We start from the raw sequence: 113683 nt of genomic DNA on the forward strand, positions 1-113683 counted from the left end.
CGGTCGAGCACCACGATGCGCAGCAGATCGTCGACCTGCTCGCGGGTGAGGAACTGCGCTTCGTCGATGAGCAGGCACGCGACATCGACCGATGCGTCGGGGATCAGCGCCGACGCATCGCGCTGCACGCGCGCCCGATGCTCGGCGAACAGCGCGCGCACGTCGTCATCCGGACGGATGAGGACGTCGACGGGACGGCTCATCCCCAGCCTGCTGGAGACGCGGTCGGCGTCCTTCGTGTCGATCACCGGCTTGGCCAGCACCACGTGCTGGCCGCGCTCCTCGTAGTTGTACGCGGCCTGCAGGAGCGCGGTGGACTTGCCCGAGTTCATCGCGCCGTAGCGGAAGTAGAGTTTGGCCACCGGACGAGTCTACGGACGCCTACGCGCCGATCTTCAGCTCCGCCGCTGTGCGCTCGATGGTCTGCTCGGCCAATGCCGGCTGATCGTTGAGCGTCTGCCCGTAGGTCGGGATCAGCGCGCGGATCTTGCCCTCCCACGACGGGAACTGCTGCGGGAAGCAGGTCTTCATGAGGTTGAGCATGATCGGCACCGCGGTCGAGGCACCCGGCGATGCACCGAGCAGCCCCGCGATGGAGCCGTCGGAGTGGGCGACGACCTCGGTCCCGAACTTCAGCTGGCCCTTGTGCATGACCTGGGCGCGCTGGCCGGCCTGCAGCAGCTTCCAGTCAGCGTCCTCGGCGCCGGGGAACAGCTCACGCAGATCGTCGACCTTGCGGTGGTGGTTCTTCGCGAGCTCGCTGAACAGATAGCGGATGAGGTCGAAGTTCGTGAACGCGACCTTGAGCATGCTGAACAGGTTCGAGAAGCGGACCTGGGTGACGATGTCCCACATCGACCCGTTCTTCAGGAACTTCGGGCTGAAGGTGGCGAAGGGACCGAAGAGGACGGATGCCTCGCCGTCGACCACACGCGTGTCGAGGTGCGGCACCGACATGGGAGGAGCCCCCACCGTGGCCTTCGAGTACACCTTCGCGTGGTGCTGTGCGACGATCTTCGGGTCGCTCGTCATCAGCCACTGCCCGCCGATCGGGAAGCAGCCGTAGCCCTTGATCTCGGGGATGCCCGACTTCTGCAGGAGCTTGAGCGCCCAGCCGCCGGCGCCGACGAACACGAAGCGCGCGTTGATGCGCCCGGGTGCACGGCCGATCGTGCGACGGTACTTCACCTGCCAGGTGCCGTCCTTGCGACGCTTGAGGTTCCGCACCTCGGTGTTCGTGCGCACGTCGACACCCGCCGCGGCCAGGTGCGAGAAGAGCTGACGGGTCAGCGAGCCGAAGTCGACGTCGGTGCCCCCGGTCACCCGGGTCGCGGCGAACGGCTCGTCGGCCTTCAGCCGCTTGTCCATGAGCAGCGGCGCCCACTGGTTGATGACGCGCGAGTCTTCGCTGTACTCCATGTCGGCGAACAGCGTCTGCTGCTGCAGCAGCTCGTGGCGCTTCTTGAGGAAGCCCACGTTCTTCTCACCGCGCACGAACGTCATGTGCGGAGTGGGGTTGATGAACGTGTCGGGCGCGCTCAGCACACCCTTGTCGACGAGGCTCGACCAGAACTGGCGGCTGAGCTGGAACTGCTCATTGATCGAGATCGCCTTGCTGATGTCGACGCGGCCGTCGGCCGCCTCGGGCGTGTAGTTGAGCTCGCAGAGCGCCGAGTGACCCGTGCCGGCGTTGTTGAACGCGTTCGAGCTCTCCTCGGCGACATCGCTGAGGCGCTCGATGGCGGTGATCTTCCAATCGGGCTGCAGCTCGTGGAGGAAGGCACCCAGGGTGGCACTCATGATGCCCCCACCGATCAGGACAACATCGACGGTTTCAGTCACGGTTCTCCAGTCTACGTGGCACGGCGGTGTGGCCCGTTCAGGGAAGCGGCGTCACGCCGCCGCGGCGATGCGCGCGGCGACGAGTTCGGCGATCTGCACGGCGTTCAGCGCCGCGCCCTTGCGCAGGTTGTCGTTGGCGATGAACAGCACGAGGCCCTTGCCCTCGGGCGCGGACTGGTCTGCGCGGATACGACCGACGAAGCTCGGATCCTTGCCCGCGGCCTGCAGCGGGGTCGGCACCTCGTCCAGGACGACGCCGGGAGCGGATGCCAGGATCTCGCGTGCCCGCTCGGGAGTGATGTCATGCGCGAATTCGACGTTGATCGACAGCGAATGCCCGGTGAAGACCGGCACGCGCACGCAGGTGCCCGCGACCCTGAGGTCGGGGAGCTCGAGGATCTTGCGGCTCTCGTTGCGGAGCTTCTTCTCCTCGTCGGTCTCGTTGTCACCGTCGTCGACGAGGTTACCGGCGAACGGGATGACGTCGAACGCGATCGGGGCGATGTACTTCTCGGGCTCAGGGAAGTCGACCGCTCCCCCGTCGTGCACGAGCCCGATCGTGTTCTGCGCGACCGCGGCCTGCGCCTGGCCGAGCAGCTCTTCGGCACCGGCCAGGCCCGAGCCCGACACCGCCTGGTACGTGCTCACGATGAGTCGCTCGAGGCCGGCTGCGGCATCCAGCGCCTTCAACACCGGCATCGCGGCCATCGTCGTGCAGTTCGGGTTGGCGATGATGCCCTTGTGCGCCTCGTCGATCGCGTGCGGGTTGACCTCGCTGACGACGAGCGGAACCTCGGGGTCCATGCGCCATGCGCTGGAGTTGTCGATCACGACCGCGCCCGCCTGGGCGAAGCGCGGTGCGTGCGCGCGACTGCCGGTGGCACCGGCGGAGAAGAGCGCCACGTCGATCCCCGCGGGGTCGGCGGTGGCGACGTCTTCGACGACGACGATCTGACCGCCGAATTCGACAGCGCGGCCGGCCGAGCGCGCCGTGGCGAACAGGCGCAGCTCACGCACCGGGAAGGACCGCTCCGCGAGGATCTCGCGCATGACGGTGCCCACCTGGCCGGTGGCGCCGACGACGGCGACGGAAAGTCCTGAATCAGAGATGCGGGTCATGCAGAATCCTCGATGACGGGCGCGTCGATTCCTGCGAGGCGCACGCGCGCCCGCCGGGATGCGACGTCGCAGGGGTTTCGCTGATTCTACCCGTGCGGCACCGGGCGATCGCGCATGTTGCGCGGGCCCGGTGCCGCCGATGGTGTGCGTCAGCCGTTGCGGCGCACCCGGCGCAGACCGCCGATGACCAGGGCGATCACGCCGGCCAGCACGAACAGACCGCCTGTGAGGGCAGCACCGACCGGGACCGTGCCGCCCGTGACGGCGAGCTCGCTGTCACTCGTCGCGTCGTCGTCGTCCGAGGCGACCGGTGCCGTCGTCGCGCTCGAGGTCGGTTCGGCGGACTGCGTCGGGTCGGTCGTCGGGTCGGTCGTCGGGTCCGTGGTGGGATCCGTGGTCGGCTCGACCGTCGGGTCGGTCGTGGGCTCCGTCGTCGGGTCGGTCGTCGGCTCGGTCGTGGGATCCGTGGTCGGCTCGACCGTCGGCTCCGTCGTGGGCTCCGTCGTCGGGTCAGTGGTCGGCTCGACCGTCGGCTCCGTCGTGGGATCCGTGGTCGGCTCGACCGTCGGCTCCGTCGTGGGATCCGTCGTCGGCTCGACCGTCGGCGTCACCGTGGGCGTGGGCGCGTCGGCGCAGGGCAGCACGCCGTAGAAGAGGTTGGTGTGGATCTCACGATCCATGAGCGCCGTGAACGAGGCGGCGATCAGCTGCCCCTCGAACTCCACTCCACCGTCTCGGGGGAAGATCACATGCGCGTTCGGCGCGTAGATCGACCCGCGCACCGGCTCACCGCGCGAGACGATCGTCACGTCGCCGCTCAGGTCGCTGAGATCCCACAGCAGATAGCTGATGGCTGCGTTGGCCGGCGCGTCCTTGCCGGCCACACCGTAGGCCGGGAGCGTCAGCACACCGTCGACCAGATCGGAGGGCGACACCTTCACCACGAGCGGCGACGTCGTCGAGTAGCCGGTCATCGTGAACTTGCTCGCGGAGGCCGGGAACTCGTCCAGCGTGAGGAGGTTCGGCCCGCTGGAGTCGAGCGTGACGAGAGCGTCGTTGCTCGGCTGCGAGACGGTGGGCGTCTTCCACCCGTCGTCTGCGGTCACCTTCGCCAGCTGCGCAGTCCCCTCGTCTTCGGGGAAGTACGCCGCGAAGGTGCTCTCTTCCGTGGCGAACGTCGTGGCACCGGCCCCATCGTTCCACGGTTGCACCTGCGAGGTGAGCTGCGAGCTCATGTTGCCGCCGCCCGCCGGGTAGAAGGTCGTCCCGTCACCGCCGAACGCCTGACGGAAGGTGTACCCGGCCGGTGCCGACTGGTCGACGATCTTCGCCCCGGCGTCGACCTGTCCGCCGTCACGCTTGACCTCCACGACCTTGGCCATGTCGGGGTCGGGAGTGAAGCGGTTCACGAGAACCCGGTTGGGACCTTCGTCGATCGTCGGCACATCGTAGTCCGCATTGCCACCGACCCCGCCGTGGAAGATCGAGTACTGGAGGTTCGAGATGCCGTCCTTCACGCCGAATGTCGCGTCGCCGCCGACGGCGAGAGTCCCCTCGAGCTCGAGGTTCGCGAGCACGGTGTCACCGGTCGTGTAGAGCGTGTAGCCGCTGTCGGAGCCGATCGGCGTCGACCCGCCCATCGGGTTGGCGAGGCACGTCGTGCCGTCGTCCGTGGTCTCGGCGGCCGATGCCGCCATCGCCGAAGCGGTCAGTGCCGCTCCCGTTGTGATCAGCACCGCGCCGATGGCGATCCAAGTGCGGGCGCGCGTGAATGCGGATTCCATGTTCTCCCCAGCCTGGAGGGCGCGCGGGCGCCATCCACGTCGTCGACGCACGCACCGAATGGCCCGCTCGGCGCCGAGGCACGACCGGGTTCCGGCGCGCGCTGCGTCGGGTGTACGCCATCGAGCATCGGGTTGCCGAGGGCGTCGCGCACTCCCCCTGAGAGCGCTCCCGGCAGGCTACCAGAGAGCGGAAGACGGAACGAATCCTCTAGCGGCGGTTCACATGCAGACTGTCAGCGGCCGGAGCCGGCGTAGATCGTGGCATCCACGTCGCCGTCCAGGCCGAACGCGGTGTGCACCGCGCGTGCGGCATCCGCGAGATCGTCGCCGCGCAGCACCACCGAGATACGGATCTCGGAGGTCGAGATCATCTCGATGTTGATGCCGGCGGCGCTCAGCGCCTCGAACAGGGTCGCGGAGACGCCCGAATTCGTGCGCATGCCGGCGCCGACGACCGACAGCTTGCCGATCTGGTCGTCGTGCACGAGGCTCGCGAATCCGACCTCGTCCTGTTCGGCGGCCAGCGACCGCAGCGCAAGCGACGCGTCGGACTTGGGCAGCGTGAATGAGATGTCGGTGCGCCCGGTGGTGGCCGCGGAGATGTTCTGCACGATCATGTCGACGTTCGCGCCCGACTTCGCCACGATCTTGAAGATCTCGGCGGCCTTGCCGGGGATGTCGGGGACGCCGAGGATCGTGATCTTCGCCTGGCTGAGGTCGGTGGCGACGCCGGCGACGACGGGCTCTTCCATGTTCTCTCCCTGAAGCTGCGGGAACATTGCGGACAGCTCTTCACGGCGGGCCTCGTCGATGACGAGCGTGCCCTCGGCCGAGCTGAAGGTGGAGCGCGCGTGGATGAGCACGCCGTGCCGGCGCGCATATTCCACCGCACGGATATAAAGGACCTTCGCCCCGTTCGCGGCGAGCTCGAGCATCTCCTCGCTGGAGATGACGTCGAGCTTGCGCGCCTTGGGGATGACGCGAGGATCGGCGGTGAAGATGCCGTCGACGTCGCTGTAGATCTCGCAGACGTCCGCCTCGAGCGCCGCCGCGAGCGCGACCGCGGTCGTGTCGGAACCGCCGCGTCCGAGGGTCGTGATGTCGCGCGTGTCGCGATTGAAGCCCTGGAAGCCGGCGACGATGACGATCGCGCCCTCGTCGAGGGCCTCACGCAGTCGCACCGGCGTCACGTCGACGATGCGTGCGGCGCCATGATGCGCGTCGGTGATCATCCCGGCCTGGCTGCCGGTGAACGAGCGGGCTTCGAACCCCATCGAGTGGATGGCCATCGCCAGCAGCGCCATGGAGATGCGCTCGCCGCTGGACAGCAGCATGTCGAGCTCGCGCGGCGCGGGGATCGGCGCCACCTCGGCGGCGAGGTCGAGCAGCTCGTCAGTGGTGTCACCCATCGCGCTGACCGCAACCACCACATCGTGCCCGGCGCGGCGGGCATCCACGATCCGCTTGGCCACGCGCTTGATGCTTTCGGCATCGGCGACGGACGATCCGCCGTACTTCTGGACGATGAGCGCCACGAACCAACTCCCGGACTGCGTTCAGGGACACGGATGCCGCGCCCGACACCCCATTCTACGGACCAGCCACCGGCGGCTCGACGCGTGTGACGTCAGCCGGCACAGGGGTCGCCGGCGCACGCATCCTGCCCCCGGTCGCGGCCAGCCAGCATCCGGCTAGAACGAGCGGGAACCCGATCAGCAGCCACGGCGACAGCTGCTCGCCGAGGATGACGATGCCGAGTGCGATGGCCACGACCGGGTTCACGTAGGTGAACAGCGGCGCGGTGACCGGCCCCACCTCGGCGATCAGCGCGAAGAACGCCACGAAGGCCACCGCGGTGCACAGCAGTGCGAGCGCCGCCAGCGAGATCGTGCTGCGCATCGTGGGCGCCTCATGCGTGGTGAACGCGGCGAACGGCAGGTAGAACAGTCCGACGGCGATCAGCGCGAGGGTGATCGGGCCGATGGACGGGATGTCGCTGAGCTTGGCCGCGACGATGAACGGGGCGATCGCGTACAGAAGCGCGGTGAGCAGGACCTCGCCCACCGCGACGAAGGTGGACGCGGCATCCGTCACCGCCAGCCCCTGCCCCGCGACGATCACCGCCACACCTCCGAAGCCCACGAGCAGCCCGACGATGCGCAGTGGGCTGACGCTGCGGTGCGTGCCGATCGTGAAGCCGATCACCGTCGCCCACAGCGGGACGGTCGACACGAGCAGGCCCGTCAGCCCGGAGGGGATCGTACGCTCGGCGTCGCTGAGCAGGAAGAACGGCCCGCCCATCTCGATCGCGCCGAACGCGAGCACCCACGGCCAGCGGCGCAGCGCCGGACCGAGCGCCTTGCGGTGCAGCGCGATCGGCAGCAGGATCAGCGCGCCGCCGAGCGTGCGGCCGCTGACGACCGCCGCCGGGGAGAAAGACGTCACCGCCTCGCTGATGAACAGATACGGCACGCCCCACAGGACGGCCATGGTGGCGAACAGCCACCATCCCTTCGCACTCACCCGTGAATTCTCGCACCGACCTCCGACGTTCGAACGCACGTGTCGGATGCCGCGAGTACCCTGACTGCCGTGCGAGAACTTGCGCGTGACGAGGCCCGGCGCATCGCGGTGCGAGCCGCAATGCTCGACGCCGACCGGCCCGGCGACGTCGTCGAAGTCGTCGAGTCGATCGGGCGTCTCAAGATCGACCCCACTGCGGTCATCGCCCCCTGCGAGCACACGATGCTCTGGTCGCGCATCGGATGGCAGTACGAACCCGCGCACCTCAAGAAGGCCGTCGAGAGCGACCGGCTCGTCTTCGAGTTCAACGGCACCTTCGTCGCCGGGACGCTGATGCCGTATCTGCGGACCGTTCTTCGCGAGAAGGGGCTGCTGTATCCGGGCTACCGCGCGTGGTTCGACGCGAACCAGAAGTTCAGCAAGGACGTACTCGCGCGCCTTCGCTCAGATGGGCCCCTGCCGGCATCTCAGATCGACGACACCCACCAGGTCGCCGCGAACAGCGACAGCGGCTGGTCGGGGCCCAATCAGGTGCCTCGCATGCTCGAGGCTCTCGAACTGCAGGGGCTCGTCGCCGTCTCGGCACGGCAGGGTCGCACGCGCGTCTGGGACCTCGCCGAGCGCGTGCATCCGCCCGACATGCCCGAGTACACGCGGGAGGAAGCCGAGCTTGCCCTGGAGAGCTCGCGGCTGCGGGCCCTCGGGATCGCCCGGTACAACACCGCGTCCTCGAGGATCAAGAATGTGGGCGAACCGGTCACGGTCGAAGGCAGCACCTGGAAGTGGCGGGTCGATCCCGAGGCGCTCGCTGCGCTGGATCTCGATCCGGGCGGCCGTGCGGCGATCCTCAACCCCTATGACGGCATGCTCTTCGACCGTGCACGCATCCTCGAGCTCTTCGACTTCGACTACAAGCTCGAGCAGTTCACGCCCAAGGCGAAGCGCGTCTACGGCTACTTCACGCATCCGATTCTGGTCGGTGACCGGTTCGTCGGACTGCTCGATGCGGCTCTCGACAAGAAGAAGGAGAACCTCGTCGTGACCGCGGTGCACGAAGCCGCGCCCTTCGATGACGACGACACGGAGATGGTGCGCGCAGAGATCCACGAACTCGCCGAGTGGCTCGGGGCGGGACTCCTCGGGCTCGACTGAGCACGCCGTCGGTCCTGCGCACTCGGCCGAGGACTCTCAGACCGACCGTCGCCCCTCGAACGCGCGGCCGAGGGTGACCTCGTCGGCGTACTCGAGGTCGCCGCCCACCGGCAGGCCCGAAGCGAGCCGCGTCACGCTGATCTGCAGGGTGTGCAGCAATCGCGACAGATAGGTGGCGGTCGCCTCGCCCTCGAGGTTGGGGTTGGTCGCGAGGATGACCTCCTGCACCGTGCCGTCGGCGAGCCGCTGCATGAGCTGCGCGACGCGCAGGTCGTCGGGGCCGATGCCGGCGATCGGGCTGATCGCACCGCCGAGCACGTGGTAGAGGCCGCGGAACTCGCGGGTGCGCTCGATGGCCGCGACGTCTTTCGCGTCTTCCACAACGCAGATCAGGGTCTGGTTGCGCCGCGGGTCGCGGCAGATGGCGCAGCGATCCTGCTCGGACACGTTGCCGCAGATCTCGCAGAAGCGCACCTTCTCGCGCACCTCGCCCAGCAGCTGCGACAGCTTCGACACGTCGAAGCCCGGCGTCTGCAGGATGTGGAACGCGATGCGCTGCGCGGACTTCGGCCCGATGCCCGGAAGGCGGCCGAACTCATCGATCAGGTCTTGGACGATGCCGTCGTACATGGGCTAGTGGAACCTCGTCGCTTGCTCGTAGGGCTCTTCGCGGACGAAACGCGCACCGAGCACCTGGCGGACGACCGCCTCACCGACACGCTCGATGCCGTCGTCGCGGATGCTGGTCGTCGGCACGATCGGGGCCGCCACGACGGGCACACCGTCCTCCGGAACGTCGAGGTCGGCCTCGGCGTCGTCATCGGGTTCTGCCGACGGCGCGGCCACCTCGGCGCGCGGCAGCACATCGCCCTCGTGCGGCGGCGCGATCGTCGAGACGCGGGAGGCGGTGGATGCCGCGTCTTCCGGATCGTCGTCGACGGCGAACTGCCCGGCACCCAGCGCCGGCTCGGGATCCGCCGGGATCGCGGCGACCGCCCAGTCGGTGACGGGCGCCGAGGATGCGGACGCCGCGGCACGCGCGGGCGAAGCCGCCTGCTCGGGCGGGCGCGCCGGGTCGGGGTCGTCGTCTGGCGCGGGGCCGTCGCCGGGGGCGGGATGCCGCGGCCCGGGCTGACCGCCGCCGTGACGGGCGATGTACTTGACACGCACGCCGAGCACCGCCTGGATGGCCTGTCGCAGGTCTTCGCTGGGCCCGGCACCGGCCTGCAGCTTCTTGAACTTCGCGACATCGGCCGCGCTCATGAAGTTCAGCGTCAGGACGTCGTCGGCGAACGCCACCGGTTGAGCGGTGGTCGCCACGAGCCACGATGAGCGGCTCGCGCCTTCGAGGTGCCGCAGGATGTCGGGCCATGACGCCTGCACACGGTCGATGGTGACCGGGCCGGTCGGTGCCGGTTCTGCAGGCGGCTCGGGCACGCGCTCGATCGGGGGCTCTGGTGCCGACGCAATCGGCGGCTCGGGCGCAGGCACGGGCGTCGTTTCGACCTGAGGCTCGGGCGCCGTCTCGACCGGAGGCTCGGGTGCGGCCTCGGGCGTCGTTTCGACGCGCGCCGGCGGGGCGGCCGGCGGCTCCGGTGCCCGCTCGACGACCGGTGTCGCAGGAGCGACCGGCGCCGCAGCAGGAGCGACCGGCACCGCGGGCGCGACCGGCGCCGCAGCAACGGCGACCGACGCGGAGGCGACCGGAGAAGCCGGCGCAGCGACCTGAACGGGCGCACCACCGTGCGCGAGCACGCGCGCGATCATGAGTTCGAGCTGCAGGCGCGGCGACGTGGCACCACTCATCTCATCGAGCGCCGACACGACGATGTCGGCCGTGCGCGAGAGCCTCTCGACGCCGAACCCGCCGGCCTGCTGTGCCATGCGCGCCAGCTCGTCGCCGGGAACACCGCGCAGCACTGCGGCCGCGCCCTCGCCCGTGGCCGCGACCACGATCAGGTCGCGCAGCCGCTCGAGCAGGTCGTCGACGAACCGACGCGGATCTTGCCCGGTCTGCACGACGCGGTCGACAGCGGAGAAGGCGGACGCGGCATCCTGCCCCGCAAAGGCGTCCACGACCTCATCGAGCAGCTCCGCGGGCGTGTAGCCGAGGAGCGCGACGGCACGTGCGTAGGTGACGGTCGACCCTTCGGAACCGGCGATGAGCTGGTCGAGCACCGACAGCGTGTCACGCGGCGACCCGCCACCCGCGCGCACGACCAGCGGCAGCACGCCCTGCTCGACCTGCACGCCCTCTTGCGCGCACAGCTGCTCCACGTACTCGAGCATGGCCGCGGGCGCGACCAGCCGGAACGGGTAGTGGTGCGTGCGCGAGCGGATCGTGCCGATGACCTTCTCGGGCTCGGTCGTCGCGAAGATGAACTTGACGTGCTCCGGAGGCTCTTCGACCAGCTTCAGCAGCGCATTGAACCCCTGCGGGGTCACCATGTGCGCCTCGTCAAGGATGAAGATCTTGAACCGGTCGCGCGCCGGGGCGAACACCGCACGCTCGCGCAGATCGCGCGCATCGTCGACGCCGTTGTGCGAGGCAGCGTCGATCTCGACGACGTCGAGCGATCCCCCGCCGCCGCGACCGAGCTCGATGCAGCTCTCGCACTTCCCGCACGGGGTGTCGGTGGGGCCCTCGGCGCAGTTCAGGCAGCGCGCCAGAATACGGGCGGAGGTCGTCTTGCCGCAGCCGCGCGGGCCGGAGAACAGATAGGCATGGCCCACCCGGTCGGCGCGCAGCGCGGTCATCAGCGGCTCGGTGACCTGCGCCTGCCCGATCATCTCCGCGAACGTCTCGGGCCGGTAGCGGCGGTACAGGGCTGTGGTCACCGCTCCAGCCTACGGTGTGCTCCCGACATCAGGACAGCGCTCTCTCCCACACAACAACACTGAACGAAACACCGGCCTTTGCGTCACAATTGATCACACCAGTTCGCCGCCCGAAGGAGCACCATGACCGAGTCGCCCGCCCTCACCTGGCCCGACGGCCGCCTGCTGCGCGGGGGCGCTCCCTGGCAGATGCTGGCGGGGTCGATGCACTACTTCCGCGTGCACCCCGCGCAATGGCGCGACCGCCTGCGCCGTCTCGTCGACCTGGGCGCGAACACCGTCGACACCTATATCGCGTGGAACTTCCACCAGCCGCGCGAGCGGGACGTCCCCGACTTCGCACACTGGCGCGACGTCGCGCGCTTCCTCGAGATCGCCCACGATGAGGGCCTGACCGCGGTCGTCCGACCCGGGCCGTACATCTGCGCGGAGTGGGCCAACGGCGGCCTGCCGACATGGCTCACCGGCCGCGGCATCCCGCTGCGCTGCACGGATCCGCGGTTCCTGGCCCCCGTGGCGACGTGGTTCGACGAGTTGATCCCGCGACTGGCACCGCTGCAGGCGGGCAACGGAGGCCCGATCGTGGCCGTGCAGGTCGAGAACGAGTTCGGCAGCTACGGCGACGATCCCGATTATCCGGCCGCCATGCGCGATCTGCTCACCGAGCGCGGCATCACCGAGGCGCTGTACACGGCCGACGGCCCGATGGAGGCGATGGTCGACGCCGGCGCACTTCCCGGCGCCCTCATGGCGCTCAATCTCGGATCGCGCGCCGCGGACGCGCGCGCCTTCCATGCCGCACGTCGACCCGGCGAGCCGTTCGTGTGCGGCGAGTTCTGGAACGGCTGGTTCGACCACTGGGGCCACCCGCACCACGTGCGCGGCGCGGAGAGCGCGGCCGAGACGCTCGCCGGCCTCATCGCCGACGGCGGCAGCGTGAGCGTCTACATGGCGCACGGGGGCACGAACTTCGGCACGTGGGCGGGAGCCAACGACGTGGACGGCGAGCTGCGCCCCACCGTCACGAGCTATGACTCCGACGCCGCGATCGCGGAGGACGGAACCCTGACCGAGAAGTTCTTCGCCCTGCGCGAGGTCTTCGGCCGCACCGAGCCGGTGCGCAGCGGCTCGCCGCGCTTCGTCGCGCCGACGAGCGCTCCGCTGCGTGCGGGCGCGCCGCTCGTGCGATGGACCGGGGCGGCGCAGCCGGTCACGGTGCCGTGTGCCACCGACGCGCTCGGCATCGACAGCGACCTGGCGCGCTTCGACGCCGACGTGCGCCTGCCGGCCGGCCCCGTGCGGCTCAGCCTGCACGACGTGCGCGACCGCGCCCACGTGTGGCTGGACGGGTGCTTCCTCGGTTCCGTCGACGGCGCGGGCTCGTTCGACGTCGAGCGCACCGGGCACACCTCGCGACTCACGGTGTTCGCGGAGGTCGCCGGACGCATCAACTACGGCCACCGCACCGGCGAGCACAAGGGCCTCCTCGGCCCCGTGCTCGTCGACGGGCGACGCATGGTGCAGCGCTGGGCATGCGCGCCGGTCCCCCTGGACCGTCTCGGCGAGAGCGCGCCGGCCGCGACCGACGATGCGGAGGTGGATGCCCCGGGCCCGCGATTCGCGCACGCTGAGCTCACGCTCGACGAGGCCGCCGACGCACACCTGTCGCTGCCCGGCAGCGGACGCTCTCTCGTCTGGGTCAACGGCTTCCTCCTCGGTCGGCACTGGAGCATCGGCCCGCAGCAGACCCTGTATGTGCCGGCGCCGCTGCTGCGGACGGGCCTCAACACCGTCACCCTGCTCGAGTTCGAGCGGCTCGGCGAACAGGTTCTGCTCGGCGACCACGCGGTCCTCGGCCCGCAGGAGGAGTACATCGAGGAATTCTGATCTCCGCTGGTCGGATGTCTGACGTTTAATGATCAATAGATCCCTTGTATAATCACTATTAATCATTGGCGATCATGAGAGAAGCGAGCGATGACCGAACCCTTCGTTGATGTCGAGACCGCGAGTCAGCCTGACGCCTGGCGCCGCGCCGCCGCACTGCTGCCCGAGGTGGCGGCGCTCCTTCCCGCCGTCGGCGCGCGCGTGGCGGTCGTCGGATGCGGCACGAGCTGGTTCATGGCACAGTCGTACGCCGTGCTGCGTGAGCAGGCGGGTCAGGGCGAGACCGACGCCTTCGCCGGATCGGAGTTCCCCGCAGAACGCTCCTACGACCTCGTCGTGGCCATCTCCCGGTCGGGCACGACCACCGAGATCATCGATCTGCTGGCACACACGACGTCGCCGACCCTGCTGGTGACGGCCGTCGCCGACTCGCCGGCCGCCGCCGCCGCGACATCCACCGTCGCCCTGCCGTTCGCCGATGAGCAGTCGGTCGTGCAGACCCGGTTCGCAACCACGGCGCTCGCGCTGCTGCGCGCGCACCTCGGCCATGACATCGAGGCCGCCGCTGGTGACGCCGAGCGCGCACTGCGGATCAACATCGACGAGCTGCTGAACGCCGCGCAGACGACATTCCTCGGCCGTGGTTGGACCGTGGGGCTGGCCGCCGAGGCGGCGCTGAAGACGCGCGAGGCAGCGCAGTACTGGTCGGAGTCGTACCCCGCGATGGACTACCGACACGGCCCGCTCGCCATCGCGCAGCCGGGTCGCAATGTGTGGGCCCTCGGCGAGGTGCCGGAGGGACTCGCCGACGACGTCGCCGCGACCGGCGCGACGCTCGTGCACCATGACATCGACCCGCTCGCGGCGCTCATCGTCGCCCAGCGGTTCGCCGTGGGTCTCGCGAAGGCACGTGGACTGGACCCCGACCGTCCCCGTTCGCTGACCCGCTCGGTCATCCTCGAAGGCTGACGATGGCCGCCCCGCTGCTGCGCGCCGGCGCACCGGTGCTCGCGTTCGACATCGGCGGCACGGACGTCAAGGCGACCTCGGTCGACGCGGCGGGCGAGGTGGGTCCGGTGCTGCGCGCGGCCACACCGGCGCCGTCGCCGCGCCTGGCTGACGAGCTACTGGACGTGCTCGCCGACACGGCCGCGCTCCTGCGCGCAGGCGGAGCCACCCCTGCCGCCGTCGGCGTCGCCCTGCCCGGCGTCGTCGATGACGAGGCCGGTATCGCCGTCGACTCCGAGAACCTGCGATGGGCGAACGTGCCGTTCCGTGATCTCGCCCGCGAGCGGCTCGGGCTGCCGGTCACGATCGTCCACGATGTGCGGTCGGCCACCCTGGCCGAAGCACGGGTGGGTGCCGCCCTCGGTCTCACGGATGCCCTGGTCGTCACGATCGGCACCGGAATCGCCGCGGGCCTCATCGTCGACGGCACCCTGCTCGTGCGGGGCGGTTACGCCGGAGAGCTCGGCCACGCCGTGGTCCGGCCCGGCGGCGAAGCCTGCGCCTGCGGCAACCGCGGGTGTCTGGAGGCCACCGCATCGGCCGCCGCCATCGCGCGCCGCTACAGCCGCGAGACCGGGACCCCCGTGGCCGGGGCCCGCGACGTCCTCGCACGCGTGGAGGTCGACGCCGTCGCCCGTGCCGTGTGGGAGGACGCCCTCGACGCCCTCGCGCTCGGGCTCTCGCACGCGTGCGCGCTCCTCGCCCCGCAGGCGGTCGTCGTCGGCGGCGGGCTCTCCGGCGCGGGCGAGGCGCTGCGTGCGCCGCTGCAGGAGCGACTCGATGCTCTCTTCCCTGTGCGTCGCACCCCCGTCGTCCTGGCGCGCCTGGGGGGCGACGCGGGCGTCGTCGGCGCGGCCCTGCGCGCCCGCGAGGCCATCGGAGCACCGGCGTGATCGCGACCGTCACCCCGAATCCGGCCGTCGACATCACGATCGACATCGACCCGCTCGACGTCGGCGGCACCACGCCCGCTCACGGTTCCCGGCGGCGAGCGGGCGGCAAGGGACTGAACGTCGCCCGTGTGCTCGCGCAGACGGGCCGCGCCGTGGTCGCGCTGGGGCTCGTCGGCGCCGACGAGGCCGCCTGGTTCGCCGACGACCTGCCCGGCGTCGACGTGCACCTGACACCGTGCCTCGCGCCCACCCGCCACACCTACGCCCTGGTCGACATCGCCCATTCGCGGACGAGCCAGGTCAACGAGCGCGGCACCGCCCGCAGCGCCGACGAGTGGATGCTGCTGCACGACGCCGTACGCACGGCCTGCCGCCACGCATCCTGCCTCACCGTCTCGGGCTCGCTGCCGCCGGACGCCCCCGCCGATGCCGTCACGCACCTGGTCGAAGCGGGCCGGGCCGCTGGCATCCCGGTGATCGCCGATCTCACCGGCGACGCCCTGCGCACGGCAGCATCTGCGGGCGCCGACGTCGTCAAGCCCAACCGCGACGAGCTGTGCGCGACGGTCGGCACGGACGATCCCCTCACCGGTGCCCGTGCGCTGCAGCACCTCGGCGCCGGGCTGGTCGTCGTCTCGCTCGGCGAGGACGGCCTGGTCGCCGTGCCCCGCTCGGGCGACGCCCTGCACGGCGGCCTGCCCGAGCCTGTGCAGGGCAACCCCACCGGCGCGGGTGACGCCGTCGTCGCCGCGCTCTCGGCCTGGATCGACGATGGCCTGGCCCGCGACGACCTGTCCGCGCTCGTGCGCCGCGCCGTCGCCTGGTCGGCCGCGGCCGTGCGCGCTCCGCTGGCCGGCACCCTCGACGACACCCACGACGAGCTCGCGCGCCACGTGCGGGTCTCCGCCGTCTGACCCGAACGGAGACCCATGCCTCTCGTCCCCACCGCGCAGATCCTCGACGAGGCCGAGACCGGCGCCGCCGCGTTCAACGTCGTCACCCTCGAGACCGCGGAGGCCCTGGTGCACGCGGCCGAGCAGGCCGGACGTCCCCTCATCCTGCAGATCTCGGAGAACTGCGTGCGCTTCCACGGCGCGCTGGCCCCGCTCGCCGAGGCGACGCGGGCCCTTGCCGAGGCATCCTCCGCCCGGCTGGCACTGCACCTCGACCATGCGGAGGACGCCGATCTGGCCCGTCGTGCCGTCGATCTGGGCTTCGGCTCGGTCATGTTCGACGGCGCCGCGCTGCCGTACGAGGAGAACGTGCGGGTCACCCGCGAGGTGGCGTCGCATGCGCACGCGGCCGGCGCGATGATCGAGGCGGAGCTCGGCGAGATCGGTGGTAAGGACGGCGCCCACGCCCCCGGCGTGCGCACCGACCCCGCCGAAGCGGCCGCGTTCGTCTCGGCCACGGACATCGACGCTCTGGCCGTCGCGGTCGGTTCGACGCATGCGCGCACCGACCGCACGACCCGCCTCGACCTCGACCTCATCACGCGGCTGCGCGACGCCGTCGACGTCCCGCTCGTGCTGCACGGCTCTTCCGGCGTGGCCGACCTGCACCTGCGTGAGGCGATCGACGCGGGCATCGTCAAGGTCAACGTGTCGACGCACCTCAACGGCCACTTCACGCGTGCTGTGCGCGGAGTGCTGGAAGCCGACGCCGGCATCGTCGACCTGCGTCGCTACGTCGGCCCCGGCCGAACCGCCATGGCCGCGGAGGCGGCACGGCTGATCGAAGTGATCGCGGCCGGCTGACGTCTGCACCGGACATCGGGCATCATGAGTGCAGCGGCATCCACCGCACGAGGAGGTTTCGTGGATCGCGAAGACAGGCTCTCCCACCTGGTCGACTACATCATCGCGCAGGGAACGGTGCACGTCGAAGAAGTGATGGAGAAGTTCGCCGTGTCCGGGCCCACCGCCCGGCGTGACCTGGACGCCCTCGCCGAGCAGCAGCTCGTGGAGCGCACCCGCGGCGGCGCCCGCTCCAACCCGACGTCGGCCGACCTGCCGCTGCGCCTGCGCACCTCGCGGCGCTGGCACGAGAAGAGCGCCATCGCCCGCAAGGTCGCCTCGCTCGTCGAGCCGGGGTCGGTCATCGCCTTCAACGGCGGCACGACCACCACCGCGGCGGCCTATGAGGTGGGCGTGCGGGCCGCGGCCGATCAGTCGTTCGCGGGTGCCGAGACCACCGTCGTGACGAACGCCGTCAACATCGCCAACGACCTCATCGTGCGTCCGCAGCTGCGCATCGTCGTCGTCGGCGGCGTCGCCCGCGCGCGCTCGTACGAGCTCATCGGGCCGTTGACCGGGCTCATCCTTCCCGAGATCACCATCGACACGCTGTTCCTCGGTGTGACCGCCGTCGACACGTCCCGCGGACTGTTCACGACTCACGAGGGCGAGGCGTCCGTCAACGCCGCGCTCGTCGCAGCCGCGCGCCGCACCGTCGTGCTCGCCGACGCCACGAAGTTCGCCACCACCGCGTTCGCACGCATCTGCCCCCTGGACGCCGTCGATGCCGTCATCGTCGACGACGGCATCGGCGACGGCGATGCCCGCGCCGTGCACGACGCGGGCATCGAGCTCATCCGGGCCTGAGCGACTCCTCCGCCTCAGCCCTTCACAGCACCGGCGGCCATGCCGGCCCGCCAGTAGCGCTGCAGAGCGAAGAACAGGATGACCAGCGGCAGCACGCCCAACAGCGCGCCGAGCATGACGGCGCCCTTCACCGGTGCGAAGTACGACATCATCCCGTACAGGCCGAGGGTCACCGGCTTCAGATCCGCGGAGGAGACCATCAAAAGCGGCAGCAGGAAGTTGTTCCACGTCGCCACGAAGATGAACAGGAAGATCGTCACCATCGCCGGCGCCAGCAGCCGCAGCACGATGGTGAAGAAGATCCGGGCCTCGTTCGCGCCGTCGATGCGTGCGGCCTCGATGAGCTCGGTGGGCACCGACGACTGCGCATAGACCATGCCGAGGAACACCCCGAACGGCGAGACGGCCGAGGGGATGATGATCGCCCAGATCGTGTTGACCAGCCCGAGGGTGTGGAACTCGAGGTACAGCGGCACGGTCAGCAGCGCGACCGGCAGGAGGAGGCCTCCCATGATGACGCCCACGGCGATCTTCTTGCCGGGGAAGGCGAACTTGGCGATGGCGTAGCCGGCCATGACGCTGAAGAGCGTGCCGAGCACGCCCGCAACGGTCGAGTACAGCAGCGAGTTGCCCACCCAGCGCCAGAACAGCCCCTGCGTCCAGCTCATCAGGCTGTTGTAATTGTCGATCAGGCTGTTCTTCCCGGAGAACCAGAACCCGAACGTGGTGCTCAAATCGGCGTTGCTCTTCGTCGAGGCGACGACGAGCCAGTACACCGGCACCAGGAAGTACAGGCAGGCGATGACCAGCACGACGATGGCGACGGCACGCAGTGCGGGTTTCGGTGCCATCGACAGCGGCAGCTCGTCGGCAGCCGGAACACGGCGTCGACGACGCACGACGCCGGAGGATGAGGTGGCGGTGGTGGTGGGGGCCAGCTGTGCCATCAGTCAAGCCTTCCGTCGCTGCACGAGTGCGTAGATGACGGCCATCGCACCGGCGACCACGGCCATCAGGAGGGAGAACGCCGACGCCGGGCCGTTGCCGGACGGCGAGACCTGGCCCATCAGCGAGTTGTAGGTAAGCATCATCGGTGTGTAGGCCTTGCCCATCCAGGAGTTCGCGGACTCCATGATCATCGGCTCGTTGAACAGCTGCACCGTGCCGATGATCGACAGCAGCACCGCCAGCAGCGCGGCGTTGCGCACGAGCGGGACCTTGATGCGCGTGGCGATGCGCCAGCCGGATGCCCCGTCCAGTCGTGCGGCTTCGTAGAGGTCGTGCGGAATGGCCTGCAGCGCCGCGAGGAAGATGAGCATGTTGTAGCCCGTGTACGTCCAGGTCGTCATGTTCGCCATCGACGCGAGGATCGTGCCGGGGGCCATGAAGTCGGTGCCCGCGGGCAGGAACTGCATGAACGGCGAGACCTCGGGCGTGTACAGGTACAGCCACATCATCGCCGCGATCACGCCCGGAATCGCGTACGGCAGGAAGAACGCCATGCGGAAGAACGCGACCCGGCGCACCAGCAGCGAGTCCAGCAGAAGCGCGAGCCCGAGCGCCACGATGATCATGACCGGGATCTGGAACGCGGCGTACACGAGCACACGCCCCATCCCGAGCCAGAATGCCCCGCTCGTCGCCGCGGTCACGAGGTTGTCGAACCCGACAAATGTGTCGACGAGCTCTCCCCCGCCGAACAGTCCGCCGCCCGACGGCACCTGGGAGTAGAACGCCTCGCGCACCGACACGATGATCGGGATGAGGAAGACGACGACGAACAGCACGGCGAACGGGGCCATGAACAGCCAGCCGTGCAGGCCCTCGCGTCTGATGCCGCGTCCGCGGCGGCGTGTGCCGGGGCGTGTGGCCACGGTCGTCATCGTTGCTCTCCTCGCTCGAGACGTTCGCAGGGGCGTCCCGGCCGGCCGTGGTCGGCCGGCCGGGACGCGGTGTCAGTTCCCCGCGACGGGGAGGCCGAGGTCCTTGATGGTCGACACGGCCGTCGTCTGCGCGGTCGTGAAGATGTCGGACACCGGCACATCGCCGCTGCCCGCCTTCGCCGCCGTCTCGTTCATCGTCGACAGGGCCGAGAACCCGGGCATGTAAGGGAAGTCGGGGTTCAGGTTCTGGGTGGCCGTCGCGAGCTCGGAGAGCACGTCCTGATCTCCGAACTGCTTCTTCATCTTCGTGGGGGTCGTCGGCGTGCCCTTGGCCGCCACGACGAGGCCCTGCGAGGTCAGGTCATCGACCTGCGTGTTGAACCAGTTGTTGAACTCCATGGCCTGCTCGGGGTACTCGCAGCCCTTCATGACCGACACACCGGAGCCGCCGTCGGGGCCCGTCATGGCGTCAGTGCCGAACGTCGGCAGCTGCGCGACGCGCCACTGTCCTTCGCTCTCGGTGCCGTCGAGCGGGTCGAGCAGGAAGCCCGCCTCCCACGCGGCACCGACGTGCCCGATCAGCGAGCCGTCGGTGAGCGCCTTGGTGAACGCGTCGCCCCAGCGGTCGCCGACGAACACCTGCTTGTCGTCGATGAGGCCCTGCCACAGCGCGGAGACCTGCTGCGATCCGGTGCCCTGCGTGTTCACCTGCCATTTGTCGTCGCTCGCGCCGAACCAGGTGTCGCCGGCGGCGGCGGCCTGCGCCGACAGCCAGTTCTGCGCCTCGTCGGGCGTGAACGCGGCGACGTACTTGCCGTCCTTCGACGCCGTGGCGGCGTCTGCGGCGAGCTCGTCCATCGTCGTGGGGACGGTTAGGCCGAGCTTCTTGAAGGCGGTCGCGTTGTAGAAGTAGACGAGGGGACCGGTGTCCTGCGGCAGACCGACGACCTTGTCGCCGACCTTCATCATGCCGAAGGCGCCGGCGGAGTAGTTGTCGGCGTATTTGCCGGCCTCGGTCGTGACGTCCTGCAGCAGTCCCTTGACGTACATGCCGGGAACCTCGCTGTACCCGATCTGGGCCAGGCAGGGGCCGGAGCCGGCCTTGATGTCGGTCTCGAGCTTGAGGATCATCTCGCTCGCGGCGCCGTCGAACTTGGTCGCCTTGACCTGGATGTCGGGGTGCTCCTTGTTCCATTTCGCGACGATGTCGTCGACCGGCGTCATCCCCTCACCGTCGGGAAGACGGTGCATGTAGGTGATCGTGACCGGTCCCGACGACGCGGCGTCGTCGCCCGCGTCGTTCGATCCTCCGGCGCACGCGCTCAGGCCGACGGCCAGCGTACCGACGCCCACGAGCGCGATGACGCGCCCGGCTGCTTTCTTCGATGGCATGTGTACTCCTCTTCGAGGTCAGTCATCGCGCGGACAGTGTGCGCGAAGGGTGAACTGTTGCGATCAGTATAGTGCCCTAACAATCACTTTCGATCACTATTTCGTGGAACCGCGCCCACCCCTCGCAGGCAGCCGAAAGACCCGCCCGGCGCACGCGCCGGACGGGTCTTCGAAGCGGACGTCGGTCAGCCGGCCTGGTCGATCACCGGGATCGTGGTCGTGTGCGTCGTGGGCACGGATGCCGACAGGAGCGTGCCATCGGGACGACGCTCGCCGATCAGCTCGCGCAGTGTCGGCCGGCCGGGGATGTCGGGGCCCTGGTCGGCGAGCTCGACGACGACCCGCCCGCCCGGCTCGACGGTGTACGCGTCTCCCCGCACACTGAACGGCACCGGCGCGCCGTCGCCGGCGCTGACGATCATCCGCTCCCGCTCCAGGCGCACGCGCACCGGTGTGCCCTTCCAATGGATGACGTACTCGAGGTCGTCCCACTCCTTGGGCAGCCGGGGGTCGAACGTCAGCTCTCCGACGTAGTCGCGCATCCCGCCGAAGCCCGAGACGAGCGCCGTCCAGACGCCGCCGGCCGAGGCCACATGCACGCCGTCCGACGTGTTGTGGTGCAGATCGGCGAGGTCGACGAACAGGGCGTGCTCGAAGTAGTCGTGCGCCAGCGACTGGTAGCCGACCTCGGCGGCGAGCACCGACTGCACGACGGCGGACAGCGTCGAGTCGCCCGTGGTCAGCGGGTCGTAGTACTCGAAGTCGGCGAGCTTCTCCTCGGACGTGAAGTGGTTGCCCTGCAGGAACAGCGCGAGCACCACATCGGCCTGCTTGAGCACCTGGTAGCGGTAGATCACCAGCGGGTGGAAGTGCAGCAGCAGCGGCCGCTGCGACGGCGGCGTCTTCTCGAGGTCCCAGACCTCCTTCTCGAGGAACACCTCGTCCTGAGGGTGGATGCCGAGCTGCGGGCTGTACGGGATGTGCATCGCCTCGGCGGCGCGATCCCAGGCGTCCGCCTCCGCGGGGTCGAGCTTCAGCCGCGCGAGCATGCGCCGGTACACCTCGCCGTCGCGCTCGGCCATCGCGCGCACGGTGCGCGCCGCGAAGCGCAGGTTGAAGCGCGCCATGACGTTCGTGAACAGGTTGTCGTTGACGACGGTGGTGTACTCATCGGGGCCGGTGACGCCGTGGATGTGGAACTCCTCGACCCCGTCGTGCGAGCGCCAGAAGCCGAGGGTCGCCCACAGACGCGCCGTCTCCACCACGATGTCGACGCCCTCGCGCCAGAGGAACTCGACATCACCGGTCGCTCGCACGTAGCGGGCCAGGGCGAAGGAGATGTCGGCGTTGATGTGGTACTGCGCGGTGCCGGCGGCGTAGTACGCCGAGGCCTCCTCGCCGTTGATGGTGCGCCACGGGTACAGGGCGCCGGCCTCGGTGAGCTGGTGCGCACGGCGGCGCGCCGCCGGCAGCATGAGCGAGCGCATGCGCAGGGCGTTCAGCGCCCACTGCGGCGTCGTGTACGCGAGGAACGGCAGGATGTAGATCTCGGTGTCCCAGAAGTAGTGCCCGCCGTATCCCGATCCGGTCAGGCCCTTTGCCGGAACGCCGAGCTCATCGGAGCGCGCGGCCGCCTGCGCGAGCTGGAACAGACACCAGCGCACCGCCTGCTGCAGATCGTCGCGCCCGCCGATGCGCACGTCCGAGCGCTCCCAGAACCCGTCCAGCCATGCGCGCTGACGGTCGAACTCGGTCGCGAGGTCGACGGTCGCGGCACGGTCGAGGGTGCGCCGGCAGCGGTCGACGAGCTCGCCGGCGGGGACGCCGGTGGCCGAGGTGTGGTAGCTGACGTGCTTGACGACGCGGATCGGGACGCCGGCCTTCGCCTGCACGCGGAACACGTTCTTCGCGATGTCGGGCTCGACCAGAGTGCGCGCGGTGTAGGGGTTCTCCGTCTCGATCGTGTGGTCGGCGGCGACCGCCAGCGTCATCCGCGAGTGAGAGACGGTGTAGCTGAGCACCGAGCGCAGCTTGTCCTGCCAGTACTGCTCGGGCAGCAGCACGCGCTCGGCGAACCGCTCGGACTTGCGCGGGTCGAAGCCGGCGCGGCGCGGGGCGATCGGCGTGCCGCCGTAGACGTCCTCGCCGTCCTGCCGGTTGACGATCTGGCAGCTGATCGTCACCGGGGCGTCGGCGTTCTCGACCGTGACGTCCACCGTCATGACGGCCAGGTGGCGCTCCTCGAACGACACCATCCGCTCGAAGTCGACGCGCACGCGCTTGCCGGCGGGCGTGACCCACAGGATGCTGCGCCGCAGCACCCCGTCGCGCAGGTCGAGCACGCGCTCGTACTCGCGCACGTCCGCCAGCCCGAAGGTCAGCGGCTCGTCGTCGACGTATACGCGCATGACCTTCGCGTCGGGCGCATTGATGATCGCCTGTCCGACCTCGGCGAAGCCGTACGCCTGCTCGGCGTGCCGGATCGGGAACGTCTCGTGGAAGCCGTTGATGAACGTGCCCTGCTCGTGCGCGTGACGCCCCTCGGGGTGGTTGCCGCGCATGCCGAGGTAGCCGTTGCCGACGGCGAACAGCGACTCCGTCACCCCGGCGTCGTCGAGATCGAAGTCGGTCTCGACCAGCCGCCACGGGTCGACGGGAAAACGGTCGCGATTGATCATTCGGGTCCTGTCTGAAGAAAGTACGACCCCACGAGTCTAGGAACCGCGCGGCCCGGTTTCGACCAGTTCGGCGAGATCGCCCACGACCGCGTCGGCACCGGCGGCCCAGAGCGCCTCCGCACCCACTCCCCGGTCGACCGCGAGCACCAGCCCGAAACCACCGGCCGCAGCCGAGCGCACCCCGCTCAGGGCGTCTTCGACGGCGGCCGCCCGCGCGGGCTCGACCTGCAGCATCCGTGCCGCCGTCACGAACATGTCGGGCGCCGGTTTCGAGGCGAGACCCTCGCGCTCGGCCACCGCGCCGTCGACCACGACGCCGAACCGATCGCGGATCCCGGCGGTGCGCAGCACCTCTTCGGCGTTCTTCGAGCTCGAGACCACCGCCACCGGCGTGCCGGCCGCACGCAGCAGGTCGAGCACGCGCAGCGAGCCGGGGTACGGGGCGATCCCGTCGGCACGCAGCGCCGCCTCGAAGTAGGCGTTCTTGCGGTTGCCGATGCCGCACACGGTGTCGGCCTCGGGCGGGTCGGACGGATCACCCCAGCGCACCTCGACCGATCGGCTGCGCAGCACCGCGGCGACCCCGTCGTAGCGCTTCTTGCCGTCGACGTACTCGTAGTAGTCGCGCGCGGTGTACGCCGGCCCGACGTTCCAACTCGCGAAGAGCTCGTCGAACAGGCTCTGCCAGGCGTGCATGTGCACCTCGGCGGTGGGCGTGAGCACCCCGTCGAGGTCGAACAGCACCGCGTCATAGGCGGTCAGGTCGATCCGGTCGGTCATGTCGTCCTCCTTCATGCCCCGGCGGCCTGCAGCGTCTGGCGGGCGATCTCGAGCTCTTCGTTCGTCGGCACGACCAGCACCGTGACGGCGGAGGCGTCGGTGGAGATGACGCGGATGCCGCGGTCCGGGGACTCGTTGCGCGCGGCATCCACCTCCACACCGACGAATCCGAGGGTCGCCAGCGCGTCCGCCCGCACGGCAGGGGCGTTCTCGCCGATGCCGGCGGTGAACGAGATCACGTCCGCCCCGCCCAGTTGCGCCAGGTACGCCCCGGCGTACGCCCGCAGCCGGTGCACGTACACGTCGTACGCGAGCGTCGCGGCGGCCTCGCCGCGCTGCCGGCCGGCCATCACATCGCGCATGTCGGAGAAGCCGCTGAGCCCCTTCAGCCCGCTGCGCTTGTTGAGCAGGTCGTCGAGGGCGTCGACGTCCAGGCCCGCACGCCGGTGCAGCTGGAACAGTGCGGCCGGGTCGATGTCGCCCGACCGCGTGCCCATCACGAGCCCCTCCAGTGGCGTGAAGCCCATCGACGTCTCGACCGAGCGCCCGCCGTCGACGGCCGTCACCGACGCGCCGTTGCCGAGGTGGAACACGATCTGCTTCAGCTCCGCGACCGGCCGGTCGAGGAAGGTCGCCGCCGCCTCGCTGACGTACTTGTGCGAGGTGCCGTGGAAGCCGTAGCGCCGGATGCGGTGATGCGCCGCCAGCTCCGCGTCGATCGCATAGGTGTAGGCGTCGGGCGGCAGCGTCTGATGGAAGGCGGTGTCGAACACCGCCACATGCGGCACGCCCGGGAAGGCGCGCTTGGCGGCGATGATCCCGGCGAGGTTCGCGGGGTTGTGCAGCGGCGCCAGCACCTCGAGCTCTTCGATGTTGATCTCGACGAGCGGCGTGACGAGGGTGGGCTCGAAGAACCGCGCACCGCCGTGCACGACCCGATGCCCGACCGCGTCGGGCGCGTTGTCGGCGAGATTCGGACCGTGGGCGCCGAAGTCCTCGAGCATCGCCGCGAAGCCGGCGAAGTGATCGGGGATCGGCAGCTCGCGCTCGTAGGTCGCGTCGAGCATCGTCGGGGCCGGTTCACCCTCGGCCGCCGTGACGTGCACGGTGTGCCGGCACCGGCCCGTCTCCTGCCCGATGCGCTCGACGAGTCCCGAGGCGAGGACGCCCTCGGTCTCCATGTCGAGCAGCTGGTACTTGAACGAACTCGAGCCGCTGTTGACGACGAGGACGATGCTCATGCGGTTTCTCCGGTGGTGGATGCCGTGCCCTGCGCCTGGATCGCGGTGATGGCGATCGTGTTCACGATGTCGTCGACGAGTGCGCCGCGCGACAGGTCGTTGATGGGCTTGTTCAGGCCCTGCAGCACCGGGCCGATGGCCACGGCGCCGGCGGAGCGCTGCACGGCCTTGTACGTGTTGTTGCCGGTGTTCAGGTCGGGGAAGATGAAGACCGTCGCCCGGCCCGCGACATCCGACCCCGGCATCTTGGCCGCGGCCACGGCGGCATCGGCCGCCGCGTCGTATTGGATCGGCCCCTCCACCGGCAGCCGGGGCGCCCGTTCGCGCACCAGCGCGGTGGCCTCGCGCACCTTCTCCACGTCGGCGCCGGCGCCCGACTCGCCCGTCGAGTACGACAGCATCGCGACGCGCGGCTCGATGCCGAACTGCGAAGCGGTGGCAGCCGACGAGACCGCGATGTCGGCAAGCTGCTCGCTGGTCGGATCGGGGATCACCGCGCAGTCGCCGTAGACGAGCACGCGGTCGGCGAGCGCCATCAGGAACACGCTCGAGACGACCGAGACCCCCGGCTTCGTCTTGATGATCTCGAACGCCGGCCGGATCGTGTGCGCCGTGGTGTGCGCCGCACCCGACACCATGCCGTCAGCCAAGCCCGCGTGCACCATGAGCGTGCCGAAGTACGACACGTCGGTGACGGTGTCGGCCGCCCGCGCATAGGTCATGCCCTTGTGCGCCCGCAGCCGTTCGTATTCGTGCGCGAACTTGTCGACGTGGACCGCGTCGAACGGGCTCAGCACCTGCGCCTCGCTGATGTCGATGCCCAGCTCGATGGCGCGATTGCGCACCTCGATCGGCTCGCCGAGGATCGTGATGTCGGCGATTCCCCGTGCCAGCACGGTGGCGGCGGCCCGCAGCACGCGGTCGTCGTCTCCCTCGGGCAGCACGATGCGCTTGCGGTCGTTGCGTGCCCGCTCGACGAGCTGGTAGCCGAACATGAGCGGCGTGACCACCGTCGAGCGCGCCAGGCCCAGGGCCCGTGTCAGCTCGTCGACGTCGACGTGCTGCTCGAACATCGCCAGCGCCGTGTCATAGCGGCGCTGCGAGTCGGCGGCGAGCCGCCCGCGCGTGCGCATGATGCGCAGCGCGGTCTCATACGTGCCGTACTCGGTGCTGAGGATCGGCAGCGACGAGCCGAGGCCCTCGATGAGTCGCTCGATCGCGTCCGGCAGCGGGAAGGGCCCGTTCAAGGCGATGCCGGCAAGCGACGGGAACGTGCCCGAGGCGTTGGCCAGCAGCGTCGCCAGCAGCACATCGGTGCGGTCGGCGGCCACCACGACCAGCGCGCTCTCCTGCAGCCGCGGCAGCACGTTGTCCATGGACATGCCGGCGACCACGACGTCGAGCACCTCGCGGGTCAGCAGCTCGGGGTCGCCCTTGATGAGCGTGGCGTCGAGCGAGCGCATCACTCCGCGCACGGACGGCGCCACCAGGACGCGGTCTTCGGGAAGGGCCCAGATCGGGATGCCGGAGCCGAAGGCCGAGGCATCCACCACCGACTTCACCGCCGCCGTGGTCTCGACGAGCGCCTCCGGATCAGTGCGGTTCGCGATGACCGCGAACAGCTCGGCGCGCCCGTGCACGAGCTCTGCCAGCGCCAGCGCGGTGATCTGCCCCATCTGCTCGGCGGTGCGTGGCCGTGAGGTGCCGAGCTGCTCGCCCAGCCCCTCCTGCGATCGCCCGCCCAGCACCAGCAGCACCGGCGCGCCCAGGTTCGCCGCGATGCGCGCGTTGTAGCCGAGCTCGGCCGGGCTGCCGACGTCGGTGAAGTCACTGCCGAGGATCACGACGGTGTCGCACCGCGCCTCGACGGCCTTGTAGCGCTCGACGATGACCCCCAGCGCCGCCTCGGGATCGGCGTGCACATCGTCGTAGGTGACGCCGATGCACTCGTCGTAGGCGAGGTCGACCCCGTCATGCTCGAGCAGCATGTCGAGCACGTAGTCGCGCTCGGCGGTCGAGCGGGCGATCGGCCGGAACACGCCGACGCGCGGCGTCGCATGGCTGAGCGCGTCGAGCACCCCCAGCGCGATCGTGGACTTGCCCGAATGGCCTTCGGCCGACGTGATGAAGATGCTCTGCGCCACGACTTCAGCCTAGGTGCGGGAGGGCCCGCGCGGGCGGGACCGGGCCGTGGCAATCAGCCGATCGGCGCGTCGGCGATGGGCTCCTGCGGAAGCCTGCGCACCCGCTGCCGCCGTCGGCGCCGCTCGGGGATCATCGAGCGCATCTCCTCGAGCTTGCCGAAGCACAGCAGCCGGTCGCCCACCTCGAGCACGACGCCCTTGCGCGGGTTCGGGATGACCGTGGCGCCGCGATGCACGGTGAGCACGGTGATGTCGCGCTCCCACAGCCCCGACTCGCCCAGGCTCTGCCCGACAAGCCCCGCGTCGGCGTGCACGAGCAGTTCTGCCACGCCGTAGCCCGTCGAGACGGTCAGGCGCTGGCGCACGTCGATCTCGGGGAAGCCGACCTGATTGGCGATGTAGTCGATGATCGCGCCCGCCACGTCCAGCTTGGTGGCCGTCTCGATGCCCTGCAGCCCCGGCGAGGAGTTGACCTCCATCACCAGGGGGCCGTCATCGCTCTCGAGCATGTCGACGCCCGCGACGCGCAGACCCATGATCTGCGCGCTGCGCACGGCGGTCGCCTCGAACTCGGGGTCGAGGGTGACGGGCTCGACCGTGCCGCCGCGGTGCACGTTCGAGCGGAACTCGTCGCCGTTCGCGACGCGGCGCATCGCGGCGACCACGCGGTCGCCGACCACGAGGGCGCGGATGTCGCGGCCCCGGCTCTCGGCGATGAACTTCTGGATGAGCACGTTCTGCTTCGTCGAGTGCAGCGTCTCGATGATCGCCTCGGCGACCTTGACCTGCGGCGCGAGGATCACGCCGATGCCCTGCGTGCCCTCCAGAAGCTTGATCACGACCGGCGCCCCGCCCACCCGCTCGATCGCGGGGCGCACGTCGGCGCGGTTGCGCACGAACGCCGTGGCCGGCAGCGCGATGTTGTGCCGGGAGAGGATCTGGTTCGCCCGCAGCTTGTCGCGCGCGTTCGCGATGCCGTTGGCGGTGTTGGGCGTGTACACGTCCATCTGCTCGAACTGGCGCACCACGGCCGTGCCGAAGTAGGTGATCGAGTTGCCGATGCGCGGCAGGATCGCGTCGTAGTCGCTGAGCGGTCGCCCGCGGAACCACAGGTCGGGCTCTTCGCCCGACAGATCGATCGCGAACCGGAGGGTGTTGAGCACCTTGACCCGGTGCCCGCGCTGCGCGGCGGCCGTGCGCAGCCGCTGCGTCGAATACGACTGCGGCGCGCGGGAGAGGATCGCGAGTTTCATGAGGAGTGCCCTGCCAAGATGGACGGATGACCGAGAATACCCATCCAAGCACCATCGCGGGGTGGCGCGAGTGGGTGAGCCTGCCCGAACTCGGCATCCCGTGGATCAAGGCGAAGCTCGACACCGGCGCGCGCTCGTCGTCGCTGCACGCCTTCGACGTCGAGCCGGTCCCCGGTGACGGCGATCGGGTGCGGTTCCGCGTGCTGCCGTGGCAGGAATCGGACGAGGATGCCGCGACCTACGAGTGCGCCGTGCATGACCGTCGCACCGTCCGCAGCTCGTCGGGTCACCGTGACGAGCGCTATGTCGTGCTCATGGACATCGTGCTGCTCGGACGGTCGATCACCGCCGAGGTGACGTTGTCGAACCGCGATGAGATGGGCTTTCGCATGCTGATCGGCCGCGAGGCCCTGCGCCAGGGGTTCGTCGTCGACTCGGCGCGCTCGTTCGTCGGCGGCCGCGCACCGCGCCACACCCGCCGGCGCAACCGCGGGCGGGACTGAGTCGTCGGCCTCTTCGGGGCAAAAGAAAGACTCTCCGCGAACCCGGCAGAGCCCGGTTACCCTTGCTACGTTTCCGTCCTGGGGGAATTGGCCTGGATGCCGCCTCGCGGAGAGCTGACACCAGTCTAGCCGAACCGCGGCGGCACCTTCACCCGGCCTTCCCAGACACCGGCGTCGCCGCCGCGCGTTACGATCGGAACACACGGGCGATGGCGCCCGCGTCCGACCCGCGAAGGACTGCCCGATGCCTCAGCAGCAGACGACGACCTCCTCCTCCCCTGCCGCCGACGCGCCGTCGATGGGCCCGTCGGCCTTCGCCGAGACGACCGGCCGGATCCTCGCCGAGGTCTCGCGCGTGATCGATGGCAAGCCCGACGCCGTGCGCAGCGCCCTCGTGGTGCTGCTGGCCGAGGGACATCTGCTCATCGAAGACGTGCCGGGCGTCGGCAAGACGATGCTCGCGCGGGCGCTGGCGGCCACCGTCGAGGCGACGGTCCGCCGCATCCAGTTCACTCCCGATCTGCTGCCCAGCGACGTGACCGGCGTCTCGGTCTTCAACCCCGGCGACCGCGAGTTCGAGTTCAAGCCCGGTGCCGTCTTCGCGAACATCGTGATCGCCGACGAGATCAACCGCTCGTCCCCCAAGACGCAGTCGGCGCTGCTCGAGGCCATGGAGGAGGGGCAGGTCACCGTCGACGGACGCACGCACCCGCTGCCCGACCCGTTCCTGGTCGTCGCGACCCAGAACCCGCTCGAGATGGAGGGCACCTACGCGCTGCCCGAGGCGCAGCGCGACCGGTTCATGATGCGGATCTCGATGGGATACCCGGATGCCGCGGCCGAGGCGCAGATGCTCCGCGAGCGCGATTCCGCCAATCCCCTGACCGCGATCCGGCCGGTCACCGACGCCGGCTCGGTGCGCGCGCTGATCTCATGGGCCCGCCGCGTGCATGTGTCGGCCGCGGTCGAGCAGTATGCGGTCGCGCTGGCGCAGGCGACCCGCGTGCACCCCGACCTGCGTCTGGGCGCGAGCCCCCGCGCGACGCTGCAGCTCGTGCGCGCCGCGAAGGTGTGGGCCGCGCTCGACGGACGGGCCTTCGTCATCCCCGACGACATCAGCGCGCTGCTGATCCCGGTGTTCGCGCACCGGCTCATCCCCGCCCGCGCCTCGAGCGTGCGCGGCCGCAGCGGCAGCGACGCCGTCATCGCGATCCTGCAGCGTCTCGCGGCGACTGTGCCCGTGCCACTGGCAGCCGGAGCCTGACATGAGACGCGCATGGCCGCTCACCGCCCGGGGCACCGGCGCCGGCGTGCTGGCGATCGCGTGCTTCATCGCCGCCGCGCAACTCGGCGCGATCCAGCTGCTGGCGTTCGGCGTCTTCCTCACCGCGCTCGTGATCGTGAGCCTGATCGCCCTGCACATCACGCGCCGCGACGTGGAGCTCACCCGATCGTCGTCGCCGCCCGCGGTGCCCGTCGGCGACGACGTGCGCGTCACGGTGCACGTCAGCGTGCGCACGGCATTGCCGACGACGCCCGGCACCTGGGAGGACCGGGTTCCCGAGGGGCTCGAGGGCCGGACCGACGGCCGCTTCCCGGCGCTCGGCTCGGGGCTGCGCGGCGGCGACCGCGCCGTCGACCTCGTCTACGACCTGCACGCCACGCAGCGCGGCGTGCACTGGCTGGGCCCGCTCGATCTGACCGTCCGCGACCCGTTCGGCATCGCTCGGCGCGTCGCCGAGGTCGGCGACACGACGCGCCTCATCGTCACCCCGCAGTGCATCGAGCTGCCCCCGCTGACGGCGTTCGCGGGCGCCACGGGCGGGATGCTGCAGGCCACCACGACCCGGCTCGGCCAGGGCTCCGACAACCTCATCGCCCGGCCGTATCAGCCCGGCGACTCGATGCGGCGCATCCACTGGCGCGCCACCGCGCACCGCGACATGCTCATGGTGCGCGAAGAGGAGCAGGAGTCGACCCCGGAGGCGACGGTCGTCCTCGACCGTGCGAAGGCGCGATGGGGGGCGGATGCCGCGGACCGGCCGGGGGCCGACCCCGCGTTCGAGGCGGCGGTGGACGCATGCGTCTCGGCGGTGAACGCCCTCGTGCGCGACGGCTATGCCGTGCAGGTGATCGACGTCGACGGCACACCGCTGTCGGAGGTCGTGCCCGGCGGCGAGCAGTCCGCCGTCGCCGTGCTCGTCGCGCGGTTCGCGACCGTCACCGCACAGGGCTCGGCCCACCTCGCGACGCTCGGGCATCTCTGGTCGGGGGCGACGACCGGGCCGCTCGTGGTGATCACCGGCGCACTGACCGCCGACGACGTCGACGCGCTGGCACCCGTTCCCGCGCACAGCGTGCACCCGGTGCTGCTGACCACCGACGGCGCCTCGGACGCGATCGAGCGGGCCGCCGCGACCGGCTGGTATGCGGCATCCATCGCCCCCGGCACCTCGCTGCGAGAAGCCTGGCTGCGCGTCGCACACGCCGACGTGGTCGCCGCCGAGGCCGCATCGTGAGCGCGCCCGCGACGCCGCGGCAGCGCAGCGGCGCGTACCTCTCCCTGTCTATCGCGTCGTGGGCGGCGCTGCTGGCGGCGCTCGCGCCGTTGCTCGGCGTCATCGAGCCCGGCGCCTGGATCTTCGGTGTCCTGATCGTGAGCGGTGCGGTGTTCGCCGTCGGCTTCGTCGGGCGCCGGATCGGCCTGGCGGCGCCGGTCGTGTCGCTCATCGAGATCGGCGTCTGGGTCGTGCTGGTCACCGGGACCTTCCTGCGCGACGCGGCGATCGTCTTCGTCATCCCGACGCTGCACACGCTGCGGGTGGTGCCCGACCTCGTGCGCGAGACGATCGGGCAGATCCAGCTCGGCACCGCCCCGTTGCCGGAGACGACCGCGCTGGCGTTCTGCATCGTGACCGCGGCGGGGGCGGTCGCCATCGTCGTCGACCACATCGTGCTCACGGCCCGGCTGCCGCTGGCCGCGGCCATCGCCCTCATCGCCGTCTCGCTCATCCCGTCGCTGGCGGTGCCCGGTCCGTTCGATGTGATCGGCTTCGTCGTGCTCGCCGCCGCGATCCTGTTCCTGCTGAGGGCCGAGACCCGCACCCGCCACCAGCCTCCGCGCGCGGTGCCCACGCCGCCCAGCAGCACATCGGCGATCGCGCTGTCGATCGGCCTGGTCGCCGTGCTCGTCGCCGTGGCGGCGACGCCGCTGCTGCCCGCGCCGCCGGTCCGGGCGGGGTCGGGCTTCGCCGGAGGCACGTCGATCAACGCGAGCCTCGATCTCGGTCGTGACCTGCGGCGCCCCGACCCGGTGACGGTGCTCACGCTCACCACCACGGGCATCGGCGCGCCATATCTGCGCGCGGCCACGCTGTCGTCGTTCAACGAAGACATCTGGAAACCCGACTCCGAGGCCACCTCGCGTCTGGAGGGAGACACCGCCTTCGGCACACCCCGAACCGATGCCGACATCCCCGTCAAGAAGACGACGACGACGATCCACATCGACGCGCTGAACGCCCGCTACCTGCCGCTCCCCTACCCCGCCACCACCATCAAGGGTCTCGGCGAGGGCTGGCTGACGATGTCGTCGAACCACACGCTCGTCAGCGACGGCACGGTCTCGACCTCGGGCGCCGACTACACGGTGACGGCCGAGGTGCCCAACCCCACGCTCGAGCAGATCGAGGCCAGCACCGCACACAGCGGCGCCGCCGACGCCATGGGGCTGCAGGCGGTGATCCCCTCGAACATCACGCAGGCCGCATATCAGGTGACCGACGGGGCGGCGAGCGACTACGACGCGCTGCTCGATCTGCAGAACTGGTTCCGCGGTCCCGACTTCGAGTACTCACTGACCGCCCCGGTCCAGGAGGGCTTCGACGGGTCGAGCGTGTCGGCGGTCTCCGACTTCCTCCGCGAGAAGAAGGGCTACTGCATCCACTTCGCCTCGGCGTTCGCGATCATGGCACGGGTGCTGGGCATGTCGTCGCGCATCGTCGTCGGGTATCTGCCCGGCACCGCCGACACCTCGAAGGTCACCGAGGGCGACCCGATCACCTACACGGTGTCGAGTTCCCAGCTGCACGCGTGGCCCGAGGTGTACTTCTCCGGCATCGGCTGGGTCGGTTTCGAGCCGACGAAGAGCCTCGGCTCGCCCACCGGCTTCCTGCCGGCAGCGGCCGGCGGAGGCGACGACCTGAACCCGACGGACGCGCCCTCTCAGACGCCGACCGCGTCGGTGAGCCCGTCGACGAGCGCCGACGAGCGCGGGCTGCGCGCCGACGATGCGAATACGGGCTCCGGTGCGCACGCCGCCGCGAACCTGCTGCCGTGGGCGCTCGGGGCGGCCGGTGTCGTGCTGCTCCTGCTCGTGCCGCTCCTGCTGGGCGCGCTGCGGCGCCGGAGGCGGGATGACGCGGCCCGGCGGGGCGACGCGCTGGCCGCCTGGAACTCGGTGCGCGAGACGGCCATCGACCTGGGCGTGCCGGTTCCGGTGTCGGAGTCGCCGCGTGCCTTGGGCACTCGTCTCGTGCGCGAGCACGGCGCCCCCGATGCCGAGACTCTCCTGCTCGTGCGCGCGGTCGAAGAGGCCGCGTATGCGGATGTCGGCGCCCGTGCCGACGGCCGTGCGGTGCGGGATGCCGCGGCCGCCGTGCGCGCGGGCCTCTATCTGTCGGTGTCGAGCGGCAGGCGTCTGCGCGCCCTGCTGTTCCCGCGGTCGCTGGTCGTCAAGCCCGGCAGCGTGTTCGCGCGGGACGGAGCATCGGCCGCGACCCGGTAGGATGGTCTGCGGCCCTCCGGGGCCGCCTGGAGGATTCGCCTAGTGGCCTATGGCGCACGCTTGGAAAGCGTGTTGGGTGCAAGCCCTCAGGGGTTCGAATCCCCTATCCTCCGCCATCAGAAACCGCTCGCGACCGGGTGGATTGTTGAGAGCAGCGTGACTGCCGGTGTCACGCCGGTCTCAGTATGCCGCCGCAGAAGATCTGTCGCCGTTGCACGCACCGACCGCGTGAACCGCGCAACGGCGCCAGATCTGTGTTCTCGGCGAGCGCCGTGCCCGCGCTCCCTACGCCCAGCCGAGCTCGCGCAGCCGGGCGTCGTCGAGCCCGAAGTAGTGACCGATCTCGTGCACGAGGGTGATGCGCACCCGCGTGCGCAGCGCATCGAGGTCGGTGCTGTGCTCCTGCATGTTGTTCTTGTACAGCGTGATCCGGTCGGGAAGCTCGCCGAAGCCGTAGACCCCGCGCTTGGTCAGCGGATGCCCGCGGTACAGCCCGAACAGCCTCGGTCGCTGCCCCGCGGGCTGGTTCTCGATGACGATCCCGACGTTCTCGAGCCCGCGCACCATGTCATCGGGCAGAGCGTCGAACACCTCCGACACCATTCGCTCGAAGTCGTCGTCCGAGATCTCGACCATGACCCCATCCTGCCCGTGCGCATCAGGGGGTGGCATCCCTCACGTCACCCGAACAACGCGTCATACCCCGCGAGCGGCACCCGCCCCTCGGCCGCGGCCACAAGCCCAGGATCGTCGGTCACCAGCGCATCGGCCTGCAGCACGGCCACGGCCAGCGTCTCTATCGGCCCGATCTCATCGCGCCCCAGCTCACTCGCCAGCTTCCATGCCATCGCGCGCGACCCGCGATCTCCGAGCAGCCGGATCCTCAGCTCGGCGACTCGCTCGAGCAGCTCGCGGCCGGCGCGGGTCTCGAGCTCACCTGCGCGCACCCGGCGATACAGCTCCGCCGACACGAGCGAGCGCAGCGACGCCGCACCCACCAGAGTGTGCCCCTCGCCGATCGGGCGCCCCTCGATGATGAGCCGCAGCGCCACCTCGGCGTCGATAGCGAGCCGCGTCATCCCGCATCGCTCCCGATCGCCAGCAGGTCGACGAGCTCGTCGATGAGCACGGGATGCGCGGCGACGGTCCAGCGGCCGATCGTCCGCACCTCCGCTCCCGCTTCGCGGGCGAGCAGCACTCCCCCGAGCCGGTCCCACTCCTCCGACCGGTACGCGACCATGCCCGCGACCGTCCCGCTGATGATGAGCCCCCAGTCGACCGCCGGGCACCAGGTGCGCAGCACCCGGCGCGCACGGTACTCGAGCGCCGCGAAGGCCGCATTGCGCTCCTTGTCGTACGCGGAGGTGTGATACCCCTGCGTCCAGGCGACGGTCGCCTGATCGAGCGGCCCCGGCGCGGGCATCGTGATGGGGTGCTCGTCGACACGGGTTCCCCCGCCGGCGGTCGCCGAGTAGGTGTGACGCGCCGTCGAATTGTGCATGACCGCGACCACGGGATCGTCGTCATGACACAGCGTCACGCAGGCGCCGAAGTAGTCGATGCCCAGGACGTAGTTGTTCGTGCCGTCGAGCGGATCGATCAGCCACCGGTACTCCGCGCCCTCGGGGCCGTGCCGGCCCGTCTCCTCGCCGAGGATCGCGTGGCCCGGATACTGCGCGCGGATCCGCTCGACGATGCGCCGCTCGCACTCGCGGTCGACGTAGGTGACGACGTCGCCGCACTCGCCCTTCAGCTCGACTTCGGCACGGTTGCGCTCCTCGACGGCGAAGTCACCCGCATCTCGCGCGAGTTCGACCGCGAGGTGGCGTGCCCGCTCGAGATCCATGCTCATCCCTGTTCGTGCTCGGCCTTGCGCCCGCCCGCCTCCAGCACATCGCCCGTGGGAAGCTCCTGGTGCCCGCCGAACTGCAGCCGCATCGCCGACAGCAGCTGGTTGGCGTAGTGGTCCTCGTCGCGCGATGCGAAGCGTTCGAAGAGGGATGCCGCCAGCACCGGCGCCGGCACGCCGACATCGACCGCGGCCTTGACCGTCCAGCGCCCCTCCCCGGAGTCGGAGACCCGGCCGGCCAGCCCGTGCAGGTCGTGATTCTGCTCCAGCGCCGCGGCGGTCAGGTCGAGCAGCCATGACGAGATCACCGAGCCCCGCCGCCACAGCTCGGCGACCTTGGGGGTGTCGATGTCGAACTTGTAGAACTCGGGTTCTTCCAGCGGTGCGATCTCGGCCGAGTGCTCGGCTTCGCGCGTGCCGGCATCGGCGTTCTGCAGAATGTTCAGCCCCTCGGCGAGCGCCGCCATGATGCCGTACTCGATGCCGTTGTGCACCATCTTCACGAAGTGTCCGGCGCCGCTCGGGCCGCAGTGGAGATACCCCTGCTCCTCGGGCGCGTAGGCACCGTCACGCCCCGGCGTGCGCTCGATCTCGCCCGGCCCGGGCGCGATCGTCTTGAAGATCGGTTCGAGGCGCGTGACCGCGGCATCCGGACCCCCGATCATGAGGCAGTAGCCGCGCTCGAGTCCGAACACGCCGCCCGAGGTGCCCGCGTCGATGTAGTCGATGCCGCGCTTCTCGAGCGCCGCGGCCCGGCGGACGTCGTCGCGATAGTTCGAGTTGCCGCCGTCGATGATCGCATCGCCTTCGTCGAAGACGTCGGCGAGCTGGTCGACGACCTTGCCGGTGATGGATGCCGGAACCATCACCCACGCGGCGCGCGGGGTGGTCAGCTTCTCGGCGAGTTCCGCGAGCGTCGCAGCACCCGTGGCGCCCTCATCGACGAGGGCGGCGACCGCGTCCTTGTTGGTGTCGAACACGACGCACTCGTGCCCGTCGCGCATCAGACGGCGCACGATGTTGGCGCCCATCCGTCCGAGTCCGATCATTCCCAGCTGCATCGTGTCCCTCTCCTCTCGCGCACGGCGCGCACGTCGGCAGTCTAGGACCGCAGCCTCGGGTTCACCGCCCCTCGGCGATCGGCAGCCCCAGCCACTCGGCGAGCTCGTCGAGCTCGGCGCGGACCATCTCGTGCTCTTCGGGCTCGAACGGCAGCAGCTCGTGGATCGCGTCGACGCGCAGCACCTCCTGCTTCTTGTCGACCGTCGCGTCGAGCAGGCCGACGAAGCGATCGCCCATCAGGATCGGATGCGCGAAGTACCCGTAGACGCGCTGCGCCTTGGGTTTGAACTGTTCGAGCACGTACTCGAACCCGAACACCTCCTTGATGCGCGGACGGTCGGCGATCATGCCGTCGTACGGGTTCAGGAAGGCGACCCGCCCGTCCACCTCGTCGTCGGCGTGCGCGAGCGCCTCGGGATCGACCCGCCATTTCCACTTCGAGCCCTCGACGCGGGCCGGTTCACCGACGTCGCCCACGCGCGTCCACGGGGAGTTCTCCTTCACGACGCCGTGCGCCTGCAGACGCCGCTCACGCAGCATCCGATCCGCCTCGTCGTCGGGGTACTCGGGCAGATCCTGCGGGAACACGCGCTCCGCGAGGTCCCAGACCCTCATGCGTCCCTCGCGCCGGGTGACGGCGACGACGCCCTGCCGACTCAACGCCTCGAGCATGCGCGGCACCTGGTTCGGGCCGTACCAGCCGTCGGCCGAGTCGCGCTCGACTGCGGCGGTGTCGGGGATCTGCTCGGCGAGCAGCGGCCCCTCCGCACGCAGCCGCGCGACGATCTCACGGGCGAAGGCGGCGTTCGCCTCCATCCAGACCCGCGTCTTCTCGTATCGCGGCCACTGTCGCATCGCGGGCAGCATGAGCGGCAGCAGACTCGTCGGCCGGAAGGTGCCGTCGAACTCGAAGAGCAGCCGGTCGTCCTCAACGGCCTTCTTCAGCTGCCCGGCCTCATACGACCAGCCGATGCGGCTGAACAGCGTCGTGTGCTCGCAGGGCGCGATCACCGCCGTCGGATCGATCTTCAGGTGCCCGAGCTGCTCGGCGACCTCGACGACGTCACCGGGACGATCGGCGTCGAGCAGCTGGGCGCGCACGGCGATGCGCCGCGCCTGGTCGCGAGTCAGCTCATGCACCACGCGGTCGAGGCTACTGCGCACCTCCGACGTCGGGAAGGCGGGATGCGGCAGCGGCCCCTCACGGCCCGAGCAACCGCCGCAACCGTGACTTCTTGCGATTCTCGCGCACGACCCACGCGACATCGGGATCCGCGGTGCCGAGAGCGGCGAACAGGGCCAGGCCCCGCGACGGCGCCGCGGCGACAGCGACGCTCCAGCCGTAGCCGAGCGCCTGCCGCAGAACGCGCACCGCGTCATCACGGCGGTGCTCCGGCGCCACTGCCCGCAGCGTCCTCGTCGCCGTCGCGCACGTGTCGAGCGCAGCATCCGCCGACGTCCCGTCCTTCAGCAGACGAGGTTCGCATGCACCCGCCACACCCGCACGCGCGACATACGGCTCGGCCGATGCCCACCGCACGCACGCGGCGCGCCAGCCCGCGGCATCCCGCTCTCCCCTGAGCTGGAGCGCCATCGCCACCGCCTCGCGCACGCGCCAGCGCGGGTCTGCGGCGGCCGCACGGAGCACGGGCTCGACATCTGCACCGTCGGCCCAGAGCCGGCCGAGCCCGGTCATCGCGCACATGCGCACATACTCGCGCTGGTCATCGGCGAGCGCGGTGATGAGCGCGTCGGGAGCGGTACGTGCGAACTCCCAGATCACGGCGAGGTTCGCGCGCGGCCCGGGCAGACCTGACAGCGCGTCGAGGCCGTCCGCGACGCGGGTGGGGGCTCCGTCGGCGAGGAGTCGCTTCAGCGCCGGCAGCGCATCCGATTCCGGCACGCGAAGATCGTACTGCGCGCGGGATCACGGTGCCAGGGCCGCGACCCTCTCGAGCGCACCGCCGCTCAGTCGCTGCGTCGTCCACTCGTCCATCGGCTCTGCCCCGAGCGCCCGGTAGAACGCGATGGACGGCTCGTTCCAGTCCAGCACCGTCCATTCGAAGCGCGAGTATCCCCGTTCGACCGTGACCGCCGCGAGGGCCGCGATGAGTGCCTTGCCGTACCCGCGCCCACGCTCGGTGTCGTACACGAAGAGGTCTTCGAGCCAGATGCCGTGCCGGCCCGTCCACGTCGAATAGGTGAGGAACCACAGCGCGATGCCGACGATGCGCCCGTCGCGCTCGACGACGTGGCAGTACGCGTGCGGGTCGGCGCCGAACAGCGTCTCGGCGAGCATCTCGGCCGTGTTCTCGACAGCGTCCGGCTCACGCTCGTAGTCGGCGAGCGCCTGGATGCACGCTAGGATGCCCGCCTCATCGCCGGGCTGCGCCTCGCGCAGGAATGCGCCGTCGGAGAGGGTTCGGGATGCTGCGGTTCGGGCCATGCTCTTCAGCCTACGAGGCGCTCATAACTAGTATTTCTAGTAGAATTGCCGTATGGCGCGCGTGACGAAGACGGAGCTGAATCAGCAGACCGCGAAGGTTCTCGGCAGGGTTGCGGCAGGCGAGCGCCTGACGGTGACCGACCGCGGCGTTCCCATTGCGGAGATCTCGCCACCGAGCCCTTCACGCTGGGATGCCCTGGTCGCCGCTGGGCGCGTGCGCATCCCCACCGCCCATGGCGCCCTGACCCTCGACCCCGAGCACAGTCCGGCCAGCACCCGAGAACTCCTCGCCGACATCCGCGGCGACCGCTCGTGATCTACCTCGACACCTCCGCCGCACTGAAGGCGATCATCGACGAGCCCGAGACGGCTGCCGTGCGGCGCCTCTTCGCGGACGGCACGTCGTTCGTGGCATCCCGCCTTCTCGACGTCGAGCTGCACGCCGTGTCTGATCGTCGCGGCATCGATCGCGCACGGGTCGCCGACCTCGTCGCTCATGTCGCCCTGGTCTCGCTCGACGACGAGACTGCTGATGCGGCCATCGCCCTGCACAGTGGCCTGCGTACTCTCGACGCACTGCACCTGGCGACCGCCTTCGCGCTGAGCGACACGGTGACGGAAGTCCTGACGTTCGACCGAGAACTCGCCGACGCGTTCCGCGCGCAGGGCTTCGCGCTGCACGCCGCCTGCGCTCAGGTGCGCTGACGCGTCAGCCGGCGACGGCGAGGATGACGTGCGACGCCTTCACGAGCGCGGTGGCCGTCGAGCCCGCGGCCAGGCCGAGCTCGTCGACGCCCTCGTTCGTGACGACGGCGACGATCGTGCGGCCGCCCGCGATCTCGAGGTCGATGGTGGCGTTGACCGCTCCCCGCTCGACGCGGGTCACAGTCCCGTCGTAACGGTTGCGCGCCGAGAACAGCAGACCCTCGGCGTCGGTGACCAGAACGACCCAGGGCGCCTTGATGAGCGCGGTCGCCTCGACGCCGGCTGCGAGTCCGAGCCGCTGCGTGCTGCCGTGCGTGACGACGGCCGAGACGGTGATCCCGTCACCGACCTCCAGGTCGACGACGTCGTTGACGGCCCCCTCGGTGACCGAGGTGACGGTGCCGGACAGCCGGTTGCGAGCCGAGGTCTTCATGAGCGATCTCCTTGTCGTGACGGGCGTCGTGAGCACCGTCCACACGGAGTCTAGAGCGGCCGGAACGGCTCTGGCGAAAGCCTTCTCGGACGCGGAGAACCGCGCCTGATCGGCCCGCATCCGCGGGTCGGTCAGACCGCGGCCGGCACCAGATCCTTCATCGTCTCGAGCGTGACGTTCAGGCGCGGCGGCAGCACCGCGGGGTGGGTTCCCGCCATCGTCTCGATGACGCGCACCACCTGGCAGCTGTAGCCGAACTCGTTGTCGTACCAGACGTAGACGATCGCTGTGTCGTCGTCGGCGATGGTCGCCAGCCCGTCGACGATGCCCGCGCGATGCGAGCCGACGAAGTCGGTGGAGACGACCTCGGGCGACTCGATGTAATCGACCTGCTGGCGCAGCTTGGAGTGCAGTGACACGGCCCGCAGGTAGGAGTTGAGCTCATCGCGCTCGGCCGGGTGCTCGAGCTGCAGGTTCAGGATCGCCAGCGACACATCCGGCGTGGGCACGCGGATCGCGCTGCCGGTCAGCTTGCCCTCAAGCTGCGGCAGCGCCTTGGCGACGGCCTTGGCGGCCCCCGTCTCGGTGATGACCATGTTCAGCGCGGCCGAGCGCCCGCGACGGCTGCCGCTGTGGAAGTTGTCGATGAGGTTCTGGTCGTTCGTGTACGAGTGCACGGTCTCGACGTGTCCGCGACGCACGCCGTACGCCTCGTCGATCGCGGCCAGCACCGGCGTGATCGCGTTGGTGGTGCACGAGGCGGCCGACAGGATGCGGTCGTCGGCGGTGATCCGGTCGCTGTTGATGCCCGCAACGATGTTCTTGATGTCGCCCTTGCCGGGCGCGGTGAGCAGGACACGCGCGACGCCCTTGGCGCGCAGGTGCTGCTCGAGCCCTTCGCGGTCGCGCCAGCGGCCGGTGTTGTCGACGATGATCGCATCGTGGATGCCGTACGCCTCGTAATCGACGGTGGCGGGGTCGTTCGAGTAGATCACCTGGATGAGGGTGCCGTTGGCGAGGATGGTGCCGGCTGCGGCATCCACTTCCAGCGTTCCGGCGAAGGGCCCGTGCACGCTGTCGCGCCGCAGCAGGCTCGCGCGCTTCTCGAGGTCGTGCTCGCTGCCCTTGCGCACGACGATTGCACGCAGGCGCAGGCCCGACTCGCTGCCCGCATGCGCGATGAGCAGGCGGGCCAGGAGGCGCCCGATGCGGCCGAAGCCGTACAGCACGACGTCGGTGGGCGCGGCGGGCGCGGCGGGTCCGCCGAGGATGTCGCCGAGTTCGCCGCGCAGGAAGTCCACGAGTGCCATGCCGTCGCCGCGGTCGACGTAGGCGTCGTACAGCCGCGCGATGTCGAGCGACGCGGCGCCCGGCTGCAGCACGGTCAGCGCCTCGAGAACGGCCGTCGAGGCGTCGAGGCTGAGCTCTTCGGCACCGGCCTGACGGGCGAATCGGTGCGCCTTGATGAGGTCGATCGAGCTCAGGCCGATCAAGCGCCGTCCGTGGATCGAGGTCACCACCCCGCGGTTGCGGTACAGCCCGCCCACGAGCGGGATGAGGTGCTCGGCCTGCTCCTCACGGGCGATCCAGTTGCGGCGGTGGGCGTCGACCGGGTTGTTCACGGCACTCCTTCGTACGCCGAGCGGAATCGTGGTCCGACGGCGCTGTCAACGGTTGCGCGCACGCGTGTGCGCGCAAGAAGAGGGGGATGCCCCCATGATATCGGGGGTCACCTGCGAGAACGGCGGGATGCCGCCGCCTGCGACAATGGACAGATGCCGAAACAGCTCCGCACGTCTCGCGCCGTCTGGTCGCTCGTCGCCGACATCGTGATCGTCATCGTCTTCGCGATCATCGGCCGCGCCAGCCACGGCGAAGCGCTGAGCCTCGGCGGCATCGCGACGACGACCTGGCCGTTCCTGGTCGCGCTGCTGGTGGGCTGGGCGGCCCTGTTCGCCTGGCGCTCGCCCGCACGGCCCGTGCGCATCGGCCTGCCTCTGTGGGCCGTGACGGTCGCGGGCGGGATGCTGCTGCGCGCCGTCAGCGGTCAGGGCACCGCGGTCCCGTTCATCATCGTGGCGAGCGTCTTCTTGCTGCTCACGCTCGTCGGATGGCGCGTGGTCGCGACGCTGGTCGGCCGGCGTCAGGGCGCGCGCAGCGCCTCGGAGGCGAGCAGGTAGAGCGGCACGTATACGAGGGCGATCAGCACGCTGTGCGTGAGCACGAAGCCGAACGCCTCGAGTGCCTTGCCCTTCTGGGCGAAATGCGCGCGCAGCTTGCGCAGCATCCCGATCGGATGCCGCACGTCCCAACTGTTGAACCGCAGGTAGCGCCCGAGATACACACCGATCGCGCCGAGCACGATCACCGCACCGGCGAACACCCAGCTGAACACCGGGATGCCCGCTCTCGGGTCGATGACCACGGCGGTGACGGCGAACTCGACGACGCCCATGCTCAGCACCGCGTTGGCGATGCCGGACAGCGTGAGGGTGAGTGTCTGCACGATGTCGAACCACAGCGGAACGGGATCGTCGGCCCGACGATGGCTGAAGTTCAGCTCGGTGATCAGGTAGATCGCGTTCGGGAAGAAGAGGATCCACGCGATCGTGCCGAGCACGATGTATGCCCACAGCACCACCCGGGCCACCGAGGGCGCGTCCAACGCGACGCCGACCGCACCGATCGCCAGCAGCCCGACGATGCCGAGGACCGCCACCACCACGGGCACGAACGACAGCACGATGTTCAGCAGCATCGGCCGGTACAGCGGCACGCGGTACACAGCCGCGCGCAGCCAGATGAGGAGAGCCGCGTACACGTTCATCAGGACGACGGCGACGAACGCGACGAGCAGGGGCATGGTCCCAGAGTAAGGAGACGCGATCGCGAATAGTGTGAAGGGATGGGGCTCCGATTCGCTTTCCTCGTCTGCTCGCGCGACGGCACCGTCGACCTCACTCGCCCTGCCGGTCCGGACGCAACGGCCGATGCGATGCGGCGGCTCTTCCCCAGGACTCCGTATCGGGCCGTCGCGACACGACCGCTCCTGGAGACGTGCTTTCCGGAACGCACCTCCCCCGCGATCGGTGCGTTCGACGACGGCATCCTGATCGCGACACGCGATGCGCACCTGTACACGCCGGAGATCCTGCACGGGCGCTATCGGAAGCTCACCGAGTGGCCCGTCACCCGTCTGATCACCTCGCGCTCGTGGAACGACATGTTCGCGTACGGCCGCTGGGAGGGTGAGGAGCTGACCCGCTCCATCTCGGTGAATGCCGTCGCGGGCGTGGTGCAGGACTGGGGATCTCCCGAGGGCTTCGAGCAATCGTTCGCCGTCGCCGCCGACAACTGGCTCGAGCTGACCAACGCCGCACTCGCGACTTCCCTGAAGCTCGTCGGCGACGCCGGGTACTCGTTCGACGGAGAGGTCGACTGGGACGATGTCACGCTCGACGTGTTCGAACGCGACGATCGCTGAGCGCGGCATCCATTCACCGGAATAGACCTGGCGCGGGTACCGTTGCACCCACCATGCAGCGCTTCGGAACCCTCTCGTTCGGCCACTACGGCACGCTCGGCGCAGGCCGGCAACTGACCGCGGGCGACAACCTCCATCAGGCCATCGATCTCGCGCAGGCGATGGACGAACTGGGGGTGAACGGCACGTACTTCCGCGTGCACCACTTTGCGAAGCAGCACTCGTCGCCGATGCCGCTCATGGCGGCGATCGCCGCGAAGACGCAGCACATCGAGGTCGGCACCGGCGTCATCGACATGCGCTACGAGAACCCGCTGTACCTGGCCGAGGAAGCCGCCGCCCTCGACCTCATCGCCGACGGACGGCTGGCCCTCGGTGTCAGCCGCGGGTCACCCGAATCGGTCGTGCGCGGCTACGAGGCGTTCGGCTACACCGGGTCGGAGGACCCTCGCGGCGCCGACATCGCGCGCGAGCACTTCGACCTCTTCCTGCGCGCGATCGAGGGCGAGGGCATGGCCGAGGCCGACGCGCAGAGCCCGTTCGGCGGGGCCGTCGGGCCGCAGCGCATCGAGCCGTACTCGGAGGGCCTGCGCTCGCACATCTGGTGGGGCGCCGGTAGCCACGACACCGCGGTGTGGGCCGGGCAGATCGGTGTGAACCTCATGTCGTCGACACTGCTCACCGAGGATCTCGGCATGCCGTTCGACGAACTGCAGGCCTCGCAGCTGCAGGCGTTCCACGACGCGTGGCGTGACGCGGGGCATCCCGGCACACCGCGCACCTCGGTGAGCCGGTCGGTGTTCCCGATCACGACGAACCAGGACCGCATGTTCTTCGGGCACAGTCAAGAGCGCGGCGGGGTCGGCTACATCGACGGCCTGCGCTCGACGTTCGGGCAGACCTACGCGGCCGAGCCCGATGTGCTCATCGAACAGCTGAAGGCGGATGCCGCGGTCCAGGCCGCCGACACCCTCATGCTGACGATCCCGTCGCAGATGGGGGTCGAGTTCAACCTGCACATCGTCGAGTCGTTCGCAACGCACGTCGCGCCGGCGCTCGGCTGGGTGCCCGCGAACGCAGGGTGAGTGCCGGGGTGCCCCTGGTGGGGCAGCAGCCCCCTGTTCAACAGTCAGTTGCTGCAGGCCCGCGCGTCGAACGGCCGCAGAAGATGACTGCTGAACGGATGGGTGGCGCTGGGCCGCAGCATCCGCCCCGTTTTCAGTCGTCGTAGATCACCGGTTTTCGCGAGCAAATTGGTCATCCGTGACGACCGAACGCGGAAGGGTGAGACGCGCCCCATCGCAGGCGTCGCGCGAACACCCCTAAGTCACGCGGACGGCGACACCCCCGCGATGCAGTAGGGTCGTCTGCATGACAACCCGTTGGTATGCGTATTTCGAGTCGGCTCTGGAGGGGCCGGCGCCGATCTAGCGCACACCGACCCCTTCAGAGCCGACAAGCCAGAGCATTCGCTCTGGCTTTCGCCGTTTCGGCGGGCTCTGCACCGGGCCCGCCCCGACCCAAGGCAGGACCCATGCACACCCTCACCGAGACCGACACCACCGGCGACCTGCACGTCGCCGCGTTCACCGCGATCCCTTCGCCCGCCGACATCCGCACTGATCTGCCGGTCGGCGACGAGCGCACCCGGCTCGTGCAGCGCACGCGCGACGAGGTGCGCGCCGTGCTGTCGGGCGACGACGACCGGCTGCTGGTCGTGGTCGGCCCGTGCTCGATCCACGACCCGGCGGCCGGCCTCGAGTACGCCGGGCGCCTCGTCCGCGCCGCGCATGAGCACCGCGACGCGCTGCTCATCGTGATGCGCACGTACTTCGAGAAGCCCCGCACGACGGTCGGCTGGAAGGGCCTGATCAACGACCCGCACCTCGACGGCAGCCACGACATCGCGGCCGGCCTGCGCATGGCGCGCGCCTTCCTCCGAGATGTCACCGCCCTCGGCCTGCCGTGCGCGACGGAGTTCCTCGAGCCCATCAGCCCGCAGTACATCGCCGACCTCATCACCTGGGGCGCGATCGGCGCGCGCACGACCGAGAGCCAGATCCACCGGCAGCTGGCCAGCGGCCTCTCCATGCCGATCGGCTTCAAGAACGGCACCGACGGCGGGCTGCAGGTCGCGCTCGACGCGGCGGCCGCGGCATCCGGCCCGCAGTCCTTCCTCGGCGTCGATGCCGACGGACGCGCCAGCCTCGTCGCAACGACGGGCAACCCCGACACCGGCGTGATCCTGCGCGGCGGCGCCGACGGCCCGAACTACGACGCAGCCCACGTCGAACAGGCCGCGCAGCGCCTGGCCGCCGCGGGTCTCGCCCCACGCCTGGTCGTCGACGCCAGCCACGCGAACAGCGGCAAAGACCACGTGCGCCAGGCCGAGGTCGCGCGCGAGATCGCCGCGCAGCTGGCCTCCGGCGAGCACGCGATCGCCGGCGTGATGCTCGAGAGCAACCTCGTCGCGGGCGCGCAGAAGCTCGACGTGGCGCACGGCCCCGCGGGCCTCACGTACGGTCAGAGCGTGACCGACGCGTGCATGGGATGGGATGCCACCTCAGACGTGCTCGCGACGCTCGCCGCCGCGGTGCGCAGCCGTTCCGTGCGCGCCCTAAGCTGACGCCATGCCCGCGCCGCGCCCACGCCTCGTCGACCTCAGCCACACCCTGCGCGAGGGGATCGTGACGCTGCCCGGCATCCCGGCCCCGTCGCTGACGCCGCACCTGCGCCGCGGCGAGGGGAACTACGCCCCCGGTACGAGCTTCGCGATGGACGTCTTCACGATCGCCGGCAACACCGGCACCTATCTCGACACGGCGTGGCACCGCTATGAGGGCGGCTCCGACCTCGCGGCCCTCGAGCTGGAGACCCTCGTCGACCTGCCCGCCGAGGTCTTCCACCTCGGGGACGCGCCGAGCCGCGGCATCCCGGCCTCCGTCTTCGAGGGACGCGATGTGCGCGGCAAGGCGGTGCTGCTGCACACGGGCGGCGACCGCGACTTCGGCTCGCCCGCCTATGTCGAAGACGCGCCGTATCTGAGCGCCGAGGGCGTCGAGTACCTCGCCGCGCAGGGCGTCGTGCTCGTCGGCATCGACGCGCAGAACATCGACGACACATCAGTGGATGCCGCGGGCAGCCGCCCCGCGCACACGACGTTCCTGGCGCGCGGGATCCACGTCGTCGAACACCTCACGAACCTGGGGGCACTGCCCGCCAGCGGCGCGCTGTTCACCGCGGTTCCGCCGAAGTTCGAGGGCACCGGGACCTTCACCGTGCGCGCCTACGCGAAGGTGCCCGCGTGAGCACCGGCTACGACCTCAGCAGCGATCCGGAGCGGCTCGACCGTGAATGGATCTGGCGGATGCTGTCGACCGAGGCCTATTGGGGAGTCTGGCGGACCCGCGCCGACATCGATCAGCAGGTCGACGCTGCCTGGCGCGTCGTCGGCGCGTATGACGCCGCGACCGGCGCGCAGGTCGGGTTCGCGCGGGCCGTCTCCGACGGGGTCGCCTTCGCCTATCTCGCCGATGTCATCGTCGATCCTGCGCACCGCGGTGCCGCGATCGGTCAGCGGCTGCTGCGCCTCATGATCGACGATGGCCCCGGCGTCGACTTCCGCTGGACGCTGTTCACCCGCGATGCGCACGGACTGTACGAGAAGTTCGGGTTCACCGAACCCGACCAGACCGCGATGGTGCGGCCGGCGCGCCGCTGATCAGGCCGACGCCGCCTGCGCACGCAGGCGCCGCTCGAGCTCGTCGAGACGCTCGATGACGATGCGGCGCAGCGCCTGCGGCGCCTCGGCGCGCGAGGAGAGCCACGAGCGTGCCTCGACGACGAAGGGATGCCGCTCGGCATCGCCGTCGGAATGCTCGGCGCCCGACGGGAACAGGCCCGTCACCACGCGCGTCGCCTGTCCCTGACTCTGCGCGGCCCAGACGCCTTCGATCCGGCCCCAGTATTCCGCCTCGTGCCCCGCACCGACCCCGGTCGGGTCGATCTCGAGCCCGTCGATCGTCGCCTGCAGATGGTCGTTCGACAGCACCGCGCCGTCGGCGCCCCGACCGGTGTATGCGGCATCGCGCGCGGCATCCTTCACCGCCGCATCGGGACGCGCGGCCAGCGCCCGCGTCAGCCCGGTCGCCGACACCGCGGTCGGTGCCGCCGACTGCGCCGCGCGCAGCTCGGCCTCATCGGCCAGGCCGTGCGCGGCCAGGGCCACCCAGGCATCCCAGGTGAGCTCTTCACCGAGGGCCATGTCGGCGTCGTCGATCCAGGCGCGCACGACCTCGAGCACCGGCTCGACCGGCGCGCGCTGCTCACCGAGCGCCGCGAACAGCGTGCGCAGCAGCACCGTGCGACGGTCGGAGGGCGACGGGTCTTCGAGCACGGCGTCCACGAGGAACGCCACCCAGCGCGCGAGCAGCTCCTGCCGCGCCGAGGCCACGGTGTAGGCCGCGAGACCGGCGGTCGCCTGCGCCAGCACCTGAGCGAGCACCCCCGAGTCTTCGATGAGGTACTCCCCCGCCACGACGCCGTCGACGAAACGCTCCGCGGCGAGGTCGGCGTCGCGCACCATGTTCCAGGCCCCCGCGAGCCCGGTGGCCCGTGCGAGCTCGTCGTCGAGCCCGGCGTCGAGCACCACGTCGAGCGAGTGGGGATCCTGCGCGATCTTCGCGTACGTGAGATCGCCGTCGTTGGGAAGCACCGCGTGATCGGCGGCGACGCCGACCAGCTCGGGCACCTCGACCGACGCGCCGTCGATCCGCACCTCGAACCCCGCCTCGAACTCGGCCGGCCCCTCGTCGTCGGTCGGCGCGTACACGCCCACACGCAGCACGTGCGGGCGCAGCACCTCGTCGCCGGTGCGGGGATCGACACCGTCCTGGCGCAGCACCGCCGCGGCGATGACCCCCTCCGAGACCGTCGTCTCCACGCGCAGCCGGTTCACGCCCGCGGTGGTCAGCCACGCGTCGGCCCAGCCGCGCATGTCACGGCCGGAGGCCTCGCCCAGTGCATCCAGGAAGTCGTCCAGCGTCGTGTTGCCCCACGCGTGCTTCGCGAAGTACGCGCGCGCCGCGGCCAGGAACGTGTCCTGCCCGACGAACGCCGACAGCTGCTTGAGCACCGAGGCGCCTTTGGCATACGTGATGCCGTCGAAGTTCTGATCCGCGGCCTCCAGGTCGACGATGTCGGCCACGATCGGGTGCGTGGTCGGGTACTGGTCCTGCCGGTAGGCCCACGCCTTGCGCCGCGACGCAAAGGTCGTCCACGCGGTGGTGAAGTCGGTGGCCTCGTCGACGGCGAGCGTGCCCACGTAGTCGGCGAACGACTCCTTGAGCCACAGGTCGTCCCACCAGACCATCGTCACGAGGTCGCCGAACCACATGTGGCACATCTCGTGCAGGATCGTGTTCGCGCGCTGCTCGTGCTGCGCCTCCGTCGCGGGCGAGGTGAACACGTACCGCTCGGTGAAGGTCACCAGGCCCGGGTTCTCCATGGCGCCGAGGTTGTATTCGGGCACGAACACCTGGTCGTACTTTCCCCACGGGTACGCGACGTCGAATGCGCGATGGAACCAGTCCAGCCCGCGCTTCGTGATCTCGAAGACCTCGTCGGCATCCATCGCCGGTGCCAGCGACGCACGGCACGCGATACCCAGCGGAATCGCCACCTCGACGCCCGACGCCGTGCGTCCGGTGTACTCGTCGTGCCAGGTCGCGTAGGGTCCGGCGAGGAACGTCGTGATGTACGTCGACATCGGCGCGGTCACGGCGAACTCGCGCCTGGCCACGCCGTCGCCGACGGCGTGCGACGCCAGCAGCGCCCCGTTCGACGCGACGTGCCACGCCGCGTCGGCGGTGATCGTCACGTGGAAGCGCGCCTTCAGATCGGGCTGGTCGAAGCAGGGGTAGATGCGCCGGCAGTCGACGGGCTCGTTCTGCGAGTAGAGGTAGGTGGCACCGTCTGCGGGGTCGACGAAGCGGTGCACGCCCTCGCCCGACGTCGAGTAGATCGATGCCGATTCGATGACGACCTCGTTCTCCTCCGCCAGGGGCCCCAGGGCGATGCGCGCACCGTCGACGGCGGAGGCGGCATCCACCTCCCGTCCGTTCAGCGTGATCGAGGTGACCTGCGCACCCAGGTAGTCGAGAAAAGTGGATGCCCCGGCCTCGGCGTCGAACGTGATCCGGGTCCGCACCGGGTAGGTGTCCGCCGCGGAGTCGGCCGCGCGCGAGAAGTCGACGTCGACGGAGTACTCGTGCGTGCGCAGGAGACGAGAACGGGCGGCCGCTTCGTCGCGGGTGAGGTTCTCGTTGGCGGGGCGGGGAAGATCGGTCATCCCTCCAGTCAATCACCCGGCGCCGACGTCCGAGGAGAGAACCCTCATCGGGCGGCCCCTTCCGCGGCACGGCTGTGCGGGTCTAGTGTGACGGGCGGCCGAGATCCGGCCGATCCGAACGAAAGCGAGTCGACGATGATCCGTGCACGCCGAATGGCAGCCGCCGCCGCGACCGCCGCGCTGACCCTGACCCTGTCTGTGGTCGGCGCGACCTCCGCACAGGCGTTCTCTCCCGGGCATTCCCCGTCTCCGTCTCACCATCAGTCGCAGACCTTGACGCCGCGCACCCACTTCACGATGGCCGCCGACGGCTCGAGCGGACTCTCGCAGGGCGGCGAGGGCATCCCGAACATCGACGTCGTCAAGAAGACGATCGCGACCTATTACGGCGACCCGGGCACCGGCATCGCGAACAAGGACGACTCCCCCTACATCGAGGAGATGGACGGCATCGTCGCGCGGCTCGAGGCGAAGCTGCCGCAGTGGTTGCGCGAGGCCAAGCACAGCCACAAGACGCCCGCCATCGTGCTCGACACGGACGACACCATGCTCTTCACGTACGACATGGAAGTCGGCGACATGAAGTTCGTCTACGACCCGGCGCGACAGGACGAATGGGTGAAGCAGGAGCTCTTCCACTACGCGACGCCGGGCATGACCTCACTGGTGAAGAAGGCCCAGAAGCTCGGCTTCGCGATCATCGGCATCACCGGCCGCAGCGCCGATCAGAAGGCCGCGTCGATCGACAACGTCAACAGCGTCGGCTACTCGGGCTTCACCAGCGAGAACTACTACACGAAGTGGGCGGCGGGCCAGCAGCCGTCGTACATCACCTGTGCGACGACGAGCTGCACCACGGTCGAGTTCAAGGCCGGCACCCGCCGGCATCTGGAGAAGGACCTCGGCTACGACGTCGTGCTCAACGTCGGCGACCAGTGGTCGGACCTGCAGGGCGGCTACGCCGACCACGTGCAGAAGCTGCCGAACCCGACGTACTACCTGCCGTCGGCCGACCTGCCCGGCCTGAACGAGCCGCGACTGAGCCCGCGCACCCGCTTCACGATGAAGGCGGACGGCTCGAGCGGTCTCACGCAGGGCGGCGAGGGCATCCCGAACATCGACAGCGTGAAGAAGACGATCGCCGTCTACTACGGCGACACCGGTGACGGCATCTCGAACAAGGACAGCTCGCCGTACATCAGCGAGATGAACCGTCTGGTGCGCCGCCAGCTGCCGGCGATCGCGGCCGAGTGCCGCACGCTCGCGCGGCACCACCGCAACCCCGCCATCGTGCTCGACGCCGACGACACCACGCTGTGGACGTACGACATGGAGGTGAACGACATGCACTTCGTCTTCAACCCGACCGAGCAGGACGTCTGGGTGCAGAACCAGATGTTCCCCGCGACGCCGGCCATGGTGCACGCGACGAACGTGCTGCAGCGCGCCGGCTGCACCCTGATCGGGCTCACCGGACGCAACGACGACCAGAAGGCCGCGACCGTCGCGAACCTCGACCAGTTCTACACCGGGTTCACCACGACGAACTACTACACCAAGTGGACCGGCGTGGGCGCCTCGCAGCAGCCGTCGTACATCACGTGCGCGACGGCCAAGTGCACGACGATCGAGTACAAGTCGCAGACCCGCGCGCACATCGAGACGCGCTCGGGCGGCAACTTCCACATCGTCGCGAACTTCGGCGACCAGTTCAGCGACCTGATCGGCGGGCACGCCGACCGCACGGTCAAGCTGCCGAACCCGACGTACTACCTGCCCTGACCGTCGTCGGTTCCGCGTCGGCGGGCGAGCACACCGAGGGTCGCGTACTCCATGGTGAACCGCCCGCCGGCGCGGTCGATCACGGCACCGATCGCGCCCAGCAGCTCGTCGAGCCGCTCGGGCGCGATCCGGTTGTGCCCGCCCGCGGTCGGCACCTGTGCGAGCCACTCGTCGCGCGTGATCTCGGCCTGCCAGTCGAGGCGGAACCATTCCGGCTCATCGAAGCCGTCGGACGAGTGGATGCCGTCGGCCGCGGTCTGCAGCATCGCCCGGTATCCCTCGCGCTGAGGCGTCGCCCACGGCGTGAACGGCAGGCCGGTGTCGACGCTGCGATACGCCTCGGCGAAGCCTCTGGCGATCTCAGGGGCGGGATCGCCCGCGTTCCAGAACAGGGCGACGCGCCCGCCCGGCGCGAGGATGTCGCGCGCCTTCGTCGCGCCCGCGACGGGGTCGACCCAGTGCCAGGTCTGCCCGGCGATGACGAGGTCGAAGGCGCGGCCCGCGGCATCCCACTCCTCGAATCGGGCGATCTCCACGTCGAACCCGCGCCGGCGCGCCACGTCGGCCATGCGCTCGTCGGCCTCGACGCCGAGCACGCGGCATCCCGCATCGCGGAAGGGCAGCGCCGACAATCCGGTGCCGATGCCGACGTCGACGGTGCGCGGGGCGGCCGGCAGCCCGTCGAGCACGAGCTCGGCGAGCGCCGACGGGTAGTGCGGACGGAAGCGGTCATAGGCCTCGGCGTCGGCGCCGAAGCCCTCGGCGATCGTGCGAGCGCGGAACGGCTGAGCGGCGTCGGTCATGCCGTCACCCTACGCGCGCCTCCACATCTCGGGCGGCGGCAAGCGCCGCGGACTCGCCGTGCATCGGGCCGATCAGCTGCACACCGGTGGGCAGACCGTCGGCGCCCAGCCCCGTCGGCACGGCCACCGCCGGCAGGCCGAGGAAGTTCACGACCACCACGAGCCGGAACATCCGCCACGCCGCCGTCGCCTGCGCGGGGCCGCCGAGATCGAAGTCGACGGGCGGGATGCCGTCGGTACCGACCGGTCCCAGGATCACCGGGTGCTCGGCCTGCAGTCTCCGCCAAGATGCCTCGATCACGAGGCGTCGGGCCCAGGCCGCGGCGTAGTCGGCTGCCGTCGCGAAGGGTCTCGTGGCCTGCGCACTGTCACGCATGAAGCGGTCTGCCGAGCGGCCCAGCGGCGAGGGCAGGGCGCCGCCGCTCATCTCGGTGACAGCCAGGCGGCGCATGAGCGTGAACGCCTCTTCGAGGTGCGGGGGCTCGATCTCGTCGACCTGCCAGCCGGCCCGCCGCAGCGCGGCGGCCGCGCGGTCGATGCCGGCGGCGACCTCCGGCGCGACGCCCCATCCCGGCGGATCGCGGGTGACGGCGACCCGCCGCGGACCGTCGTAGCCGGCGACCGGCGGCAGCGCGAGCGAGACCGGGTCGTCGATGTCGACGCCCGCGACGATCTGGAGCGAGGCCTCGAGGTCGGCGATGCTGCGCGCGAGGATCCCGTTGACAGCGAACCTCTGCAGGGTCAGCGCGACAGGCAGCTCGTCGACGGCCGCGCGCGGCACGCGGCCGAGCGAAGGACGCAGGCCGCAGATGCCGAGCGCCTGGGCGGGCAGACGGATCGAGCCGCCGAAGTCGTTGCCGAGGCCGATGTCGCTCATGCCGGTCGCCACCGCGACGGCGTCGCCGCCGCTCGAGCCGAAGGTGGTGCGCGAGGCGTCGAACGGGTTGAGAGTGCGGCCGAACAGGTCGTTGTCGGTGTCCCAGCGCATGCCGAAGTCGGGCATGTTGCCGCGACCGATCGGGATGGCACCGGCAGCGCGCATCCGCGCGACGATCGTCGCATCGCGCACCGGGATCGCGTCGGCAGCCCCCGCCCAGCCCTCGGTCGTGGCCGACCAGGTGAGGTCGATGTTCTCCTTGACGCTGATCGGCACGCCGGCCAGCGGCCCCGGATCGTCGCCGCGCGCGAGCGCCCGATCGATCTCGTCGGCGGCACGGCGGGCGCGGTCGTCGAAGACGACGGTCAGCGCATTCAGGCGCGGGTTGCGCGCGGCGATGCGTGCCAGGTGCGCGTCGACGGCCTCAGCGGCCGACGTGCGACCGGCCCGGATGTCGGCGGCCAGAGTCACGGCGTCGGGGCCGGTGTCGCGCAGGGCGTCGGGGCCGGTGTCGCGCGGGGCGTCGGGCGGGACGGGGCTCATGCCCCCATCCTGCCCGGTCGTGCGCGAGCCGGCAGCCGCGGCATCCATTCTCCAGCGCAAGCGAACAAGACAGCGCGGGGCGCGTCCACAGAGAACGCGCCCCGCGCCGAGAACGGGCGACCCGGTGCTACTGCACCGACCAGCCGCCGTCGGAGGGCAGGATGACGCCGTTGATGTTCACGCCGTCATCCGACAGCAGGAAGGTGATGGATGCCGCGAGCTGCTCGGCCGTCGCCAGCGACGGGATCGCCGACTGGAAGGGCTGCAGACGCGCGGAACCCGCCTGCGACACGTTCGGCGGGAACGGGATGCCGGTGGCCACGCCGCCCGGAGCGACGGCGTTGATGCGGATCCCCGCCGGGCCGTACATGAACGCGGCCGACTTGGTCATGCCGACCACCGCGTGCTTGGACGTCGTGTAGGCGTTGCCCGACGCGTTGCCGCGCAGACCCGCCTCGCTGGCGACGTTCACGACCGACCCGTGACCTGCCGCAAGCATGGCCGGCAGCGCGGCACGCGTCAGCTTGAACGCACCCGTCAGGTTCACGCCGATCACGCGATCCCACATGGCGTCGCTGGTCTCGTGCAGCGGCGAGAAGTCGTCGTTGATGCCCGCGACGTTCGCCAGCCCGTCGATCGTGTCGCCGGCCGCGGCGACGATCGCGTCGACCGACTCCTGCTTCGTGATGTCACCGGTGACGGTGACGATCTGGGCGTCGGGCAGCGACGCGGCGAACTCGGCGAGCTTCTCGTCCGAGACGTCCACCGCCACGACCTTGCCGCCCTCGCGGGCGATGCGGGAAGCCGTGGCGCGGCCGATGCCCGACGCCGCGCCGGTGACGATCACGGTCTTGCCGGAGAACCGGCCCGCGGTGAGCTTCTCGGCCCACCCGGTGCTCTCGGTGGATTCGGGCATCACGCCGCCGTTGGCCTTGAGCACGAGGTCGTCGACCACGGACTGCGGCATCTGGCCCTGGCTCATCGCCACGAGCTGCTGCAGCGGCAGACCCTTCACCGGGGCGAGGGACTCCTCGTTCGCGCCCGCCGCCGACAGCAGACCCCGGACGAGCTCGCCGCCGACCGGATGCTCCAACCACTCGCCGATCGTGCTGTTCGCTGTGAGCGCCTTGTTGTCCGCCATCTTCGTTCCCTTCGGGTCCTGTGGGACGACCTCTCGTCCGTGGGTAATTCCCACACGGGAAATGCTATGCGCCCCGGCTGAGTCACGCCATGGGATCCGCCGGAGAAATCCCCTGTATGCTGCGCCGCGCCACGAGCCCGACGGCGGCCACCGCGACGGCGAGCAGGAGCGGCTGCACGGTCAGGAACGGGATGCCCAGCTCGGTGGTGAACACCGACCGCGCGAACTCGAGCATGCGCGCGGGATCACGCGCGTACACCCGCGTGCCCGCCGCCGATGCGACCGCGTGGACGGCGTTCGGCAGGAGCGCGAGGATCAGCAGCAAACCGATCGCCGCGACGATACGCCCCCGCGTGGCGAGACCGCACCAGGCGATGGCGGCTCCCACGAGCACGGCACCCACCCACCCCGCCGCGCCGGCGGCCCAGAGCTGCAGCGGCGACGGCGTGATCGTGCCGAACGGCATGATGAGGGCCCGCAGCCACGGTTCGACGGCGACCGCGCCGACCGTGAGGCCCAGGAGCGCCGCCGCCCGCGCACGGTGGAGGATCAGCCAGAGCGCCAGCATGCCGACCAGGAACGACAGCGCGCTCCAGGCGAAGACCGCGACGAAGTAGAGGGTCGCCTCCCTCCCCCGCTGCAGACCGGTCAGCACCACGATCGAGGTCTGCGCCAGAGCGATCAGCTGCACGGCGGCGACGCCGGCGATGACGGCGCGGGCCCGCGGCATCCTTCCCCTCCCCACCCGCACGAGCAGACCCGCGACGGCCGCACCGACGACGAGGAATGCGGCGATCGGGGTCAGTTCGTACTGGCTGAACGGCAGCAGCGCGATCGGCATGTCGAGCGTGGACGTCGCCCACAGATTCTGCAGGGGCAGGCGCATTCCCGTGATGAGCCAGGGAATCAGCCCGAAGACCGCGGCGAGCGCTCCGAGGAGCACACCCCACCCCGCGGCGAGCGGTTTCACGTCGGAGGTCACCAGGCTGAGTCTGGCATACGGCGAACGCGGAGCCGGAGGGGTCCGCCGATGGGGATAATGGGGGCATGGCCACCGCCTACAGCGCGATCTCCAGTTACTCGCGCGTGCAGATCATGCACCTGCTCCAAGAGCATCCCGCTCTCACCATCAGCGACCTCACGAAGGCGACCGGCCTGCACCCGAACACGGTGCGCGAGCACCTGCAACGGCTGATCGAGTCGGGATACATCGTGCCCGAGGCCGAGCGGCGCACGACGCGCGGCCGACCCCGCATCCTCTACAGCGCGGTGTCGGGACCGGATGCCCCGCACAGCCCGATCGCGCAGCAGCGGGCGCGCGAGGCGGCCGAGCGGGGCGACCTCATGCGACGCGTCATGCCGTGGACGGACTCATCGCTGCCGGACGACGCGCAGCATCAACTCGACGCCCTCGTCGAGGACCTGCAGGACGCCGGCTTCGACCCCATCGTCGACACCGACGAGCTGACGGTCGACCTCACGCCGTGCGAGCACGCACGCGCACAGGCCGATCACCGCGACGTGCTGTGCGCCGTGCACATCGGGCTCATGCAGGGCGTGCTCGGCGAAGCCGGCGGACCGTTGGAGGTCGACGGGATGCTGCCCGCATGCGACCCCACGGAGTGCCACATCCAGCTGACGCTCAAGGGAGCTCCGCAGGCCGCACCCACCGCGTGATTCCGGGCCACGGGGTATTTTCCACGGCCTTTCTGTCGACACCGGACCGCGTCTGTCCCTAGTGTGTGGGCCAGGCGCGAGTCAGCGGACGATGTCGTCGGGCCGCGGACGATCGTGCCGACCCGCGGAACGGAGTCTCGATGGACCTTCTCGACCCCCTCCTGCTGGCGCGCTGGCAGTTCGGGCTGACGACGCTCTACCACTTCCTGTTCGTGCCGCTGACGCTCGGCATGTCGTTCACGGTCGCGATCTTCCAGACCTGCTGGTTCCGGACGGCGAACGTGAAGTGGCTGCACCTGACGCGCTTCTTCGGCAAGATCTTCCTGATCAACTTCGCGATGGGCGTCGTCACCGGCATCGTGCAGGAGTTCCAGTTCGGGATGAACTGGTCCGACTACTCGCGCTTCGTCGGCGACGTCTTCGGCGCCCCCCTCGCCTTCGAGGGTCTGATGGCCTTCTTCTTCGAGGCCACGTTCATCGGGCTGTGGATCTTCGGCTGGGACCGCTTGCCGAAGGCCCTGCACCTCGCGACGATCTGGATCGCCGCGATCGGCGCGACGCTCTCTGCCTACTTCATCCTGGCCGCCAACGCGTTCATGCAGAACCCCGTGGGGTACCAGATGTCGGCCGACGGCCGACGCGCCGAGCTCACCGACATCGGCGCGGTGCTGTCCAACCGGGTCGTGCTCGCCGCGTTCCCGCACACGATGTTCGCCGCGTTCATGTTCACCGCCGGCGTCATCATCTCGGTGTCGGCGTGGCAGCTCGCGCGTCGGCGCAACGAGGTGATGATGCGCTCGTCGCTGCGCTTCGGACTGTGGGCGATGATCATCGCGTTCGCGGGCACATTCCTCTCCGGCGACCAGCTCGGCCTGCAGATGGTCGCCACGCAGCCGATGAAGATGGCCGCCGCGGAGGCACTGTTCCACACGGCGTGCGGAGCGGATGCCTCGTTCTCGGTGTTCACGCTCGGCACCCCCGACGGCACGCACGAGCTCTTCTCGATCCGCATCCCGTACCTGCTCGCGTTCCTGTCCGAGCATGACTTCAGCGCGTGCGTCGAGGGCATCAACGACCTCAACGCGCAGTATGCACAGCAGTGGCCGGATCTCGCCCAGCAGGTCGACGGCAGCTTCGCACCGACCCTGTGGATCACCTACTGGGCGTTCCGCTGGATGATGGGACTGGGCGGCATCGCGGTCCTCGTCGCGATCGCCGGACTGTGGTTCACTCGCAAGGGCGCGAAGCGCGAGGTGCCGCAGTGGGCATGGCGGATCGCGATCTGGTCGTACCCCCTGTCGCTGCTCGCGATCCTCGTCGGCTGGGTCTTCACCGAGATGGGCCGGCAGCCGTGGATCGTGTTCAGCCTCATGCTCACCCAGGACGGCGTATCACCGGGTGTGCCCGGCTGGACCGTGCTGATCTCGCTCATCTCGTTCACACTCATCTACGCCGCGCTGGCAGTAGTCGAGGTCGGTCTGATCATCCGCACGGCGAAGAAGGGCCCCGACCCCCTCCCCGATCCCGATGCGCCGGCAGCCGACCGGCACGAGACCCCGACCACGGTGTACTAGGAGAAGATCATGGACCTCGCCCACCTCTGGTTCTTCATCGTCGGGTTCCTCTTCGTCGGCTACTTCGTGCTCGACGGTTTCGACTTCGGCGTGGGGATGTCGCTGCCGTTCCTCGGGAAGGACGACATCGGGCGCCGGCAGATCATCAACACGATCGGACCCGTCTGGGACCTCAACGAGACCTGGGTCATCGTCGCCGGAGCCTGCCTGTTCGCAGCGTTCCCGGAGTGGTACGCCACACTGTTCAGCGGTTTCTACCTGGCGCTGCTGATCATCCTTCTCGCGCTCATCGCCCGCGGCGTCTCGTTCGAGTACCGCCATCAGCGAGACAGCCTGCGCTGGAAGAAGGGCTTCGACACGATGATCGTCGCCGGCTCCGCCGTGCCGGCCCTGCTGTGGGGCGTCGCCGTCGCGAACATCGTGCAGGGCGTGCCGCTGGACGCCGACCACGAGTTCACCGGCAGCCTGCTCACGCTCCTGAACCCGTATGGGCTGCTCGGGGGCGTCACGACGCTGCTGCTGTTCTTCACCCACGGCGTGTACTTCGTCGCACGCAAGACCGACGGGCAGGTGCAGCAGGACGCACGCCGGCTCGCGACCTGGTCGGGACTGCTCACGATCGTGGTCGCCGCGGCCTTCCTCATCTGGACGATCGTCAATGCCGAGGCCGCCGGCGCCCCCCTGCTGGCCGTCGTGATCGTTCTCGCGGCTGTGGCGGCGGTGCTGCTCATCGGATCGTGGGTCGCGAACCTGCGCGGCGCCGAGGGATCGGCATTCGCGCTCGGCGCCCTCACGGTCGTCACAGCGGTGCTGACACTCTGGTTCGCCCTCTTCCCGAACGTCATGCCCTCCGCGACCGACCCGGCGTACAGCCTGACGATCGAGAACGCGTCGAGCACCGACTACACGCTGACCATCATGAGCTGGGCCGCGCTCATCTTCCTGCCCCTCGTGCTGCTGTACCAGGGCTGGACATACTGGGTGTTCCGCAAGCGCGTCTCGCGCTCGCACATCGAGCGCGCCGCGGCCGCGCACTGAGCACGGCCCGAGACCGAGGAGCGAGGACAGACATCACCGCGATGACCGACGCGTCGGGCGACGAGACGAGCGCCCGCCGCCGCACCCCGCCCGTCGACCCGCGCCTGCTGCGCTACGCGCGGGCGGCACGGGGCTTCTTCGCCGGCAGCGCCGTCATCGTCCTGGTGCAGACCGCCGTCGTGATCGTGTTCTCGTACGTGCTGTCACGAGTGCTGGTGGGTGCGGTCGGCGGCGCGTCCGCGGCATACCTCCTCCCCTTCCTCGGTGCCGGCGTCGCCCTGGCCCTCGTGCGCGGAGGGCTGCTCGCACTCTCCGAGCTCGTCAGTGCGCGCGGTGCGGCCCGTTCATCGCTGCAGCTGCGGAGCGCCCTCGTCGATGCCGCCGGCCGCCGCGGGCCACAGGGACTCGCCGATCGCAGCCCGACCTCGCTCGCCGTGACCGCGGGACGAGGGCTCGAGTCCCTCGACGCCTACTTCGGCCGTTATCTCCCCCAGCTCGTGTCCACGGCGATCACCACTCCGCTGCTGATCATCGCGATCCTGGTGGCCGACCCGATCTCAGGGCTCATCGTGCTCGCCACGATGCCGCTCATCCCCCTGTTCATGGTGCTCATCGGGCTGGCGACGCGCGCCGTGCAGCGCCGACAGCTCGACACGCTGCACCGGCTCGCGACCCGGTTCGCCGACACCGTCGCCGGCCTCGGCACGCTCAAGATCTTCGGCCGCCATCGCCGCGCCGCCGACGGTATCGGCACCGTCACCGCGCAGTACAAGCGGGAGACCATGGCGGTGCTGCGAGTCTCGTTCGTCTCGGGCTTCGCCCTCGAGTTCCTCGCCAGCATCTCGGTGGCGATCGTCGCGGTGACCATCGGGCTGCGGCTGCTCTCGGGAGAGACGACGCTGCTCGTCGGGCTGTTCGTGCTCATACTCGCGCCCGAGGCGTACCTCCCGCTGCGCCAGGTGGGCGTGCAGTTCCACGCCGCCGCTGAGGGGGTCGCCGCCAGCGATGAGGTGTTCGCCGTGCTGGATGCCGCAGACCCGGCGGTCGGCGAGAGCGCCGGCCTCGTGCTGCGCGATGCGGGGCCGCTGATCGAGCTGCGGGGCGTGCGCGTCACCCGCGGCACGTGGTCGGCCCCGCCGGTCGACCTCTCGGTCGACGCCGGCGAGATCGTCGTCATCGAGGGGCCGAGCGGGAGCGGCAAGTCGTCGCTGCTGGCCGCGCTGCTCGGATTCACCGACGCGGACGGAGAGATCCGCGCCGCGCGGCCGCCGCGCGAGCTCATCGCCTGGGCGCCGCAGCATCCCGGGCTGATCACCGGGACCGTGGCCGAGAACGTCGCGCTGGGCGCGAGCGAAGTCGACTCCGCGCTCGTCCGATCCTGCCTCGACTCCGCCCGCCTCCCGTCCATGGATCCCGCACGGCGGCTCGGGGTGCAGGGCGCCGGCCTGTCGGGCGGACAGGCGCAGCGCGTCGCCGTGGCGCGCGCCCTCTATCGCGCACGGTCCGGACGTGCCCGGGTGCTCGCGCTCGACGAGCCCACGAGCGCCCTTGACGCCGACACCGAAGCGCGTCTGTGGGACGCTCTCCGCGCTGAGGCGGACGGCGGCTGCGGCATCCTCCTCGTCTCTCACCGCACGAGCGCGCGTCGCATCGCCGACCGCGTCGTGCGCGTCACCGCGGCCTCGGAGGTGACCGGTGCCTGATCCGCTGTCTTCCGAGGCGCGTGCTCTGCTGCGCACGGCGCAGCCGCGTGCGCGCCGTTTCACCCCCGCCGTACTGGCAGGGACGGGCACGGCGGTGAGCGCGATCGCGCTGCTGGCCGCTAGCGCATGGCTCATCACCCGGGCGGCCGAGCAGCCCGCGCTGATGTACCTGTCGGCGGTGATCGTGGCCGTCCGCGCGTTCGCCCTCGGCCGCGGGGTGTTCCGCTATCTCGAGCGCCTGACCGGACACGATGCCGCCCTGACCCAGTCCGCACTGCTTCGCACGGGACTCGTGCGCCGCCTGCTCCCGCTGGCTCCCGACGGACTTGCGCGCACCCGGCGGGGTGACCTGCTGTCGAGCCTCGTCGACGACGTCGAGGCGCTCCAGGACCTCCCTCTGCGCGTCGTGCAGCCCCTCGTCGTCGCGGGCCTGGCCGCGCTGGGCAGCGTCGTGTTCACCGCGTTCCTCTCCCCGGCCGCCGCGCTCGCACTGCTGGCCTGCCTCGTCGCGGCCGCAGCGCTCGCCGTCGGTCTGGGCACCGCGGCCGGAGCGCGCGCCGAACGTGCTATCGCGCCGCTGCGGGGCCGCCTGACCGACGCACTGCTCGACCAGTTCACCTCCCTCGACGTGCTCACCGCGTACGGGGCGATGGATGCCGCCGCCGCGCGCGTGCACGCGGCGGACGAGGCGCTGCGCCGAGCCACGGTGCGCCGTGCCTGGGCGCAGGGCCTGACCACGGGCGCGGTGTCGCTGCTGACCGGCGTCGCCTCGGTCGTGATGCTTCTGGTCGCCCTGCCCGCTCACGGCGACGGCGGCCTGACCGGCCCGTCACTGGCAGTCCTCGTGCTGCTGCCGATGGCGGTCTTCGAGGTGTTCGGTCCGGTGCCCCTGGCTCTAGCGTCTTGGCGTCAGGTGCGCAGCGCCGCCGTGCGGATCGCGCGCGCGACACCATCGCACGTGCCCGAAGAGCTCGTGCGGAGCGATCCCGCACCGACCGGGACGGCACCGGCGCTCGGTGAGGGCCTCGTGCTCGAGGGTGTGGGAGCCCGCTGGCCGCGCGCCGGCGACGACGCCGCACTCCACGACGTCGACCTGACGATCGCGCCCGGCGAGCGCATCCTCCTCGTCGGACCGAGCGGTGCAGGCAAGACCACGCTCGCGCACATGCTCGTGCGCTTTCTCGAGCACACGGGGCGCTATCTCATCGGCGGCGTCGACGTGCGCACGCTCTCGGGTGACGATCTTCGGCGCACGGTCGGGCTGTGCGAGCAGAACCCCTATCTGTTCGACGAATCGATCCGCCAGAACCTGTTGTTCGCCCATGACACCGCCACCGACGATGAGCTGTGGAACGTCCTGGACCGCACCGGCCTCACGCCGTGGGTCCGCGAGCGCGGAGGCCTCGATGCACGCGTCGGCGATCGCGGAAGGCTGGTGTCGGGCGGACAGGCGCAGCGCATCGCACTGGCCCGCGCCCTGCTGGCGCGGTTCCCCGTGCTCATTCTCGACGAGCCGACCGCAGGCGTCGACCCTGCGGCATCCGACCGTCTCCTGGTCGACCTGCTGTCGGCCGTGGGCCGCGATCGCGCCGTCCTGCTCATCTCCCACGTCGACGTCCCCGCCGGCATGGTCGATCGCGTCGTGCGGATGGAGGACGGACGCCTGAAGGCGGGTACTGTCTGGTCATGACCTTGACGGTGCGGCGGGCGACGGCGGCGGATGCGCGCGCGATCGCGACGATCCGCGTGACGTCCTGGCGCACGGCCTACGACGGGCTCGTCCCGCCGGCGCTGCTCGAGCGGCTCGACATCCGCTTCGAGGCGCAGCGCCGCGCACGGGACTGGGGGCGCTATCACGTCGACCCGCGCGCGGTCGAGTTCCTCGCCCTGCGCAGTGGCCGCCCCGTCGGCTGGGCGTCGGTGGGGCCCTGCCGCGATGACGATGTCGGCGCCGGGGTGCGCGGGGAGCTTCTCGCCCTGTACGCGCTGCCGGCGCAGTGGTCGACCGGCGTCGGTCACGTCCTGATCACGGCGGCGGAGGACGCCCTTCGCTCCTCCGGGTTCCGCATCGCGTCGCTCTGGGTGCTCGACGGCAACGAGCGCGCCGCGCAGTTCTACGAGCGCCACGGCTGGCGCGAGGACGGGGCGGTGAAAGACGACGAACGCATCGTCGGCGGCACCGGCATCCCGGCCCTGCGAGAGCGCCGCAGAGTGCGTGATCTGAGCGAAGAGAATTCCCCGTGATCACCCCCTTGTGTGGTCTGACCACATAGGAGTATCGTGTGCAGCGAGGACGGCAAGGGGCCGTCCGAAAGGAAGCGAAAAGCTCATGTCGGTTCCCACCACGATGCGCGCGGCGGTCGTCGTTGCGCCCGACAAGCCACTGGAGATCCAAGAGGTCCCCGTGCCCACTCCCGGTCCCGGTCAGGCCCTCGTGCGCGTCATCACGAGCGGCGTCTGCCACACCGACTTGCACGCGGCGCGCGGCGACTGGCCCGTGCCCCCGAAGGCGAACCTCATCCCCGGCCACGAGGGCTACGGCGAGGTCGTGGCCGTCGGCGACGGCGTCACCACGCTGAAGGTCGGCGACAAGGTCGGCAACGCCTGGCTGTGGAGCGCCTGCGGCACCTGCGAGTACTGCCGCACCGGCTGGGAGACCCTCTGCCCCGACCAGAAGAACGGCGGCTACGGCGTCGACGGCAGCTTCGGCGAGTACATGCTCGTCGACGAGAAGTTCGCCGCGCGCATCCCCGAGGGATCCGACCCGATCGAGGTCGCGCCGATCCTGTGCGCGGGCATCACCGTGTACAAGGGCCTGAAGGAGACCGAGGTCAAGCCCGGCGAGTGGGTCGTCATCTCCGGCATCGGCGGGCTCGGCCATGTCGCCGTGCAGTACGCCGTCGCGATGGGCATGCGCGTCGCCGCCGTCGACATCGACGACGAGAAGCTCACCCTGGCCCGCACGCACGGCGCCGAGGTGACCGTGAACGCCGCGTCCGAAGACCCGGTGGCCGCGATCCAGGAGCAGACCGGCGGCGCCCACGGCGTGCTGGTCACGGCCGTGCACCCGGAGGCGTTCGGCCAGGCGACGGGCATGTGCCGCCGGCGCGGGACCGTCGTGTTCGTCGGACTCCCCCCGGGCACGTTCCCGGCCGACATCTTCTCGACCGTGCTGAACCGCATCACCATCCGCGGTTCGATCGTCGGCACGCGGCAGGACATGATCGAGGCGCTCGACTTCTACGCCCGCGGCGAGATCCACCCGACCGTGTCGTCCGTCGAGAAGCTCGACGACATCAACGACATCTTCGACCGGATGGAGCACGGCAAGATCGAGGGTCGCGTGGTCATGGAGTACGCGACCGCCTGATCGATTCGGGATGCCGCAGCCCGCGGCATCCCGTCTCTTCAGAGCCGCATGCCGAAGGCGCGTCCGCCGTCCCACGGGAGCGGCGTGAACCCGACGCGCGGATAGAACGCGATAGCACCGGCGTTCTCAGCCGAGGCGACCAGGTGCACACCCGGCACGCCCTGCGCGCGCAGCGCGTCGGTGAGGGTCTGGATGAGGCGACGCCCGAAACCCTGCCCCTGCAGCTCGGGCAGCAGGTCGATGTGCAGATGCGCGGGGTACCCCGCCGCCTGCCCGGGGTTGGGCGCGGTGCCGTGCGCGTAGGCGCCGGCGAGGATCGCCCCTTCGGGGGTCGTCTCGTCGGTCGGGCGCGGCCAGCGCTCGGCGAAGCGCGGCCACCATTCGTCGGCGAACCAGCGGTCGAACGCGTCGGAGTCGGGCGTGCCCACGACGTAGCCCACCACGCGGTCGTCGTCGGTCTCGACCACGAAGCACAGTTCGGGATGCCGCGCCGCATACGGCCACGCGAAGATCGCAGCCCAGATCTCGTCGTCCGACAGCTGACCGGTCGCGTCACCGCCGCTGTCGGCGGTGCGCACGCAGATCTCGCCGAGGGCGGGTTCGTCGCCGGCGCGGAAGGGACGGATGCTGCTCACCCGTCGAGCCTATGCCCCTGGCTCCGGCGGCACCGTCCCGCGCACTACGCTGACGGGATGGCATTGTCCTTCTCGCAGGTCGACGTGTTCAGCGCCGAACCGCTGCGCGGCAACCCGGTCGCCGTCGTACACGGGGCCGACGACCTCACCGACGAGCAGATGCAGGCGTTCGCGCGATGGACGAACCTCTCCGAGACGACCTTCCTGCTGCGGCCGACGACCGCCGACGCCGACTACCGTCTGCGCATCTTCACGCCCGGCGGCGAACTGCCCTTCGCCGGGCATCCGACGCTCGGCTCGGCGCACGCCTGGCTCGAAGCAGGTGGCACGGTCGGCGGCGACCGCCCCGACCCCGCACGCCTCGTGCAGGAGTGCGGCGCCGGCCTGATCGAGCTGCGGCGCAGTGCGGGCCGCCTGGCCTTCGCCGCTCCCCCGCTGACCGAATCCGCACCACTCACCGACGCCGAACACGCCGCGACCGCGCACGCGCTCGGCGTCGACCCGTCCGCGATCCTCGCCGCACGGCGCCTCAGCAACGGTCCGCGATTCGTCGCCGTCCGCCTCGCCACCGCCGAAGAGGTCCTCGCGCTCGACCCGCACCTGCCCGAGGTCGCCGCGCTCGCCCCGACGGGCCTCGGGGCCATCGGCGCGCAGCCCGCCGGCGGTCCCGATGCAGACACCGCGATCGAGGTGCGCGTCTTCTGCCCCGGCATCGGCGTGCCCGAAGACCCGATCACGGGCAGCTTCAACGCCGCCGCCGCGCAGTGGCTCACCGCCGACGGCATCCTTCCCCCGTCCTACGTCGCCGCGCAGGGCACCGCGCTGGATCGTCGCGGCCGGGTCCACGTCACGACCGAGGACGACGCCATCTGGGTCGGCGGCGAGACCACGACGACGATCCGCGGCACCGTCGAGCTCTGATCTCACCGTCGAGCTCTGAGCTCACCCGCCGATGTACGACATCTCGATGCGCTCGCGGGGATGCTGCGTGGCCGCCGACCGGATCTCGGAGTAGTGGTCGTCGCGCTTCGCCCAGATGCCCAGGAGTGCGTCTTCGAGCTCGGCGTCCGTGCAGCCGCCCCGCAGCAGCGCCCGCAGGTCATGGCCGCGCGCCGCGAACAGGCACGTGAACAGCTTGCCGTCCGCCGACAGCCGCGCCCGTGAGCAGGCACCGCAGAACGGTGCCGTCACGCTCGAGATCGCCCCGACCTCGCCGCTGCCGTCCCGATAGCGCCACCGCGTGGCCGTCTCCCCCGGGTACGCCGGCGGCACCGGCTCGAGCGGATGCACGGCGTCGATGCGTGCGATGATCTCGGCGGAGGGAACCACCTGCTCGAGGTTCCAACCGTTGGTCGTGCCCACATCCATGAACTCGATGAAGCGCACCGTCGCCCCGGTGCCCTTGAAGCGCTCGGCGATCGCCACGACGTCGCCGTCGTTCATGCCGCGCTTGACGACCGTGTTGATCTTGATCGCGTCGAATCCGACCTCGCCCGCGACACGGATGCCGTCCAGCACGCGCTGCAGCGGGAAGTCGACGTCGTTCATCGCCCGGAACGTGGCGTCGTCGAGCGAGTCCACCGAGACCGTCACGCGGTTCAGCCCGGCCTCGCGCAGCGCCGCCGCCTTGTGCGCGAGCGCCGACCCGTTCGTGGTGACCGCGATGTCGAGGCGCTCGCCCTCCGGGGTCCGCAGCGCCGCCAGCATCCTGACCAGCTCCTCGATGTCGCGGCGCAGCAGCGGTTCGCCGCCGGTGAGCCGCAGCTTGCGCACGCCCCGCGCGACACCCGCCCGCGCCACGCGCACGATCTCCTCGAAGGTCAGCAGCTGCTCGCGCGGCAGGAAGGCGAAGTCGCGACCGAAGATCTCCTTCGGCATGCAGTACACGCACCGGAAGTTGCAGCGATCGGTCACCGAGATCCGCAGATCATGCAGGGCGCGGCCGCGCATGTCGCGTGCGCTGGGCAGCTGTTGCGCGCTCATGGTTCCACGGTAACCGGCCCCGGAGGACCCGGGGCCGATCCACGATCGAATCACTTCTTGGTGTTCTGCGGACGCGCGTCCCGCAGCATCCCCGCGACCACCAGCGCGAGCGCTCCGACGAGCACCAGCAGCCACAGGCCCAACGAGTAGGAGTTGCTCTCGGTGTGGTACGTGGCACCCATGACCAGCGGCGGGAAGTAGCCGCCGAGGCCTCCTGCCGCGGCCACGACGCCGGTGACCGCACCGACCTTGTCGGGCGGGGTCGACGGGCCGATCCAGGCGAAGACCGCGCCCATGCCGAGTCCCATCGCGGCGGCCATCAGGAGGAAGGTCACGCCGGTGAGCACGCCCTCCGGCGGCTGCTGCCCGACCACGTACGCCGCCGCGACGACGCCCGCCAGCGACAGCAGCGAGATCACCTTCGGACCGAACCTGTCGGCGAGTACACCGCCGATGGGCCGGGCGATGACCGCCGCGACCGCGAACATCGCCGTGCGCGTGCCGGCGCCGATCGGATCGACCTCGTTCGGGTAGATGGTCATCAGGTACTTCGGCAGATAGGTGGAGAACGCGACGAACCCGCCGAAGACGATGGCGTACAGGAACGACATCTCCCACGTGATGAGCAGCTTGAGCGCGCCGGTGACCTTGGGCACGAGCTTCTGGTTGCTCGACGTCCACACGGGAGAATCACGCAGGAAGAACCACACCAGCACCGCCATGACGACCATGACCGCCGCGATGATGAAGTGCGTGGGCAGGTAGCCGATCGAGTTGGCCAGTCGCGGCGTGAAGAACGCCGACACCGCGGTGCCGATCATGCCCATGCCGAACACGCCGTTGGCGAAGCCGCGACGTGCGGGCGGGAACCACGCGCTCGAGAACGGGATGCCGACCGCGAAGATCGTGCCCGGCACGCCGAGGAGGAAGCCGGCGAACACCAGCAGCCCGAAACTGTGGATCGCACCGGCCAGCGCCACCAGCAGCACCGCGGGGACACCGGCCAGCAGCACGAACGTGAACATCTTGCGTCCGCCGAACCGGTCGGTCATCGCGCCGACGACGATGCGGCCGAGCGCCCCGACCAGCACCGGCATCGCGAGCATCAGCGAGATCGACCCCTGCCCCAGTCCCATCTGGGTCGCGTAGATGTTCTGCAGCGGTGAGATCGCCATCCACGCCCAGAACCCGGCTGTCGAGGCGAGGGTCGCCAGGATGACCTGGAACATCCCGCCGCGCAGATCGGGGGGCACCGCCGTTTGTGTCGGCGATCCCGGAGTGGACGAAGCCTGAGTGTCGGCCATGTCGATTCCTCTCGTCTGGCCACACAGTAGCGACGATGAGCGCCCGTCTCTACACCCCTCACCGTGATTATTCGGCCGCTCACGCGCGCTTTCGTTTTCCCCTGATTTCCCACGGGATTAAAAACGGCCGGCCTGCTGACAAGGGCGGTCGGGGCGTCCCATACTGGGGGTATTCGTGAGGCTGGAGGAATCCGCATGACACCCCGCATCCACACCGAGCCGACCACGGACGGCGCTCTGGCCGACACCCTGCTCTCGCTGAGTCGCTTCGTCCGGCCCGGCGAGACTTCGCCCGACCTGCGTGCCCTCTTCCTCGAGGGTGGTCGCGACGGCGACGTGTTCTACCGCGACCGCTGGTCGCACGACAAGGTCGTGCGCTCCACGCACGGTGTGAACTGCACGGGATCGTGCTCGTGGAAGGTGTACGTCAAAGACGGCATCATCACGTGGGAGACCCAGCAGACCGACTATCCGTCGGTGGGTCCCGACTCCCCCGAGTACGAGCCCCGCGGCTGCCCGCGCGGCGCGGCGTTCAGCTGGTACACCTACTCGCCCACGCGGGTGCGGTACCCCTATATCCGCGACACCCTCGCCGACCTGTGGCGCGAGGCCAAGCGGCAGCATCCCGACCCCGTCGACGCCTGGGAGTCGATCGTCGAAGATCCCACGAAGGCCCGGGCGTACAAGAGCTCCCGCGGCAAAGGCGGACTGATCCGCACGACGTGGAACGATGCGATGGAGATCGCCGCGGCCGCCCACGTCTACACGGTGAAGAAGTACGGCCCCGACCGGGTGGCCGGCTTCTCGCCCATCCCTGCGATGTCGATGATCTCGCACGGATCGGGTTCGCGATTCCTCAATCTGCTCGGCGGCACGATGCTGTCGTTCTACGACTGGTACGCCGACCTGCCGGTGGCGAGCCCCCAGGTCTTCGGCGACCAGACCGACGTGCCCGAATCCGCCGACTGGTGGAACTCGTCGTACCTCATCATGTGGGGCTCGAACGTGCCGGTCACCCGCACGCCCGACGCGCACTTCATGGCCGAGGCCCGCTACCGCGGCCAGAAGGTCGTCGTGGTCTCGCCCGATTACACCGACAACACGAAGTTCGCCGACGAGTGGGCCTCGCCGCACCCCGGCACCGACGCCGCCCTCGGCATCGCGATGGGGCACGTGATCCTCACCGAGCACTTCGTGCAGAAGCGCACCCCGCGCTTCGAGGACTACATGCGCAGCTACACCGACGCGCCCTACCTGGTGACCGTCGAGCGCAACGGCGACCGGCTGGTCCCCGGCAAGTTCCTCACGGCGAGTGATCTGGACGGGGATGCCGCAGCCGCCGCGCACGCGGCGTTCAAGCCCGCGGTGCTCGATGCCGACGGCTCAGTGGTCATCCCGAACGGCTCGCTCGGTCACCGCTTCTCGCCGGAGGACGAGGGCAAGTGGAACCTCGACCTCGGCGACGTGGTGCCGCAGCTGTCGATCGCCGACCTCGAGGGGTGGGAGACGGCCGAGCTCGCGCTGCCGCGCTTCGACGTCACGCCCGAAGAGGGCCAGGAGCACGCCGGTGGCACCGGCGTCGTCAGCCGCGGCGTGCCGGTGCGCACCGTGAACGGCAAGACCGTCACCACCGTGTTCGACCTCATGCTCGCCCGCTACGGCGTGGCGCGCGAAGGCCTGCCCGGCGAGTGGCCGACCGGCTACGACGACGCGTCGACCCCGGGTACGCCCGCCTGGCAGGAGGAGATCACCTCGGTCCCCGCCGAGCAGGCCACCCGCATCGGCCGCGAGTTCGCCGACAACGCCGAGCGCAGCGGCGGCCGGTCCATGATCCTCATGGGCGCCGGCACGAACCACTGGTTCCACTCCGACACGATCTACCGCACCTTCCTGGCGCTCACGATGATGACCGGCTGCCAGGGCGTGAACGGCGGCGGCTGGGCGCACTACGTGGGGCAGGAGAAGGTCCGCCCGCTCACCGGCTACAACCAGTACGCCGGTGCGGCCGATTGGAACCGCCCGCCGCGCCAGGCGATCGGTACCGCGTTCTGGTACCTCGCCACCGATCAGTGGCGCTACGACGGGCTGCCCGCCAACCAGCTGGCCTCGCCGCTGGCCCGCGGAGCGTTCGACGACCGGACCACGGCGGACTGCCTCGTCGAGTCGGTCAAGCGCGGGTGGATGCCCAGCTACCCGACCTTCTCGCGCAACCCGCTGGACCTGTGCGACGAGGCCGAGGCCGCGGGCAAGGAGCCGGCGCAGTACATCGTCGACAGCCTCAACGACGGCTCGCTCCACTACGCGTGCGAAGACCCCGATTCACCGGAGAACTTCCCGCGCGTGATCGACATGTGGCGCGCGAACGTGCTGGGCTCGTCGGGCAAGGGCAACGAGTACTTCCTCAAGCACCTGCTCGGCACCGACTCGGCGATCCGGGTGGGCGAGACGGAGTCGCGGCCGCGTGACATCACCTGGCACGACGACGCCCCCATCGGCAAGCTCGATCTGCTGATGACCAGCGACTTCCGCATGACGAGCACGACGCTGTTCAGCGACATCGTTCTGCCGACGGCGACGTGGTACGAGAAGTACGACCTGTCGTCGACCGACATGCACCCCTTCGTGCACTCGTTCAGCCCGGCGATCGACTCGCCCTGGCAGACGCGCAGCGACTTCGACACGTTCAAGGTGCTCGCCGAGAAGTTCAGCGAGCTGGCCCGCACCCACCTGGGTGTGCGCCGCGACGTCGTGGCCGCTCCGCTGCAGCACGACACCCCGGATGTCATGGCGACCCCGCACGGGACCGTGCAGGACCTGCCGCTCAAGCCCGGCGTGACGATGGCCAAGCTCATCGTCGTCGAGCGCGACTATCCGGCGCTGGCCGACAAGTGGAAGACCCTCGGCCCGCTGTCCGAGAAGGTCGGCATGGTCACCAAGGGCATCACGTACCACCCCGAGGCCGAGATCGCCATGCTGGGCCAGCTCAACGGCACGGTCGAGGCGGGCCCGATGGCCGGCCGCGTGCGGCTGGACACCGACCGCCGCGCCTGCGAGATGGTCCTGGCGTTCTCGGGCACGACGAACGGCCGACTGGCGGTGCAGGGCTTCAAGCAGCTCGAGAAGCAGACCGGCCAGAAGCTCGCGTTCCTCGCCGAGGAGCACGAGGGCACGCACATCACCTTCACCGACGTGACGGTGCAGCCGCGCAGTGTCATCACCTCGCCCGAGTGGTCGGGCTCGGAGCACGGCGGCCGCCGCTATACGGCGTTCGCGGTCAACGTCGAGCAGCTCAAGCCCTGGCATACCCTCACCGGGCGCCAGCACTTCTTCCTCGACCACGACTGGATGGAGGAGCTCGGCGAGAACCTGCCGATCTACCGTCCCCCGCTCGACATGGCACGGCTGTTCAACGACGCCACACCCGGCAAGACGGGGGTGGATGCCGAAAGCGGCGCCGCGGAGGTCTCGGTGCGCTATCTGACACCGCACTCCAAGTGGTCGATCCACTCGGAGTACCAGGACAACCTCTTCATGCTGTCGCTGAGCCGTGGCGGCCCCACGATCTGGATGAGCCTCGAGGATGCCGCGAAGATCGGCGTCCGCGACAACGAATGGATCGAGGCCTACAACCGCAACGGCGTCGTGGTCGCCCGCGCGATCGTCACGCACCGCATGCCCGAGGGCACGGTGTACATGTACCACGCGAAGGATCGCACCGTGGATGTGCCGATCACGGAGACCAGCAAGCAGCGCGGCGGCATCCACAACTCGCTGACGCGCATCCTGCTCAAGCCCAGCCACCTCATCGGCGGCTACGCACAGCTGGCATGGGCGTTCAACTATCTCGGCCCCACGGGCAACCAACGCGACGAGGTCACCACGATCCGCCGCCGCAGCCAGGAGGTGCAGTACCGATGAAGGTCATGGCTCAGATGTCGATGGTGATGAACATCGACAAGTGCATCGGATGCCACACCTGTTCGGTCACTTGCAAGCAGGCCTGGACCAACCGCACCGGCGTCGAGTACGTCTGGTTCAACAACGTCGAGACCCGGCCGGGCGTCGGCTACCCGCGCACGTACGAGGACCAGGAGAAGTGGGGAGGCGGCTGGGTGCGCACCAAGCGCGGCCGGCTCAAGCTGCGCGCGGGCGGGCGCCTGTCGAAGCTCGCGCACATCTTCTCGAACCCGAACCTGCCCGAGATCGAGGACTACTACGAGCCCTGGACCTACGACTACGACATGCTGCTGAACGCCCCGAAGGGCCAGCACATCCCGGTCGCACGGCCCAAGTCGCTGCTGACCGGCAAGGACATGAAGATCTCGTGGTCGGCCAACTGGGACGACGACCTGGGCGGCTCCGCCGAGACCATGCAGGACGACCCGATCCTCCGCAAGATGAGCGAGCGGGTCGAGGCGGAGTTCGAGCAGGCGTTCATGTTCTACCTGCCCCGCATCTGCGAGCACTGCCTGAACCCGTCGTGCGCGGCATCCTGCCCGTCCGGCGCGATCTACAAGCGCGCCGAAGACGGCATCGTGCTCGTCGACCAGGACAAGTGCCGCGGCTGGCGCATGTGCGTGTCGGGCTGCCCGTACAAGAAGGTCTACTTCAACCACAAGACCGGCAAGGCCGAGAAGTGCACGCTCTGCTATCCGCGCATCGAGGTGGGTCTGCCCACCGTGTGCTCAGAGACCTGCGTCGGCCGTCTGCGCTACCTCGGCCTGGTGCTGTACGACGTCGACCGGGTCGCCGAGGCGGCCAGCGTCGAGAACGAGCATGACCTGCTCGACGCCCAGCGGAGCGTCATCCTCGACCCGAACGACCCCGAGATCATCGAGGCCGCCCGCCGCGACGGCATCCCGGAGGACTGGATCGAGGCCGCGCAGAACAGCCCGATCTACGCCCTCATCAAGAAGTACAAGGTCGCGCTCCCCCTGCACCCCGAGTACCGCACGATGCCGATGGTCTGGTACGTGCCGCCGCTCAGCCCCGTCGTGGACGTGGTGACCGGCTCGGGCAACGACGGCGAGGACGCCCGCACGCTGTTCGCCGCGATCGACAAGCTGCGCATCCCGATCTCGTATCTCGCGGGTCTGTTCACCGCCGGTGACACCGCGCCCGTCGACGAGTCGCTGCGCAAGCTCGCCGCGATGCGGTCGTACATGCGCGGCATCAACCTCGACGACGACCGCGACGAGTCGATCGCCACGGCGGTCGGCATGACCGGTGTGGAGATCGAGGAGATGTACCGGCTGCTGGCGATCGCCAAGTACAACGACCGCTACGTCATCCCCGCCGCGCACGCCGAGCAGGCCCGCGAGCTCGAGGAGCTCGCCTGCTCGCTCGACTACGACGGCGGGCCCGGTATGGGCGGCCCGAACCACTTCGGCATGTCCAGCGGCCACCCGGTGCCGGTCGCGGTGGAGAACTTCCACGCACTGGCCGACCGGCAGACCTCCGACAGCCCGGCCTCGCCCGGCAGCCGCGTGAATCTGCTCAACTGGGACGGCAACGGCTCGCCCGACGGTCTGTTCCCACCGAAGGACGAGTCCTGATGCCTCTCCTCACCCGCTCTCGCACCCGCGTGACGCCGCGGCGCAAGCTGCCGCCCGCGCTCGACGCCCTCGCGCTGACCCGTGACGAGCGCCAGCGCGTGCACATGGCGGCGTCGGTGCTGCTGGACTACCCCGACGAGGCCTGATTCGCCCGGATCCCGCAGGTGCGGGCGCTGATCGATCCGGTTCCCGCCGAGGTGCGCACGCCGCTGCTGCAGTTCATCGATGTGGCCGAGGCATCCGACGATCTCGGCCGTCTGTACGTGAACACGTTCGACCTCAAGCGCAAGTGCAGCCTCTATCTGACGTACTACGCGAACGGCGACACCCGTAAGCGCGGCACCGCGCTGGTGACGATCCTGGAGGCGTACCGCGCCGCCGGGTGGGAGTTCGACGCGCAGGAGCTGCCCGACTACCTGCCGGCCGTCCTCGAGTTCTCCGCCATGAGCGACTCCGAGATCGCGGCGGCACTCCTGTCGAGCCACCGCGAGGGCGTCGAGGTGCTCCGCGCGGCGCTCGAGGGCATGGACAGCCCCTGGGCCGGCGTGGTGCGCGCGGTCACGCTGTCGCTGCCGCCCATCGACGCCGCCACGCGCGAGCGCTACCTCGACCTGATCAACGAGGGGCCGCCCACCGAAACCGTGGGGCTGAGCTTCCTCGGCAACCTGCCGCCGTTCCAAGTGAGGGAGGACGCATGAACCCCCTGTCCATGCTGCTGTGGGTGGCTCTGCCGTACATCGCCGCCGCGGTGTTCATCGTGGGCCACATCTGGCGGTACCGCTACGACAAGTTCGGGTGGACCACGCGCTCCAGTCAGTCATACGAGAACCGCCTGCTGCGGTGGGGTTCGCCGATGTTCCACTTCGGCATCCTCTGCGTCGTCGCCGGGCACCTCGTCGGTCTGCTCATCCCCCGCGAGTGGCTGTACGCCATCGGGATCAACGAGCACATGTACCACATCGGTGCGACCGTGCTGGGCACGGCCGCCGCGATCCTGACCCTCCTGGGCCTCGCCATCCTCATCTACCGCCGCCGCACGGTGGGGCCGGTGTTCCTGGCCACGACGACGATGGACAAGGTCATGTACGTGTTCCTGGGCGCGACGCTGCTGTTCGGGACGCTCGCCACCTTCATCTACCAGCTGTTCGGGCCCGGATACGAATACCGGGCGACGATCGGCCCGTGGGTGCGCAGCATCCTCCTCTTCCAGCCGCAGCCCGAGCTCATGATCGGGGCGCCGCTGATGTTCCAGCTGCACGCGATCACGGCGACATGCCTGTTCATCCTCTGGCCGTTCACGCGCCTCGTGCACGTGTTCTCGGCGCCGGTGCAGTACCTGTTCCGCCCGTACATCGTGTACCGGTCGCGCGACGAGCACCGCAGCGGCACCCGCGCCACCCGCCGCGGGTGGGACCCGGTCGCCGCCCCCGACCCGGAGCGGCTGCGCAGGCCGTAGCGTCACGCGAAAGGGCGCGGCATCCGAAGAGTGGATGCCGCGCCCTTTCGTCGTCAGTCGACCTCCGGCATCCCGTTCCCGTCCACGACCACCGCAGCGGCCGGTGTCTCGGGCTTGGGCATGCGCGTGACCGCCGGAACGATCAGCGACACCAGCGCGATGATCCCGATGACCGTGTAGCCGAGGACGTAGTTCTGGTCCTCGCCGATGAGCGCCGCGATGATCGGCGGGCCGATGATGCCGCCCAGGCTCCAGCCGATGATCATCAGTCCGTAGATGGCGCCGGCGTGCTTGACCCCGAAGAAGTCGCCCGCCGTGGCCGGCATGGTGCCGAACCCGCCGCCGTAGCAGAGGTAGACGATCGCCGCGAGGATGAAGAACAGCACCCCGTTCGTGGCGTGCGGCACGATCAGCAGACAGACGCCCTGCAGCCCCAGCATCAGACCGAACGCGACCATGCGGCCGGTGAAGCCCGAGATCCACGCCCAGAAGATGCGGCCGCCGCCGTTGAACAGCGCGAGCACACCGACCAGGGCCGCAGCCCCGGCGACCGAGTAGCCGGCGATGTCTTTGGCGCTGGCCGCCGCCTGCGCGATCAGCGCGATGCCCACGGTGACGTTCAGCGTGAGGATCGCCGTCAGCAGATACCACTGCGGGGTGCGCAGGGCCTCCTGCTCGGTGAACTGCTTGTACGCGTCGCGCGTGCGACCGCTCACCGAGGGCTTCCACCCCGGCACCGTGTAGCCCTCCGGCGGGTTGCGGAAGAACGACGCGCCGACCACCGCCAGCACGATGTATCCGATGCCCAGCGGCAGGAACGCCCGGTTCGGCTCGGTGGGCGTCATGGCGATCAGCCACTGCGCCACGGGTGCGGTCACCACGGCGCCGAAGCCGAAGCCGGCCACGGCGAGCCCGGTGATGAGCCCGCGCTTGTCGGGGAACCACTTCTGCAGCATCGCGATCGGCACGATGTACGCGTAGCCGAGGCCGAAGCCGCTGATCACCCCGTAGCCGAGCACCAGCAGCCACAGCAGGCTCGCATCATGCGACACCGCGAACGACGCGATGAGGCATCCGATGCCGTAGATGATGCCGCCGGTGAGGGCGACCGGGCGCGGACCCGTGCGGTCCTGCACCTTGCCGCCGACGTAGCTGCCGATGAAGATCATGCCGATCGTCACCGTGAACGTCAGCGACGCCTCGGAGGTGGACAGATTCATCGTCGTCGGCTCGGCGAGCGCCTTGCCGAATACGCTCCACGCGTACACGGCTCCGATGGAGAACTGCAGAAGCAGGGCGGCGACGACGATCCACCATCGCCCGGCGGTGGGTCTATGGACTGCGGATTCCGCGCTCGAAGACATCGTTGTCCCTTCTCTCGAGGTGCGCCCGCCTGCGGATCAGGCCGACACGGCGGCTTCGGCGACCGGCTCCAGGCGGATGACGACCGACTTGGATGCCGGAGTGTTGCTGCCCAGAGCGGTGAATCCCAGGGGCACCAGCGGGTTGCCCTCCGGGAAATAGGTCGCCGCGCACCCGCGTGAGGTCGGGAACGCCACGGCCTTGAACGCCTGCACGGACCGGTCCACGCCGTCCGAGAACTCGCTGTGCACGTCGACGAGCGCGCCGTCCTCGATGCCCAGCTCGGTGAGGTCGTCGGGGTGCACGAAGATCACGCGACGGCTGCGCTTGATGCCGCGGTAGCGGTCGTTGAGGCTGTAGATCGTCGTGTTGAACTGATCGTGCGCGCGCATCGACTGCAGCAGCAGGCGCCCCGGAGGGCACTCGATGTACTCGAGGTCGTTGACCGTGATCATCGCCTTGCCGGTCGCGGTCGGGAACGTGCGCGAGTCGCGCGGTCCGTGCGGCAGGATGAACCCGTTGTCGGCCTTGAGCCGCTTGTTGAAGTCGTCGAAGCCGGGGACGACGTGCTCGATGTGGTCGCGCACGACGTCGTAGTCCTTCTCGAACGACGCCCAGTCGACCGGACCGGTGTCACCGAAGTACGCCCGTGCGATGCCGACCACGACCGACATCTCACTGCGCAGCTTGTCGGAGATCGGCTTCACCTTGCCACGGGTGGAGTGGATGGCGCAGACCGAGTCCTCGACCGTCAGCATCTGGGGTCCGGCCTCCTGCATGTCGATCTCGGTGCGACCGAGCACCGGCAGGATGATCGCCTCGTCGCCCACCGTGAGGTGGTTGCGGTTCAGCTTGGTGGACACCTGCACGTTCAGCCCCACCTTGTGGAAGCCCTCTTCGGCGGCGTGCGTGTCCGACACCGCGGACACCAGGTTGCCGCCCATCGAGATCCACACCTTGGTCTTGCCCTCGCGCATGGCCTCGACCGCCTGCACGACGTCATAGCCGTTCTCGCGCGGCGGGTCGAAGCCGAACTCGCGCTGCAGCGCATCGAGGAACTTCGGCGGCATCTGCTCCCAGATGCCCATCGTGCGGTCGCCCTGCACGTTGCTGTGGCCGCGGATCGGCGAGGCTCCTGCTCCCGGCTTGCCGATGTTGCCGCGCAGCAGCAGCAGGTTGATGACCTCCTTGATGATGCTCACGGCGTCGCGGTGCTGGGTCAGCCCCATCGCCCAGGTGATGATGACCTTGTCGGCGCGCAGGTACCGCTCGGCGAGCTCGTCGATCTGGCCGGCGGTCAGGCCGGTGGCGCGCAGCACCATCTCCGGGTCGAGGTCCTTCAGGCTCTCGCGGAACTCGTCGAGCCCCTGGCAGTGCTCGTCGAGGAACGCGTGGTCGAGCACGGTGCCCGGCTTCGCGTCCTCGGCGTCGAACACCCGCTTCGAGATGGCCTTCATCAGCCATCCGTCGCCGCCGGCGCGGATCTGCAGGTACTGGTCGGCGATGCCGGTGCCGTGGCCGATGATGCCCTTCACCTTCTGCGGGTTCTTGTAGCGGATCAGTCCCGCCTCCAGCAGGGGGTTGATCGCGACGATCTCGGCACCGGCCTCCTTGGCCTCCTCCAGCGCGGTGAGCATGCGCGGGTGGTTGGTGCCGGGGTTCTGTCCCATGATGATGATCAGATCGGCCTTGGCGAAGTCCTTGTAGGCGATCGTGTTCTTGCCGATGCCGATCGTCTGTCCCATCGCCAGGCCCGTCGACTCGTGACACATGTTCGAGCAGTCGGGCAGGTTGTTCGTGCCCATCTCGCGGGCGAACAGCTGGTAGGCGAACGCGGTCTCGTTCGCCGTGCGCCCGCTGGTGTAGAACGTGGCCTCGTTCGGCGAGTCCATGGCCTTCAGCCGGTCGGCGATGAGCGTGAACGCCTCGTCCCACGTGATGGGCCGGTAGTTGTCCTGCCCGGTGGGCTTGTAGAGCGGCTCGATGAGCCGCCCCTGCATGCCGAGCCAGTACTCCGACTTGTCCTGCAGGCTCGTGATGGAGTTCTCCGCCCAGAACGAGGTGGGGATCGTGACGGGCGTGGCCTCCCACGTGACCGCCTTCGCCCCGTTCTCGCAGAACTCGAACGTCTTGCGCTCCTCGGGATCGGCCCACGCGCAGCTCATGCAGTCGAAGCCGTCCTTCTGGTTCATGTCGGTGAGCAGGCTCAGCGCGCGTCCGACTCCCATGTCGGCCATCGCGGGCCCCATCGCGTGGGCGATGCCCGGAACCCCGGCCGCCCAGTGGCGGGGCTCCTCCACCTCCATCGCAGTGGCCGCTTCCGTGACATCCTGCACCGGTGCCTTGGCGGTCATCGTGCACTCTCCTTCATTCCGGGCCGCTCCGGTCAGGCCGGCAGCAGCGCTCTCGTTCGCACCCGGTCCGGCCGGGCATAGACGTTCATGGAATCGCCGCGCAGGAAGCCGACGAGGGTGAGCCCAGAGGTCTCGGCCATCTCCACGGCCAGCGACGACGGCGCCGAGACGGCGGAGAGGATCGGGATGCCGGCCATCACGGCCTTCTGCACGAGCTCGAAGCTCGCGCGCCCCGACACCTGCAGCACCGCCCCGCGCAACGGCAGCCGGTCGTTCAGCAGCGCCCAGCCGACGACCTTGTCGACGGCATTGTGGCGGCCGACGTCCTCACGCACGACGAGGACCTCTCCGGTGCTCGCGTCGCACAGGGCCGCCGCGTGCAGTCCGCCCGTCTTCTCGAACACGGCCTGCCGTGTGCGCAGCGCGTCGGGCAGCTCTGCCAGGACCGCCGCATCCACCGCCACCGAGTCGGTCGCGACGTCGAACGACGACGCGGTGCGCACCTGGTCGATGGATGCCGCGCCGCACACTCCGCAGGCGCTCGTGGTGTACGAGTGCCGGGCGCGTGCGGGGTCGGGCAGCGGCGTGCCGGGCACCAGCCGCACATCGAGCACGTTGTAGGTGTTGGCCTCGGTTCCCGGGCCCGAGCAGTGCATCGCGGATGCGAACTGCCCGGCGCGGGTGATGACGCCCTCCGACACGAGGAAGCCGGCCGCCAGCTCCACGTCGTCGCCGGGCGTGCGCATCGTGACGGTCAGCGGCGCGCCGCCGACTCTGATCTCCAGCGGCTCCTCGGCCGCCAGCGTGTCCATGCGCCGCACCGTCGAGGCATCCGGCTCGTCGTTTCCGACGGTGATCCGGACGATCTTCGTGCGCGTGGTGATCCTGCCCATGGCAACCTCCGGCGAGGGCGCTGCACTGCGCTCTCGATACCTCTCACCGTAGCGGTTTTCCGGGCGATCGGGGCCGATTGGATCAGACCGGTTCGAGCACGATGTCCACGCGACCGAATCCGCCCGCCGGGGGCGTCTCGCGTTCCGGTGTCGTGCCGGGCGCGAGTCGCAGCCGCCCCGCGCGCAGCAGCGCCCGCACGAGCACGACGAGTTCGAGTGTCGCGAGCGGCCGGCCGGGGCACACGTGGGGTCCCGTGCCATAGACGAGGTTCGCGGCGGCGTTGTGCACGGGCGCGAACGCGTCGGGGTCGCCGAAGACCTCCGGGTCGCGGTTGATGCTCGGCCAGTGCAGCACGACGACCTCGTCGGCGCGCACCGGGCACTCCCCCACCTGTGTGTCGGCCGTGGCACGCCGGCGGTTCGAGACGAAGGGGTCGTCGATGCGCAGCAGCTCGTCAATCGCGGCCGCCAGCGCCTCGTCGGGGGCGTCGACGAGGGCGTCCTGCAGCGCGGGGCGCACCGCGAGACCGTGCGCGACGACTCCCACGCACAGGGCGAGCGTCGACAGGTCGCCGCCGGTCCAGTTGCGCAGGATCGACACGATCTCCTCCTCGTGCAGCGTGCGTCCGTCGGCGGTGCGGGTCGCCATGAGCTCGGCGGTGACATCGGCACCGGTGGCCCAGCGGGCCACGACCAGCGCGTGCACGATCTCGTCGAAGCGCGCCGCGACCGCCGCCGTGCGCGCGCGGTCACCCGAGCGCGTTGCCGCGCGGTTGGCGGCGACCCAGTCGAGCAGCTCGTCCTCGAGCCCCGCGGGCCAGCCCAGCCACAGCGATGCGGCACGCACCGAGTACCGCGCGCCCAGCTCGCCGACGGCGTCGACGGGATGTCGCAGCTCGGGCACGAGGGCGCGGGCGAGGTCTTCGAGCCCCGGGCGCAGTCGCTGAAGGCGCGCGGGCGCGAAGAACGGGTCGAGCAGGCGCCGCGCGTCCCGATGCGCATCGCCGTCGAGTCCGTTGGGGATCTGCAGGTGCGCGGACACCCGGCTCGAGAAGGTGCCGGGGTCATGCGCGACCGCGACCGCATCGGCGTGCCGGCGCAGCACGAGGCGGCCGCGGTCGTCCCGCTCGCACATGCTCACGCTGCCGGACTCTACCGGATCGTGATCGTCGCCCCCGGCGCGATGGCCGTGCCAATGGGCAGCTGCAGCACGACCTCCGCACCGTCGGCCGTGCGTGCGAGCGCGGCGACGCTGCCCTCGCCCTCGTCGACCTGCACGACCCGCGCCAGCAAGCTTGACCGATCGTCCTTCGGCAGCGTGCCGGCGATGATCGTGATGAACGGGGTGGCCGGGGCATCCAGCACCTCACGCACCGTGCCCGTCTGAGTGACTCGACCGTCTTCGAGGATGACCAGGCGGGAGGCGAGGGATGCCGCATCCGCCGCATCGTGGGTGGCCACGAGTGCGGTCGTCTCCGTTTCATTCAGCTGCTCGGTCAGGAGCGCGCGGATGCCGCCCGCGGTCTCGGGATCGAGCGAAGTCAGGGGCTCGTCGAGCAGCAGAACACGAGGCGACGTGGCCAGCGCCCGCGCCAGGGCGACGCGCTGCTGCTGGCCACCCGACAGTTCGGAGGGCCGGCGGCCACCCAAGCCCCCCAATCCCACGCGCTCCAGCCAGACCTCGGCGTCCGCGCGCGCCGTCGCGCGCGCGGTGCCCCGCGAGCGCGGGCCGAAGGCGATGTTCTCTCGCGCGGTCAGGTGCGGGAACAGCCGCGGCTCCTGCCCGAGCAGCACGATCCCGCGATCGCGTGGCGCCACATGGGGGCCGGATGCGGCATCCATCGTCACCCCGTCGAGGTGCACGAACCCGTCATCGAGCGGGATGAAACCGGCGAGCGCACCGAACAGCGTCGACTTGCCGGTGCCGGACGGCCCCATGACCGCCACGATCTCACCGGCGTCGGCGTGCACCTCGGCCTCGAGCGTGTACCGGCCGCGGTCGACGCCCACGCGGGCATCCAGCGTCGCGCCGCTCATCCCACGCCCTCCACCGACGTCTGCGCACTGGGCGCGTTCGGGCGCCAGGCGCGCACGAGCAGCAGCACGGCGATCGCGGTCACCAGGAGCAGCAGCGAGAGCGCGACGGCCGAGGCCTGGGTGACCCCGGCACCGTTGAACGCCGTGTAGATCGCCAACGGCATGGTGCGGGTCACGCCCGGCGCATTGCCCGCGAACAGCGCTGTTGCCCCGAATTCACCGATCGCGCGTGCGAAGCAGAGGATGACGCCCGACAGCAGACCCGGCCCCGCCAGCGGCAGCGTGACGCGCCAGAAGATCGTCCAGCGGCCCGCGCCGAGCGCCGCGGCGGTCTGCTCATAGGCGACACCCGAGGTGCGCAACGCCCCCTCCAGAGCGAGCACGAGGAACGGCAGGGCGACGAACGCCTGCGCCATGATGACCGCGACGGTGGAGAACGGGATCTGCCAGCCCGTCCAGCCGAGCCAGCCCGCCCTCCCGAACAGGAACAGCAGCGACAGCCCGCCGACCATGGGCGGCAGCACGAGCGGCACCGTGATGATCGCCCGCAGGACCGAGGCCAGGCGGCCGCCCGCCCGTGCGATGAGCAGGGCGAGCGGCACGCCGAGGATGAGGCAGGCGGCGGTGGCGACAAGACCCGTCGTGAACGACAGGCGTAGCGCGTCGAGCGCCTCGGCCGACGTGATGTCGGCCCACAGCGTCGACCACTCGACCTTGCCGACCAGCGCCGCCAGCGGCAGCACGAGGAACGCGAGGCCGATCAACGCCGGGACGACGAGGATCGGCGGCGCGTATCCTCGCTGCCTCATGGCTTGTCGAATCCGAACGACGACAGGATCTCCTGGCCCTGCGAGCCGGTGATGAAGTCGACGAAGGCCTGGGCGGCCGCCTTGTTCGGGGCATCCTTCAGCACGACGATCGGGTACGAGTTGACGACCTGATCGGCGCCGTCGGGCGTGAACGAGGTGACCTGGTCACCCGCCGACTTCGCGTCGGTCTTGTAGACGAGCCCGGCATCGGCCTCGTCGTTCTCGACCTTCGTGAGCACGGCGGTCACGTTCTGCTCCTCACTGGCGGGGGTCACGCTGACACCCTCGTTCTTCAGCAGGGTCTGGGACGCCGCGCCGCAGGGCACCTCGGGGGCGCAGAGAACGACCTTGAGGTCCTTGTTCGCGAGGTCGGCCAACGTCGTGACATTGCCGGGGTTGTCCGCGGGTGTGACGACGACGAGCGTGTTCTTCGCGAAGATCACCGGGTCGCTGGCCAGGCCGGGATCGGTGACCTTCGTCATGTTGGCCTCGTCCGCGGACGCGAACACATCCACTGCGGCGCCGCCGTTGATCTGCGTGGCCAGGGTGCTCGAACCGTCGTAGTTCGCGGTGACCTTCACGTCGGGGTGCGCGGACTCGAACTCGCTGATGGCCTTGTCGAAGGCGCCTTGCAGCGAGGCCGCGGCCGAGACCGCGACGTTTCCGCTCAGGGTGTCGGCGGCCGCGCTGTCGCTCGGCTCGGCGGAGGATGTGCTCCCGCAGCCCGTCAGCAGAAGGGCGAGGGATGCCGCTGCAGCAGCGGCGAAGACGGTCATACGGCGCATGTGATTGCTCTCTCTCAGGTGATGCGGTCGTCAGCCGCGCGGTGTCTCGACGATGACGGTCGTGGCCTTCACGACCGCGACGGCCAGGGATCCGACCTCCAGGCCCAGGTCCTCGACGGCCTCGGCCGTCATGAGCGACACGATCCGGTGGGACCCCGCCTGGATGTCGACCTGCGCGCACACCCCGTCGGCGATGACGCGGGTGACCAGGCCGGTGAACCTGTTGCGGGCGCTGGAGAGCACATCGGTCGGGTCCTCCGCAGCCTTGGCGAGTTCCACGGCACGCTGCGCCAGCGCCCGCCCGGGGATCTCGGCCGGGCTCGCATCCGTCACGGGGAGCACGCCCTGCTCCACCCAGCGGCGCACGGTGTCATCGCTGACGCCCAGCAGGCGGGCGGCATGCGAGATCTTGTAGCTTGCGGGCATGAGGCCAAACTAGCATCGCGCATGCGGGTGTTGAACCGTGTTTATTCCGCATTCGCGGAGCACGGGTATTTCCGGTCGCCTCCGGCCCGCGGCGCCCCCGTGCTGGTTACGCTGAGACCATGCTGCCCCCGCTGGTCGAGCCCGTCGCCGCACTGAGCGACGCCGAGCAGACGCGCACCGCACGCCATGTGCGCCTGGCCGGATTCGGCTCCGACGGGCAGCGGCGCCTCGCCGCCGCGCGGGTGGGCGTGATCGGCGCCGGCGGGCTGGGCTCGCCCGTGATCCTCGCCCTCTCGGCGGCCGGTGTCGGCGAGCTCGTGGTCTTCGACGACGACGAGGTCGACGCATCCAATCTGCAGCGGCAGGTCATCCATCGCCGGCAGGACGTCGGCCGGCCCAAGACCGACAGCGCCGAGCGCGTGGCGGCCGAGAGATCCGAGACGCGCGTACGAGCGGTGCGCAGCCGTCTCACCCACGACAACGCGGCCGGGCTGCTGGCCGGCGTCGACCTCGTGCTCGACGGCACCGACTCGTTCGAGAGCCGCGAGATCATCGCCGCCGCGTGCGAGCGGCTCGGACTGCCGCTCGTGTGGGGCACCGTGCAGGAGTTCGCCGGACTCGTGACCGTCTTCTGGCCGGCGCCGCCGGCACCCGCCGAGCCCGTGCGGCTGCGCGACCTGTATCCGTCGGGCAGCGAGGCACCGGCCTGCTCGGCGGTCGGCGTGCTGGGCCCCGTGTGCCTGCAGGTGGGCGCGCTCATGGCGACCGAGGCCGTCAAGCTCATCACCGGCATCGGCCGCCCGCTGCTGGGCCGGGTCGCGCTCATCGATGCGCTGGCCGGCACGCAGCGCGAGGCGCCGCTGCGGGCGACGCGCACGACGGGTGTCCCCGGGGCCACACCGGCGCGCGCCGCTCTGATCGCCGAGGTCGATGATCCCGGCGAGGCCGACGTCGTCATCGACGTGCGCGAAGACGCCGAGGTCGCGAGCGGCATGCTGCCGGGCGCGCGGCATGTGCCGCTGCGGACGCTCCTGGGCGATGCCACCGGCGTCGCAGGCGCCCTGGGCGGGCAGCCCGCCGTGCTGGTGTGCCAGGTCGGGGTGCGCGCCCATACTGCGGCGCGCGCGCTGCAGGCCGCCGGCGCCGACGTCACGGTGCTGCGCGGAGGGATGGACGGGTTCAACGCCCGACGAAAGGAGCACGCATGATCACGGTCGAGGCGCATCGGGCGCGGATCCTCGCGGCGGTGCGGCCCCTCGAGGCCGTCACCGTTCCGGTCGCCGCGGCGCTCGGCCGGGTGCTGCGCGAACCCGTGCGCTCGGCGGTCGATCTGCCGCTGTTCGACAACTCGGCCATGGACGGCTTCGCCGTGCACCACGCGGACGTGGCTGCGGCATCCCCCGACTCCCCGGTCACCCTCGAGGTCGTCGCCGATCTGCCGGCGGGCACCTCGCTGAACCCGCCGATCGCGCGGGGGCAGGCGGCGCGCATCATGACGGGTGCGCCGTTCCCGTCCGCGGCCGACACCGTCGTGCCGTTCGAAGACACCGCCGGCGGTCTCGCCGACTCGCTCGGGACCGCGACCGTGGTGGCTGCTCCCCGTGCGCTCGGCATGCACATCCGCCCCCGCGGCGAGGAGTGCCGGGCCGGCGACGAGATCCTCCCGACGGGGCTCGTGCTGGGCGGACGGCAGCTGGCCTCGGCCGCGGCCGCCGGCGTCACCGAGGTGGTCGTCTCGCGCGTGCCGCGCGTGGCCGTCATCTCCACCGGAGACGAGCTGCGCCCGCCGGGTGCACCGCTCGAGCACGGGCAGATCCCCGAGTCCAACAGCACGCTGCTCGACGGTCTGTGCCGCGAGAACGGCGCCGAGGTCGTGCTGCGCGCGCAGGTGACCGACGACGGGGATGGACTGCAGCGAGCGCTCGACGAGGCGTCCGGGCTGGGCGCCGACGTCGTCATCACGTCGGGCGGCGTGAGCGCGGGCGCCTACGAGGTCGTGCGCAACGTGGCCCCGATGCGGTTCGAGAAGGTCGCGATGCAGCCGGGCAAGCCGCAGGGCTTCGGCGCCGGCGATCCGCTGCTGTTCGGACTGCCCGGCAACCCGGTGAGCGTCGCGGTGTCCTTCGAGGTCTTCGTGCGGCCCGCTCTGCTCGCGATGCAGGGCGCGGCGGTGCTCGACCGGCTGATCCTGCCGATGCGCGTGCTCGAGGCGTGGCGAACCCCCGCCGAGCGCCGTCAGTACCGGCCCGTCGTCGTCACCCGCGAGGGCGTGCGACCCGCGTCGTCGGGCGGTTCGCACCTGGCCGCGAGCCTCGGCCGCGCCGACGCGTATGCCATCGTCCCCGCCGACGTCGATGCCGTCGCCGTGGGTGACCTCGTGGATGTCATGCTGATCTCATGACTTCCGCGCCCGACCCCGCCGCCGCCTCCGCCTCCGTGAGCTTCACTCATCTCGACGCCGCCGGCCATGCCCGCATGGTCGACGTCACCGAGAAGCAGCCGACGGTCCGCTCGGCGACCGCGCGCGGCTCGGTGCGCTGCGCGGAGCACGTCGTGGCCGCCCTTCGCGACGGCAGCGTCCCCAAGGGCGACGTGCTGGCGGTGGCCCGCATCGCAGGGATCGCCGGCGCCAAGCGCACTCCCGAGCTGCTGCCGCTCGCGCATGTCATCGGGGTGCACGGAGCGGTCGTCGACCTGCAGATCACCGACACGGGTGTCGACATCGAGGCCACCGTGCGCACCGCCGACCGCACCGGCGTCGAGATGGAGGCTCTCACCGCGGTGTCGGTCGCGGCCCTCGCCGTCGTCGACATGGTCAAGGGACTCGACAAGTCGACCTCGATCGCCGACGTGCGCCTGATCGCGAAGACCGGCGGCAAGTCGGGCGCATGGACCAGACCCGAGCAGCGATGACCGCGCAGCCATGACCGACCAGAAGACCTACGGAGCGGTCCTCCTTGCGGGCGGACGCGCCTCCCGCATGGGCGGTGTCGACAAACCGCGCCTGGTCGTCGACGGCGTGAGCATGCTCGACCGCGCGATCACCGCGATGCGCGAGGTCGGCGCCGCGCCGATCGTCGTCGCGGGGCCGGCGGAGGCCCCCGTCACGGGCGTCGAATGGGTTCGCGAGGACCCGCCGTTCACCGGCCCGGCGGCCGCCGTCGTGGCCGCGCTCGCTGCGACCGCGGCGGCGCCCGCCCCCGATCCGGACTGGACGTTCGTTCTGGCATGCGACCTCCCCCGCGTCGATGCGGCCGTGCGGCAGCTGGTGGCCGACATCCTGCTCCTGCCCTCCGACACCGAGGGCGCGTGCCTGTCGGATGAGACCGGGCGCCCGCAGTGGCTGACCGGGGTCTATCGCACGTCCGCGCTGCGGCGGGCCGCCGCATCCCTCCCCGACGAGGGCCGCGACCAGTCGATGCGCGCGCTGTTCGCCGACGTCGCCATCGCGACGCTGGAGGACCGCGCGGACGGCGCCCACGACATCGACACGTGGGAGGATTTCAGAAGGTTCACGAAGGAGGACGAATGAGCGAGCACCTGCCCCCCGAGGCCCTGGACGAATGGGCCGACGCACTGCGTGAGCGGTTCGATCTGACCCAGGAGGACGTGCCGATCGCGCTCGTCCTCAAGCTCGCCAAGGACGTCGCCGACGGCGTCGCGCGCCCCGCGGCTCCGTTCAGCGCGTTCGTCGCCGGCCTGATCGCCGGTCGCGCCGGCGGTTCGCCCGACGACATCAAGAACTCGGTCGACGCGGTCTCACAGCTCGCCTCTACCTGGAAGGCGTGATGGCACAGGTCCGGTTCTTCGCCGCGGCCGAGGAGGCCGCGGGCTCGGCCGAGCGCGTCGTCGACGCGCCCGACCTGGGGGCGCTGCGCGCGACGCTGACCGCCGAGTATCCGGCGCTCGCGGCGATCCTGTCGAAGTGCTCGGTTCTCGTCGACGGATCGCGCGTCGACGACGCCGAGCCGCTCCCGGCGGGTGCCGTGGTCGACGTGCTGCCCCCGTTCGCCGGCGGCTGAGACCCGGTCAGGCCGGTCGAGCCGGTCAGACCGGTCGGGTCAGCCGCCCAGGCCCTTCCAGTTCGTGGTGCCGTCGGCCTCGATCTGCCGCTTCCAGATCGGCAGGCTGTGCTTGATCGACTCGATCAGCGTGCGCGAGACCTCGTACGCCTCGCCGCGGTGCGCGGCGGCGACCACGACCACCACGGCGAGGTCGCCGACCTCGAGCCGGCCGATGCGGTGGCTCGCCGCGACGATCGCGCCGGTGTCGCCGACCGCCTCCTCGCACAGCCGCACGAGCGTCTTCTCCGCATCGGGGTGCGACGAGTACTCCAGCGCGACGACGCCGGACGCGGCATCCGGATCATGGTCACGCACCCGTCCCGTGAACGTGATCTCCGCCCCCATGTGCGGGTCGTCGACGGCGGCGACGTGGGCGGCGACGTCGAGCGGCTCGGTGCTGATCTGCGCGAGGCGGACGGTCACCGTTCCTCGCCTTGATGGTGATCGGCGTGGCGGTGATCGGCGCCCTGCAGCTGCCCGAGCACGTGCGCGGCGACCCCGACGATCACCGGCATGCCCGCCTCGACGGCCGTGGGCGCACCGGGCAGGTTGACGACGAACGCGCCCTCGGCGATGCCGGCGATGCCGCGCGAGAGCATCCCCGCGGGCTTCTCGGCCGTCGCGCGTCGCCGGAGCTCTTCGGCGATGCCGGGGATGCGCCGGGTGATGAGCCGGTCGGCCCCCTCCGGCGTCTCGTCGCGCGGGCCGACGCCCGTCCCGCCGGTCGTGACGATGATGCGGATGCCGTCGGTCAGCGCCGCACGGATGGCGGCCTCGACCTCATCCGCCCCGTCGGGGATGACGATCGGCTCGTCGCAGACGAAGCCCGCCTCGCGCAGGGCGGCCACGGCGATGGGCCCGCTGAGGTCTTCTCGTTCGCCCCGTGAGGAGCGGTCCGACACGGTGATCACTGCTGCGGCGTACGGCATGGCACCAGCCTATGCCGCGCGCCGCACGCACGGACGCTCTAGGCGATGTGTCCTCCCGCGACCGTCTCGTCCTCGATCTCCGATTCGTCCTCGGCGTCCGTGATGTAGTCGTCGACGAGGTGAGTCGGCAGGGTCGAGCGCACGGCCAGCCAGTAGATCAAGGCCGAGACGCCGAGGTTGATGAGAAAGACCCAGAAGAACATCCTCTTGTCGAACTCGGCGCCGAACAGACCCGAGCTGAAGAAGTAGCTCACGAGGCCGAACAGCACGAACCACGGGATGATCCACACCGCTGAGGTGCGGAAGAAGAGCGGCGGCTGCGCGCTGCGCCGACCGAACACCTGGAACAGCACGAGCACGACGTAGCCGATCAGGATCGTCACCAGCAGCCTCGAGTTCGTGGCCCATCCGGCCCAGAACATGATCATGTTCGCGCTGTAGAAGGCGAGGAACGGGATGATGTCGCCGCCCGGCAGACGGAACGGCCGGGGTCGGTTCGGGTACTTGCGCCGCAGCACTGCGAGCACCAGCGGTCCCGAGCCGAACGACATTACCGTGGAGGTCGTGATGAACCCGACCAGCGACTGCCAGCTCGGGAACGGCAGCAGCAGCACGATGCCGACGCAGAACGTCACGACCAGGCTCCAGTGCGGCACACCGTGCTTGTTGTTCGACGCCAGCCACCGCGGCGCATTCGCGTTGCGCCCCATCGCGTACGACACGCGCGAGGCGATCGTCGTGTAGATGAGGCCGGTGTCAGCCGGCGAGATGACCGCATCGAAGTACAGGATGTACGCGAGCCACGCGAGTCCCGCCATGCTCGCCAGTGCGGCCAGCGGCCCGAAGTCGTTCGTGAACGCGAGCCCGGCCCATCCGCCCGACTTCTGCAGCACCGACTCGGGCACGGCGAGGGTGAACGCGACCTGCAGCAGCATGTACAGGATCGCGCAGAGGACCACCGACCCGATCAGCGCGAACGGGATGTTGCGATGCGGGTTCTTCGTCTCGCCGGCCAGTTCGATCCCCTGACGGAACCCCAGATACGAGAACGTGATGCCCGCCGTCGAGATGCACACGAAGACCGCCGCGAACCCGCTGGGCGCGAAACCGTACGAGGTGAAATTGGCCGGCGTCCCCATCTGCGTCGTGCCGAGCGCCGTGATGAGGAACACGAGGATCACCAGGATGATGACCCCGAGCTTCCACCACACCAGCACATTGTTGATCTGCGCGAACAACCGCACGCCGAAGTAGTTCAGCACCACGAACAGGGCGAGCAGCAGAATGGCCACCACCATGCCCATCGGCGTCAGCACCTGGGCGGTGCCACCGGCATCGGTGGCACGCACCGTGAACGGCGCGAACTTCGTCGCGTAGGTGAGCGCCCCGGTCACCTCGATCGCGGGCACGGCCGCCGAGGCGATCCAGGTGATGAACCCGAGCGAGTAGCTGCCGAACGAGCCCCAGACCAGGTGGGGGTAGCGGACGACACCGCCCGAGATCGGGAACATCGGCCCGAGCTCCGCGTAGCAGAGCCCGATCAGGATGATCATGATCGCGGCGATCCCCCACGAGAAGATCGCGGCGGGCCCGGCGATGGCCGACGCGTGGAACGCGCCGAACAGCCAGCCCGAGCCGATGATCGACCCGACGGCGGTGAACAGCAGACCGATGGGCCCGAGGCTCCTCTTCAGCTTGTGCTGCGGCGGGGCGCTGGTCACATCGTGTTGTATCGCGGACATCTTCGTCTCCTTCTGTCGGCATCGTCAGTCAGGAGAACCGTCGGCCCATCGGTCGGGCGGAACCCGGACGGAAGGCTACGCCCGCCGAGAACTGCCGGCACGGGTTCATAACGAACTCCAAGCCGACGCAGGAGAGGGGTGGATGCCGCGGCTCAGCGCCGCCCGGTGCCGAAGAGACCGCGGATGATGCCGCCGACGACGGTCTGCGTGGTCCGCGAGCCGAGGATCTCCTCCAGGGGCGAGGTCTGCGTCTTCCGGGCGGTGCGGGTGGTGCCGGCGGTCTTGCGCATGATGCGCTCGTACTCGGCCTGCGCCTTCTTCTGCGCGGCGGCCTCGGCCTTGTCCATCGCGGCCTTCTGCTTCGCGTCCTCGGCGTCGGCCTTCGCCTTCTGCGCGGCGGCCAGCTCGGCCGTGTGCGCCTGCTCGGCGGCGTTCATCTTCGCGGCGAGGATCTCGCGTGCCGACTCACGGTCGATGGCGGTCCCGTACTTCGCCAGCAGCGGCGATGCCTTCACGGCTGCGGTGATCTGCGGGTCGGGCGTGGGCTCCATGAGGCCCTGCGGCGCACGCATGCGCGTCCAGGCCACCGGCGTGGGCGCCCCCTTCTCGCTCATCACGGTGACGATCGCCTCGCCGGTGCCGAGCTCCTGCAGCACCCGCTCCAGGTCGTACCCCGAGGTCGGATAGGTGCCGACGGTGGCACGCAGCGCCTTGGCGTCGTCGGGCGTGAACGCCCGCAGCGCATGCTGCACGCGGGAACCGAGCTGTCCGAGCACGTCGGAAGGCACGTCCTTGGGCGTCTGCGTCACGAAGAACACGCCGACGCCCTTCGAGCGGATGAGGCGCACGGTCTGCGTGATCGAGGCGAGGAAGTCCTTCGAGGCGTCCTTGAACAGCAGATGCGCCTCGTCGAAGAAGAACACGAGCTTCGGTTTGTCGGGGTCGCCCACCTCAGGGAGGATCTCGAACAGCTCGGCGAGCAGATACATGAGGAACGTCGAGAACAGCTCGGGCTTGTCGATGACCCCCGGCACCTCGAGCAGGCTGATGACGCCGCGGCCGTCGGACGCGGTGCGCAGGAAGTCCTTCACGTCGAACTCGGGCTCGCCGAAGAACACGTCGGCGCCGGCGTCCGCGAAGGTGATCAGCTCGCGCAGGATGACCCCGGCCGTCGCCGCCGACAGACCGCCGATGCCCTTCAGCTCGGCCTTGCCCTCGTCGCCGGTGAGATAGGTCAGCACCGCGCGCAGGTCCGACAGGTCGACGAGTGCCAGCCCCGCCTCGTCGGCGTAGTGGAACACGAGGCCCAGGCTCGACTCCTGCGTCTGGTTGAGCCCGAGCACCTTGCTCAGCAGCAGCGGGCCGAACGCGGTCACCGTCGCCCGCACCGGTATGCCCTTGCCGACGCCGCCGAGCGCGAAGTACTCGACCGGCGATGCCGTCGGCTTCCAGTCCTGCCCGATGGCCTGCGTGCGCGCCAGAAGCTTGTCGCTCGACTCCCCCGCCGTCGCGATGCCCGACAGATCGCCCTTGATGTCGGCGGCGAACACCGGCACGCCCTGTGCGGCCAGCTGCTCGGCGAGGCCCTGCAGCGTGCGGGTCTTGCCCGTGCCCGTAGCGCCGGCCACCAGTCCGTGCCGGTTGAGCATCGCCAGCGGGATGCGGATCTGCGCCGACGCGTCGGGCTCGCCGTTCACGAGCGCGCCGAGGTCGAGCGTGGCGGCGTCGAAGGTGTATCCGTCGATGATCTCCTGCACCTCGTCGGCCGTGAGCGGCGCATCGGACGGAGGGGTGGATGCCGCGGGCTCGGCCGCCGCGGCCGGCTGCGGCGCGGGCGGCGCGGGCGCGGGCGCCGGCGCGGCTGCCGCCGGTGCGGCGGCGGGCGCGGCATCCCCGGCCTTCGCCTTCGCCGCCTCCGCCTCGGCGGCGGCGAGCGCGGCCTTGGCCTGTGCGGCTTTCAGTGCGGCGTCCGCGGCCTCCGCTTCAGCGCGCAGACGGGCGAGTTCGGCTTCGGCGGCGGGGTCGCTCATGCGCTCAGCCTAGCCAGGCATGCGACGCGGCGATACGGCAGGATGGGCGCCATGGGCACGATCCGTCAGACCCTGCGCCGCGCCATCGCGCCGCTCACCCAGACAGCGGCGTTCCGCCACGTCGGGCGACGCGTCATGCCGGTGCTGGAGAGGGCGTTCGCGGTCGTCGCCCGCGGAAGGATGCCGATCAGCGGCATCCTCGTCCCGTCCCTCACGCTGCGCACGATCGGCGCGCGCTCCGGAGAGCCGCGCGACGTGCAGCTGATGTACACGCCCGACGGCGCGGGGTGCGCGATCGTGGCCGGAACGAACTTCGCCGGCACGCGGCATCCCGCCTGGACGACGAATCTGCTCGCGCACCCCGATGCCGAGATCGTCGTGCGCGGTCGCCGTCTGGCCGTGCGCGCGGAGCGGATCGGCGATGCGGATCGGGATGCCGCGTGGGCCCGGATCGAGGCGCAGTGGCCGAACTACCGCTCGTATGAGCGGGAGTCCGGCCGCACCGTGCGCCTGTTCCGGCTGCGCCCCGTGCGCGAGCTCGGGCGGGTCTGACTCAGCCCTTCGTCGCGCCGGCGAGCAGCCCTCGGACGAAGAACCGCTGCAGGGCGAAGAACACGATCAGCGGCACGATGATCGAGATGAAGGTACCGGCCGATTGCAGGTACCAGCGGTCTCCCCAGGTGCCCGACAGCGAGTTCAGCGTCTGTGTCAGCGGCAACGATGAGCTCGGCGCGAAGATCGTCGCCACCAGCAGGTCGTTCCACACCCACAGGAACTGGAAGATCGCGAACGACGCGATGGCCGGCATCGCCAGCGGGATGATCATGCGGAAGAAGATCTGCCCGTGGCCGGCGCCGTCCACGCGCGCCGCCTCGATCAGCTCGCCCGGGATCTCGGAGATGAAGTTGTGCAGCAGGAAGATCGCCAGCGGCATCGCGAAGATCGCGTGCGCGATCCACACCGTCGCGAAGCTGTGCTCGACGTCGCGCAGCGTGAAGCCGGGGAAGATCCCGACGCCGGCGATCGTGAGTCCCCGCGAGAAGAGGCTCAGCAGCGGCACGAGCGCCATCTGGATGGGCACGATCTGCAGCGCGAACACCGCGACGAACAGCGGACTGCGCCCCTTGAACGGGATCCACGCGAACGCGTAGGCGGCCAACGCCGCGATGGCGATCGGGATCAGCGTCGCCGGGATCGCGATGGCCAGCGAGTTGATGAACGATTCGCCCAGGGTCAGCGCCGTGCCGCCCGCGGTGAGCGCGTCGAAGTAGTTCGAGAGCGTGAAATTGGGGTCGACGAAGACCGTCCACCAGCCCGTCGTGTTCGAGTCGGCACCGGGCCGGAACGACGTGACGAACAGGCCGAAGGTGGGGATCGTCCAGATGACCGCGATGATCGCGGCGGCCAGCGTCGCGCCGCGCGAGGTGAGCTTCTTGCGCGCGTCGCGCTCGGCCTTGCGGCCCGCCCGACCGCTGACGACCTGCGTGGCCTGCGTGTCGGCGGGGGTGTCGAGGTGCACGGTGGCCATCAGCGGATCTCCTTCTGCTTGCGCATCTGCACGACGTTGTAGATGATCAGCGGCAGCACGAACAGGAAGAGCACGACGGCCAGCGCCGACGAGTGCCCGTAGCTCTGGAAGCGCTGCTGCTGGTTGACCATCTCGAAGCCGAGCACCGAGCTGTTCGACCGGCCGCCGGTCATCACCGCCACGATGTCGTACACCTTCAGCGCCGCGATCGTGATCGTGGTCAGCACCACGATCAGCGAGCTGCGGATGCCGGGGATCGTCACGTTGAAGAACCGCTGCATCGCCGACGCGCCGTCGAGCTGCGCGGCCTCGTGCTGGTCGGCGGGGACCGCCTTGATGGCGGCGGAGAGGATGACCATCGCGAAGCCGGTCTGGCTCCAGATGAACACCGCGAGAAGGCAGAACGTGTTGATGAGCGGCTGGGCGTCGAGCCAGCCGACCGGCTCGCCCCCGAACCAGGTGATGATGGCGTTGAGCAGACCGATCTGCTGCCCCTGCCGGTAGTCGTACACGAACTTCCAGATGATGCCGGCACCCACGAACGAGATCGCGACGGGCATGAACACCCAGAGCTTGAGGAACTTCTCACCGCGCGCCCGGTCGACGAACGCCGCGTAGACGAGGCCGATCGCGGTCGCGATGGTGGGAGCGAGCAGGGCCCAGATCAACGTGTTGATGACCGACCAGAACCCGTAGGGGTTCGTGAAGGTCCACACGTAGTTGTCGAACCAGACGAACTGGGTGCCGGTCTTGTCGAAGAACGACTTCACGAACGTCGAGATCGCGGGGTAGATGAGGCCGATGAGCAGCAGGATGGCCGCCGGGGCCATGAAGACGATGAGCTGGAAGACGTAGCCCGCGCCCTCCCGTGCCCGGTAGTCGGCGAAGAACAGGATGGCCCCTGCCAGCAGCGCGATGCCGACGACGTAGACGACCGAGTTCTGGTACGGCCGCAGCACCATGAAGGCGAGCACCGGGATGAGGAAGCAGGCGGCCAGCCGCATCCAGAAGTATGCGCGTCCGGGGCGCGGCGCGTACTCGATGAGCAGAAGGATGACGCCGACCACGGCCGCGAACAGCACGACGACGATCGGGATCTGGATGAGCGGGTTGAGCGCGCCGATCCAGACGAAGAAGCTGTTCAGCGAGAAGCCGAGCGTGGTGGGGACGGCGTCGTCGGCGGGGCCGCCCACCAACAGGAAGACGAAGAGCGCCACGACGAGGATCGCCGCGACGAGGATGATGATGCCGGTGACCTTCCGCGACAGCTGAGCTGGTCGCGGGGCGGTGATCGGCTGCTCTGACACGGTCGCCATTGTCCTGCCTTTCTGGCCGGTGCCTTCACATCTTGGGGAAGAGGGAGGGCGGATGCCCGGCGTGGGCATCCGCCCTCCCGTCAAACCGGTGGCGGCTAGTTCTCGTAGCCCGCCTGGATCGCCTTGAGCACGTCATCGGTCGACATGCCGTCGATCCAGCTGGTCATGCCCTTCCAGAACGATCCCGAACCCACCGTGGCGGGCATCAGGTCGGACGCGTCGAAACGCATCGTCGTGTTCGGGTCCTGCAGGATCTTCATGGCCTCGGTGAGGAACTCGCTGGAGGCCAGCGACGGGTCGGCGCCCTTGTTGGCCGAGATCACGCCGCCGAGCTTGACGCGCGCGTTCGCGAACTCCGGCGTGGTCATGTACTCCTGGACCTTCTTGACGGCCTCCGAGTCGGTGAAGCGCGCGACGAACTCGCCGCCGCCCTCGACCGACGACGAGTCCTCGGTCAGACCCGGCAGCACGAACGCGTAGACGTCGCCGTCGGGGGCGACGGTGGGCGTCTCGCCGTCCTTGTTCTTCACGTCGAGGAAGTTCGACGAGAGGAACGAGGCCTGGTGCGTCAGCGCGCAGGTGCCGTCGGCGACCTTCGCGGCGACGTCGGCGAACGCCGTCGAGTTGATGCTCTTCACGTCGCCGAAGCCGGCGTTGACGTACTCGGGGTTGAGGAGGATCTCCCCCACCGCGTCGAACGCCTTCTTGATCTCGGGGTCGGTGAACTTCACGTCGCCGGCGACCCACTTGTCATAGACGTCGGGGCCGGACTGGCGCAGGACGAGGTCCTCGATCCAGTCGGTGCCGGGCCAGCCCGAGGCGTCGCCCGACGAGAAGCCGGCGCACCAGGGCGCCTTGCCGGTCTTCTCCTGGATGGTCTTGGTCAGGGTGAGCAGCTCGTCCCAGGTCTTCGGGACCTCGACACCCCACTCCTTGAACTCCGACGGCGAGTACCAGACGTAGCCCTTGACGTTCGCGAGCATCGGTGCCGCGTAGAAGGTGCCGTCGGCGGTGCCGTAGCTCTTCCAGTCCGCGCCCCAGTACTTGTCGACGTTCGCGCTCACCGTGTCATCGGCCTTGAGCACGTCGCCCGTCGCGATCAGCGACTTGAGCAGGCCGGGCTGCGGCACGATGGCGATGTCGGGGGCGGAGCCACCCGTCACCTTCGTGACGATGTTGCCCTCGAAGCTCTTGTCGCCGGTGTACTCGACCTTGATCCCGGTGTCTTTCGTGAACTGGTCGAACGACTGGCTCAGCAGATCGGCCTCCGAGCCGGTGATGCCGCCCGAGATGTGAACGGTCTGGCCCTTCACGTCTCCGCTGTCGCCGCCGCCCGAGCCGGTCTCGGCACAACCGGTCAGCACGACTCCCGCGACGCCCACGAGGGCGAGCGGGAACATCACGGAGCGTCGAATGGACTTGTCCATGTGGTCCTCCTCATTAAGGTGCAGGGGCGCATGCGACCGGTCGGGCCGGCGCAAGCGCTTACAGTGACGGTACCGGCGGGATCCGCGCATTTCAACACGAGCGCGGTAACGGGTTGATAACCTGTGGGAGCGGTCCCACGATCACATCCGCGACTCGGTGCGCCGCAGCCAGGCCCGCTGCACCAGGAATGCGATTCCGATCAGCACAATCCCCACGCCGCCGATCGCCCAGACCAGCGCGAGCAGCTCGGCGCGCATCGGCACGAGTTGGAAGAACCACGTCGTCAGCGGCATCCAGATGACGATCAGATAGCCCGCGACCATGGCCGCGACGATGAGCGCCTTGATCCAGGTGAGCGGCTGCGAGACCAGCACGAGCACCCAGAGTCCGAGGATCGCCAGCAGCGTGGTGGACGCCGTGCGCACCTCATCCATGGGCAGCAGCCACACCTCGCGCCCGATGCGCGAGAGCACCGTCATCCCGATTCCGACGACGAAGCCGGCCGGAACGGCCAGCGTCAGGGTGCGGCGGAGGAAGCCGGGCCGGTAGCGGCGCGCGTTCGGCAGCAGCGCAAGGAAGAACGCCGGGATGCCGATCGTGACCCCATCGGTGACCGACAACTGTCGCGGCAGGAACGGGATGCGCATGATGAGCGCGCCGAAGAGGATGCTGATGACCGCCGCGTACACGGTCTTCGTGAGGAACAGCACCGCCACCCGCTCGATGTTGGCGATCACCCGGCGGCCCTCGTCGACCACGTGCGGCAGGTGCTCGAAGCGGCCGTCCAGCAGCACGAGCTGCGCGACCGCCTTGGTGGCCGCCGATCCGCTGTTCATCGCGATGCCGATGTCGGCCTGCTTGATCGCCAGGGCGTCGTTCACGCCATCGCCGGTCATCGCCACCGTGTGCCGGTGTCTCTGCAGCGCCACGACCATGGTCTTCTTCTGCTCGGGTGTCACGCGGCCGAACACGGTGTGCGCGTCCATGGCGTCGGCCAGCTCGTCCGGGTCGTCGGGAAGTGTGCGGGCGTCGCATCCCGATCCCGCGTCGATGCCCACCCGGCGTGCGATCGCGGCGACGGTCTCATGGTTGTCGCCCGAGATGACCTTCACGGTCACGCCCTGCCGGGCGAAGTACTCGAGGGTGGATGCCGCATCCTCGCGCACCCGCTCGCGCAGGGTGAGCAGCGCCACGGGGTGCAGGTCGTCGGGCCGCCGCTCGGCGGCGACGTCGTCGGGAGTCAGCGTGTGCGCGCTGCGTGCGAGCAGGAGCGTGCGGTGGCCGCTCGCCGCGAGCTCGTGCACCGCGGACGCCAGGGTCGCCTGGCCCTCTTCGGCCGACTCCCCCTCCCACGGCACGGCCCGGTGCAGCGCATCGTCGACCACGAGCGCGGGAGCGCCCAGCACCCAGGTCCCGGGAATGCCCGCGAGGGTCACCGCGCTCCATTTGCGCGCCGACGAGAACTCGATCTCGTGCGCAGCCGCGGGCAGGCTCTCCGCCGTGTAGTGCGCGGCGAGGCTGCGCGCGGTCGCGTTGGCCTCGGGGTCCGCGCCGAACCACGCGAGCGCCGTGCGCCAGCCGTCGGCGCTGCGCGTGTCGAGCGGGTGCTCGGCGGCGAAGGCGATGTCGCCGTAGGTGAGGGTGCCGGTCTTATCGAGGCAGACGACGTCGACGCGGGCCAGGCCCTCGACCGCCGGCAGCTCCTGGACGAGCACCTGCTGGCTCGCGAGGCGTGCCGCGCCCACCGCGAAGGCGATGCTGGTCAGCAGCACCAGCCCCAGGGGGATCATCGCGATGATGACGGCGATGGAGTCGACGGCGGCGATCGTCCATGCGCCGCTGCGCAGCGCGTGCCCCCAGCCGCCGTGGATCTGCACCTGCGCGTTGGTCACCAGCAGCGCGACGGGGCCGATCCCCCACGCCACCCAGGCGAGGATGCGGTTCACCGACCGGCGCAGCTCGCTTCGCGCGAGCTGGAACCGCTTCGCCTCGTGCGCGAAGCGGTTGGCGTACGCGTCGGCGGCGACGCGGACGGTGCGGGCGATGCCGTGACCCGCGACCACGATCGATCCCGAGAGCACCTCGTCGCCGGCATCCTTCTCCACCGGATCCGCCTCGCCGGTGAGCATCGACTCGTCGATCTCCAGCCAGCTCTCGCGCACGATCACGGCGTCTGCCGGCACCTGGTCGCCCGCGCGCAGCACGAGCAGGTCGTCGATGACCACGGCACCCGGCGCGATCTCGAGGTCGACGCCGTCGCGGCGCACGCGCGCGTGCGGGGCGTTCAGCAGCGCGAGCCGGTCGAGCGCGATCTTGGCGCGGATCTCCTGATAGCTGCCGATGATGGCGTTGAAGATCGCCGCCAGGCCGAACAGCGCATCCTGCCAGTGACCGAGGACGAGCAGCGCCGCGAAGCACGCGAGGACGATGCCGTTGAACAGGGTGAAGACGTTCGCGCGGACGATCGTCCACCAGGTACGGCTGGTGTCGGCGGTGAAGGCGTTCGTGCACCCTGCGGCGGTGCGCGCGGCCACGTCGGCGGCGCTCAGGCCCGCGAGATCATCAACGGGTACCGCAGGGGTGGGCGCCGCGGCATCCATGCCCTCAGCGTAGACGAGCGAAGGCCCCGAGCGCAGTGCTCGGGGCCTTCGAAGGTGTCAGGCGGACCGGAGTGCCGGCCCGCCCGGACTCACTTGAGGGTGACGGTGGCGCCGGCCTCTTCCAGAGCGGCCTTGGCCTTCTCGGCGGCGTCCTTGGCGGCGCCCTCCAGAACCGGCTTGGGCGCGCCGTCGACGACAGCCTTCGCGTCACCGAGGCCGAGCGAGGTGAGCTCGCGGACGACCTTGATGACCTGGATCTTCTTGTCGCCGACCGACTCGAGGATGACGTCGAACGAGTCCTTCTCCTCGGCCTCTTCGGCCGGGGCGGCGCCACCGGGCGCAGCAGCGGCCACGGCGACCGGAGCGGCGGCGGTGACCTCGAAGGTCTCCTCGAACTTCTTGACGAACTCGCTGAGCTCGATGAGCGAGAGCTCCTTGAAGGCGTCGAGCAGCTCGTCAGTGCTGAGCTTTGCCATGATGTTTCTCCTTGATCGGGGTTTGTTCTAGCCGTGCCCTGTTCAGGCAGCGGACTCCTGCTTCTCACGCAGCGCGTCGACCGTGCGAACGGCCTTCGACAGCGGCGCATTGAAGAGATATGCCGCCTGGAACAGCGAGGCCTTGAAGGCGCCGGCGAGCTTCGCCAGCAGGACTTCACGGCTCTCGAGGTCGGCGAGCTTGGTGACCTCTTCCGGGGTCAGAGGGGCTCCGTCGAAGAAGCCTCCCTTGACGACCAGCAGAGGGTGTGCCTTGGCGAAGTCGCGCAGGCCCTTCGCGACGGCGACCGGGTCACCGTGCACGAACGCGATGGCCGACGGACCCTTGAGGTCGTCGTCCAGCGTCGAGATCCCCGCCTTGTTGGCAGCGATCTTGGTCAGCGTGTTCTTCACCACGGCGTACTCCGCGTCCTGACGGATGCTGTTGCGGAGCTCCTTGAGCTCGGCAACCGTCAGACCGCGGTACTCGGTGAGCAGAACGGCAGTCGAGTCCTCGAAGTTCTTCGTGAGCTCGGCGACCGCCTGGTCCTTCTGCGCCATGGCCACTCCTTGTCTGTACCTGGCGTCCCGCGGTGGCGGGGCGCCTGCCTCAGATCTCCGTGACACGGGCAACAGAAAAGCTCCGGCGCAGGGCGCACGGAGCTTCAAGAAGATCTATCGTGACACCTGCGCGGGCCCCTGCGATGCAGTGCTTCGATCCGTTCGCTTGCGCGTGCGGATGACCGGCGGTCTTCGGCTCCGACAAGTCTACGTGATGCCGCAGGGTGCGCCAAATCGAGCCGGCTCTCTGTTCCTCCACAGTCGGGGCCTTCGCGGCTCTCTCCACAGAAGAGGGGTGGATGCTGCAGCCTCGGCGCCTCCGCGTCGGAGGGCGCTCCTACTGTCACGGGCATGCTGCACCTCGTCGGCCCCGCCCCGCTCTCCCGCGAACCCGCCTATCCCGTTCCCTGGATCGTCGATCGCGACGAGCTGCCATGGTGCACGCTGCGCAACGTCAGCGACGAACGGCTGACCGACGTCTCGACGCAGTTCTTCGGTGACGGGTGGGTGGAGCCCGCCGTTCCCCGCTCGCGCGTTGGACCGGGTGAAGAGCTGCGCTTCGTGTTCTTCGGCGAGCGCGCGTTGGACTCGGGTCGGGTGACCGTGCATTGGCGCCGGCCCGACGGCACGGAGTATGCGTGGACGTTCGTGTGCTGAGCGGTGGGGTGCGAGTCAGGCGCTGCGGTCTCGGCGTCAGGCGATGCGGTCGCGCGGGCGCCAGAATCGCTCGTCGACCTCGCTGACCTTGGTCGGCCGGTCGCCGCCCTCGAGCGCGTACGGGTCGATGTCGCGGAAGAGCTCGGCGAGGTCCACTTCGAGCACGCCCGCGATCTTCAGGAGCGTGACCAGCCGCGGATTCGACCCCGCCTCGATCTTGCGGATGTTCGAGACGTCGAGGTTCGCGACCGCGGCGAGCCCGTCGACCGTGAGCTTGCGCGCGTTGCGGTGGGCCGCGAGGCGGCGCCCCAGCTCGATGCGGGGGTCGATCGACTTTTCGGGCACCAACCTTGTGTACCGAGACGCGGGATGTCGAGCGAAGCGTTATTAGCTCGTGTGTTTGTCCTCGCGTTTATAACCTCCTACTCTCAGAGCGTGATGCCTCGCTACGTGCTCGCCCTCTCCCCTGTCCGGATCGCGGAGCGCGCGCGATGAGTTCCCTCGGCACCTTCGTTTGGAACATCGCCGATCAGCTGCGCGGCGTCTACAAGCCGCACCAGTACGGCGATGTCATCCTGCCGATGACGATTCTGCGCAGACTCGACTGCATCCTCGCGGGCACACACGACGAGGTCGCCCAGATCATCAAGGAGGCGCCGCACGAAGAGCTCCGCGACGCTCTCATCCGAAAGAAGACCGGTCTCGCGTTCTACAACTCCAGCCCGTGGACCTTCGCCCGGCTCGTCGGCGACCCTGAGGGGCTCGAAGCGAATCTGATCGACTACATCGCCGGGTTCTCGAAGAACATCGATGTGTTCGAGCGGTTCCGGTTCGAGAACGAGATCCATCAGCTCGCGGAGAAGAATCGTCTGCTGATCGTGGTACAGCAGTTCGCAGCTGTCGACCTGCATCCCGAGACGATGCCGAATGCCGCGATGGGCGACCTGTTCGAGGAGCTCATCCGCAAGTTCGCAGAGGTCTCGAACGAGACGGCCGGTGAACACTTCACACCGAGAGACGCGATTCGCCTGATGGTGGATCTCCTGTTCGCCGAGGACCCCGCGGCGCTCAGCGAGCCGGGTATCGTCCGCACCGTTTACGACCCCACGGCCGGCACAGGCGGCATGCTGTCTGTGGCCGAGGAGCGCATGCACGATCTCAATCCGGAGGCGCGGCTGCGGTTGTACGGGCAGGAGATCAACGACCAGTCGTACGCGATCTGCAAGTCCGACATGATCGCGAAGGGGCAGGATGCCTCCAACATCCAACTCGGTGACACGCTTGCCGACGACCTCTTCGCGGGCCAGACCTTCGATTACTGCCTCTCGAATCCGCCGTATGGCGTGGACTGGAAGGCGTCGCAGGCCGCGATCAAGCAGCACGTGCAGGATGCCGGCGACCGCAGCCGCTTCCCCGGAGGTCTCCCGCCCATAAGCGACGGGCAGATGCTCTTCCTGCAGCACCTCGCGACCAAGATGCGCCCGGTGCACGAGGGCGGCGGGCGCGCCGGCATCGTCCTGAACGGCTCACCGCTGTTCACCGGTGGCGCCGGATCCGGACCGAGCGAGATCCGTCGCTGGCTGCTCGAACACGATCTGGTCGATGCGATCGTCGCGTTGCCGACGAACATGTTCTACAACACGGGCATCGCGACCTACATCTGGATCCTCGACAACACGAAGCAGCCCGACCGCATCGGCACGGTGCAGCTGATCGACGGTGCCGGTTTCTTCACGAAGATGCGCAAGAACCTCGGTAACAAGAGCCGGGAGGTCTCGAAGAGTGACCGCGCGGAGATCCTCAGGCTCTATGACGAGCACGCCGAGAGCGAGCACTCCAAGATCTTCCCGACGGATGCCTTCGGATACTGGACCATCACCGTCGAACGCCCTCTCCGCGATGAAGACGGTGAGATCGTGCGTGACCGCAAGGGCAACGCGAAGCCCGACTCCAAGCTGCGCGACACCGAGAACGTCCCGTTCACGTACGGCGGCAACGAGCAAGGGAAGGAAGCTCGGGATGCCGTCATTAAGACCTACTTCGACGCCGAGGTCGCCCCGCACGTGCCCGACGCCTGGGTCGACGAGGCCAAGACCAAGGTCGGATACGAGATCCCCTTCACCCGGCACTTCTACGTCTACAAACCGCCGCGTCCGCTCGAGGAGATCGACCGGGACCTGAACAAGTTGGTCGGCGAGATCATGGAGCTGCTCCGCGAGGTGGAGCGGTGAGCTACGAGCAGCTCCCGCTCAAACGAATGGCCACGGTTACCCTTGGCAAGATGATCCAGACCGCGCCGAGCGGTTCCTTGGACTCGGAAGCCCCGTATCTTCGTGCCGCTCACGTCCAGCCAAACGGGCGACTCATTGAAGCCGAGGAAAAGCGGATGTGGTTCCGGTCCGGAGAGTTGGAAGAACTCTCGCTCGAAGGCGACGACGTTGTCATCGTCGAAGGCGGTGCGGGCTACGGACGTTCAGCTGTCCTTTCACAGGCTCGGTCGGGCTGGGGATTTCAGAACTCAATTGTCCGAGTCCGCCCACAGCACAACCGTGCAAGTGGCCGCTTCATCAATTACGCGGTCCAGTCGGCGCTACGCTCCGGGGCGATCGCGGCTGCATGCAACACAGCCACCATTCCGCATTTCACGGCCGATAAGGTCGCTGACCTTCCACTCCCCTCGCCCACCTTCGATGTCCAGCAAGCGATCGCCGACTATCTCGACCGCGAGACCGCGCAGATCGACACGCTCATCGCGAAGCAGGAGCAACTCATCGCCACGCTCCGCGAGCGCCGCATTGGTACGATCCGCGAAGCCGTTACCAAGGGCATCGATCCGCGCGCACGGATGATCGACTCACAGGTTGACTGGATAGGCATGGTTCCCCAGCACTGGCGATGCGACAGGCTCAGGTGGTCGGTCTCCGACAGCCAGACCGGCGTGTGGGGTGACGACCCGCGCGGCGATGAGACGGACGTGATCTGCGTGAGAGTTGCGGACTTTGATCGTCGACGACTTCGCGTCGGGAGCACCCACACCCGACGCTCGGTGCGTCCTCAGGATCTCGCCCCGCGTCTGCTCGAGAGTAAGGACCTACTGCTCGAAAAGTCTGGAGGAACACCGATCAATCCGGTGGGGTTCGTCGTGATCTTCAACGGCTCCGCTACGCCGGCCGTGTCATCCAACTTCATTGCGCGGCTACGTGTGGCAGAAAGGCAAGATCCTCGCTATTGGCTGTATGCGCATGCAGCGAGCTACGCCACCGGGCTCACGGCACGTTCGGTCAACCAAACGACCGGTATCCAGAACTTGGATCAGTCAGCGTACTTCAGTGAGATCTTCCCGTTCCCTCCCGCGGAAGAGCAACGCGCGATCGCTGAGTTCCTCGATATCCGCTGCAACCGCATCGATACCCTTCTCTACAAAGCGACTGCTCTCATTTCGCTCGCGAAGGAGCGCAGGGCCGCGCTCATCACGGCGGCGGTCACCGGGCAGATCGACGTGCGCGCCGCTGCCTGACGATTTCGACTCGCTTTGCCCCGCTCGGCGGCGGGTGAAGCGCGTCGGTTCCTCCACAGGTGGGCGTTAATCGGACTATTCCAGAGTTATCCACAGATTAGGGTGCTGACCGGGGATTCATCGGGTTCCAATGTCGGTGGTGGGCGGCATGATGGAAGCATGAACACGGCACCCGCCCAGCTGCTCGAGACCCTCACCGGCCTCGACACCACGCTGGGCGAGACCGTGCACGACGCGCTCGCGTCCGACAGCGTGCGGGCCCTGTCCGATGCCGAACTGCTCGACCTCACCCGGGTCGCGGAGTCCATCGGGCGTCGGGTCGACGCGCTGCGGATCACGACCGCCGCCGAGGTCGATCACCGGTCTCGCACCGAACTGGGCGAGGAACGCCTCTCCGCCCGCTCCGGATGCTCGAGCGCCGCAGACCTGATCTGCCGGGTCACCCGTGTCGCCGGCGCCACCGCACGGGCACGCATCCGTCAGGGGCGTGCGGTCGCTGTGCGCACCACCCTGACCGGGGAGGCACTGCCGGCCCTGTTCCCCACGGTGCGGGAAGCGGTCATCGATGGGGGCATCGGCATCGACACGGTCACCGCGATCACCGCCGTGCTGAACCCGATCGCCGACCGCGTCGATCCTGCCCAGTGGCAGGCCGCCGAGTACGAGCTGACTGCGGCGGCCACCGGCAACGGGCCCGACGGGGCACCCGCATGTACGGCCGATGAGACCCGCATCCAAGCGAAGGTCTGGGAACTCGTGCTCGACCCCGACGGGAAGCTTCCTGATGATGAGCGTGCGGCCCGCAGACGTGGGATCTTCCTCGGCCGTGAATACGAGAACATCGTCCCCATCCGCGGCGGGCTTCTGCCCGAAGTCGCCGCACAACTGGTCAAACTCGCCGACGCGCACCTGAACCCCCGCGTCCAAGACCGCACCACACCCGAGACGGGCACGGGTGTCAGCTTCCACGAGACCGACACCGGCCCGTCCGGAACCCCGGAGATCCCCGCCGACACCCGCACCCAGGCACAGAAACTGCACGACGTGTTCGCGACCATCCTCGGCGTCGCCGCCCGCTCCACCGAGACACCCACCCTGGGCGGCATGCCACCCACCGTGCTGATCACCATCCCCGCCGACGAGCTCCAGCGTGAGAACGGTGTCGGCTTCATCGAGGGCACTGACTGCGCCGTCCCCGCCTTCGTCGCCCGCCAAGCCGCCTGCTGCGGCGGCACCCAAAACATGATCACCGGCGAGAAGGGCCGCATCATTCAACTCGGCTCCCCCAACCGCACCTTCACCGCCGCCCAACGCCGCGCGATCATCGCCCGCGACGGCACCTGTGCGATCCCCGGCTGCCACATGCCCGCCACCTGGTGCGAGATCCACCACGTCACACCCCACAGTGAGGGCGGACCCACCCACACCGACAACGGCGTCCCCCTGTGCTGGTGGCACCACCGCACCATCGAGACCAGCGGATGGCAGATCCGCATGGTCAACGGACTCCCCCAAATCCGCGCACCCCACAACCTCGACCCCACCGGAACCTGGCGACCCGCCCGCGGATCCCTCCACCACGCCCGCAACACGCTCCGCCGACACCTGACCGCCAGCACGCCAAGAGCAGCCCACACCGACCAAGTCAGACGCACGTAGAACCCGCCCGTGCCGGCGCATCACGACTCGCCTCCCGGGCACACCCGCCGACCACCCACCGACCATCCGCCATGATGTCTATAGCCGTGGGGTTATAAGCGCGCGTGAAGGGGCGACATGGGGATCGAGCACGAGAAGGCCTTCGAAGACGAGATCTGCGAGTACCTCGCCGCACATGGATGGCTCTACGACACCGACAACAGCGGCTACGACAAGACCCGCGCGCTGTACGTCCCCGACGTCGAAGCCTGGCTTGCCGAGACGCAGCCCGCCGAACTCGCGAAAGTCGTCAAGCCCGCGACATCCCCCGCCGAACAAGAGCACGCCCGCAACCAGTTGCTCGATCGCCTCGTCAAGATGCTCGACAATCCGATCGATGCAGGCGGCGGAACGCTCAACGTCCTGCGCCGCGGCTTCAAGAAGACCCCGGTGACGTTCTCGATGTGCGAGTTCAAGCCCGCCACATCCTTCAACGCGTCCGCAATGCAGCGCTACGAGAAAGTGCGCCTGCGCGTCATGCGCCAGGTCTACTACTCCACGAAGAACACGCAGTCCATCGACCTTGTCCTGTTCGCCAATGGCCTGCCCGTCGCCACCGTCGAGCTGAAGACAGACGACACCCAGTCCATCGACGACGCGATCGCCCAGTACCGCACCGCTCGCGATCCGAAGGGCGAACCGTTGCTCGGCTTCGGCAATCGCTGCCTCGTCCACTTCGCCGTCTCGACCGACGAGGTCGCCATGACCACGCGCCTCGCCGGCAAGAGCACCCGCTTCCTGCCTTTCAACCTCGGCGACGATGACGGCGCCGGCAATCCGGTCAACCCGCAGGGCGCTGCGACGTCATACCTGTGGGAGCGGATCTTCCAGCGCGACGCCTGGCTGCACATCATCGGCCGGCTGCTGCACATAGAGAAGAAGACATCGACGGATGCCGTCACCGGCGAGATCACGAAGTCCACAACCCTCCTCTTCCCGCGCTTCCACCAATGGGAACTCGTCACCGATCTCCTGTCGACGGTCAAGGCCGAGGGCCCCGGGCACCGCTACCTCGTCATGCACTCGGCCGGCTCCGGCAAGACCAACTCGATCGCCTGGCTCGCCCACGGCCTTTCGAGCCTGCACGACACTTACGACAAGAAGATCTTCGACACCGTCATCGTCGTCACCGACCGCACCGTGCTCGACGATCAGCTGCAGAAGGCGATCAAGCAGATCGAGGGCGTCGACGGCACCGTCGCCACCATCAACGCCGACGAGGTGCGCAAGGCGGGCGAAGCCTCCAAGTCGGCACTGCTCGCAAAGGAGCTGCTCGGCGGCAAACTCATCGTCATCGTCACGATGCAGACCTTCCCGTTCGCGCTGCAGGCGATTCAGGAGAACAAGGGCCTCGCCGACCGCACCTTCGCGATCATCGCCGATGAGGCACACTCATCGCAGACCGGGCGCACTTCACAGAAGCTTCGTGCCGTCCTGACGCAAGAAGAGCAGGCCGACCTCGACGACGGCGGCGAGATCGACGCCGAAGCCGTGCTCGCCGCCGAGATGCAGGCACGCGCCGAGTCGCCCAACCTCTCGTTCTTCGCGTTCACCGCGACGCCCAAGTCAAAGACGCTCGAGCTGTTCGGCACGCTCGGCGACGATGGGCTGCCGCATCCCTTCCACGTCTACTCGATGCAACAGGCCATCGAAGAGGGCTACATCCTCGACGTGCTGCGCAACTACACCACCTACGACACCGCCTTCCAGATCGCCGAGACCTCCAAGCGCCGCCTCGAAGCCGTCGAACTCGTCGACGAAAGCGAAGCCACGAAGGGCCTCATGCGCTGGGTGTCGCTGCACCCGACGAACATCGCGCAGAAGGTGCAGATCATCGTCGAGCACTACCGCGCCAACGTGCGCCACATGCTCGACGGCCATGCCAAGGCCATGGTCGTCACCGCATCGCGCGAAGCGGCTGTCCGCTACAAGCAGGCCATCGACGCCTACATCGCCAAGAAGGGCTACGACCTGGCCACGCTCGTCGCCTTCTCGGGAACGCTCACCGCCGAGCAAGTCTCCGGCATCACGTTCGCCGGAGTCGAGCCGCCCTACTCCGAAGCGAACCTGAACTCCGGACTGCGCGGTCGTACGCTGCCGGTCGCCTTCGGCTCCGACGACTTCCAGCTGCTCATCGTCGCGAACAAATACCAGACCGGTTTCGACCAGCCGCTGCTGTGCGCGATGTACGTCGACAAGCGCCTCGATGGTGTGACGGCGGTCCAGACGCTCTCGCGCCTGAACCGCACCTACCCCTCCGCCGGCAAGGACACGACGTACGTCCTCGACTTCGTCAACGACCCTCAGGAGATCCTCGAGGCCTTCTTGCCCTACTACCGCACGGCCGAGCTGACGGAGCGGACGGATCCCGATGTCGTCCATGACCTGCAGGCGAAGCTGGACGGCGCGGGCATCTACACCGACGCCGAGATCGAGGCCTTCACCACCGCCTTCCTGAAGCCACACGCGAAGCACGGTGCACACACCGCGCCTCTCAAGGCGGCCGCCGACCGATTCAACCAGCGCTACGCGGCCGCCGCGGCCTCCGGCGACAAAGCGACTCTCGAAGAACTCGATCTGTTCCGCAAAGACGTCGGCTCGTTCGTGCGGCTCTACGACTTCCTCTCGCAGATCGTCGACTACGCCGATACCGGGTTGGAGAAGCGCGCCCTCTTCCTGCGTCTGCTCGCGCCCCGCCTCACCGGCCACGCGACCAGTGAGCCGATCGACTTCTCGGCCGTCGAACTGACACGCATCAAGCAAGCGCGCTCGGGCGACCACACGCTCGACCTCGACAGCGGCGAAGCACAGCCGCTGCACCCGCTCGGCCCCGGCGGCGGCACCGCGCGCGATCCGCGCATGGTGCGACTGGCCGAGATCCTCGCTCGGATCAATGAGCTGTTCGCCGATGAGGACTTCGATGCGTCAGGCATCGAGTCATGGGTGCAGGGCGTGATCACCGTGCTCGGCGAAGACCCGCAAATCCGTCTTCAGGCGGCGGCGAACTCACGCAAACAGTTCGTCGAGTCGCCCGACCTGAGCTCTGCCGTCACCGACGCCGTTCTGACCAATCACGACGCCCACAACAGCGCGGTCGATTTCTACTTCACACACACCGAGAAGCAGGCGGCCCTCGTCAAGCTCCTCGGCGAGCTCGTGCACGAGAACCTGCGCATCGAGCGCGAAGAGGCCACCACGTCGTAGCCGCTAACCCGCGGCATCCACCCCCAGCTCACGCGCCGCGCGCGAGATCGCTGCGGCGAGGTCGGCATCCTTCGCGGTGAGCCCGCCCGCGTCGTGGCTGGTGAGCCGTACCGTGACGGCGGGGTAGGTGACCTCCACATCGGGGTGGTGGTTCGCCGCCTCGGCGAGCTCGGCGATCGTGGCGAACAGGCGCGCGCCGGTGGCGAATTCCCCCGTCGCGAAGCGCGCGCGCACGGCGTCGCCGTCGGCCTGCCAGTCGCCGACCCCGCCGGTGGCACGGAACTGTTCGAACGTGATGGTGTCCATACCCCGACCCTGCCACCCGCCGCTCAGACCGCAACCCCCAGACCGCGACCTCCGGGGCGAGCCGTCCGGGCGACCGATCGCCCGGGGCGTACCCTCGATCTGTGACCCCCGAGCTCGAAGCACGCATCGTCGCGGACTCCCGTGACCGGGTCACGTGGCTGCGAGCGCGCTCGCGCGGGATCACCGCGACCGACGTCGCGCACCTCACGAGCGAGCGGGCCATCCCCCGTGCGGCGCAGACGAAGCTGCGCGGCAGCGGCTTCACCGGCAACGTCTACACGGAGCACGGCCGCCGCCGCGAACCGGAGATCGCCGCGTGGGTGGCGGCGACCCACGGCATCCAGCCCTCGTCGGCCCTCTTCCGCGCCGTCGTCGAGCCGCGCCACCTGGCCACGCCCGACGGCATCATGCAGGACACCGACGGGCGCATCACGCTCGCCGAGATCAAGACCACCAACAAGGCGTGGCGCAGCATCCCCCGCTCATATCTTCGTCAGGTGTGGTGGCAGCAGCACGTGCTCGGCGCCGAGCGCACGCTCGTCACGTGGGAGCAGCACGTCGACTTCGTGCCGGTCGGCGACGAGCCGAAGTGCGCCTGGGTCGACCGCGACGAGGCGGAGATCGGCAAGCTCGTGAAGCTCGCCACCGCGCTCATCGACGAGCTGTACCGGGTGACGCATCCTTCTGAGACGAAAGAACTGCACCGGGCACTCGCACTGGCCGACTGACGTTAGTTGCGAAACATCAACGATCGATCTATAGTTGACGAATCTCAACTGTTGACGATCGTCAACCATCTGCGCCATCGTCGTCGCGCGTCACAAGCCGCTCTCTCTTCTCTGAAGGTTCTGCATGTCCAAAACTCCCTCTGTCGCCGGCGCCAAGCCGGCCATGTCACACCGCCAGGTACTCGAGGCCCTCTCCGGCCTCATCCTCGGCATGTTCGTGTCGATGCTCGCGTCGACCGTCGTATCCAGTTCGCTGCCGGTCATCGTCCATGACCTCAAGGGCGACCAGACCGCCTTCACCTGGGTGGTCACCTCCACGCTTCTCGCCACGGCGATCGCGACCCCGATCTGGGGAAAGCTCGCCGACCTCTTCAACCGCAAGCTCCTGTTCCAGCTCGCGATCGTCATCTTCGTCCTGGCCACCGCCGCCGCCGGTCTCTCGCAGGACACCAGCATGCTCATCGCGGCGCGCACCGTGCAGGGCCTCGGCGCCGGCGGTCTCGCCGCCCTCAGCCAGGTCATCATGGCCGACATCCTCAGCCCGCGTGAGCGCGGCAAGTACATGGGCCTCTTCGGCGCCGTCATGGCCGTCTCCACCGTCGGCGGCCCGCTGCTCGGCGGCGTGCTCACCGACACGCTGAGCTGGCGCTGGAACTTCTACGTCGCCCTCCCCGTCGCGATCATCGCGCTCATCATCGTGCAGAAGACCCTGCACCTCTCGCCCAACAAGCCCCGCAAGGTGTCGATCGACTACGTCGGCATCGTGCTGCTGGCCGCGGCATCCGCCCTCCTCATGATCTGGGTGAGCAACGCCGGCAGCGACACCACCGGTGACTGGTGGAGCAACAACGACTGGTGGAGCTTCACGACCGTCTGGATGGTCGGCGGCGCGATCATCGCCACCGTGCTGTTCATCGTCTTCGAGCTGCGCGCGAAGGAGCCCCTGGTTCCCCTCACGATGTTCCGCAACCGCACCTTCACCCTCGCGGTCGTCGCGTCGATCTCGACCGGTATCGCCATGTTCGGCGCCTCGGTGTTCCTGAGCCAGTACATGCAGCTGGCGCGCGGCGCGACACCGACCCAGGCCGGCCTGATGACGATCCCGATGATCGCGGGTCTGCTGCTCTCGTCGGTCATCATCGGTGGACTCATCTCGAAGTACGGCGTGTGGAAGCCCTACCTGCTGTTCGGTGGCGTGCTGCTGATCGCCGGCTCGTTCACACTGTCGACGATCCACTACGACACGAACTTCGCGCTCGTCTCGGTGTACATGTTCCTGCTCGGTGCCGGCGTCGGCATGACGATGCAGAACCTCGTCCTGGTCGTGCAGAACACCTGCAAGCCCGAAGAACTCGGCGTCGCCAGCTCGGGCGTCACGTTCTTCCGCACGCTCGGCGGCACCATCGGCGTGTCGGTCATGGGCGCCGCGCTGGCCACCAAGGTCGTCGACCTCATGAACGACAACAAGGAGAACCTCGTCACGGCGATCATGAGCCTGGGCGACAAGGCGCAGTACTGGCAGGAGCAGCTGACCAGCGGCACCCTGCCCGAGGTCTCGACGATGCCGCACGCACTGCGCATCATCATCGAGGACATCTACGCCCAGGGCATCTCGCACTCGTTCCTCATCGGTGTGCCGTTCGCGGTGCTGAGCCTGCTCGCGATCATCTTCATCCCGAACAAGCCGCTCACCCGCATGACGAACGTCGAGCGCATGCAGGCCGGCGAGGCCGACCTGGCCACCGTCACGGTCGCCGAGGGCATGGACGCGCTGCCTGCCACCGGGAGCGTCGCCGTCATCACCGGCGGAGACGACTCGGCGCGAGGCGCCGCGAGGTCTGAGGAATCATGATCACCCCCTCCCGCTCCGAGGCGACGCCCGATGGCGCCGCCTCGGAGCAGGACCCCCGCAGAGACGCCGCCCGTGACCTCGAGGGCGCCTTCTCGCTGCTGTTCACCCAGCTGCGCCGCTCGTACGCCCAGGCCGCCGACACCGTCAGCTCGGGCCTGCTGCCGGGCACCTTCAAGGTCTTCACCGTCATCGACAAGATCGGCCCCGTCAGCGCCTCGACGCTTGCCGAGCGGATGGATGTCGACAAGGGCGGCATCAGCCGCGCGGTCACCGAACTCGAGAACCTCGGGCTCATCGAACGCGAGC

General features: G+C 69.6%; 102 protein-coding genes, 1 tRNA gene and 1 other RNA gene (2 of these 104 only partly in view). 49 read left to right on the forward strand and 55 right to left on the reverse strand.

Features of this window, described 5'->3' with window-relative positions; genetic code table 11:
• From ABMQ42_RS08630 to ABMQ42_RS08655, 6 genes are all read right to left on the reverse strand, one after another.
• A protein-coding gene (locus ABMQ42_RS08630) for a thymidine kinase (protein ID WP_349722546.1) crosses the window boundary here: on the reverse strand, positions 1-362 show its 5' portion. Its footprint begins 274 nt before the window's first position; only the first 362 of its 636 coding nucleotides appear in the window; its start codon is at positions 360-362; the stop codon falls past the left edge of the window.
• 19 nt (positions 363-381) lie between these two features.
• Complete coding sequence (mqo, locus tag ABMQ42_RS08635; protein ID WP_349722547.1) at positions 382-1842, reverse strand: malate dehydrogenase (quinone); 1461 nt, start codon at positions 1840-1842, stop codon at positions 382-384.
• Between the two features lie 51 nt (positions 1843-1893).
• A complete protein-coding gene (locus ABMQ42_RS08640; protein WP_349722548.1) occupies positions 1894-2961 on the reverse strand; it encodes an aspartate-semialdehyde dehydrogenase in 1068 nt (355 codons plus the stop codon).
• Between the two features lie 149 nt (positions 2962-3110).
• Entirely contained in the window at positions 3111-4745 is a 1635-nt protein-coding gene (locus tag ABMQ42_RS08645; RefSeq protein ID WP_349722549.1) for a collagen-binding domain-containing protein, read from the reverse strand.
• A gap of 233 nt (positions 4746-4978) precedes the next feature.
• Complete coding sequence (locus ABMQ42_RS08650; RefSeq protein ID WP_349722550.1) at positions 4979-6280, reverse strand: aspartate kinase; 1302 nt, start codon at positions 6278-6280, stop codon at positions 4979-4981.
• A 55-nt stretch (positions 6281-6335) separates the two neighbouring features.
• Complete coding sequence (locus ABMQ42_RS08655) at positions 6336-7268, reverse strand: DMT family transporter (protein ID WP_349722551.1); 933 nt, start codon at positions 7266-7268, stop codon at positions 6336-6338.
• A gap of 69 nt (positions 7269-7337) precedes the next feature.
• Here ABMQ42_RS08655 and ABMQ42_RS08660 point away from each other — a divergent pair, with 69 nt between their 5' ends.
• Positions 7338-8420 carry a DNA glycosylase AlkZ-like family protein gene (locus tag ABMQ42_RS08660; protein WP_349722552.1) on the forward strand — a complete coding sequence of 361 codons (1083 nt, stop codon included), beginning with the start codon at positions 7338-7340 and terminating at the stop codon, positions 8418-8420.
• Positions 8421-8456: 36 nt separating this feature from the next.
• Here the strand turns inward: ABMQ42_RS08660 and recR are convergent, their stop codons facing one another.
• Together recR and ABMQ42_RS08670 are read right to left on the reverse strand one after the other, a co-directional pair.
• Positions 8457-9050 carry a recombination mediator RecR gene (recR, locus tag ABMQ42_RS08665; protein WP_349722553.1) on the reverse strand — a complete coding sequence of 198 codons (594 nt, stop codon included), beginning with the start codon at positions 9048-9050 and terminating at the stop codon, positions 8457-8459.
• Positions 9051-9053: 3 nt separating this feature from the next.
• On the reverse strand, positions 9054-11258 hold the full coding sequence (locus tag ABMQ42_RS08670; RefSeq protein ID WP_349722554.1) for a DNA polymerase III subunit gamma and tau: 2205 nt from the start codon (positions 11256-11258) through the stop codon (positions 9054-9056).
• Between the two features lie 123 nt (positions 11259-11381).
• Between ABMQ42_RS08670 and ABMQ42_RS08675 the strand changes: the two genes are divergently transcribed.
• The 6 genes from ABMQ42_RS08675 (at position 11382) to ABMQ42_RS08700 (ending at position 17649) form a co-directional block, all read left to right on the forward strand.
• On the forward strand, positions 11382-13145 hold the full coding sequence (locus tag ABMQ42_RS08675) for a glycoside hydrolase family 35 protein (protein WP_349722555.1): 1764 nt from the start codon (positions 11382-11384) through the stop codon (positions 13143-13145).
• A 90-nt stretch (positions 13146-13235) separates the two neighbouring features.
• Complete coding sequence (locus tag ABMQ42_RS08680) at positions 13236-14114, forward strand: SIS domain-containing protein (RefSeq protein WP_349722556.1); 879 nt, start codon at positions 13236-13238, stop codon at positions 14112-14114.
• Positions 14115-14116: 2 nt separating this feature from the next.
• Positions 14117-15046, forward strand: a complete 930-nt coding sequence (locus ABMQ42_RS08685) for an ROK family protein (protein ID WP_349722557.1) — start codon at positions 14117-14119, stop codon at positions 15044-15046.
• Positions 15043-15960: a 1-phosphofructokinase family hexose kinase gene (locus ABMQ42_RS08690; protein WP_349722558.1), complete on the forward strand. Its 918-nt coding sequence runs from the start codon at positions 15043-15045 to the stop codon at positions 15958-15960. Before ABMQ42_RS08685 ends, ABMQ42_RS08690 begins: the two co-directional genes overlap by 4 nt.
• A gap of 15 nt (positions 15961-15975) precedes the next feature.
• On the forward strand, positions 15976-16803 hold the full coding sequence (locus ABMQ42_RS08695) for a class II fructose-bisphosphate aldolase (protein ID WP_349722559.1): 828 nt from the start codon (positions 15976-15978) through the stop codon (positions 16801-16803).
• 60 nt (positions 16804-16863) lie between these two features.
• Entirely contained in the window at positions 16864-17649 is a 786-nt protein-coding gene (locus ABMQ42_RS08700; RefSeq protein WP_349722560.1) for a DeoR/GlpR family DNA-binding transcription regulator, read from the forward strand.
• 14 nt (positions 17650-17663) lie between these two features.
• On the opposite strand, the gene ABMQ42_RS08705 is transcribed toward ABMQ42_RS08700, so the two are convergent.
• From ABMQ42_RS08705 to ABMQ42_RS08740, 8 genes are all read right to left on the reverse strand, one after another.
• A complete protein-coding gene (locus tag ABMQ42_RS08705) occupies positions 17664-18596 on the reverse strand; it encodes a carbohydrate ABC transporter permease (protein ID WP_349722561.1) in 933 nt (310 codons plus the stop codon).
• A 3-nt stretch (positions 18597-18599) separates the two neighbouring features.
• Positions 18600-19532 carry a carbohydrate ABC transporter permease gene (locus tag ABMQ42_RS08710; RefSeq protein ID WP_349722562.1) on the reverse strand — a complete coding sequence of 311 codons (933 nt, stop codon included), beginning with the start codon at positions 19530-19532 and terminating at the stop codon, positions 18600-18602.
• 72 nt (positions 19533-19604) lie between these two features.
• Positions 19605-20924, reverse strand: coding sequence for an ABC transporter substrate-binding protein (locus ABMQ42_RS08715; protein WP_349722563.1), 1320 nt, complete (start codon positions 20922-20924; stop codon positions 19605-19607).
• Positions 20925-21109: 185 nt separating this feature from the next.
• Entirely contained in the window at positions 21110-23602 is a 2493-nt protein-coding gene (locus tag ABMQ42_RS08720; protein ID WP_349722564.1) for a glycoside hydrolase family 65 protein, read from the reverse strand.
• A 36-nt stretch (positions 23603-23638) separates the two neighbouring features.
• On the reverse strand, positions 23639-24382 hold the full coding sequence (locus ABMQ42_RS08725; protein WP_349722565.1) for an HAD family hydrolase: 744 nt from the start codon (positions 24380-24382) through the stop codon (positions 23639-23641).
• 11 nt (positions 24383-24393) lie between these two features.
• A complete protein-coding gene (locus tag ABMQ42_RS08730; RefSeq protein WP_349722566.1) occupies positions 24394-25623 on the reverse strand; it encodes an acetate/propionate family kinase in 1230 nt (409 codons plus the stop codon).
• The gene (gene pta / locus ABMQ42_RS08735; RefSeq protein WP_349722567.1) at positions 25620-27767 is read right to left on the reverse strand and encodes a phosphate acetyltransferase; all 2148 of its coding nucleotides are present in this window, start codon (positions 27765-27767) and stop codon (positions 25620-25622) included. Before pta ends, ABMQ42_RS08730 begins: the two co-directional genes overlap by 4 nt.
• Positions 27768-27820: 53 nt before the next feature.
• Positions 27821-29020, reverse strand: a complete 1200-nt coding sequence (locus ABMQ42_RS08740) for a RimK family alpha-L-glutamate ligase (protein WP_349722568.1) — start codon at positions 29018-29020, stop codon at positions 27821-27823.
• Between the two features lie 26 nt (positions 29021-29046).
• On the opposite strand from ABMQ42_RS08740, the gene ABMQ42_RS08745 reads away from it, so the two are divergent.
• A complete protein-coding gene (locus ABMQ42_RS08745) occupies positions 29047-29523 on the forward strand; it encodes an ATP-dependent zinc protease family protein (RefSeq protein ID WP_349722570.1) in 477 nt (158 codons plus the stop codon).
• A 22-nt stretch (positions 29524-29545) separates the two neighbouring features.
• Here ABMQ42_RS08745 and ffs read toward each other — a convergent pair.
• Positions 29546-29642: signal recognition particle sRNA small type (gene ffs / locus ABMQ42_RS08750), an RNA gene on the reverse strand.
• 179 nt (positions 29643-29821) lie between these two features.
• Between ffs and ABMQ42_RS08755 the strand changes: the two genes are divergently transcribed.
• The 4 genes from ABMQ42_RS08755 (at position 29822) to ABMQ42_RS08770 (ending at position 34425) form a co-directional block, all read left to right on the forward strand.
• Positions 29822-30787, forward strand: coding sequence for an AAA family ATPase (locus ABMQ42_RS08755; protein WP_349722719.1), 966 nt, complete (start codon positions 29822-29824; stop codon positions 30785-30787).
• Position 30788: 1 nt separating this feature from the next.
• Positions 30789-32042, forward strand: a complete 1254-nt coding sequence (locus tag ABMQ42_RS08760; RefSeq protein ID WP_349722571.1) for a DUF58 domain-containing protein — start codon at positions 30789-30791, stop codon at positions 32040-32042.
• A complete protein-coding gene (locus tag ABMQ42_RS08765) occupies positions 32039-34309 on the forward strand; it encodes a transglutaminase TgpA family protein (RefSeq protein WP_349722572.1) in 2271 nt (756 codons plus the stop codon). The genes ABMQ42_RS08760 and ABMQ42_RS08765 overlap by 4 nt, the downstream gene beginning before the upstream one ends.
• Positions 34310-34337: 28 nt before the next feature.
• Positions 34338-34425, forward strand: a tRNA-Ser gene (locus tag ABMQ42_RS08770).
• A 169-nt stretch (positions 34426-34594) separates the two neighbouring features.
• Here ABMQ42_RS08770 and ABMQ42_RS08775 read toward each other — a convergent pair.
• From ABMQ42_RS08775 to ABMQ42_RS08805, 7 genes are all read right to left on the reverse strand, one after another.
• The gene (locus ABMQ42_RS08775; RefSeq protein ID WP_349722574.1) at positions 34595-34945 is read right to left on the reverse strand and encodes a metallopeptidase family protein; all 351 of its coding nucleotides are present in this window, start codon (positions 34943-34945) and stop codon (positions 34595-34597) included.
• Between the two features lie 44 nt (positions 34946-34989).
• A complete protein-coding gene (locus tag ABMQ42_RS08780; RefSeq protein ID WP_349722576.1) occupies positions 34990-35388 on the reverse strand; it encodes a hypothetical protein in 399 nt (132 codons plus the stop codon).
• A complete protein-coding gene (locus ABMQ42_RS08785) occupies positions 35385-36155 on the reverse strand; it encodes an inositol monophosphatase family protein (protein WP_349722577.1) in 771 nt (256 codons plus the stop codon). The genes ABMQ42_RS08780 and ABMQ42_RS08785 overlap by 4 nt, the downstream gene beginning before the upstream one ends.
• A 2-nt stretch (positions 36156-36157) precedes the next feature.
• Positions 36158-37207, reverse strand: a complete 1050-nt coding sequence (gene gnd / locus ABMQ42_RS08790; RefSeq protein WP_349722578.1) for a phosphogluconate dehydrogenase (NAD(+)-dependent, decarboxylating) — start codon at positions 37205-37207, stop codon at positions 36158-36160.
• A gap of 73 nt (positions 37208-37280) precedes the next feature.
• On the reverse strand, positions 37281-38363 hold the full coding sequence (locus tag ABMQ42_RS08795) for a DNA glycosylase AlkZ-like family protein (protein WP_349722579.1): 1083 nt from the start codon (positions 38361-38363) through the stop codon (positions 37281-37283).
• Positions 38364-38421: 58 nt separating this feature from the next.
• Complete coding sequence (locus tag ABMQ42_RS08800; RefSeq protein WP_349722580.1) at positions 38422-39123, reverse strand: HEAT repeat domain-containing protein; 702 nt, start codon at positions 39121-39123, stop codon at positions 38422-38424.
• A 24-nt stretch (positions 39124-39147) separates the two neighbouring features.
• Positions 39148-39666: a GNAT family N-acetyltransferase gene (locus ABMQ42_RS08805; RefSeq protein WP_349722581.1), complete on the reverse strand. Its 519-nt coding sequence runs from the start codon at positions 39664-39666 to the stop codon at positions 39148-39150.
• Positions 39667-39718: 52 nt separating this feature from the next.
• Between ABMQ42_RS08805 and ABMQ42_RS08810 the strand changes: the two genes are divergently transcribed.
• Both ABMQ42_RS08810 and ABMQ42_RS08815 read left to right on the forward strand, forming a co-directional pair.
• Complete coding sequence (locus tag ABMQ42_RS08810) at positions 39719-39982, forward strand: type II toxin-antitoxin system Phd/YefM family antitoxin (protein ID WP_349722582.1); 264 nt, start codon at positions 39719-39721, stop codon at positions 39980-39982.
• A complete protein-coding gene (locus tag ABMQ42_RS08815; protein WP_349722583.1) occupies positions 39979-40371 on the forward strand; it encodes a type II toxin-antitoxin system VapC family toxin in 393 nt (130 codons plus the stop codon). The genes ABMQ42_RS08810 and ABMQ42_RS08815 overlap by 4 nt, the downstream gene beginning before the upstream one ends.
• A 4-nt stretch (positions 40372-40375) precedes the next feature.
• On the opposite strand, the gene ABMQ42_RS08820 is transcribed toward ABMQ42_RS08815, so the two are convergent.
• Both ABMQ42_RS08820 and ABMQ42_RS08825 read right to left on the reverse strand, forming a co-directional pair.
• A complete protein-coding gene (locus tag ABMQ42_RS08820; RefSeq protein ID WP_349722585.1) occupies positions 40376-40804 on the reverse strand; it encodes a TOBE domain-containing protein in 429 nt (142 codons plus the stop codon).
• A gap of 131 nt (positions 40805-40935) precedes the next feature.
• Complete coding sequence (locus ABMQ42_RS08825; protein WP_349722587.1) at positions 40936-42426, reverse strand: glyceraldehyde-3-phosphate dehydrogenase; 1491 nt, start codon at positions 42424-42426, stop codon at positions 40936-40938.
• A gap of 153 nt (positions 42427-42579) precedes the next feature.
• Between ABMQ42_RS08825 and ABMQ42_RS08830 the strand changes: the two genes are divergently transcribed.
• Entirely contained in the window at positions 42580-42984 is a 405-nt protein-coding gene (locus ABMQ42_RS08830) for a DUF3054 domain-containing protein (RefSeq protein ID WP_349722588.1), read from the forward strand.
• On the opposite strand, the gene ABMQ42_RS08835 is transcribed toward ABMQ42_RS08830, so the two are convergent.
• The gene (locus ABMQ42_RS08835; protein WP_349722589.1) at positions 42948-43667 is read right to left on the reverse strand and encodes a DUF1361 domain-containing protein; all 720 of its coding nucleotides are present in this window, start codon (positions 43665-43667) and stop codon (positions 42948-42950) included. The genes ABMQ42_RS08830 and ABMQ42_RS08835 overlap by 37 nt on opposite strands.
• Positions 43668-43709: 42 nt before the next feature.
• Between ABMQ42_RS08835 and ABMQ42_RS08840 the strand changes: the two genes are divergently transcribed.
• The 5 genes from ABMQ42_RS08840 (at position 43710) to ABMQ42_RS08860 (ending at position 48009) form a co-directional block, all read left to right on the forward strand.
• Positions 43710-44288: a DUF6928 family protein gene (locus ABMQ42_RS08840; protein WP_349722590.1), complete on the forward strand. Its 579-nt coding sequence runs from the start codon at positions 43710-43712 to the stop codon at positions 44286-44288.
• 53 nt (positions 44289-44341) lie between these two features.
• Positions 44342-45373, forward strand: a complete 1032-nt coding sequence (locus ABMQ42_RS08845) for an LLM class flavin-dependent oxidoreductase (protein WP_349722592.1) — start codon at positions 44342-44344, stop codon at positions 45371-45373.
• A 449-nt stretch (positions 45374-45822) separates the two neighbouring features.
• Positions 45823-46914: a 3-deoxy-7-phosphoheptulonate synthase gene (locus ABMQ42_RS08850; protein ID WP_349722593.1), complete on the forward strand. Its 1092-nt coding sequence runs from the start codon at positions 45823-45825 to the stop codon at positions 46912-46914.
• 4 nt (positions 46915-46918) lie between these two features.
• Positions 46919-47596, forward strand: coding sequence for a cyclase family protein (locus ABMQ42_RS08855; RefSeq protein ID WP_349722595.1), 678 nt, complete (start codon positions 46919-46921; stop codon positions 47594-47596).
• A complete protein-coding gene (locus ABMQ42_RS08860) occupies positions 47593-48009 on the forward strand; it encodes a GNAT family N-acetyltransferase (protein WP_349722596.1) in 417 nt (138 codons plus the stop codon). The genes ABMQ42_RS08855 and ABMQ42_RS08860 overlap by 4 nt, the downstream gene beginning before the upstream one ends.
• Here the strand turns inward: ABMQ42_RS08860 and pepN are convergent, their stop codons facing one another.
• Entirely contained in the window at positions 48010-50637 is a 2628-nt protein-coding gene (gene pepN, locus ABMQ42_RS08865; protein WP_349722598.1) for an aminopeptidase N, read from the reverse strand.
• Between the two features lie 135 nt (positions 50638-50772).
• On the opposite strand from pepN, the gene ABMQ42_RS08870 reads away from it, so the two are divergent.
• Entirely contained in the window at positions 50773-52419 is a 1647-nt protein-coding gene (locus ABMQ42_RS08870; protein WP_349722599.1) for an HAD family acid phosphatase, read from the forward strand.
• On the opposite strand, the gene ABMQ42_RS08875 is transcribed toward ABMQ42_RS08870, so the two are convergent.
• The 4 genes from ABMQ42_RS08875 to ABMQ42_RS08890 form a co-directional block, all read right to left on the reverse strand.
• Positions 52407-53222: a class I SAM-dependent methyltransferase gene (locus ABMQ42_RS08875; RefSeq protein WP_349722600.1), complete on the reverse strand. Its 816-nt coding sequence runs from the start codon at positions 53220-53222 to the stop codon at positions 52407-52409. The genes ABMQ42_RS08870 and ABMQ42_RS08875 overlap by 13 nt on opposite strands.
• Before the next feature lie 4 nt (positions 53223-53226).
• On the reverse strand, positions 53227-54642 hold the full coding sequence (locus ABMQ42_RS08880; protein WP_349722601.1) for an amidase: 1416 nt from the start codon (positions 54640-54642) through the stop codon (positions 53227-53229).
• Positions 54643-54769: 127 nt separating this feature from the next.
• On the reverse strand, positions 54770-55783 hold the full coding sequence (locus ABMQ42_RS08885) for an SDR family NAD(P)-dependent oxidoreductase (RefSeq protein ID WP_349722603.1): 1014 nt from the start codon (positions 55781-55783) through the stop codon (positions 54770-54772).
• An 82-nt stretch (positions 55784-55865) separates the two neighbouring features.
• Positions 55866-56765, reverse strand: coding sequence for a hypothetical protein (locus ABMQ42_RS08890; RefSeq protein ID WP_349722604.1), 900 nt, complete (start codon positions 56763-56765; stop codon positions 55866-55868).
• Positions 56766-56830: 65 nt separating this feature from the next.
• On the opposite strand from ABMQ42_RS08890, the gene ABMQ42_RS08895 reads away from it, so the two are divergent.
• The 7 genes from ABMQ42_RS08895 (at position 56831) to adhP (ending at position 65145) form a co-directional block, all read left to right on the forward strand.
• Complete coding sequence (locus ABMQ42_RS08895) at positions 56831-57460, forward strand: helix-turn-helix transcriptional regulator (protein ID WP_349722605.1); 630 nt, start codon at positions 56831-56833, stop codon at positions 57458-57460.
• 140 nt (positions 57461-57600) lie between these two features.
• Entirely contained in the window at positions 57601-59034 is a 1434-nt protein-coding gene (locus ABMQ42_RS08900; protein ID WP_349722606.1) for a cytochrome ubiquinol oxidase subunit I, read from the forward strand.
• Between the two features lie 9 nt (positions 59035-59043).
• Positions 59044-60072 carry a cytochrome d ubiquinol oxidase subunit II gene (cydB, locus tag ABMQ42_RS08905; protein ID WP_349722608.1) on the forward strand — a complete coding sequence of 343 codons (1029 nt, stop codon included), beginning with the start codon at positions 59044-59046 and terminating at the stop codon, positions 60070-60072.
• A 41-nt stretch (positions 60073-60113) separates the two neighbouring features.
• Complete coding sequence (gene cydD / locus ABMQ42_RS08910; RefSeq protein ID WP_349722610.1) at positions 60114-61775, forward strand: thiol reductant ABC exporter subunit CydD; 1662 nt, start codon at positions 60114-60116, stop codon at positions 61773-61775.
• Positions 61768-63465 carry a thiol reductant ABC exporter subunit CydC gene (cydC, locus tag ABMQ42_RS08915; protein WP_349722611.1) on the forward strand — a complete coding sequence of 566 codons (1698 nt, stop codon included), beginning with the start codon at positions 61768-61770 and terminating at the stop codon, positions 63463-63465. The genes cydD and cydC overlap by 8 nt, the downstream gene beginning before the upstream one ends.
• The gene (locus tag ABMQ42_RS08920) at positions 63462-64019 is read left to right on the forward strand and encodes a GNAT family N-acetyltransferase (protein WP_349722612.1); all 558 of its coding nucleotides are present in this window, start codon (positions 63462-63464) and stop codon (positions 64017-64019) included. Before cydC ends, ABMQ42_RS08920 begins: the two co-directional genes overlap by 4 nt.
• Before the next feature lie 103 nt (positions 64020-64122).
• Complete coding sequence (gene adhP / locus ABMQ42_RS08925) at positions 64123-65145, forward strand: alcohol dehydrogenase AdhP (RefSeq protein ID WP_349722720.1); 1023 nt, start codon at positions 64123-64125, stop codon at positions 65143-65145.
• Between the two features lie 38 nt (positions 65146-65183).
• On the opposite strand, the gene ABMQ42_RS08930 is transcribed toward adhP, so the two are convergent.
• A complete protein-coding gene (locus ABMQ42_RS08930) occupies positions 65184-65780 on the reverse strand; it encodes a GNAT family N-acetyltransferase (protein WP_349722614.1) in 597 nt (198 codons plus the stop codon).
• A 57-nt stretch (positions 65781-65837) separates the two neighbouring features.
• Between ABMQ42_RS08930 and ABMQ42_RS08935 the strand changes: the two genes are divergently transcribed.
• Positions 65838-66701 (forward strand): PhzF family phenazine biosynthesis protein, encoded by an 864-nt coding sequence (locus ABMQ42_RS08935; protein WP_349722616.1) that lies wholly within the window; start codon positions 65838-65840, stop codon positions 66699-66701.
• A gap of 21 nt (positions 66702-66722) precedes the next feature.
• Here the strand turns inward: ABMQ42_RS08935 and moaA are convergent, their stop codons facing one another.
• Together moaA and ABMQ42_RS08945 are read right to left on the reverse strand one after the other, a co-directional pair.
• Entirely contained in the window at positions 66723-67763 is a 1041-nt protein-coding gene (gene moaA / locus ABMQ42_RS08940) for a GTP 3',8-cyclase MoaA (RefSeq protein ID WP_349722618.1), read from the reverse strand.
• Between the two features lie 50 nt (positions 67764-67813).
• Positions 67814-69067, reverse strand: coding sequence for an MFS transporter (locus ABMQ42_RS08945; RefSeq protein ID WP_349722620.1), 1254 nt, complete (start codon positions 69065-69067; stop codon positions 67814-67816).
• Between the two features lie 195 nt (positions 69068-69262).
• Between ABMQ42_RS08945 and ABMQ42_RS08950 the strand changes: the two genes are divergently transcribed.
• The 5 genes from ABMQ42_RS08950 to narI are packed head-to-tail and all read left to right on the forward strand — an operon-like array spanning position 69263 to position 76078.
• Positions 69263-72985: a nitrate reductase subunit alpha gene (locus ABMQ42_RS08950; RefSeq protein ID WP_349722622.1), complete on the forward strand. Its 3723-nt coding sequence runs from the start codon at positions 69263-69265 to the stop codon at positions 72983-72985.
• Positions 72982-74622 (forward strand): nitrate reductase subunit beta, encoded by a 1641-nt coding sequence (gene narH, locus ABMQ42_RS08955; protein ID WP_349722624.1) that lies wholly within the window; start codon positions 72982-72984, stop codon positions 74620-74622. The genes ABMQ42_RS08950 and narH overlap by 4 nt, the downstream gene beginning before the upstream one ends.
• Entirely contained in the window at positions 74622-74768 is a 147-nt protein-coding gene (locus tag ABMQ42_RS08960; RefSeq protein WP_349722626.1) for a hypothetical protein, read from the forward strand. Before narH ends, ABMQ42_RS08960 begins: the two co-directional genes overlap by 1 nt.
• Before the next feature lie 18 nt (positions 74769-74786).
• Complete coding sequence (gene narJ, locus ABMQ42_RS08965) at positions 74787-75320, forward strand: nitrate reductase molybdenum cofactor assembly chaperone (protein WP_349722628.1); 534 nt, start codon at positions 74787-74789, stop codon at positions 75318-75320.
• Positions 75317-76078 carry a respiratory nitrate reductase subunit gamma gene (narI, locus tag ABMQ42_RS08970; protein ID WP_349722629.1) on the forward strand — a complete coding sequence of 254 codons (762 nt, stop codon included), beginning with the start codon at positions 75317-75319 and terminating at the stop codon, positions 76076-76078. Before narJ ends, narI begins: the two co-directional genes overlap by 4 nt.
• Positions 76079-76131: 53 nt before the next feature.
• On the opposite strand, the gene ABMQ42_RS08975 is transcribed toward narI, so the two are convergent.
• The 8 genes from ABMQ42_RS08975 to ABMQ42_RS09010 form a co-directional block, all read right to left on the reverse strand.
• A complete protein-coding gene (locus ABMQ42_RS08975) occupies positions 76132-77442 on the reverse strand; it encodes an L-lactate MFS transporter (RefSeq protein ID WP_349722630.1) in 1311 nt (436 codons plus the stop codon).
• A 36-nt stretch (positions 77443-77478) separates the two neighbouring features.
• Positions 77479-79794, reverse strand: a complete 2316-nt coding sequence (locus tag ABMQ42_RS08980; RefSeq protein ID WP_349722631.1) for an FdhF/YdeP family oxidoreductase — start codon at positions 79792-79794, stop codon at positions 77479-77481.
• 32 nt (positions 79795-79826) lie between these two features.
• Entirely contained in the window at positions 79827-80687 is an 861-nt protein-coding gene (gene fdhD, locus ABMQ42_RS08985) for a formate dehydrogenase accessory sulfurtransferase FdhD (protein ID WP_349722632.1), read from the reverse strand.
• An 82-nt stretch (positions 80688-80769) separates the two neighbouring features.
• Complete coding sequence (locus ABMQ42_RS08990) at positions 80770-81822, reverse strand: cytochrome P450 (RefSeq protein ID WP_349722721.1); 1053 nt, start codon at positions 81820-81822, stop codon at positions 80770-80772.
• Positions 81823-81839: 17 nt separating this feature from the next.
• Complete coding sequence (locus ABMQ42_RS08995) at positions 81840-82724, reverse strand: ABC transporter ATP-binding protein (RefSeq protein ID WP_349722633.1); 885 nt, start codon at positions 82722-82724, stop codon at positions 81840-81842.
• Positions 82721-83533: an ABC transporter permease gene (locus ABMQ42_RS09000; RefSeq protein ID WP_349722634.1), complete on the reverse strand. Its 813-nt coding sequence runs from the start codon at positions 83531-83533 to the stop codon at positions 82721-82723. The genes ABMQ42_RS08995 and ABMQ42_RS09000 overlap by 4 nt, the downstream gene beginning before the upstream one ends.
• Positions 83530-84318 carry a molybdate ABC transporter substrate-binding protein gene (gene modA / locus ABMQ42_RS09005; protein ID WP_349722635.1) on the reverse strand — a complete coding sequence of 263 codons (789 nt, stop codon included), beginning with the start codon at positions 84316-84318 and terminating at the stop codon, positions 83530-83532. The genes ABMQ42_RS09000 and modA overlap by 4 nt, the downstream gene beginning before the upstream one ends.
• A gap of 30 nt (positions 84319-84348) precedes the next feature.
• Positions 84349-84744, reverse strand: a complete 396-nt coding sequence (locus ABMQ42_RS09010) for a TOBE domain-containing protein (protein WP_349722636.1) — start codon at positions 84742-84744, stop codon at positions 84349-84351.
• Between the two features lie 119 nt (positions 84745-84863).
• On the opposite strand from ABMQ42_RS09010, the gene ABMQ42_RS09015 reads away from it, so the two are divergent.
• The 6 genes from ABMQ42_RS09015 to ABMQ42_RS09040 are packed head-to-tail and all read left to right on the forward strand — an operon-like array spanning position 84864 to position 88766.
• A complete protein-coding gene (locus tag ABMQ42_RS09015) occupies positions 84864-85952 on the forward strand; it encodes a ThiF family adenylyltransferase (RefSeq protein WP_349722637.1) in 1089 nt (362 codons plus the stop codon).
• Positions 85949-87145: a molybdopterin molybdotransferase MoeA gene (locus ABMQ42_RS09020; protein WP_349722638.1), complete on the forward strand. Its 1197-nt coding sequence runs from the start codon at positions 85949-85951 to the stop codon at positions 87143-87145. Before ABMQ42_RS09015 ends, ABMQ42_RS09020 begins: the two co-directional genes overlap by 4 nt.
• Positions 87142-87657: a cyclic pyranopterin monophosphate synthase MoaC gene (moaC, locus tag ABMQ42_RS09025; RefSeq protein ID WP_349722639.1), complete on the forward strand. Its 516-nt coding sequence runs from the start codon at positions 87142-87144 to the stop codon at positions 87655-87657. The genes ABMQ42_RS09020 and moaC overlap by 4 nt, the downstream gene beginning before the upstream one ends.
• Positions 87658-87667: 10 nt before the next feature.
• Positions 87668-88276, forward strand: coding sequence for a molybdenum cofactor guanylyltransferase (gene mobA, locus ABMQ42_RS09030; RefSeq protein ID WP_349722640.1), 609 nt, complete (start codon positions 87668-87670; stop codon positions 88274-88276).
• Entirely contained in the window at positions 88273-88533 is a 261-nt protein-coding gene (locus tag ABMQ42_RS09035; protein ID WP_349722641.1) for a DUF6457 domain-containing protein, read from the forward strand. Before mobA ends, ABMQ42_RS09035 begins: the two co-directional genes overlap by 4 nt.
• Positions 88533-88766 carry a MoaD/ThiS family protein gene (locus tag ABMQ42_RS09040; protein WP_349722642.1) on the forward strand — a complete coding sequence of 78 codons (234 nt, stop codon included), beginning with the start codon at positions 88533-88535 and terminating at the stop codon, positions 88764-88766. Before ABMQ42_RS09035 ends, ABMQ42_RS09040 begins: the two co-directional genes overlap by 1 nt.
• Positions 88767-88805: 39 nt before the next feature.
• On the opposite strand, the gene ABMQ42_RS09045 is transcribed toward ABMQ42_RS09040, so the two are convergent.
• From ABMQ42_RS09045 to ABMQ42_RS09060, 4 genes are all read right to left on the reverse strand, one after another.
• Positions 88806-89231 carry a molybdenum cofactor biosynthesis protein MoaE gene (locus tag ABMQ42_RS09045; RefSeq protein ID WP_349722643.1) on the reverse strand — a complete coding sequence of 142 codons (426 nt, stop codon included), beginning with the start codon at positions 89229-89231 and terminating at the stop codon, positions 88806-88808.
• Positions 89228-89737, reverse strand: a complete 510-nt coding sequence (locus ABMQ42_RS09050) for a MogA/MoaB family molybdenum cofactor biosynthesis protein (protein ID WP_349722644.1) — start codon at positions 89735-89737, stop codon at positions 89228-89230. Before ABMQ42_RS09050 ends, ABMQ42_RS09045 begins: the two co-directional genes overlap by 4 nt.
• 38 nt (positions 89738-89775) lie before the next feature.
• A complete protein-coding gene (locus ABMQ42_RS09055; protein WP_349722645.1) occupies positions 89776-91479 on the reverse strand; it encodes an APC family permease in 1704 nt (567 codons plus the stop codon).
• 152 nt (positions 91480-91631) lie between these two features.
• Positions 91632-93509: a helicase HerA-like domain-containing protein gene (locus ABMQ42_RS09060; RefSeq protein WP_349722646.1), complete on the reverse strand. Its 1878-nt coding sequence runs from the start codon at positions 93507-93509 to the stop codon at positions 91632-91634.
• 51 nt (positions 93510-93560) lie between these two features.
• Here ABMQ42_RS09060 and ABMQ42_RS09065 point away from each other — a divergent pair, with 51 nt between their 5' ends.
• A complete protein-coding gene (locus tag ABMQ42_RS09065; protein ID WP_349722647.1) occupies positions 93561-94061 on the forward strand; it encodes a nitroreductase family deazaflavin-dependent oxidoreductase in 501 nt (166 codons plus the stop codon).
• Position 94062: 1 nt separating this feature from the next.
• Here ABMQ42_RS09065 and ABMQ42_RS09070 read toward each other — a convergent pair whose 3' ends face one another.
• The 6 genes from ABMQ42_RS09070 to rplJ form a co-directional block, all read right to left on the reverse strand.
• Complete coding sequence (locus ABMQ42_RS09070) at positions 94063-95037, reverse strand: carbohydrate ABC transporter permease (protein ID WP_349722648.1); 975 nt, start codon at positions 95035-95037, stop codon at positions 94063-94065.
• Positions 95037-96353 carry a carbohydrate ABC transporter permease gene (locus tag ABMQ42_RS09075; protein ID WP_349722649.1) on the reverse strand — a complete coding sequence of 439 codons (1317 nt, stop codon included), beginning with the start codon at positions 96351-96353 and terminating at the stop codon, positions 95037-95039. Before ABMQ42_RS09075 ends, ABMQ42_RS09070 begins: the two co-directional genes overlap by 1 nt.
• 95 nt (positions 96354-96448) lie before the next feature.
• A complete protein-coding gene (locus ABMQ42_RS09080; RefSeq protein ID WP_349722650.1) occupies positions 96449-97780 on the reverse strand; it encodes an ABC transporter substrate-binding protein in 1332 nt (443 codons plus the stop codon).
• A gap of 141 nt (positions 97781-97921) precedes the next feature.
• Positions 97922-100381 (reverse strand): HAD-IC family P-type ATPase, encoded by a 2460-nt coding sequence (locus tag ABMQ42_RS09085; protein WP_349722651.1) that lies wholly within the window; start codon positions 100379-100381, stop codon positions 97922-97924.
• Positions 100382-100470: 89 nt separating this feature from the next.
• Entirely contained in the window at positions 100471-100857 is a 387-nt protein-coding gene (gene rplL, locus ABMQ42_RS09090; protein WP_349722652.1) for a 50S ribosomal protein L7/L12, read from the reverse strand.
• A gap of 42 nt (positions 100858-100899) precedes the next feature.
• The gene (gene rplJ, locus ABMQ42_RS09095; protein WP_349722653.1) at positions 100900-101415 is read right to left on the reverse strand and encodes a 50S ribosomal protein L10; all 516 of its coding nucleotides are present in this window, start codon (positions 101413-101415) and stop codon (positions 100900-100902) included.
• A 351-nt stretch (positions 101416-101766) separates the two neighbouring features.
• On the opposite strand from rplJ, the gene ABMQ42_RS09100 reads away from it, so the two are divergent.
• On the forward strand, positions 101767-102072 hold the full coding sequence (locus tag ABMQ42_RS09100) for a hypothetical protein (RefSeq protein WP_349722654.1): 306 nt from the start codon (positions 101767-101769) through the stop codon (positions 102070-102072).
• A gap of 36 nt (positions 102073-102108) precedes the next feature.
• Here the strand turns inward: ABMQ42_RS09100 and ABMQ42_RS09105 are convergent, their stop codons facing one another.
• Positions 102109-102417, reverse strand: coding sequence for a helix-turn-helix domain-containing protein (locus ABMQ42_RS09105; RefSeq protein WP_349722655.1), 309 nt, complete (start codon positions 102415-102417; stop codon positions 102109-102111).
• Between the two features lie 146 nt (positions 102418-102563).
• Between ABMQ42_RS09105 and ABMQ42_RS09110 the strand changes: the two genes are divergently transcribed.
• From ABMQ42_RS09110 to ABMQ42_RS09125, 4 genes are all read left to right on the forward strand, one after another.
• Positions 102564-104303: a type I restriction-modification system subunit M gene (locus tag ABMQ42_RS09110; protein WP_349722656.1), complete on the forward strand. Its 1740-nt coding sequence runs from the start codon at positions 102564-102566 to the stop codon at positions 104301-104303.
• Positions 104300-105589, forward strand: coding sequence for a restriction endonuclease subunit S (locus ABMQ42_RS09115; RefSeq protein ID WP_349722657.1), 1290 nt, complete (start codon positions 104300-104302; stop codon positions 105587-105589). The genes ABMQ42_RS09110 and ABMQ42_RS09115 overlap by 4 nt, the downstream gene beginning before the upstream one ends.
• Positions 105590-105748: 159 nt before the next feature.
• Positions 105749-107248: an HNH endonuclease signature motif containing protein gene (locus tag ABMQ42_RS09120; protein WP_349722658.1), complete on the forward strand. Its 1500-nt coding sequence runs from the start codon at positions 105749-105751 to the stop codon at positions 107246-107248.
• 117 nt (positions 107249-107365) lie between these two features.
• A complete protein-coding gene (locus ABMQ42_RS09125) occupies positions 107366-110491 on the forward strand; it encodes a type I restriction endonuclease subunit R (RefSeq protein WP_349722659.1) in 3126 nt (1041 codons plus the stop codon).
• A gap of 3 nt (positions 110492-110494) precedes the next feature.
• Here the strand turns inward: ABMQ42_RS09125 and ABMQ42_RS09130 are convergent, their stop codons facing one another.
• Positions 110495-110797, reverse strand: a complete 303-nt coding sequence (locus ABMQ42_RS09130; RefSeq protein WP_349722660.1) for a 4a-hydroxytetrahydrobiopterin dehydratase — start codon at positions 110795-110797, stop codon at positions 110495-110497.
• 101 nt (positions 110798-110898) lie between these two features.
• Between ABMQ42_RS09130 and ABMQ42_RS09135 the strand changes: the two genes are divergently transcribed.
• The 3 genes from ABMQ42_RS09135 to ABMQ42_RS09145 form a co-directional block, all read left to right on the forward strand.
• The gene (locus ABMQ42_RS09135) at positions 110899-111525 is read left to right on the forward strand and encodes a YqaJ viral recombinase family protein (RefSeq protein WP_349722661.1); all 627 of its coding nucleotides are present in this window, start codon (positions 110899-110901) and stop codon (positions 111523-111525) included.
• Positions 111526-111649: 124 nt separating this feature from the next.
• Entirely contained in the window at positions 111650-113377 is a 1728-nt protein-coding gene (locus tag ABMQ42_RS09140) for an MDR family MFS transporter (protein ID WP_349722662.1), read from the forward strand.
• Positions 113374-113683, forward strand: the 5' portion of a protein-coding gene (locus ABMQ42_RS09145; RefSeq protein WP_349722663.1) for a MarR family winged helix-turn-helix transcriptional regulator. It continues 218 nt past the right edge of the window; only the first 310 of its 528 coding nucleotides appear in the window; it begins with the start codon at positions 113374-113376; its stop codon lies beyond the right edge, outside the window. Before ABMQ42_RS09140 ends, ABMQ42_RS09145 begins: the two co-directional genes overlap by 4 nt.

Source organism: Microbacterium sp. KR10-403 (genome assembly GCF_040196215.1).
In the GTDB taxonomy this organism is placed as follows: domain Bacteria; phylum Actinomycetota; class Actinomycetes; order Actinomycetales; family Microbacteriaceae; genus Microbacterium.

What these genes read in the sequence shown, in the direction of transcription:
- mobA (WP_349722640.1), top strand. Translation starts at nt 87,668, where the DNA reads ATGACCGACCAGAAGACCTACGGAGCGGTCCTCCTTGCGGGCGGACGC.
- ABMQ42_RS09085 (WP_349722651.1), bottom strand. Translation starts at nt 100,381, where the DNA reads ATGGATGCCGCGGCGCCCACCCCTGCGGTACCCGTTGATGATCTCGCG.
- ABMQ42_RS08840 (WP_349722590.1), top strand. Translation starts at nt 43,710, where the DNA reads ATGGGGCTCCGATTCGCTTTCCTCGTCTGCTCGCGCGACGGCACCGTC.
- ABMQ42_RS08685 (WP_349722557.1), top strand. Translation starts at nt 14,117, where the DNA reads ATGGCCGCCCCGCTGCTGCGCGCCGGCGCACCGGTGCTCGCGTTCGAC.
- ABMQ42_RS08820 (WP_349722585.1), bottom strand. Translation starts at nt 40,804, where the DNA reads ATGAAGACCTCGGCTCGCAACCGGCTGTCCGGCACCGTCACCTCGGTC.
- fdhD (WP_349722632.1), bottom strand. Translation starts at nt 80,687, where the DNA reads ATGGGCAGGATCACCACGCGCACGAAGATCGTCCGGATCACCGTCGGA.
- ABMQ42_RS08880 (WP_349722601.1), bottom strand. Translation starts at nt 54,642, where the DNA reads ATGAGCCCCGTCCCGCCCGACGCCCCGCGCGACACCGGCCCCGACGCC.
- ABMQ42_RS08810 (WP_349722582.1), top strand. Translation starts at nt 39,719, where the DNA reads ATGGCGCGCGTGACGAAGACGGAGCTGAATCAGCAGACCGCGAAGGTT.
- ABMQ42_RS08715 (WP_349722563.1), bottom strand. Translation starts at nt 20,924, where the DNA reads ATGCCATCGAAGAAAGCAGCCGGGCGCGTCATCGCGCTCGTGGGCGTC.
- ABMQ42_RS09110 (WP_349722656.1), top strand. Translation starts at nt 102,564, where the DNA reads ATGAGTTCCCTCGGCACCTTCGTTTGGAACATCGCCGATCAGCTGCGC.
- moaC (WP_349722639.1), top strand. Translation starts at nt 87,142, where the DNA reads ATGACTTCCGCGCCCGACCCCGCCGCCGCCTCCGCCTCCGTGAGCTTC.
- ABMQ42_RS09075 (WP_349722649.1), bottom strand. Translation starts at nt 96,353, where the DNA reads ATGGCGACCGTGTCAGAGCAGCCGATCACCGCCCCGCGACCAGCTCAG.
- ABMQ42_RS08855 (WP_349722595.1), top strand. Translation starts at nt 46,919, where the DNA reads ATGCCCGCGCCGCGCCCACGCCTCGTCGACCTCAGCCACACCCTGCGC.
- moaA (WP_349722618.1), bottom strand. Translation starts at nt 67,763, where the DNA reads ATGAGCGCGCAACAGCTGCCCAGCGCACGCGACATGCGCGGCCGCGCC.
- cydD (WP_349722610.1), top strand. Translation starts at nt 60,114, where the DNA reads ATGACCGACGCGTCGGGCGACGAGACGAGCGCCCGCCGCCGCACCCCG.
- ABMQ42_RS08695 (WP_349722559.1), top strand. Translation starts at nt 15,976, where the DNA reads ATGCCTCTCGTCCCCACCGCGCAGATCCTCGACGAGGCCGAGACCGGC.
- ABMQ42_RS09065 (WP_349722647.1), top strand. Translation starts at nt 93,561, where the DNA reads ATGGGCACGATCCGTCAGACCCTGCGCCGCGCCATCGCGCCGCTCACC.
- ABMQ42_RS08755 (WP_349722719.1), top strand. Translation starts at nt 29,822, where the DNA reads ATGGGCCCGTCGGCCTTCGCCGAGACGACCGGCCGGATCCTCGCCGAG.
- ABMQ42_RS09020 (WP_349722638.1), top strand. Translation starts at nt 85,949, where the DNA reads ATGATCACGGTCGAGGCGCATCGGGCGCGGATCCTCGCGGCGGTGCGG.
- ABMQ42_RS08845 (WP_349722592.1), top strand. Translation starts at nt 44,342, where the DNA reads ATGCAGCGCTTCGGAACCCTCTCGTTCGGCCACTACGGCACGCTCGGC.
- ABMQ42_RS08775 (WP_349722574.1), bottom strand. Translation starts at nt 34,945, where the DNA reads ATGGTCGAGATCTCGGACGACGACTTCGAGCGAATGGTGTCGGAGGTG.
- ABMQ42_RS08675 (WP_349722555.1), top strand. Translation starts at nt 11,382, where the DNA reads ATGACCGAGTCGCCCGCCCTCACCTGGCCCGACGGCCGCCTGCTGCGC.
- ABMQ42_RS08900 (WP_349722606.1), top strand. Translation starts at nt 57,601, where the DNA reads ATGGACCTTCTCGACCCCCTCCTGCTGGCGCGCTGGCAGTTCGGGCTG.
- ABMQ42_RS09125 (WP_349722659.1), top strand. Translation starts at nt 107,366, where the DNA reads ATGGGGATCGAGCACGAGAAGGCCTTCGAAGACGAGATCTGCGAGTAC.
- ABMQ42_RS09040 (WP_349722642.1), top strand. Translation starts at nt 88,533, where the DNA reads ATGGCACAGGTCCGGTTCTTCGCCGCGGCCGAGGAGGCCGCGGGCTCG.
- ABMQ42_RS09070 (WP_349722648.1), bottom strand. Translation starts at nt 95,037, where the DNA reads ATGGCCACCGTGCACCTCGACACCCCCGCCGACACGCAGGCCACGCAG.
- ABMQ42_RS09130 (WP_349722660.1), bottom strand. Translation starts at nt 110,797, where the DNA reads ATGGACACCATCACGTTCGAACAGTTCCGTGCCACCGGCGGGGTCGGC.
- cydB (WP_349722608.1), top strand. Translation starts at nt 59,044, where the DNA reads ATGGACCTCGCCCACCTCTGGTTCTTCATCGTCGGGTTCCTCTTCGTC.
- ABMQ42_RS08950 (WP_349722622.1), top strand. Translation starts at nt 69,263, where the DNA reads ATGACACCCCGCATCCACACCGAGCCGACCACGGACGGCGCTCTGGCC.
- ABMQ42_RS09000 (WP_349722634.1), bottom strand. Translation starts at nt 83,533, where the DNA reads ATGAGGCAGCGAGGATACGCGCCGCCGATCCTCGTCGTCCCGGCGTTG.
- ABMQ42_RS09060 (WP_349722646.1), bottom strand. Translation starts at nt 93,509, where the DNA reads ATGAGCGACCCCGCCGCCGAAGCCGAACTCGCCCGTCTGCGCGCTGAA.
- rplL (WP_349722652.1), bottom strand. Translation starts at nt 100,857, where the DNA reads ATGGCAAAGCTCAGCACTGACGAGCTGCTCGACGCCTTCAAGGAGCTC.
- ABMQ42_RS08780 (WP_349722576.1), bottom strand. Translation starts at nt 35,388, where the DNA reads ATGACGCGGCTCGCTATCGACGCCGAGGTGGCGCTGCGGCTCATCATC.
- ABMQ42_RS08935 (WP_349722616.1), top strand. Translation starts at nt 65,838, where the DNA reads ATGGCATTGTCCTTCTCGCAGGTCGACGTGTTCAGCGCCGAACCGCTG.
- ABMQ42_RS08990 (WP_349722721.1), bottom strand. Translation starts at nt 81,822, where the DNA reads ATGTGCGAGCGGGACGACCGCGGCCGCCTCGTGCTGCGCCGGCACGCC.
- ABMQ42_RS08895 (WP_349722605.1), top strand. Translation starts at nt 56,831, where the DNA reads ATGGCCACCGCCTACAGCGCGATCTCCAGTTACTCGCGCGTGCAGATC.
- narI (WP_349722629.1), top strand. Translation starts at nt 75,317, where the DNA reads ATGAACCCCCTGTCCATGCTGCTGTGGGTGGCTCTGCCGTACATCGCC.
- ABMQ42_RS08850 (WP_349722593.1), top strand. Translation starts at nt 45,823, where the DNA reads ATGCACACCCTCACCGAGACCGACACCACCGGCGACCTGCACGTCGCC.
- ABMQ42_RS08725 (WP_349722565.1), bottom strand. Translation starts at nt 24,382, where the DNA reads ATGACCGACCGGATCGACCTGACCGCCTATGACGCGGTGCTGTTCGAC.
- ABMQ42_RS08680 (WP_349722556.1), top strand. Translation starts at nt 13,236, where the DNA reads ATGACCGAACCCTTCGTTGATGTCGAGACCGCGAGTCAGCCTGACGCC.
- ABMQ42_RS08995 (WP_349722633.1), bottom strand. Translation starts at nt 82,724, where the DNA reads ATGAGCGGCGCGACGCTGGATGCCCGCGTGGGCGTCGACCGCGGCCGG.
- ABMQ42_RS08870 (WP_349722599.1), top strand. Translation starts at nt 50,773, where the DNA reads ATGATCCGTGCACGCCGAATGGCAGCCGCCGCCGCGACCGCCGCGCTG.
- adhP (WP_349722720.1), top strand. Translation starts at nt 64,123, where the DNA reads ATGCGCGCGGCGGTCGTCGTTGCGCCCGACAAGCCACTGGAGATCCAA.
- ABMQ42_RS09140 (WP_349722662.1), top strand. Translation starts at nt 111,650, where the DNA reads ATGTCCAAAACTCCCTCTGTCGCCGGCGCCAAGCCGGCCATGTCACAC.
- ABMQ42_RS09035 (WP_349722641.1), top strand. Translation starts at nt 88,273, where the DNA reads ATGAGCGAGCACCTGCCCCCCGAGGCCCTGGACGAATGGGCCGACGCA.
- ABMQ42_RS08835 (WP_349722589.1), bottom strand. Translation starts at nt 43,667, where the DNA reads ATGCCCCTGCTCGTCGCGTTCGTCGCCGTCGTCCTGATGAACGTGTAC.
- ABMQ42_RS09100 (WP_349722654.1), top strand. Translation starts at nt 101,767, where the DNA reads ATGCTGCACCTCGTCGGCCCCGCCCCGCTCTCCCGCGAACCCGCCTAT.
- ABMQ42_RS08785 (WP_349722577.1), bottom strand. Translation starts at nt 36,155, where the DNA reads ATGGATCTCGAGCGGGCACGCCACCTCGCGGTCGAACTCGCGCGAGAT.
- ABMQ42_RS08640 (WP_349722548.1), bottom strand. Translation starts at nt 2,961, where the DNA reads ATGACCCGCATCTCTGATTCAGGACTTTCCGTCGCCGTCGTCGGCGCC.
- ABMQ42_RS08720 (WP_349722564.1), bottom strand. Translation starts at nt 23,602, where the DNA reads ATGATCAATCGCGACCGTTTTCCCGTCGACCCGTGGCGGCTGGTCGAG.
- ABMQ42_RS08960 (WP_349722626.1), top strand. Translation starts at nt 74,622, where the DNA reads ATGCCTCTCCTCACCCGCTCTCGCACCCGCGTGACGCCGCGGCGCAAG.
- narH (WP_349722624.1), top strand. Translation starts at nt 72,982, where the DNA reads ATGAAGGTCATGGCTCAGATGTCGATGGTGATGAACATCGACAAGTGC.
- ABMQ42_RS08885 (WP_349722603.1), bottom strand. Translation starts at nt 55,783, where the DNA reads ATGGCGGACAACAAGGCGCTCACAGCGAACAGCACGATCGGCGAGTGG.
- ABMQ42_RS08805 (WP_349722581.1), bottom strand. Translation starts at nt 39,666, where the DNA reads ATGGCCCGAACCGCAGCATCCCGAACCCTCTCCGACGGCGCATTCCTG.
- ABMQ42_RS08710 (WP_349722562.1), bottom strand. Translation starts at nt 19,532, where the DNA reads ATGACGACCGTGGCCACACGCCCCGGCACACGCCGCCGCGGACGCGGC.
- ABMQ42_RS09080 (WP_349722650.1), bottom strand. Translation starts at nt 97,780, where the DNA reads ATGGACAAGTCCATTCGACGCTCCGTGATGTTCCCGCTCGCCCTCGTG.
- ABMQ42_RS08745 (WP_349722570.1), top strand. Translation starts at nt 29,047, where the DNA reads ATGACCGAGAATACCCATCCAAGCACCATCGCGGGGTGGCGCGAGTGG.
- ABMQ42_RS09010 (WP_349722636.1), bottom strand. Translation starts at nt 84,744, where the DNA reads ATGCCCGCAAGCTACAAGATCTCGCATGCCGCCCGCCTGCTGGGCGTC.
- pepN (WP_349722598.1), bottom strand. Translation starts at nt 50,637, where the DNA reads ATGACCGATCTTCCCCGCCCCGCCAACGAGAACCTCACCCGCGACGAA.
- ABMQ42_RS08875 (WP_349722600.1), bottom strand. Translation starts at nt 53,222, where the DNA reads ATGACCGACGCCGCTCAGCCGTTCCGCGCTCGCACGATCGCCGAGGGC.
- rplJ (WP_349722653.1), bottom strand. Translation starts at nt 101,415, where the DNA reads ATGGCGCAGAAGGACCAGGCGGTCGCCGAGCTCACGAAGAACTTCGAG.
- ABMQ42_RS08830 (WP_349722588.1), top strand. Translation starts at nt 42,580, where the DNA reads ATGCCGAAACAGCTCCGCACGTCTCGCGCCGTCTGGTCGCTCGTCGCC.
- ABMQ42_RS09050 (WP_349722644.1), bottom strand. Translation starts at nt 89,737, where the DNA reads ATGCCGTACGCCGCAGCAGTGATCACCGTGTCGGACCGCTCCTCACGG.
- ABMQ42_RS08730 (WP_349722566.1), bottom strand. Translation starts at nt 25,623, where the DNA reads ATGAGCATCGTCCTCGTCGTCAACAGCGGCTCGAGTTCGTTCAAGTAC.
- ABMQ42_RS08980 (WP_349722631.1), bottom strand. Translation starts at nt 79,794, where the DNA reads ATGACCGCCAAGGCACCGGTGCAGGATGTCACGGAAGCGGCCACTGCG.
- ABMQ42_RS08945 (WP_349722620.1), bottom strand. Translation starts at nt 69,067, where the DNA reads ATGGCCGACACTCAGGCTTCGTCCACTCCGGGATCGCCGACACAAACG.
- ABMQ42_RS08705 (WP_349722561.1), bottom strand. Translation starts at nt 18,596, where the DNA reads ATGGCACAGCTGGCCCCCACCACCACCGCCACCTCATCCTCCGGCGTC.
- ABMQ42_RS08760 (WP_349722571.1), top strand. Translation starts at nt 30,789, where the DNA reads ATGAGACGCGCATGGCCGCTCACCGCCCGGGGCACCGGCGCCGGCGTG.
- ABMQ42_RS09015 (WP_349722637.1), top strand. Translation starts at nt 84,864, where the DNA reads ATGCTGCCCCCGCTGGTCGAGCCCGTCGCCGCACTGAGCGACGCCGAG.
- ABMQ42_RS08645 (WP_349722549.1), bottom strand. Translation starts at nt 4,745, where the DNA reads ATGGAATCCGCATTCACGCGCGCCCGCACTTGGATCGCCATCGGCGCG.
- gnd (WP_349722578.1), bottom strand. Translation starts at nt 37,207, where the DNA reads ATGATCGGACTCGGACGGATGGGCGCCAACATCGTGCGCCGTCTGATG.
- ABMQ42_RS09055 (WP_349722645.1), bottom strand. Translation starts at nt 91,479, where the DNA reads ATGTCCGCGATACAACACGATGTGACCAGCGCCCCGCCGCAGCACAAG.
- modA (WP_349722635.1), bottom strand. Translation starts at nt 84,318, where the DNA reads ATGCGCCGTATGACCGTCTTCGCCGCTGCTGCAGCGGCATCCCTCGCC.
- ABMQ42_RS08975 (WP_349722630.1), bottom strand. Translation starts at nt 77,442, where the DNA reads ATGTCTTCGAGCGCGGAATCCGCAGTCCATAGACCCACCGCCGGGCGA.
- ABMQ42_RS08920 (WP_349722612.1), top strand. Translation starts at nt 63,462, where the DNA reads ATGACCTTGACGGTGCGGCGGGCGACGGCGGCGGATGCGCGCGCGATC.
- recR (WP_349722553.1), bottom strand. Translation starts at nt 9,050, where the DNA reads ATGTACGACGGCATCGTCCAAGACCTGATCGATGAGTTCGGCCGCCTT.
- ABMQ42_RS09120 (WP_349722658.1), top strand. Translation starts at nt 105,749, where the DNA reads ATGAACACGGCACCCGCCCAGCTGCTCGAGACCCTCACCGGCCTCGAC.
- ABMQ42_RS08740 (WP_349722568.1), bottom strand. Translation starts at nt 29,020, where the DNA reads ATGAAACTCGCGATCCTCTCCCGCGCGCCGCAGTCGTATTCGACGCAG.